The following is a 115,343-nucleotide window of genomic DNA, read 5'->3' as shown; positions in this document are numbered from 1 at the left end:
TTGCAAGCATTAGCAATATCTCTATCTGATTATCAGTTAAATTTATATTGCAGTTATTTAGTTATTGCTCTTTTATATTGGTTTTATATTCATCGGCAATTTTATCTGCAAGCAATTCTAAAACTATAGTCATTTCATCTGCCATGACATATTCTATCGTCGATACATCAAAATATCCTATTATCTTTTCATCTACAATGATAGGCGCTCAATACAATACCATTTTTTCAAAATGTCACAGAAATGATGCTGAGGTTCTAAATAAACTAATCTTCTTAATTGCATCGCCATTGAAATAGCATTTGTTCCTACGGCTTCTTCTTTAAAAGACATACCTATTCTAAAACCTGATTTATCTATGCAACTGTGTGTTTTCTTATTCATCTTATATTTAAAAGAAACCATTGTCATCAGTTAATAAAAATATGTATTCTCCTTTAGTCTGATTTAAAAAATTATCAACACAATTGTGAAATACATTAATAAGTCCTATGTTTTTATTTAATCTAATTTGTGTCTATGTTACACTAAAAGTACCCCAGTATTTCAGTTGAAAAATCCCCCACTTTAAGATAAAATTTCTCTCATGTAATAAAATACATGAGGGAGTGATGGAGTTGATTTCTTTGAAAGACAAACAGGAAATAATATTATCATATATAAGAGATGGTAAATCTCAAAGACAGATATCTAGAGAAACTGGTATTGATAGAAAAGTTATTAGAAAATATATTAAAAAATATGAAGAAAAGAGAAGGGACTTGATAAATGAATGGAAAATAGATGTAAATACAGATATTCAAGAGATTATTGATGATATAGTTGAAAAACCTAAGTACAACATTGAAAACAGGCATAAGATAAAGTTAACTGAGGAAGTGATAAATCGCATAAAATTTTATCTTAGAGAAAATGAGCAAAAAAGGTATTTAGGACAGTCCAAACAACAAAAAAAGAAAATTGATATATATAATGCCTTAAGAGAAGAAGGCTATGACATAGGTTATACATCCGTTTGCCAAGCAATAAATAAGATATTAAATGAGCAAAAAGAAGCATATATAAAGGCGGAATATCAACTTGGAGATGTGTGTGAATTCGACTGGGGTGAAGTCAAATTATTTATAAAAAGCGAGTTAAAAACATTTCAGATGGCGGTATTTACAAGTGCCAAAGGCAATTACAGATTTGCAAAACTTTTTCCAAAACAAGATACTTCATGCTTTCAAGAAGCACATGTATCATTCTTTGAAGATATAAAAGGCGTTTATCATACTGTAGTATATGACAATGCAAAAGTTATGGTTAAAAAATTTGTAGGAAGGAGTGAAAAAGAACCAACAAAAGGACTTTTAAAACTATCAATATATTACTGCTTTAAATTTAGATTTTGCAATACATATCGAGGCAATGAAAAAGGACACGTTGAAAGAAGCGTAGAATTTATAAGAAGAAAGGCATTTTCTAATAAAGACTACTTTGACTCATTGGAAGAAGCTAATAACTATCTTTATGAAGTATGTAAAAAGCTGAATAATACAAAAAATCATTTAAAAGACAATAAGTCACCTGCAGAGATACTTGAAGAAGAGAGACCGTATTTGCTGCCGCAATTACCACCATTTGATGCAGCAAGATGTGAAGACTTGCGGGCAGATAAATATTCAACAATAGTTATAGACTCATGTCATTATTCTGTACCGGATGCTTATGTCGGTAAAATCATATTTACAAAAATATATTCGCATAAAATACTTTGCTATTATGACAATGTAAAAATTGCCGAACATGAGCGAATATACGGATTTAACGAATGGTCAATAAAAATAGAGCACTACTTGAATACACTAAAGAAAAAACCTGGGGCCCTGCCTTCAAGCACAGCGCTTAAACAGGCAGACCCAAGGTTGCAAAATATCTACCATACCTATTATACCACCAGGGAGAAAGAATTCATAGATCTCTTGCAATATGTAGGTATAGTAGGTATGCAAAAAATACTTGATGCTATTGAGAAATTGAGAAAAATAGATCCAATTGATATTACAACAGATAAAATAAAAATAATATGCGAAAGAAAGGTTGATGAATATATAGAAAAGACAAAAACAAATAATGAAATAGAAGATAAATCAAAAGAAATGCTGAAAGAATTCGGCAATTTAATACCTAAAGAGGCCGAAAATTTCAAAGAGGAGGCCGTCATTTAAAATGAATAAAAAAGAAATATCAAAAGAAATAGAACAATTTGCAACAAGCTTAAAACTACCAGGGATAAAGAAATATTTTAGAGAAGATACAAAAGATGCTGCAGCAAGAGATATAAGCTATGAAGAATACTTATACGGATTGCTCCAGAAAGAATATGATCTAAGACAGGAACATGCGAAAGAAAATCGTATAAGACTAGCTAATTTTCCATACAAAAAATATCTAGAAGACCTAAAAGTAGAGTATCTACCAGATGATGCGAATAGAAAATTAAAGATATTAAGTTCACTTGAATTTATTAAGAATGGACAAAATGTAATACTTGCAGGAAATCCAGGTACAGGCAAAACACATATAGCAATAGGACTAGGCATAAAAGCTTGTTTGGCAGGATATAGAGTACTATTCACAACAATTCCAACTTTAATAAATCAATTAAAAGAAAGTAGATCAGAAAGAACATTACACACTTTTGAAAACAAATTTGCGAAATACGATCTAGTAATAGCAGACGAACTTGGCTATATCTCTTTTGACAAAGAGGGATCTGAGCTTTTATTTACAAACTTATCATTAAGAGCAGGAAGAAAATCAACGATAATAACAACAAACTTATCATTTGAAAGGTGGGCTGAAATATTTCAAGATCCAGTGATGACAGCAGCGATGGTAGATAGACTAACACATAAAGCCTATTTAGTAAATATGAATGGAAATTCATATAGACTTAAAGAAACGGAGGAATGGATAAAGAGTCAGAATATTGCTTAATTTTTTACACACTAAGTGGAGGAAAATTCGATTGAAATTTGGCGCATCTTTCACTTGACAAATGCATACAGGATTTTTGATTAATGTGAATTACTTTTTTATCATTACTTATGCTTTATTTGGCTCAATTTTATTTTAGTATTTTACAGCTTTTTGTTGACAAATCAAGTTATGCAATTGTTTCTTTATTGTGATAATTAAAGATAGGTGTTGCAACGCAATACCAATCTTAAATAATTCACAATGATGATCTTCTCCGTATATTTCAGATTGCTCTTTCTTTTTCATAACCATACATTTTGCATTTGTATCGCAATCTTCAATTTTTAAGCTGGTAACATCTGAAAAATTAATGTGTTAAAATAGTCTTTCAGTCGATCATCATATGATTCTACTGCAAAAAGTCGAAAAATATAGAATTTCAAAACATTAAGGGGTATAATTAGAATATAATACATTGCAGTAAGGGGTTAAAGATATGTTTAGAGAGAATAAAGATCATTTACAGCAAAAGATGTTTACCAGTTAATTTTGGATGGATGAACGTATACGGTAGAGATTTCGAACAGTTGGACACCACTGTATTTTAAACATGTATTTTGTAAAATTAGTGAGAAACTTTTTGCGACCTTTTATACACAAAACATAGGAACGCCCAATTTTCCAGCTAACATACTTTTGTCTTTGGAGTATATTAAGCATTTTTAACGACTATACTGATGAAAACCTCATTGACCAATTTTATTATAATGCTTAGATTGCTTGTGCACCTGGTATAAAAAATGTTGGTAAAATAAATCTTGGAGTAAGGACACTATACTACTTTAGAAGACATGGGAAAAAGAATCCAAAGAAATCAGGTGAATTTGCGATTGTTATAAATAAAACTTCTGAATACATTGGAAATATTGCTTGGAAAAATAGAAACTGCGAAATAGAAATAATGATAGATGAAGAAAAATATCGCAATAATGGATATGGCACAGAAGCTTTGCAATTATTAATTAATTTTATATTTAATGAATTAAACTTGCATAGAATAGAATTAAGAGATTATGATTTTAAAGAAAGAGTAATAAGGTGTTATAAAAAATGTGGATTTAAAAAGATGGATTATTGAGAGTAATTGTTTATTAACAAAGGAAATACACAAATGAGTATATAATGAGCATAATTGAAGATGATTATATTAAACATTAATTACCAGGGAAATAATAACATATAATAAAGGAGGATAATATGAGAGCATTTTTGGCAGTTAAATTAAGTGATATGGCCGTTAACGAAATTGCAAATTTACAGGAAGAACTTAAAAAATATACTTTAAAGGGAAGATGGACAAAAAAAGATAATTTACATATAACACTCAAATTTTTAGGCGAAATAAATACTGACGATGTAGACAAAATTAAAGATGCAACAGAGGATGTGGCGAAAAGTTTTTCTCCATTTAATATTAGAATAGATAAAATCGGCTGTTTTAAAGGTAAAGAAAGTTATAGAATTTTATGGGTTGGCATTGACAATGATAAAGAGCTGAAAATTCTTCATGATAAAATCGAAGACAATCTATTAAAAATAGGATTTAAAAAAGATGATAGAAATTTTAAGACACATATTACAATAGCGAGAGATATATCGTTAAATATTGATGTGAATAAAATAAATAAAATATTTCAATTGAAATCCGATAGTTTTATGGTATCTAATATTTATTTGATGGAAAGCAAATTAGAGAATAATAAAAGAATTTATACAAACATATTTGATGTCTTACTAAATAAAGTAAAATAATTAAATATATAAAAAGAGATAATTCAAAAAATTATCCCCAAAATTTATGGTGTAACATATAATGTTTTTTGATTTGTATAGATTACAAATCCTGGCTTTGCTCCAGATGGTTTTTTAACATATTTTTTAAACGTATAGTCGACAGGGACATTTGACGAATTCTTTGCCTTGCTGTGTGCGGCAGCCAGTTTTGCTGCCTCAAGTATAGTTGTATATGGTATATTACTATCTTTATTTTTAATTATTACATGTGATCCTGGAATATTTTTAGTGTGTAGCCATATATCATTTGCAGATGCAAATCTTAAAGTAAGATAATCATTTTGTACGTTATTTTTGCCGATGTAAATATCAAAATTATCAGACGATACAACATGGATTGGCTGTGAAACAACCTTTTTTTGCTTTTTATTTTTATCTTTTTTTCTGATATAACCCATATCAGATAGCTCTTCCCTTATTTCATCTATTTCGGTTGGCAATGTACATTGCTCTAAATTTATAAGCTGACCCTCCAAATATTCTATTTCTTCTTTAGTATCGTCGATTTGTTTAGTTAAAATTCTAACAGCATTTTTGGCTTTTGTATATTTTTTAAAATATCTTTGCGCGTTTTCTGCAGGTGTGTATTTAACATCAAGAGGTATTTGGATTTCCTCTCCTGTATAATAATTTATTGTTTTAAATTCATTAATTTTTTTATCTAGCTTATATAAATTAGCAGTTATAAGTTCTCCATATAATCTATAAATATCAGATTTTTCTGCATTATTTAGTTCATCCATTTGTTTATCAAGTTTAGTGTATAGTCTTTCAAGATGTACTTCGATCAATTTTTTTAAATCATGCGAACGGGTTTTTATGTTTTCAACATTTGCTTTTTCTTTATAAAATGTCAATGCAGCTTCATTAACATTTTTATGAAATTTTAAATTAATATACTGTTTAAGATCTATACAAGAAAACTCAATAGGATTATTATCGATGTAAGCGGTACAAGGCTTGAAATTATTGCTTGTTATTGTCAACTTAAACTCTGATAAATTAAAATATAAGTTTTCAATTTCATTATTTGTAAGTTCTTCTACATATTTGTCATTTACTTGACTTCTAAAAGTCATTTCCCTCGATAGAACGGGGCTAAATCCTTCAAATAAAGTCAAAATGGCTTTTTCGATTTTCTTACCCTTTAGTAATTTTAATGATTCAAAAAATACATCCTTAGAAATATTAGTTATATTTATTTTATTTTGTGATGGTGGTAAGTCATATTTTAAGCCTGGTAAAATTTCGCGTACTTTACTCATGTCATGGTATACACGCTTAATACTATCAACAATAACTCTACTGTTTTTATCAATCAATACAATATTGCTGTGTCTGCCCATAATTTCTATGACCAATGTTTTTATTACCATGTTCTCAAACTCATCACGACTTTCAATATCAATTAAAGCAATTCTATCAAATCGGATCTGATAAATATCTAATAATTTTCCACCTTGGAGATATTTGCGCAATAACATGCAAAACATAGGAGGCACAGTTGGGTTTTCTTTATTTTCATCTGTAAGATATATTCTCGGATAGTTTGCATTACTTGATAAAAGAAGTTTATAATTTTTACCTTTATTTCTTATTATTAACATTATTTCGTCTTTTTCAGGCTGATATATTTTATCTATTTTACCACCAATGATTTCTTCTTTTAATTCATTTATAACTGCATATAAAGTTATACCATCGAGTGCCATAGAGTATAACATTCCTTTCTATTTAGTCTCCTTTAATAGTATAGCACGAACATTTCAATTTACAAATTGACATATTATGTAACATACGTTACAATAAATACGATTAGTAAAATATGGGAGTTGATTTAATGAAGTGGATTTTATTGATTTATAAAGTTCCATCAAATTCTTCAACGGCAAGAGTCACTGTTTGGAGAAAGATAAAAAAAATAGGAGCTTTGTATTTACAACAATCTGTATGTATAACACCATATAATGAAGATTTTTTAAAAAAAGTAGAAATGTTGAAGGATGAAATATATTCTATGGGTGGTGACTTAAAATCATTTATTTCCGAAACAACTGATGATAAAATGGAAAAACAAATAATACAGGAATTTAATAAACAGCGAACAGAAGAATATATGGAAATTAAAGAACAGTGTGAAGCATATTTTGACGAAATAAAAATGGAAATAGGTAGAAATAATTTGACATATGCTGAGCTTGAAGAGAATGAAGATGAATTAAACAAGCTACATAAATGGTTTGATAATGTTTTAAAACGAGATATATTCGGTGCGGAAATAAAAAATGAAGTGCAATTATTATTAGAAAAAGCCGATGAAGAATTTGAGATGTTTGCTTCATTAGTTTATGACAATTATAAGAAGAATGAATAGGTGTTTATCTTTAAATATCTTCAAATTTCTAATCATTTTGTAGAATTTTATGTTATAATATATTTTACATGATATGAGTTTACGTGGGGTGAAAATTAATGAAATTTACTAAGATGAATGGTCTTGGCAATGATTTTATTGTATTAGAAAATTTAGATAATAAAGATATCGACTATGGAGTATTAGCTCGAAAACTATGCGATAGACATTTTGGAATTGGTGCCGATGGGCTTTTAATAGTAGAACCATCAGGTATGGCTGATATCAAAATGAGAATAATCAATTCAGATGGCAGCGAAGCGGAAATGTGTGGCAATGGTTCTCGCTGTTTTGCAAAATATGTTTATGAAAACAATATTGTTAAAAAGGAAAAGATGATGGTAGAAACATTGTCAGGGGTTATTATGCCCGAATTGATTTTTAGTAATGGAGTAGTCGAAAAAGTAAAGGTTCATATGGGAAATCCCATTTTCAAAACAGATATGATACCTGTTAAGGTAGATAAAAAGACTTTCGTTGAAGAACCAATTAAGATAAATGGACATTTATATATTGTCACATCAATACTTGTTGGTGTACCACATACAATTGTATTTGTAAATACCATAGATGAAAATATGGTATTAAGTTTAGGTCCGTTGATAGAAAAATTACAGATATTTCCACGCGGAACAAATGTTGATTTTGTCAAAGTAGAAGACAATGAAAATATTTCTGTAAGGACGTGGGAGAGAGGTGCGGGCTTGACACTTGCATGTGGTACTGGCGCTTGTGCATCTGCAGTAGCCTCGGCTGTTACAGAGAAAACTAAAAGGGATGTTTATGTCCATTTTAAAGGTGGAGATCTTTATATTGAATGGACAGATGATAATAATATATTTCTAACAGGAAAAGCTGAAAAAGTATTTACAGGTGAAATACATGGCGTTTAATTATAAATAAAGTTGATAATAATATGAAACAGGTGATAAAATGATAAAAAGCATGACTGGGTTTGGAAGAGGTGAAGTAAGAAAGGGTGGATTCTATATATGTATAGAAATCAAAACCCTAAATCATCGTTTTTTAGATATTGCCTTAAAACTTCCAAGACAGCTAAATGGATTAGAAGAAAGAATTAGGGCAACTATTGCAAAATATATTAAAAGAGGGAGAGTAGAAATAAATGTAGTATTTGAGCCATATGAAAAGGGTATAAATATTCTTGATTTAGATAATGATTTATTAGAACAGTATTTTAAAATATTAGAAAGTATAAAAGTGAATTATGCTTCCTCTGAAAGCATCAAAATAAGTGATTTATTGTCACTTCCTGATATAATAAAAGTAAAAAATACAGATCTTGATGTTGATGAAGTTTGGGTAACTTTTGAGAAAGCACTCTCTGAAGGAATTAAAAATTTAATTGACATGAGAGTAAAAGAAGGTATAAAATTAAAAAATGATATAATAAATAGATTAGATATACTTAATAATTTTATTGATAAGATAGAAGAGAGAAGCCCAATTGTTGTACAGGAATATAAAAGTAAATTGGAAACTCGCATAAAAGAATTAACAAATGGTAATATTGATCAAAGCAGATTTTTAACCGAAGTGGCAATAATGGCTGATAGAACAAGCATTACTGAAGAGATAACAAGATTAAGAAGCCATATTAATCAGTTTAAGAGTTCCTTAGATAGTGATATGCCTATTGGGAAAAAACTTGATTTCATAACACAGGAAATGAATCGAGAGGTTAATACAATAGGTTCTAAGTCAATGGATATTGAAATTACGAATGGTGTGATAGAATTAAAGGATCAAATAGAAAAGATAAGGGAGCAAGTTCAAAACATAGAGTAGGGAGGATAATTTATGGCGATTAAACTTATAAATATCGGTTTCGGTAATATTATATCCGCGAATAGATTAGTAGCAATTGTTAGTCCAGAGTCTGCTCCTATTAAAAGAATAATTCAGGAGGCAAGGGATAGAGGGATGCTAATCGATGCTACATATGGTAGAAGAACAAGAGCCGTTATAATTACGGATAGTGATCACATTATTTTATCTGCTGTCCAACCAGAAACAGTGGCAAATAGGCTTAATTCTAAGGACATTATAGATGAGGATATTGAAGAAGATGAAACTGAAGAATAAGGGGAATGGTATCATTGTTTAATAAAGGCTTATTAATTGTAATATCTGGACCATCTGGGGCTGGCAAGGGAACAGTATGCAAAGCACTTCTAAAAAAAGATAGCAATTTAAAATTAAGTGTATCATTAACGACGAGGAATCCACGAAATGGTGAAATCGATGGTGAAAATTATTTTTTTACAACAGTTGAGAACTTTAAAACATTGATCGAAAATAATCAGCTTCTTGAATGGGCTAAAGTTTATGATAATTATTATGGTACACCAAAAGAATTCGTACAAAATAACATTGATGAAGGACATGATGTAATTCTTGAAATAGATATACAAGGTGCATTGAAAGTAAAAGATAAATTCCCAGAAGGTGTATTTATATTTATTTTACCACCATCAATGGAAGAATTAAAAAACAGAATAAAGAAAAGAGGTACCGAAACCGAAGAAGAAATATTAAAAAGATTTAAATGTGCTTATGAAGAAATTAATTTCGTCTCAAGATATAATTATGTTGTAATAAATGATGACGTAGATTTAGCAGTTGATAAAATTCTTGCGATTATAAAAGCTGAAAAATGTCGCGTTGACCGTAATAAAGGATTATATCTTGAAATTAAGGAGGGATGTTAAATGATATTGTATCCATCGATAGTAGATTTGATGAACAAAATAGACAGTAAATATACACTATGTGCTTTAGTAGCAAAACGTGCAAGACAACTTATAGATGGACAAGAAAGTCTCATTCACACTGATTCCGGAAAACCCGTTACTATTGCTACTGAAGAAATCAACGAAGGTCTTATAACTTTCGAAAGACAGAAGTTCGGAATTAAGTAGAGGGTACTTATATGAGTGAAATGGATAATGTAGTATTAGGAATAACTGGTGGCATAGCGGCATATAAATCAGCAGATTTAGTATCAAGACTTGTTAAAAGAAACATAAATGTTGATGTAATAATGACCGAATCAGCAACAAAATTTATTTCTCCATTGACATTTGAATCATTGTCACATAATAAAGTAATTGTAGACATGTTTGAAAGTCCAAAATATTGGGAAATAGAGCATATAGCTTTAGCGGAAAAAGCTAAAGTGTTTGCGATAGTTCCAGCTACAGCAAATATAATTGGGAAAATAGCAAATGGTATAGCTGATGATATGCTTACAACGACCGTAATGGCTACAAATAGTAAGGTTATAATTGCACCTGCAATGAATACAAATATGTACAACAACAAAATTACACAGGAAAATATTAAAAAGCTTAAATCATATGGCTACATTTTTGTAGAACCTTGTGAGGGAAGATTAGCTTGTGGGACATACGGTAAGGGCAAATTAGCGGATATTGGAATTATAGAAAGTGAAATTTTAAAATATTTAAATATCTATAATAAAAATGATTATTATGGAAAGAAAGTATTAATAACAGCAGGACCAACAATAGAACCAATAGATCCAGTTAGATACATAACAAATCATTCATCTGGTAAGATGGGATTTGAAATTGCAAAAGCGGTAAAAGAGCGCGGTGGAGAAGCTCTTCTAATTTCTGGGCCAACAAATTTAGAAGATCCACCAGGTATTGAAACAGTACATGTAAATACCGCTTATGAAATGTATGAGAGCGTAATGAAGAGGATATCCAATGTTGATATAGTTATCGGTGCTGCGGCCGTTGCAGATTATCGCCCCGAAAAATTCGAAAAAAATAAAATCAAAAAAGGTGATGATGATTTAATTATAAAATTGACAAGAAATCCGGACATAATATATGAAATAGGGAAAAATAAAGGAAATAGGATTTTGGTCGGTTTTGCTGCAGAAACGGAGAATTTAGTAGAACATGCTAAGGAAAAGATAAAGAAAAAAAATTTAGACCTTATTGTAGCTAATGATGTTACAATAGAAGGTGCAGGGTTTTTGGGTGACACGAATATAATAAAGATTATTGATAAGAATTACAATATTAAAGAATACCCAATAATGAGTAAGGCAAAAGTTGCTCATTTGATACTTGATGAAATAATAAATTTATTATAATAAGGCCAATATGGCTTTTTTTTATGGGGGTATTTATGTTTGCACAAATAGTTTTAAATGAATTTTCTCGAAATACAGAAAAAGTTTTTACATACAAGATACCTGAAAATATGAAAAATTTAGAAATCGGCATGAGGGTCTCTGTACCAATTAACAAAAGTATTGTTGAAGGCTATATCATAAAAATTACTAATTATTCTGAAATACCTGATAATAAATTAAAATATATTATAAATGTATTGGACGATTATAGTATATTTGATGAGAAAATGTTAAAACTCGCTTTTTGGATGAAAGATTATTATAATTGTTTTCTATCTGAAAGCTTACAATGCATTATTCCAACTGGTATTAAAAAAGGTGAGAAAAAAGTAAAAAAAGTGAAACTTAAAAAGGAGTTCTTAAGTAAGATAAAAGAAGATTTTCCTTCAAGGCAATTAGAAATATTAAATTTTCTTAGCAATAAAGATTCTATCTATTTGTCAGATTTAATAAGAAATTTGAATGTGAGTTATTCATCTGTTTATTCATTGTACAAAAAAGGTTTTATTGATATATTCTATGAAGAAGTAGATAGGTTTAATGTTGGCGAATATGCAAGAACAAAAAAACTTGCTCCTACAAAAGAGCAAGAATATGTCATTAGTAAAGTTAAAGATTCCATTGAAAGAGGATTATTTGATAAATATCTTCTTTTTGGGGTCACTGGAAGCGGTAAAACAGAGGTTTATCTGCAGTTAATTGAAAAATGTATTGATATGGGTAAAGATGCTATTGTTTTAGTGCCAGAGATATCATTGACACCCCAGACTATAGAAAGATTTATCTCAAGGTTTGGAAATTTAGTAGCGGTTTTACATAGCGGTTTATCACGGGGTGAAAGATTCGACGAATGGAGAAGGATAAAAAAGGGAGAAGTTAAGGTGGCTGTCGGGGTTAGAAATGCGATTTTTGCACCATTTTCAAATATAGGCTTAATCATTATTGATGAAGAGCATGAAAATACATATAAACAGTCAGATTTTCGTCCAAAATATAATGTAAAAGAAGTAGCAGAGAAAAGATGTGAAATAGAAAAAGCTGTACTATTGTTGGGTTCTGCAACACCACAAATAGAATCATTTTACAGGGCTTTAAAAAATGAATATAAATTGCTAAGACTAAAAGATAGAATTGGGATTGAATTACCAAGAGTTGAAGTTGTTAATATGAGTAAAGAATTAGCTGAAGGAAATAATTCCATATTTAGCAGAAGATTATATAAAGAAATTAAGTTAAATTTAATAAAGGGTGAACAGACAATATTATTTTTAAATAGAAGAGGTTATTCATCTTTCGTTTCTTGCAGAGATTGCGGATATGTTCCTAAGTGCCCAAATTGCGATATATCACTTACATATCACGCTTTTGAAGGTAAACTGAAGTGCCATTATTGCGGTTACAATACTGATATGGTGTCAATATGTCCTAAATGTAAAAGTAAAAGAATAAGGTATTTAGGCATTGGGACAGAACGTATTGAAAAAGACATTAAAAAATTATTTCCTAAGAGCAAAGTTTTAAGAATGGATGTTGATACAACTAAAACAAAGGGGTCCCATGAAAAGATTTTTTATGAATTTAAAAAAGGAAATGCAGATATTTTAATCGGGACACAAATGATTTCAAAAGGATTTGATATACCAAATGTAACACTTGTTGGTGTAATTCTTGCTGATGTGACATTGAATATACCAGATTTTAGATCTGGTGAAAGGACATTTCAACTTTTGACACAAGTTGCCGGTAGAGCAGGCAGAGGTACCAAACCAGGGAGAGTAATAATTCAGACTTATGAAGATGATAATTATAGTATATTAGCAGCAAAAAATCAGGATTATGAAAAGTTTTATAAGGAAGAGATCCATTATAGAGAAATTTTTAAATATCCACCATTTACACATCTCATGAATATAGTAATATATGGAGATATAAAGAATGATGTCATAGATAATGCTGCACGGCTTTATAATATTATTTATAAGACTATTAACAAATCTAATAAAAAGGGTTATAATAAAATATTAGGTCCATCATCTGCACCTATTGAAAGAATAAAAAATAATTATAGATGGCAGATTATTGTAAAATCCAGTGATAGAGGTATTTTACTAGATGTTGCTAATGTTTTAAATACATTAAAAATACAAAAAAATATTAAGATATCTTTTGACCTGGATCCTATTAGTATAATTTAAGGAGGAGTATTAATGGCATTAAGGTATATAAGAAAGATAGGAGATCCAATATTATATAAAAAGGCAAAACCAGTCGATAAGATTGATAAGCATATATTGACAATTTTAAGTGACATGGCCGAAACTATGTACAATGCTGAAGGTGTAGGACTTGCAGCAAATCAAATTGGGATATTGAGAAGACTTGTTGTTATAGATGTCGGAGAAGGGCTGATTGAGCTAATAAATCCGGAAGTTATATATGAAGAAGGAGAACAAATAGGCCCGGAAGGCTGTTTAAGTGTACCAAATGTAACTGGTGAAGTAAAAAGGCCTAAAAAAGTTAAAGTAAAATATTTAGATAGAAATGGAAATCAGAAAGAGATAGATGGTGAAGATTTACTTGCGAGGGCATTAACACACGAAATAGATCATTTAAATGGAGAATTATTTGTTAATAAAGTAATTAGATTTTTAAATGATGAGGAAAAAACGGAGGCTGAATAATTTGAATATCGTATTTATGGGTACACCGGATTTTGCCGTTCCATCATTAAAAAAATTAATAGACGTAGGTTATAATGTATCTGCAGTTGTTACACAGCCAGATAAGCCAAAAGGTCGTGGGAAAAAGCTCTTGTTTCCGCCTGTAAAGGAATATGCTTTAGAAAATAATATAGAAGTTTTGCAACCGCAAAAAATAAAGAAAAATCAAGAAATTTTTGATAAAATAAAGACTTTAAACCCAGATTTTATAATAGTAGTAGCATATGGTAAAATATTGCCGGAAGAAATATTAAATATACCTAAACATGGCTGCATTAATGTACATGCATCGCTTCTACCGAAGTATAGAGGTGCCGCTCCAATAAACTGGGCAATTATAAACGGTGAAAAAGAAACTGGTATCACAACAATGTACATGGAAAAAGGATTAGATACAGGAGATATCCTTATGCAAAGGGCTATACCTATTTTATATGATGATAATGCCGAAACTGTCCATGATAAGCTTGCACAGCTTGGCGGAGAGGTTCTGATTGAAACATTAGAAAGATTAAAAAATGGAACATTAGAACCTACAAAACAAAATGATAATTATGCAACATATGCTCCGATACTTGAAAAATCAATGGGGCAAATTGATTGGAGCAAAAATGCGGATGATATTAGAAATTTGATAAGAGGTTTAAGACCTTGGCCTGGTACATACACTTATTACAATGGAAATATATTAAAAATTTGGAGTGCCGTAGTTGTTGGTGATCAAAGTGATGCAAAACCTGGTACAATATTAGAATCTGGTAAAAATTTAGTTGTAAAATGTGGCTTGAATGCGTTAAAAATTCTTGAAATACAGTCGGAAGGAACAAGGAAAATGAGTATTGGTGAATATTTAAGAGGACATAATATAAAAAAGGGAGAAATGTTAGAGGGGATATAATTTTGACGGGCAAAAAGCGGGTTTTTATAGGATTACTAAGTGTTTTAATTCTTTTATTAATGCTTACTATTGCACTTTTGACATATGTAATCAGAAGTGAAGATTTAATTTTGTTTAATTTATTTATAGGTGTTTTAATTGCACTATTTTCTGTAATTGTATTAATTCTGCTTTTTGGTATATTTGCTTTTGTTTATTCTGTTTACATGAAAAAAACTAATAAAATGCTTAATAATATTATATCTTCTTTAATTGATGGGGCTTATCCTATACTTATAGTTTTGGGAAAGATCTTGGGTTTTAAAAAAGATAAAATACAGCAGTCATTTACAGCTATTAATAATTTCTTAGTAAGTTCAAGAAATATTAAATATAAACAAGAAGATCTTTTGATTCTCGCACCACATTGTATTCAATTTAATGAATGCATATATAAGGTTACAAATGATATTGATAATTGTAGAAGATGTGGGAAATGTCAAGTTAATGATTTGATAAAATTGAAAGAAAAATATGGTGTAAAAGTAGCAATAGCGACAGGCGGAACCTTAGCGAGAAAAGTAGTTAAGGATTTAAAACCAAATGCTATTATTGCTATTGCATGCGAAAGAGATTTAACGAGCGGTATAATGGACGTGAAAAAAATACCCGTTTATGGTATAATAAATGTAAGGCCATATGGTCCATGCTTTAATACAAAAGTTGATATAGGCGAAGTTGAGAAAGCAATAATTAATTTTATGAATGGAGGGTAATTGTATGTTTTGGTTTTATGATCCAACGTATATATTGTTAATACCCGCTTTATTACTTGCAATGTATGCACAGTATAAAGTCCAAAGTACATTTAGCAGGTACACAAATGTGAGAAACAGGTATGGTTATAGAGCTTTCGAGGTTGCAAGAAGATTGCTAAATGAAGCAGGCCTCTATGACGTTAATATAGAGATGATACCAGGTAATCTTACTGATCATTATGATCCAAAGAGCAGGGTTTTAAGATTATCTGAATCTGTGTATGGTAGCGATTCAATGGCAGCAATAGGTGTAGCAGCACATGAAACGGGCCATGCGATACAGCATTCTACAGGATATATTCCACTAATGCTGAGAAATACTATAGTACCTATAGCTAATTTTGGCACGACAATTTCATGGCCACTCTTAATAATAGGTTTTATATTTGGATTTACACAGCTAATTGATATTGGTATTATATTATTCTCTGCGGTAGTTTTATTTCAGATAATAACATTGCCTGTTGAAATAAATGCGAGTAGGAGAGCATTAGCATTGCTAGAGTCAAATGGTCTTTTTATGAGAGATGAGATATATCCTGCTAAACAAGTATTAAAAGCAGCTGCACTGACTTACGTTGCTGCTGCATTTGTATCAATTATGCAGCTTATTAGATTATTCATATTAAGGGATAGGAGGGATTGATTTTTTCTATCCCTCATTTTTTGATTTACTATAAAAAAGCTTACTAGATGGATAAAAAGTAATTTGATAAAAACACTAATAATTGAAATAATTATATATGGAATTGTAGCTTTTGAGGTGTCTTATGAATTCACGTGATATTGCATTTAAAATATTATACGATATTATAGTCAACAAAGGATATTCAAACATAATATTAAATAAATACCTAAGTAATAGTGATATTACTGATGTTGACAAAAATTTTATAAAAGAAATCGTATTTGGTACAATTGAAAGAAAATATACTATAGATTATGTTATAAACATATTAGCAAAGAGTGGAATTGAAAATATTGACAGCAAAGTTTTGATAATTTTGGAAATGGGTTTATATCAAATAAAGTATATGGATAAAGTTCCGGATTATGCTGTTATCAATGAGTCTGTCAACCTTACAAAAAGATATGTTGGTAAATATGCATCTAAATTCGTTAATGCACTTCTAAGAAACTATTTAAGAAAATTGAATCTAATAGAGTTTCCAGATCAAAATAATGATATAATAAAATATCTTTGTGTAAATTTTTCATTTCCGGAATGGATTGTTGAAAGGTTATTAAATAATTATGATAAAAATTTTACAATAGAGATATTAAAATCATTAAATGAGAAGCCAAGGATTTCATATCGGCTTAATACATTAAAATTTAGCCCATTACAATTCGAAAATGAATTAAAATCAAAAGGACTACATTATTCGAAAGGGTTGTATTATGAAGAAGCATATTATATAGATATTAAAAATGTCGATAATAACGAATTATATAAAAATGGATTAATACAAGTTCAAGACGAAGGTTCTATGCTTATTTCAAAAATATTATCACCAAAGCATGGAGAGACAGTAATTGATGTATGTAGTGCACCTGGTGGGAAAACTACACATCTTTCACAATTGATGGAAAATAGTGGTAATATTATTGCTTTTGATAAACATCAACATAAGATTAATTTAATTAATAAAAATTGTAAAAGACTTGGGATTAATAATGTTATGACTATGGTGTTTGATTCAACAAAAGTAAATAGTGATTACATTGACAAAGCGGACAAAGTTCTTGTAGATGTTCCTTGTACTGGGATAGGTATTATAAGAAAAAAACCTGATATAAAATTAAAAAATTATACTAAAAATGACATTGACAAACTAAATAATTTACAATATTTGATACTCAACTCAAGTTCAAAATACGTAAAAAAAGGTGGATATCTTGTTTACAGTACATGTACAATTGGAAAAGAAGAAAATTTTGATATCGTTGATAGATTTTTAAATGAAAATAATAATTTTAGTATCGTTAATTTAACGCCTTTTTTACCAGATATTCTAAGACCTTACGTTAATGAAAAAGGTTATATACAGCTGTTGCCAAATATAAACCATATAGATGGATTTTTTGTATGCAAAATCCAAAGAAATGTGTAATAATTTATGATATAATATTTGTATGATAATTTTGGAGGGTTTTTTTAATTGATTGATTTAAAAAATATGACTTTGGATGAACTTGAAAAATTTTTTATTAATATAGGTGAATCGAAATATAGGGCAAAACAAGTATTTCGATGGATTTATAGAGGAGTTTATAATTTTAAGGACATGTCAGACCTAAAAAAGGAATTACGTTCAAAATTAAATGATATAGCATATATTTCTTCTTTAAAAGTAGTTAAAAAAATGGTATCTAATATTGATGAAACAACTAAATATCTTTTTTTACTAAATGACGACAATATAATTGAAGGTGTTGCTATGAAATATAATTTTGGCAATACTTCATGCATATCTACACAGGTCGGCTGCAATATGAAATGTTCTTTTTGTGCCTCAACTATTGAAGGAAAAGTCAGAAATCTAAAAGCATCTGAGATGATTAACGAAGTTTTGATAATGAATAACGAATATGGAAAAATATCCAATATTGTTCTTATGGGTAGTGGAGAGCCTTTTGATAACTATGAGGAGGTTATGAAATTTATAAAAATTGTCAATAATCCTTTTGGAATGGGAATTGGCATTAGACATATTACTATATCTACATGTGGCATTGTTCCTAAAATATATAATTTTGCTGACGAAAATTTAGGGGTAAATCTTTCTATATCGTTACATGCACCAACAAACGAATTAAGAAATAAATTAATGCCTATTAATAAAGTGTATCCTATTGAAGATCTCATGGATGCTTGTAAATATTATATAAATAAGACCCATAGAAGAGTAACATTTGAGTATTCACTTATTAAAGGTGTAAATGATAGCATAGAGATATGTAAAAAATTGACTGATCTATTAAAGGGGCTTTTATGTCATGTAAATTTAATACCTATTAATTATGTTGATGAAATAGGATTTAAAAAGACCGATAATAATACAATTATGATCTTTAAAAATATACTTGAAAGAGCTGGAATTACATGTACTGTGAGACGTGAACTTGGAAGTGATATTGAAGCAGCTTGTGGTCAGTTAAGAAGAAAATATATGGCTGGAAGGGTGAAGTGATATTATGTTAGTCTATGCTTTAACAGACACCGGCAATGTCAGAGAAAATAACGAGGACTCCTATTATATTTCTAATGATGATAGCCTAAAACTTTTTATCGTTGCCGATGGAATGGGTGGCTGTAATGGTGGCGAAGTTGCAAGCAAATATGCAATTGAATCGGTAGTTAATTATTTTTTGACGCATTACAAAAAATGCAACAAAGATAATGAATCAATTAAAAAATTTATTGTAGATTCTATCACATATGCAAATGAAATGGTCTTTGACAAATCATTTTCAAACTTTAATTTAACTGGCATGGGGACTACATTGACATTGCTCCTTATTGAAAATAGCAATTATTTTATTGGGCATATAGGTGACAGTAGAGCATATTTGATAAGAGAAAATAATCTTAAACAAATAACTGAGGACCATTCATATGTAGAAGAGCTTGTAAAAATGGGAAAAATAACTCAAGAGGAAGCTAGAATACATCCACAAAAAAACATCATAACAAGAGCACTTGGAATTGATGAGGAAATAAAGGTAGATATGTTTACTGGTGAGGTACATAAAAATGATATTTATTTTTTATGTACTGATGGCTTGACAAATATGCTTATGGACGAACAAATCCTAAAAGAATTTGCCGAATCCGAAAAAATAGATGAAGCATGTAATAATTTGATAAAATTAGCAAAGCTTAATGGCGGGTATGATAATATTACAATAGTGGCAGTAAAGGAGGTGTGACAATATGATAGGTAAAATACTTGGCAATAGATATGAGATCCTTGAAAAAATCGGAGAAGGTGGAATGGCAAAAGTATACAAAGCAAAATGCCATCTACTAAATAGGATTGTCGCAATAAAAATATTAAGACCGGAATTTGTAGCTGACGAAGAATTTGTTAAAAGGTTCAAAAGAGAGTCACAAGCTGCTGCAAGTCTTTCACATCCCAATATTGTAAGTATTTACGATGTTGGACAAGAGGGCGATATATATTATATAGTAATGGAGTATGTTAATGGAAAGACGTTAAAGCAGCTGATAAAAGACAATAATGGGCCATTATCTATACCAAAAGCACTTGACATAGCAAGGCAAGTTTGCAAGGCACTTGACCATGCACATAAAAATCATATTGTCCATAGAGATATAAAACCTCAGAATATACTTGTTACGGATGACAATATAGTGAAAGTGACAGATTTTGGTATTGCCAGAGCTGTGAATGGTTCAACTATAACATATAATGGGGATGTACTTGGAACGGCGTACTATTTTTCACCGGAACAGGCAAAAGGTGGTATGACAGATGAAAAGACAGATATTTATTCACTTGGTATAGTTATGTATGAGATGTTAACAGGTAAGGTTCCTTTTGAAGGTGAAAGTCCGATTTCAGTGGCACTTAAGCATATACAAGAAGATATTGTTCCACCTTCTAAGCTTAATCCTAAGATACCACCTAAGCTTGATCAAATTATATTAAAAGCAACTCAAAAGGATATAAATTATAGGTATAAGAGTGCATCAGATTTATTGGATGATATTGAAACGTATATAAGTGATCCTGATAAATTGGTTGTTACAAGTAACAATGACAACAATAGAACACGTGTTATGAAAGCAGACGAGGTACATGATAAACTTTTAGATGGAAATGTCGCAAAAAAGAATAGAAAGAGCAGGAAGGCGCTAAAAACCATAGGAATAGTATTGTTAGTTCTTATACTTATGGCATCATTATCATATGGTACAATGTACTTTTTAAATACTCTTACAAAAGTTAACGAAGTGGTTGTCCCTAATATTACCGGCGAAACTCTTGATAAAGCGACAAATATTTTAGAAAACAAAAATTTGAAATTAAGTATTACAGATAGCCAATATAGCGATAAACCGGAGAACACAATTTTATCCCAAAATCCTTCTGCTGGTAAAACAGTTAAAACCGGTAGCACAGTTAATGTTGTAATAAGCAAAGGAAAGCAGGTTACAATTGTACCAAATGTGATTGGCAGCGAGTATAGGGATGCCCAGATTAATATTGAAAAAAGCGGTCTTAAAGCAAATATTATTTGGAATTTTAATGATAAGTATCAAAAAGGTTATGTATATGATCAGAATCCAAGGCAAGGTGTACAAGTTGAAAATAATACTGTTGTAGATATATACGTCAGCAAGGGAATTGAGACTGTCCAGGTACCAAACCTTGTCAATATGACCCTTGACGATGCAACGAAAACACTGGAAGGTTTAGGTTTGAAAGTAGGTACAATAAGCAATCAACCTAAGGACAATCTGCCTGATAATACAGTAATAGACCAAAGTATACAACCTAATACGAGCATTCCTAAGGGTAAATCTATTGATTTAGTTGTAAGCAAGGCAACACAGCAACAGCCGACACAGCAACAGTCACCACAACAGACTTCTGATAACACCAAAACAAAAAATCTTCGTATAGATTTACCAAATAAACAAGGGCAAATGAAAGTTGATGTGTATGTAATTCAGGATGGAAATAAAAATTTGCAATATTCTAATACGCATACCTATCAAGATAGTCCTCTGTATGTTCCCGTAAGTGGAAAGGGAAATGTTATTATTGAAGTTGACATAGATGGCAAGGTATTTGAGACTATGGGGGCGAAATTTTAGTTGATACTAAGCGGCAGAATTGTTAAAGGTATTGGTGGATTTTATTATGTAAATACAGAGCACGGCATTATTGAATGCCGTGCTCGCGGTAAATTTAGGAAAGACAATATAAAACCACTTGTAGGTGATAATGTAGATGTTGATACAAAAAATTTAAAAGACGGATATATACTAAATATTCAAAAGAGAAAAAATGAATTGATAAGGCCACCTGTTTCTAATGTTGACCAGGCTGTAATTACTTTTTCCATTATAAACCCTGCTATAAACAGGAGGCAACTTGATAAAATGCTAATAATAGCAGAAATAAATAAAATATCGGCTTTAATATGTTTGAATAAGATTGATTTAGTAACGCCTGAAATCTATGATCCTATTTGTAAAGTTTATGAGAGTTTAGGATATATAGTTATTCCTATATCAAAGATTACTGGTGAAGGAATTGATAAATTAAAATCAAATTTATTAGGAAAGACATCATTTTTTACAGGGCCATCTGGTGTTGGAAAATCATCATTAATAAACTGTATTCAAAACATATATACGCAAGAAACTGGTGAATTGAGCCCAAAAATATCAAGGGGAAAGCATACTACTCGGAGTGTCGAACTAATGCCTATTGAAAATGGCTATATACTTGATACACCTGGCTTTGCATCATTAAATCTAAATATAGATGAATTAGAACTTAGACATTATTTTAGAGATTTTAAAGGTCATGAAAATAATTGTAGATTTACATCATGTATTCACGTAAATGAACCAGATTGTGGTGTTAAGAATGCAGTACTGAATGGCTTAATAGATAAAAATAGATATTCTAATTATTTGAACTTGTTGAATGAATTAAAATCAAATAAAAGGAGGAAGTAATAAATAATGGAAATATCTCCTTCGATACTATCAGCAGATTTTAGCAATTTATTAGCTGAAGTAAAAAAAGTTGAAAGAGCAGGAGTAGAATATTTGCACATCGATGTTATGGATGGACATTTTGTACCCAATATTACGATAGGACCTGTTGTTATAAAATGTTTGAAAGATAGAACAAATATCCCATTTGATGTGCATCTAATGATAGAAGATCCTGATAAGTATATTAAAGATTTTGTAGAATCTGGTGCTAAAAATATAACAGTACATCAAGAAGCATGTGTGCATCTTGATAGGACGATACAGTATATTAAGTCTATGGGAATTAAGGCTAGTGTTGCATTAAATCCTGCGACATCTTTAGGAACATTAAAATATATTTTACCATATGTAGATATAGTACTTATAATGACTGTAAATCCAGGATTTGGTGGACAGAAATTTATTGATGTTATGTATGAAAAAATAAAGGAACTTTCTACAATTAGAAAAAAGAGAGCCTTAAAATTTAAAATTGAAGTTGATGGTGGAATTAATATTAACAATATTAAAGATATAGTTTTAGCCGGTGCAGATATCATTGTTGCAGGATCTTCAATTTTCGGTTGTGGGGATCCAGAAGTAAATATTATTAATTTAAGAGAGGCAATTAAATAATGAAAACTTGTATTGTATCAAATGGAACAGTAAATGATTATAACTATATAAAAAAAATAATAGAAAGTTGTGATTTTGTAATTTGTGCAGATGGCGGTACTAACATTGTATTTAAAATGAATATTATCCCGAATATAATTGTTGGGGATTTAGATTCAGTTGATAAAAAAATACTTGATTATTATAAAGAAAAGGGTGTAAAAATAGAGAAACATCCTGTTATGAAAGATGAAACAGACACTCAAATTGCTACATTAAAGGCTATAGAAATTGGTTCAGATGAAATTGTATATGTAGCTACGATAGGAAGCAGATTTGATCATTCTATCGCAAATTTATCTTTGCTACTATATCTTCTTAAAAGACATATTAAAGGAACGATAATAAATGAGAAAAATGAAATTCATTTAATAGATAGCTCAATAGAATTACTAGGCAATAAAGGAGATATAGTTTCATTAATACCTTATTCCAGTAATGTAGAGGGGATATATACAAAGGGATTATATTATTCATTATCTGGCGAAAATATGTCATTGGAATTCCCATATGGAATAAGTAATGTTTTTGTTGAAAAAAAAATTAGCGTAAAAATTGATAATGGTTTACTATTGGTAATAAAATCTAATGATTAGTAACATAACCCCTCCATTTTGAATAAAATATTATTAGAAAAAAGGAGGGGTATGTAATGTGGAATAAGCTATATTATAAGTTAAAGAAACTTAATAAAGATTTGAATTATTCAATTGGTTATATAGTCATTTCATTAGGAATCATTATTCTTGTTATGTACATACCTGGGTGGCTGTGGATGGTATTATTAGGGCTCGTTGTTATCACGATTGGATATTACATTAATGCATATTTCAAGTGATAAAGCATAGTTTAATATAGAAATATTAAGGGGGTTGACTATGAAAAATAAAAAAGAACCGAAAGTCTTTTATTTTAAGTTACCTGCTTTTTTCAGAAAATTGTTAAGTGTATTTAACAAAAGTAGTAAATAAAAAAGCGTGCAATTATGCACGTCTTTCTTTTATATGGCTCTTTTAACTCTTCCTGACCTTAAGCATTTTGTACAAACATTTATTCTCATAGGTGTACCATTTACAATTGCTTTAATATGTTTTAAATTAGGCTGCCATTTTTTAATTGATTTTCTGTGGGAGTGACTATATTGATATCCTGCCATCGGTGTTTTACCACAAACATCACATTTTCTCATTGTGTGCACCTCCTTTTGCTGCTAGTATTATTTTAGCAAAAAAACAAATTTTCATCAAGTTTATCGTCAACACATTTACTTATCGCTTATGGCAACAAAGATATTTTATCATTATATTTGATACCTGTAAATACCTTTTTGTATTTTTTACTTCGGAAATCTATTTATTTTAACATATAAAAGTATAGAAATTCATTTAACCAAAAGTTAACAATATTATTTTTAAATTATTGATGATTTTTTATTGTTAAGGTAAAATATAATTATGATAGGAGGTTATAAATATGAGTGAATCAACAAATGGTCTAGGTAAAATAGATATTTCTAACGATGTTATATCATCTATCGCCAGTTATGCGGCGTCTGAATGCTATGGAATAGTCGGTCTTGGAAAACGAGGTCCTGATGGACTTATAGAACTTTTCAAGAATGAACAGTCAGGTAAGGGAATTAAAATAACATCTGAAGAAGATGGTATCATTGTAGATTTATATATTATCATAGAATATGGAGTTAACATAAAATCTGTTGCAACAAATATTATTGAAAAAGTAAAATACACGGTAGAAACTTTTACTGGACTAAAAGTAAAAAATGTTGTTGTAAACATACAAAGCATAAAAGTTGATAACTGAGGAGGAAGTTATATTGGATTATTTAGATGGAAGAACCTTGAAGCTTATTTTTAAAGGAGGTTCTCAATATTTATCGAATAGAAAAGATGAGGTAAATCGGTTAAATGTATTTCCAGTACCAGATGGTGATACTGGCTCAAATATGGCATATACTTTAGAGTATGCTGTTAAAGAAATGGAAAAGTCATCCGATAATATAAATGACATATTGAATAATTTGTCACGTGGTGCATTGCTTGGTGCAAAGGGAAATTCAGGCGTAATATTATCACAAATAATAAGAGGTTTTGCTAAAAGTCTTTTAAATCATAAAAAGATTACTACAAAGGATTTTGCTGACGCTTTAAATTCCGGTTCCAGCGTAGCTTACAAAGCAGTTATGAAACCTACTGAAGGAACGATACTTACTGTATTAAAGGATTGTGCAATTGAAGCTATTAGGCTTAGTAAAATTAAAGACTTTGAAGAATTCATGGAAGGTATTGTTAATGCAGCTTCTAAATCGGTAATGAGGACACCGAATCTTCTTCCTGTACTTAAACAAGCAGGCGTTGTTGACTCTGGTGGTAAAGGATTTTTATTTATATTAACTGGAATGTTAGAAGTAATAAAGGGTAAAGAAATAAGCAAACCAACTGTAAGTACAGAAGACTTTGCGAAGCCTTGTGATACATTCGATATTAAATATGGCTATTGTACAGAAATGTTAGTGAAGGCTAATTCGAACTTTTCTGAAGAACTTAAAAATGAAATCGAGAGATATGGAGATAGCTTAATTGCTTTTGGAGATGATGACTTAATAAAGGTTCATATTCACACAAATGATCCAGGATTAGTTCTTCAAAAGGGACTGAAATTTGGCGAATTAGTTAAGGTTAAAATTGATAATATGAAAATACAGCATGAAAATACTATTATAGAACCTCAAGTAAAAACGAATAAAAAATCTGATACACCAATAAAGAAATATGGAATTTTAGCCGTTTCACACGGTGAAGGCATTAAAAAAATATTTAATGATTTGGGTTGTGATGTTGTAATTGACGGTGGGCAGACAATGAATCCCAGTACCGAAGACATTTTAAATGGTATAGAAAAGATAAATGCCGAAAATATAATTGTTTTTCCGAATAACAAAAATATAATTATGACATGTGAACAAGCAATGAGTATGTCAAAGAAAAATATTTTTGTTATAGCGACAGAAAGTTTTAACCAAGCAATAAGTGCTATAATTAATATCAATATGGATGAAGATGTTGACGAAACAATAAGAAAGATAAATGAGACTATAGAAAATGTTAAGACGATTGAAATTACTTATTCAATAAGAGATTCTGTGATTGATGAAAGAAATATAAAAAAAGGTGATATTATAGGATTTATAGATGGAAAATTATCTGAAGTTGGAAATAATTATAATGAAGTTGCGAAGCAACTTATAATTAATAATATAACTGATGAAACTTCATTAATAACCATTTTTTATGGTAAAGATGTTGATGAGAATGATGCAAAAGAACTTCAAAATGCAATCGAGTTTGATGGAGATATTGCTATTCAATACGGTGGTCAACCATTATATTATTACATTATTTCCATCGAATAAGGTGATATTATGAACCTTGATAAGCCAATACAATATGTAAAAGGTGTTGGACCTAGAAGAGCCAATATTTTAAAAAAAATAGGAATTGAAACTGTCAATGATGCACTTGAATACTATCCAAAAGATTATGATAATCGCTCAAACATCATGAAAATAGATGAACTCAAAATAGATGAAAAACAAACATTTAAGGCATGTATAGCAGGAAATGCAAGAGAATATAAAGTGAGAAGATTAACTATTACAAAAATACCTGTAAAAGATGGCACCGGGGCAGTTGAATTAATTTGGTATAACCAACCGTATATAAAAAATAATTTTAAACTAGGTGAGGAATATATCATAAATGGAAAAGTATCATATAAATATGGTCAGATATGTATAGAAAATCCTATAATGGAAAAAAGTGAGTTGATAAATGTAAATACAGGAAGGATAGTCCCGATATATAAGCTGACAGATGGTTTAAGCCAAAAAGTTCTTAGGAATATAATTTTTAATGTTATAAATGAAAATATAGATAATATAGAGGAAATTTTTGATGAAACTTTCTTGAGAAAATATAATCTTATTAATATAAAAGATGCAATAAGAAATATTCATTTTCCTAAAACTGAAGATTTATTAAAAAAATCAAAATATAGACTTATATTTCAGGAATTTTTCCTTTTACAGCTTGGATTAAACTTAATCAAAAATAAATATAAATCTTTTAGAGATGGAATAAAATTCAATCCTATAGACCTGACCGAATTCCTAAGAAGTTTACATTTTAAGCTAACTAATGCACAGGAACGTGTATTAGATGAAATATTAAATGATATGTATTCTGGGAAAATTATGAATCGGCTTTTACAGGGTGATGTAGGATCAGGAAAAACTATTATAGCAGCGATTGCAATGTATGTTGCTGTTATGAATAAATATCAGGCGTCAATAATGGCACCAACGGAGATACTCGCAAAACAGCATTTTGCTACACTTTATGAATTATATAAAAAGTTTAACATTAAAATTGAATTGTTAACAGGGAGCATCAGTACAAAAAGAAGAAATGAAATACTTGAAAAAATTAAAAATGGGGATATTGATATTGTAGTTGGCACTCATTCAATAATTGAAGACAATGTAAAATTTAAAAATCTTGGCCTTTGCATTACCGATGAACAACATAGATTTGGAGTACATCAAAGAGCTATGTTCAAGGAAAAGGGGAAACAGACAGATGTACTTGTAATGACAGCAACGCCAATTCCAAGGACACTTGCTTTAATGTTATATGGAGACCTTGACATATCGATAATTGATGAATTGCCACCAGGCAGAAAAAAAATAGAAACATATGTTATTAGTTCATCCTTAAGGGAAAGAGCATATAAATTTGTTATTAATGAAATCAAAAAAGGAAGGCAGGCGTATATAGTTTGTCCACTAATAGAAGAGTCTGAGGTGATAAATGCAAAGTCAGCTGAAATCGTATATAATGAAATATATAAAGGCATTTTTAAAGACTACAAAGTAGGTCTAATACATGGTGGAATGACGCAAAATGATAAAAATCGAATAATGTATGATTTTGTTGATGGACAGATAGACATACTTGTCTCAACGACAGTTATTGAAGTCGGTGTAAATGTTCCGAATGCCACTGTAATGGTTATTGAAAATGCGGAAAGATTTGGATTAGCTCAATTACATCAATTAAGAGGACGTGTCGGTAGGTCTACATATCAATCATATTGTATACTTATTGCATATTCGTACTCTGATATAACAAAAAAGAGATTAAAGGTAATGACTGAAACAAATGATGGATTTAAAATTGCCGAAAAGGACCTTGAAATTAGAGGACCAGGTGAATTTTTTGGTGTAAAACAGCATGGTTTACCTGAATTAAAGATAGCGAACATTTTTGAAGACATTGATATATTGAAAAAGGCGCAAAAATCAGTTGAAGAAATTATTAATAATGATTTTACACTTAATGCACATTCTAGCATAAAAAATGAATTGTTAAAACAATTTAAAGATAAACTTGATGGAATTATTTTAAATTGATTTTTTAGAAGAAGGGAATGATAGTTACCATGAGTAAAATTGCAATTGTAACAGATAGCGTAACAGATATACCGGATGACCTAGTAAAAATATATAATATTTATGTTGTTCCATTAACAATAAATATTGATGATGTATCATACAAAGATGGAATTGATTTAAAAAAAGACGAATTTTATAACCTTATAAATTCAGGCAAGATTCCGTCAACATCACAAATTTCACCTATAGAATTTATGGATGTTTTTAATGATTTATTAAAGAGTTATGATAAGATTATTTGTCTTATATTATCTTCCAAATTAAGCGGTACATATCAATCTGCATTGATTGCAAAGTATAATTTGAATACTGATAAAATTACTGTAATAGATTCGAAAAATTTTTCTCTTGGTAATGGATTTATTGTGCTTGAGGCAGCAAAAATGGCAAAAGACGGAAAAGCATATGATGAAATTATAAAAAAGATAAATGATATGATTCCTAAGATGAGATATATCATGATTTTTGATTCTTTAGATTATCTATATAGAGGTGGACGTTTAAAAAAGTCACAAGCTTTACTGGGAAGTATACTAAGTATAAAGCCTATTATAGTAAATAATGATGGAGAATTAGCAATTAAGGACAAAGTCAGGGGGCGAAAGAATGCAATAAAATGGATAATAAATTACATGAAAGAGACTAAAATTAATTTTGAAAATAAAGAAATAGGATTATTGCATTCAGATAGAGAAGAGTTTATGAATGAAATAGAATATGCCTTAAGAAATGAATTTGGGGTAACAAAATTTATAAAAAATAGAGCAGGTTGTTCAGCTGGTGTACATGCTGGTCCATCTGCTGTCGGCGTTTTTTTTGCATTAGATTAAAATAAACCATTTATATCATCTTTATACATTTTTGCTAATAAAATTATAGTTTATTAAATTTGCTTTTGGTTAAATTAATAATACAAAAGCAAATGGAGGTGATAAAAATGGCAGTAGGTTCAGAAACTAAAAATCCTCTTGTAGTGAGAGAAGCCAAGCAAGCTATGAGCAAATGGAAATATGAAATAGCAAATGAGCTTGGAATAAATCCTCCAGCTGATGGTTATTGGGGAACACTTACATCTCGTGATTGCGGTGCTGTAGGTGGAAACATGGTAAAAAAGATGATCCAGATGGCAGAAAGCCAGATTGCTAATAAAGGTACAATAAAATAAATAAAAAGGATATCCTTCGGGATATCCTTTTTATTTATTTGTTAGTATATATGTAAATATTAACAGGTATATATACAGCGTATATGGTTAAATTAATAATGAAATCATTAAATGGAGGTGATAAAAATGGCAGTAGGTTCAGAAACCAAAAATCCTCTTGTAGTGAGAGAAGCGAAACAAGCTATGAGTAAATGGAAATATGAAATAGCAAATGAACTTGGAATAAATCCTCCAGCTGATGGTTATTGGGGAACACTTACATCTCGTGATTGCGGCGCTGTAGGTGGACACATGGTAAGAAAGATGATCCAGATGGCAGAAAGCCAGATTGCTAACAATGGAACAATAAAATAAATAAAAAGGGCAGCCTTCTTGGATGCCCTTTTATACATATAATAATCCAGGTAGTAAACTACCTGGATTGGGAGAGGAGAAATTGAAGGAAGAATTTTGGGGAAATTGTTTTCCCGATTATATTATTGTCCATATTTCAAATAATTTATACATTTTTTTGTATCTAATCGTAAAATATGCTAAAATATTTTATTATTGGAGCATTCCTGTAATAAAAAAATATAAGATTTGAAATAAAAAGTACCTCCTGATAAAATACAAGATGTCGATTGTTCATCGTAACACGACTCTCAAATAACAAGGAGGTACCTAATATGAAGTATAACCAAAATTTAAAGATATTGCAAATAACAGAAAAGACATTAATTGTAGGTGTAGACATTGCTAAAGAGACACACCACGCAAGAGCTTTTGATTTTAGAGGAATAGAATACGGTAAGCGTATTGAATTTAGCAATGACAGTGATGGAATGGAAAGATTCTTTAAATGGGCTGCAGAGATTATGAATAAAAGCAACAAAGAGCATCTGATGGTTGGTATGGAACCAACAGACCATTATTGGCTCTGCTTTGCACAGTTTCTTAGTGATAAGAGCCATAAGGTGGTACTGGTAAATCCATTTCACGTAAAGAGAAGTAAGGAATTTGATGATAACTCGCCAACTAAAAATGACAGGAAAGACCCTAAGACAATTGCAATGCTAGTTAAAGATGGAAGATATGTTGAACCTAATATACCTGAGGGTATATACAGCGAGCTTAGAATTGCAGTGGACATAAGGGAAAGGCTTACAAAAGACTTAAATAAGATAATGAACCGGGTTGCAAGATGGCTAGATATATATTTCCCTGAGTTTAATAAAGTTTTTGCGGATTGGGAAGGGAAAGCGGCACTGATAACATTAAAAGAATTTCCAACGCCTGCAAAGATATTAGGGATTGGAGCTGAGGAAATACTTGCAGCTTGGAAGAAGGAAGTTAATCGTGCGGTAGGTATAAAGAGGGCTTTAAAGCTTATAGAAGCTGCCAGTGAAAGTGTTGGTAAAAGAGATGGCATTGAGATGGCAGAGATAGAGATAAAAGTTATACTTGAACAGTACGAAATGCTTGTAAAGCAGTTTAAAAAAATAGAAAGCAAAATAGAAGAGTTTTTATGTAAATACCTGGTGCTAGTGAAATGCTAGGTATAAAAGGTGTAGGAGTAATAACAGCAGCAACATTTATTGCTGAAGTTGGCGATATAACAAGATATGAGCATCCAAAACAAATCCAGAAGCTTGCGGGTTACAATCTGGTTGAGAATAGTTCAGGGCAGCATAAAGGGCAAACCACCATAAGCAAAAGAGGACTAAGAAGTTTAAGAAGTGCCCTGTACAAAATGGTGATGCCCATACTTGCAAACAATAAAGAATTTCAGAAATTGCACAAATACTACACCACAAGAAAAGAAAACCCGCTAAAAAAGAAACAATCAATGATAGTATTATGCTGCAAGCTAATCAGAATATTTTTTGCCATACTGAAAAAAGGAGTAAAATACGACTTGATATACATGATGGCTTCTTTGAAGATCGTGAGAATCTGAGAATGAGTGAGATATTAAAAGAAAATCAAGGATTATAGAGGGAGGTGAAATTTTGAGGATCGTATCTGGAATTGCAAAGGGAAGAAAACTCAAATGTCCTTCAGGGAAAAAAATAAGACCAACATCTGACATGGTAAAGGAAGCACTTTTTAATATGATTGGTTCAGACATTATAGAATCAAGGTTTTTAGATTTATTTGCAGGAACAGGAAATATTGGAATTGAAGCATTAAGTAGGGGGGCAGCTATTTGCTACTTTGTAGAAAAAGTATATAATAATATTAAATATATAAAAGAAAATATAAAAGTACTTGAATCAACGGAAAACGCTAAAATATTGCATATGGATGCGAATTATGCACTAAATTATTTTAAAGAGATGGATATAAATTTCGATATTATATACATAGATCCTCCATATTATCAAAAATTATATGTAGAACCTTTAAATAAAATTAGTGACTATAAAATACTCAGTGATAATGGATATATAATTGTTGAGCATCATAAGAAGGATATTTTAGATGATACTTATGGTAATTTAAAAAAATTAAGAGAACAAAAATATGGTGAAACAAGACTTACATTTTATAAGGAGGTCACACATGAAGATTGCGGTATATCCGGGTAGTTTTGACCCGGTTACAAACGGACATCTTGACATTATAAAAAGAGCTTCAAAGGTATTTGATAAATTAATAGTCGCAGTTTTAGTTAATCCATCAAAAAATCCAATGTTTTCAGTTGAAGAACGGGTGGAGTTGTTAAAAGAGGTGACCAATGATATTGGCAATGTTGAAATAGATTGTTTTTCGGGGCTCCTCATTGATTATCTTGAAAAAGTTAATTCAAAGATTATAGTAAAAGGATTAAGAATGATTTCGGATTTTGAATATGAATTTCAAATGGCACTTATTAATAAGAAATTAAATCCAGAGATTGAAACAATTTTTTTTATGACAAGTAATAAATACGGCTACTTGAGCTCAAGTGTTGTAAAAGAAGTTGCTAGTTTTGGGGGGTGTTTATCTGATCTTGTTCCAGACACTGTAATTAGACATATTTTTAAAAAATTAAAAAAATAAGGGGGAAAACACATGGAAGAAACTGAAAATCTTGAAGTTTTAAGTTTGTTAGAAACACTGGAAGATTATATTGAAAAGAGTTCTACAATTCCATTATCGCAAAAAGCAATTGTAAATAAAGAAGAGTTGCTTGAACTTATAAAACAGATTAGAATAAAAATACCCGACGAATTGAAAAGAGCAGAATGGATAAAACAAGAAAAGCAAAAGATATTAATAGAAGCACAGCAAGATGCCGAGACAATTATAAAAGAAGCTGAACAAAGAATAAAACAAATGGTTAACGAAAGCGAAATTGTTAAAAATGCCGAGAAAAAAGCATCTGAAATAATATCTCAAGCACAATCAAATGCAAAAGAAATAAGATTAGGCAGCAAAGATTATGCAGATGAACTATTGGGTAATCTTGAAAAAAATATTACCGATCTACTTAATACTATTAAAAACAATAGAAATGAATTAAGGGGCATTAAATAATTATGTCCCTTTATGTATTAATGCAAACATATATGATATTAAGATAAATATTAAAATTGAAATAATGAGAATAAATGACGATAATTGAAAAACATTAAACATATAAGACAAATTATATTGATAAAATACTGGTGCTATGGAGGATTCGCCAATATCGATGAATTTAAGAATGAAATAAGAATATAATGCTGCTAAAATACTATGAATAATTTTTGCTAAAAAATATGGTGCATAACTTATTTTTGCTTTACTAATAACTCCAAGTACTTGCCCATGTGTTGAAAAACCTCCCCAAGCCAATATTGAGCTTATCAATATTACTTTTTGATATAAGGGTGCTGTTGATTGGCTTATAAGTTTAGAACCAATCGTTATTTCCATAAGACCACTTATATAACCGGATATTATATTTTTATCGAATCCCAATGATATAAAGATTGGAGAAACCAATTTCCCAAGTATACTTATAATTCCGTATACTCTTAAAAATTCAATCAAAACAGAAAAAATAATGATATATCCTCCTATTAGTAGCATTGTATTCATTGAGGATTTAACAGCATCACCAAGTATATTTCCAAAATTTTTAGCATTTTCTTGTTTATTTTTTTTATAAAAATTATTAACAGAATTTATATTTATTTTGCCTTGAACTTTTTGTTTGTAGTTTCTAAAAATAAGACCTGTTGTCATTGCACCCATATAATTTGATATCATTAATATGTAACCAACTTTAGGGCTATTAAACATTCCCATTGCTACTGCACCTAACATGAATAAGGGACCAGAATTGTTACAAAATGTCATCAATCTCTCTGCTTCAATAGTATTTATCATCTTTTCTTCCCACAGTCTTGCTATAATCTGAGCACCAATTGGATAACCGGAAGTATATCCTACTGCCATTGCAAATGAGCCACTTCCCGGAACCTTGAAAATAGGTCTCATTACTGGTTCTAACAATTTTCCAAAAGTAAAAACAAATCCCAATTGTAATAATAATTCTGAACCTATAAAGAAGGGCAATAATGCCGGAAACACGGTAAATAGCCATAAGTTAATTCCACTTTTTGCAGCTTTGAGGGAGTTACCTGGGAAGATTATAATTGACAGAACCGCGAATAAAATTAAAATAATCAACATCCCATGATTTAATTTTTTGATATTCAAGATTTATCCCCCTTTAATGATTCCATATTATATATTTATTTTATGGAGGATAATAAAATGATTATTTTAGCATAATTATTTCACGTGTAAAATCAAGACCAGCATTGGAGCTTTTTTTAAATGAAAGGGAATAGATATCTGTTGCAAATAGGTCTCTTTCAAACATTAAAGAATCATTTAATATTTTTTTATAATTTGAAACTTTTGTTATTAAAGGCAAAGTTGACTTAGCTTTTATCATTTTCATTAATTCTAATCCTTTTTTATTAAAACCTAAAACTCTTATATAATTAGGGCCATCATAAGAAGTATATAGTTTAGAATTTATACCAAGTAGAACATGTAATAATATTCTTCTTATCCTGCTTTCAGTGTATCTTTTTGATTTTATATTTTTGATTAGTTCTGAGATATTGCCACAATTACGTGAGGCCATATATATGCGATTTTGAAGGCCCTCCGTTATGTCAAAAACACTATTTAAATTATAATTGTTTCTTAATAAGTATATGATTATACTGCTAAAATTATCTAGTGTAACAGGCCCAAAACCATTACTAATACAATATTCTAAAATATCAGTAGAATATTTAGGCATAAAATTATTAAGTACTGAAAAACTTTTATTTATAATGTTTTTTCTCAAATAATTTGCACTTGCAAAAGAATTAACGGTTTCCGTAGAATTATAACCTGGCCCATATCTCTTTATAGTTATAGGTTTTATATTGCTCTTTAATCTTATGAGGCTTTTCAAATATTCAACCCCAAGTATATTATTTGGGTCTTTTATAATTTTACTAATTTTTGGTCCTAAAAACCTATTTAATGCTATTTCTCTGGCTTTAGCAAATGTAATTCCAAGTCTTAGCTGCTCTTTTAAAAATAATTTATATTGTTCCGGTTCTTCAACCAAAAATTTAGCTATATTATATAAATCTTCAATTGAACCATTTTCACTTCCAAATGAAACATAATCAACTATATTCAATGAATCAAGCAATTTAATTGCACCATATGCAAATTTTTCAGCAGTTGATACTGCATATATAACCGGTAATTCTATTACTAGGTCGATACCTGATAAAATCGCCATTTTTGTTCTTGACCATTTATCAATTATTGAGGGTATTCCCCTTTGCACAAAATTACCGCTCATTATGGCTATAACGTAATTAGCCTTAGTTACTTCTTTTGACTTTTTAATATGATATACATGGCCATTGTGAAGTGGATTATATTCAACAATTAAACTTAAAATATTCATTTTAAAAACCTTTCTAAAAAAATCTTTAATTTACTTATTATTTTAATAAAAATATGTTAAAATGTAAAATGTGTATACAAATAATTTTCTCCAATATAGTATTAAAATTTTATGGAGAAATTATTGATATAAATATTTTATGAAGGGGAGATATTTTATGAGCGTCGTACAAGATATTATTGAAAAAGCGAAAAAAAATAAGAAGAAAATTGCTTTACCTGAAGGAGCTGAGCCAAGAACATTAAAGGCTGCTGAAATTGTATTAAAAGAAGGTATTGCGGATTTAGTATTGCTAGGAAATGTTGACGAAATAAAAGAAGCAGCAAAAGGGTTAGACATTTCAAAAGCGGAAATTGTTGATCCTATTAAATCGGAAAAATTTGATACATATTCAAATGACTTTTATGAATTACGTAAAGATAAAGGCATGACACCTGAAAAAGCTAGAGAAACAATAAAAGATAGCATATATTTTGGTTGTATGATGGTAAAAGAAGGTTATGTAGATGGAATGGTTTCAGGCGCAATTCATCCCACAGCAGATTTATTAAGACCTGCATTTCAAATTGTTAAAACAGCACCAGGTGTGAAAGTTGTGTCGAGCTTTTTTATAATGGAAGTACCTAATTGTAATTACGGTGAAAATGGCATATTTATTTTTGCTGATTGTGCTGTTAATCCATCTCCAAATGCAGAAGAACTTGCATCTATTGCTGTTCAATCAGCTAATACGGCTAAAACATTGGTAGGAATAGAACCAAGAGTTGCAATGCTTTCATTTTCGACAAAAGGTAGCGCATCCCATGAATTAGTAGATAAAGTAAGAAATGCAACAGAAATCGCCAAAAAGATGGCTCCAGATGTTCTTATTGATGGAGAATTACAATTGGATGCTGCACTTGTCAAAGAAGTAGCAGAATTAAAAGCACCCGGCAGTCCTGTTGCTGGGAAAGCTAATGTACTTATATTCCCAGATCTTCAAGCAGGAAATATTGGCTACAAACTTGTTCAAAGGCTTGCAAGGGCAAATGCAATTGGCCCAATAACACAAGGTATGGGAGCACCTATAAATGATTTATCAAGAGGTTGTAGCTACGAAGATATAGTTGATGTTATTGCTACAACGGCTGTACAAGCCCAATAATATTATATTGGAGATGATAATATGAAAATACTTGTTATAAATTGTGGAAGCTCATCATTAAAATATCAATTAATTGAGACAAATGGTGGAAAGGTATTGGCAAAAGGACTTGCAGAAAGAATTGGTATCAATGATTCTTTATTAACACATAATGTAAATGACAATAAGATAAAAATTAAAAAGGATATGAAAGACCACAAAGATGCAATTAAAATGGTCTTAGATGCGTTAATAAATAGTGAATATGGTGTTATAAAAGATATGTCGGAAATTAATGCTGTTGGACATAGAGTTGTACACGGTGGTGAAGCTTTTACCGGCTCTGTATTGATAACTGATGATGTGCTAAAAGCAATAACTGATTGTATTGAATTAGCACCATTGCATAATCCAGCAAATATAGAAGGAATTAAAGCATGTCAGCACATCATGCCGAATGTTCCAATGGTTGCAGTATTTGATACGGCATTTCATCAAACAATGCCGGATTATGCATATTTGTACTCTATTCCATACGAATATTATGTTAAATACAGAATTAGACGATATGGGTTTCATGGAACATCACATAAGTATGTTTCAAGAAGAGCAGCTGAAATACTTAATAGACCAATAGAAGATCTAAAAATAATAACATGCCATCTTGGCAATGGTTCAAGTATAGCTGCAATTAAAGGTGGTAATTCTATTGATACAAGTATGGGATTCACACCACTCGAAGGATTAGCTATGGGTACACGTTCAGGAAACATTGACCCATCAATTATTTCATATCTTATGGAAAAAGAAAATGTAAGTGCTGAAGAGGTCATAAATATTTTAAATAAGAAATCGGGCGTGTATGGTATTTCGGGAATAAGCAGTGATTTTAGAGATATAGAGGAAGCAGCATTTAAAGATGGTAATAAGAGAGCACAGTTATCTCTTAATATCTTTTCATATAGGGTAAAAAAGACAATAGGTTCATATGCAGCTGCAATGGGCGGTATAGATGCGATTGTCTTTACAGCTGGTGTTGGTGAGAATAGCCCGGAAATAAGAGAATCTATTCTCGAAGGACTTGATTTCTTGGGTTTTAAACTTGATAAAGAAAAGAACAATGTAAGTGGTAAAGAAGCTATAATATCTACGAATGATTCTAAAGTAAAGATAATGGTAGTTCCTACAAATGAAGAATATATGATTGCGAAGGATACAGAAAAAATTGTAAACACTATCGCATAGCATCCTTGACAAATGATAACCCCATTAGTATAATTATTTTTGGCAATTATATTGGGGTGAGATAATGAAAATAGATTTATCGAAAATAAAGGGACATAGGGGCCGCATCATTGAAGTAAATTATTATGAAGATATCAGTTTTTTGGAAGCAAATAACAATAAATATGTAGTGAATAGTCCAGTAAATGTTTCAGGTACAATTGCAGGTGGTGATCAAGGTATACTACTTAAACTATTAGTAAGTAGTAGCATAATTGCAACTTGTGATAGATGTCTTGAAGAGTTTGTATATGATTTTAAGATTCCAATCGATGAAATCTTAAATAATATGGATGAGGATTATTCTCTTGAGGTTGAAGACGACAAATTAGATTTAACAAAAATTGTTATTGAAAATATTGTACTTTCATTGCCAATGAAGTTTATTTGCTCAATAAATTGTAAAGGCTTATGTCCTGTTTGTGGTAAAAATCTAAATCATGAAAAATGCAATTGCCAGAGAAAAGAAATTGATCCACGTCTTTCAGTATTAAATAAACTACTACAAAAAATGTAGGAGGTGTGACATATGCCAGTTCCAAAACGTAGGACATCAAAAGCAAGAAGAGATAAGAGAAGACATAGCTATAATTTATCAGCACCAGCTTATGTATTGTGCCCACAATGCCATGAACCTAAAATGCCTCACAGAGTTTGCATTAACTGTGGTTATTATGATGGAAAAGAAGTTATTAAGGTTGAAGAAAAGTAATGGAGTTTACTCTATTACTTTTCTTTTTTCTTGACTTTTATATTGCAGGTAATTTATAATTATGAGTAAGTCATAAAAACAACTTATATTTGGAGCTGATAAGGTGGCTACAAAGCTAAATAAGAAAGAAAGATTAAAACAGTTAAAGATAAAGATAAATGAAAATCCCTTTTCTACAGATGATGAACTTGCAGAATTATTTTCAGTTAGTGTTCAAACAATTAGACTTGATAGAATGGAACTCGGTATACCGGAATTACGTGAAAGAATAAAAAATGTAGCGGAAGAGAACTATCATAAAGTAAAAGCAATAGTTGGTAGTGAAATTGTTGGTGAGCTTATTGATTTAGAGCTTGGCAAAGGTGGAATTTCTGTTTTTGAACCAACATCTGATATGGCTTTTTTAAAGACAAAGATAATAAGGGGCCATTACATTTACTCACAAGCGGAATCCCTTGCAATTTCGGTAATTGATGCAGATGTTGCCCTGATAGGTGTTGCAAATATTAAGTATAAGTATCCTGTAAGAATAGGCGACAGGCTAGTTGCAAAGGCTGAAGTAATAAGAAAAAGAGGTAATAAATATTTTGTTTGGGTTAAGATAAAAGTGAAAAACAGAGAAGTATTTAGAGGGAAATTTATACTTGTATCGTTAAACGATGAGAATGTAGAAAAGGGGGTGCAATCAACTTGAAATTAGCTATTGATGCTATGGGGGGTGATTACGCACCACTCGAAATAGTTAAAGGTGTATATAAGGCTTTAGAAAGCTTTGATATAGATATTATTTTGCTTGGAAATAAAGAGCAATTGAGTAAATATTTAATTAATAAAAAAGGTTTAACATATATATATACAACAGAAGTAATAACTAATAATGAAGCACCTGTTGCGGCGATAAGAAAAAAGAAAGATTCTTCTATGGCTGTTGGTATTGAATTGTTAAAGGAAGGAAAAGTCGATGCATTTCTATCGGCGGGAAATACTGGTGCTTTAATGGCTGGCTCGCTTCTAAAGATTGGTAGAATAAAAGGAATAGATAGACCTGCACTTGCTCCAATATTGCCTACTATAAATGGTGCAACGATTTTACTCGATGCAGGTTCAAATACCGATTGCAAACCGATTAATTTGCTACAATTTGCAGCCATGGGATGTGTTTATGCGCAAAAAATGTTTAATATAGAAAAACCAAGAGTTGGTTTATTTAATATTGGTGCCGAGGAAGAAAAAGGCAATGAATTAACAAAACAGGCTTATGATTTAATAAAAAATTCTGATTTGAATTTTGTAGGAAATGTTGAGGGAAGAGATATAGCATATGGTGCTGCAGAAGTGGTAACATGTGATGGTTTCGTTGGTAATGCAATATTGAAATCAATGGAAGGAACTGCATCGGTAATATCACTTTTGTTAAAGCAAGAACTTAAAAGAAATCTCTTAACTAAATTTGGTACACTGTTTATAATGAGTGCTTTAAAAAATATCGTTAAAAAAATGGATTATACAGAATATGGTGGAGCTCCATTACTAGGTATTAGAAAACCTGTAATTAAAGCACATGGTAGTTCAAAATCAAAAGCAATATTTAATGCAATTAGACAGGCAAAGACATTTGTTGAAATGGATGTTTTGTCACATATAGAAAGAGAGATTGAATTGATTGGAGATGATATTAGTGCCTCAAAATAGTTTTAAAGCAGGAATTCTTGGCACGGGTAGCTTTCTTCCAGAGAATAGGCTTACAAATGCTGACCTTGAAAAAATGGTAGACACTTCTGATGAGTGGATAGTATCTCGTACAGGTATCAGAGAAAGGCGTATAGCTGATGCTTCAATGACAACATCTTATATGGCTACAGAAGCGGCAAAAAAGGCACTTATAGATGCAAATATTTCTGCGAAAGACATTGATTTAATAATAATCGCAACAGTTGTACCGGATATGAACTTCCCGTCGACAGCTTGTATAGTTCAAGCAAATATAGGCGCAGATAATGCAGCTGCATTTGATATAGAAGTTGGGTGTTCTGGATTTATTTATGGGCTTTCTATTGCAAAACAGTTCATCGAAAATGGTACATATAAAAATATACTTGTTGTTGCTGCTGATACTCTATCAAAGATAACAAACTGGGAAGACAGAAATACCTGCGTGTTATTTGGAGATGGAGCTGGTGCTGCCATTGTTGGTCCTGTTGAAAATGGCTATGGCATATTAGATACATATATAGGTGCTGATGGAAAAGGTGGCAAACATCTCTATATGCCTGCAGGCGGGTCGAGGATGCCAGCTAGTGAAGATTCTGTTAAAAATAAACTTCATACAATTCATATGGAAGGACAAGAAGTATTTAAATTTGCTGTAAAAGTGATGAATACGGCAACAATTGAAATTTTAGATAAATGTGGCTTAAAGCCAGATGATATAGATATTTTTATTCCGCACCAAGCAAATATAAGAATAATAGAAGCAGGAATGAAAAGATTAAAATTGACTAATGAAAAAGTTTTTATAAATCTTGATAAATATGGCAATATGTCTGCTGCATCTGTAGCAGTTGCACTTGATGAAGCATCAAAAGAAGGTATGGTTAAAAAAGACAATATAATTCTAATGGTTGCGTTTGGAGCCGGTTTAACATGGGGCTCTACTGTGATAAAATGGAATAAATAGGAGTGAGGTTATGTTTAAAACCAGATTAATGGATTTATTTGGCTTAAAATATCCTATATTTCAAGGTGGTATGGCATGGGTTGCAACAGCCGAATTAGCAGCTGCTGTATCTAATGCTGGAGGCCTTGGAATAATTGGTGCGGGAAATGCACCTGCGAGCTTTGTTAAAGAACAGATACATAAGGCAAGAAAATTAACCGATAAACCTTTTGGAGTTAATGTAATGTTAATGTCACCTTTTGTAGATGAAGTAATGGAAACTGTCCTAGAAGAGAAGGTAAGCTTAATAACTACCGGTGCGGGAAATCCAGGTAAATATATAAGTAGATTAAAGGAAAAAGATATAAAAGTTGTACCTGTGGTACCTTCTGTGGCGCTGGCGAAAAGAATGGAATCGATAGGCGTTGATGCAGTTATTGCTGAAGGAACAGAATCTGGAGGTCATATAGGAGAATTAACAACCATGGCACTTGTACCACAAGTTGTCGATGCCGTAAAAATACCAGTTATTGCAGCAGGTGGTATAGGTGATGGAAGAGGTGTTGCTGCTGCTTTTTGCCTTGGAGCATCTGGTGTACAATTAGGCACAAGATTTGTGTGTTCTACAGAATGTACAGCAAATGAAAAGTACAAAGAGTACATTGTAAATGCAAAAGACAGAGATGCAGTTGTAACGGGAAGGACAACTGGACATCCAGTCAGGTCTTTAAAGAACCACCTTACAAGGGAGTTTGAGAAAGCTGAGCAGAACGGAGCATCGAAAGAGGAACTGGAGAAATTAGGAGCAGGTAAATTAAGAGATGCTGTAGTATATGGCGATGTTTTAAATGGTTCTGTGATGGCTGGTCAAATATCAGGGCTTATTAATGACATAAAGCCTGTAAAAGAGATAATAGAAGAATTATTTGATGATGCTCAAAAAATTATTAAACAATTATATGGAGGCTTGGAATAATGAAAATTGCATTTATTTATCCAGGTCAAGGTGCACAATATACTGGAATGGGAAAAGAAATCTATGAGAATTTTAGCGAAGCAAGAGAAATTTTTGAAGAAGCTAATGATTCATTAGGATATGATATCGCAAGACTTTGCTTTGAAGGTCCAGATGAAGAACTTATGAAGACGGAAAATACTCAACCTGCTATTTTGACTGTAAGCGTTGCACTGACAAAAGTTTTATCAAATAAAGGTATAAAGGCAGATGTAACTGCCGGTTTGAGTTTAGGAGAATATAGTGCACTTGTATATTCAGGTGTACTGTCGTTTAAAGATGCAGTAAAACTTGTAAAAAAAAGAGGAGAGTATATGCAAAATGCTGTTCCCATCGGAATAGGAGGAATGGCAGCGATTATAGGTCTTGATAACGAAACTGTAGAAAAGATATGCTGTGATGTAAAGGACGTTGGAATTGTGGAGCCGGCGAATTATAATTGTCCAGGTCAGTTGTCAATAGCAGGTGAAATTAAAGCATTAGAAAAGGCTGTTGAACTGGCTAAGACTAAAGGTGCGAAAAAAGCTGTTATGCTTTCAGTAAGTGCTCCATTCCACTGCAGCATGCTTAAAGAAGCTGGTTTTAAGCTGGAAGGAGATTTGAAAGAGATTTATACATATGATATGTCTGTTCCTGTCATAACTAATGTTACTGCAGACTATGAAAGAATAGATGAAGTTAAAAAAATGTTGGTTAAACAGGTAAGCAGCCCTGTTTTATGGGAGCAATCTATAAGGAGAATGATTGGAGATAATGTGGATACGTTTATTGAAATAGGTCCAGGGAAAACTCTCACTGGATTTGTGAAGAGGATAGATAAGACCAAAAAAGCGGTTAATTTTGAAGATATGGGCACACTTGATAAACTTCTATCGAGTTTGGAGGTAAATTAATGGAAAGGGAAATAAAAACAGCATTAGTTACGGGTGGCGGAAGAGGTATCGGAAGAGCGATTGCTTTAAAATTAGCGGAAGATGGTTATAATGTTGTTATCAATTACTCAAAAAGTTCTAAAAGTGCAGATGAAACGGTATTAGAAGCCAAAAAATTTGGTGTTGATGCATATGCAATAAAATGCGATATTTCTGACTATAAGCAGGTTGAAGAAATGATAAATAATATTATAGAGAGATATGGCTTTATAGACGTTGTCGTTAATAATGCTGGTATTACAAAAGATAACCTTATTCTTAGAATGTCTGAAGATGATTGGGATAATGTCATAAATACTAATTTAAAGGGAACATTTAATGTAATAAAATTTATTTCAAAGTATATGATAAAAAGAAGAAAAGGTAAAATAATAAATATTTCTTCTATAGTAGGTATTATTGGAAACGCCGGTCAGGTTAACTATGCGGCGTCAAAGGCTGGTATAATTGGATTAACAAAGTCTGTAGCTAAAGAGCTTGCTTCAAGAGGAATTACTGTAAATGCAATTGCACCAGGTTATATAGAAACCGACATGACCGAAGTATTAAATGAAACTACAAAAGAAAGTATGATAAACTCAATTCCATTAAAAAGAGCAGGAAATCCTAGTGATATAGCAAATGTAGTATCTTTTTTGGCAAGTAATGCTTCAGATTACATTACAGGGCAGGTAATAAATGTTGACGGAGGAATGGTAATGTAATATTATTCTAATATAAATATTTTGAGAGGAGGTGAATTATATGGAATTTGAAAAAATCAGAGATATTATAGTTGAGCAGTTAGGTGTTGATCCTGAAGAAGTTACTATGGAATCATCATTTATAGATGACCTTGGAGCAGATTCCTTAGATATAGTTGAGCTTATTATGGCACTTGAGGAAGAGTTTGATGTTGAAATTCCCGATGAAGATGCAGAAAAAATCAAAACCGTTGGAGATGTAGTTGAGTATTTAAAAAATCTTGAAAAATAATATTAAGTCCCGCAAAAGCGGGACTTAATTCGATAATTTAAATAAGCAATGGAGGTTTAACTATGAATAGGGTTGTTATAACCGGGATAGGGGCAATAACCCCAATAGGAAAAGACATAAACGAATTTTGGGATTCGCTTATTAATGGTAAATCAGGGATAGATAGAATAACTAAATTCGATACATCTTCGTATCCTACAAAATTAGCGGCAGAAGTAAAAGATTTTGAGCCGACAAAATATATAGATAAAAAAGAAGCTAAAAGGATGGATAGATTTACTCAATTTGCGTTGGCATCAACTAGAATGGCATTAATTGATTCAAAACTTGACTTAGAAAAAGAAAATCTTGATAAAATTGGTGTAATATATGGATCAGGAATAGGTGGTATAGAAACATTAGAAAACCAGCATAATATACTGATGGAAAAAGGTCCCGGCAGAGTTAGTCCATTTTTTATACCTATGATGATAGCAGATATGGCTGCTGGACTCATATCAATTACTTTTGGTCTGAAAGGCCATAACGAGACGATAATTAATGCTTGTGCATCAAGTTCAAATGCAATTGGTGATGCCTTTAAAGTCATAGAAAGAGGTGATGCAGATGTTATGGTGACGGGTGGTAGTGAAGCTGCTATAACACCTTTATCTATTGCTGGCTTTTGCTCAATGAAAGCAATGTCTACAAATGAAGATCCAAAAACAGCTTGTAGACCTTTTGATGCAAATAGAAATGGATTTATTATGGGTGAAGGTTCTGGAACACTTATACTTGAATCCTTAGAACATGCTTTAAATAGAGGAGCAAATATTTATGCAGAAATAGTCGGTTATGGTGCAACCGCTGACGCATACCATATTACAGCACCAGCTCCTGAAGGTGCGGGTGCGGCTAGAGCAATGAAGCTTGCGTTAAAAGATGCTAATATAAATCCTGAAGATATAGATTATATAAATGCTCATGGAACTTCAACTGAATATAACGATAAATATGAAACAATGGCTATTAAAAATATATTTGGAAAGCATGCATACAAGCTTAAAGTAAGTTCAACAAAATCAATGACAGGTCATATGCTTGGCGCATCAGGTGCTGTCGAAGCTATTGCGACAATATTAGCTATAAAAAACGGTATAATCCCTCCAACAATAAACTATGAAACACCTGATCCAGAATGCGATTTGGATTATGTTCCTAATAAAGCAGTAAATATTGACATTCAATATGCTTTATCAAATTCCTTTGGGTTTGGAGGCCATAATGCAACACTTCTATTCAAAAAATATTGAAAGAGGCATAAATGTGGAAAATAGTAATAAATATGATGTGTTAGAAGAAAAAATTAAATATGTTTTTAAAAATAAGATTTTGCTTAAACAGGCATTGACACATAGTTCTTGGGCAAATGAAAGTAAGAATATCGGTATCAACAACGAAAGATTAGAGTTTCTTGGTGACTCTGTTTTAAGCATTGTTATAAGTGAATATCTGTATAAAAAAAGAAGAGACTTAGAAGAAGGTTATCTTTCAAAATACAGGTCAGAGATAGTATGTGAACCATCTCTTGCTAGGTGTGCTCGAGAAATAGGTCTTGGTAAATATCTGCTTATGGGGAAAGGCGAAGAAATGACCGGTGGTCGTGACAGAGAATCTATACTTGCTGATGCTATGGAAGCATTAATTGCTGCCATTTACTTAGATTCAGATCTTAATACTGTTAGTAAAATTGTATTAGATCTTTTTGATGAAATAATAAAAGAAGTTTTAAGTGGTCTTATATATCGTGATTATAAAACGAAGTTACAAGAAGTTTCACAAAAGATGGGTATTGGAAAGATTAATTATATGATTATAGATGAATATGGACCGGACCACAATAAGGTATTTGTGATAGAAGTATATGTAGGGAAAAATTTACTTGGCAAGGGATGCGGCAAAAGCAAAAAAGAAGCGGAACAATTTGCTGCAATGGAAGCGCTAAGCAAGATGGGAATAATAAAATGAAGAACATGTACATTATACCGATATTTATACCACATTTAGGATGCCCTCATAAATGTGTTTTTTGCAACCAAAACGAGATTACGGGTTCAAAATGTATCATTGATGAGGAATTCGTCAATAATACAATAATAAATTATTTAAAAACAATACCTACTGATTCAAGAATCGAGGTCTCATTTTACGGTGGGAGTTTTACAGGTATTCCAATAGATGATCAAAAAAGATATTTAAATATTGCCAAAAAATACCTTGATATGGGGGAGATAGATGCAATACGCCTTTCTACAAGGCCAGATTATATCAATGATACAATTTTGACTAATTTAAAATATTATGGTGTATCAATTATCGAATTGGGTGTTCAAAGTATGGACAAAGATGTGCTTATAAAAAGCCAAAGGGGACATACTGAAAAAGATGTTATAAATGCATCCTATTTGATTAAAAAAAACGGTTTTACCTTAGGACTTCAAATGATGATTGGATTGCCAGGAGATGACGAAAAAAAAGCGATAAAAACAGCAGAAAAAATAATATCATTAAAGCCAGATTTTGTTAGAATTTATCCAACCCTCGTTGTTAAAGGAACATATCTTGAAAAAATGTATAAAGATGGATTATATAAACCAATAAATCTAAATGATGCAGTAGAACTTTCCAAAGAATTATATATAAAATTTATAAGAAATAACATTGATGTTATTAGGATAGGACTCCAAACTACGAAAAATATAAATACGAATGGAGATATAATTGCAGGACCATTTCATCCTGCATTCGGTCAATTAGTAAAATCATCAATAGTAAAGGATATGGTGGATAATATTTTCTATAATAACAACATAAGGGATGGTTTAGTAACTATTTATACTAATCCTAAGTTTGTATCGATTGTTACTGGGCAAAAAAAGATAAATAAGAAATATTTGGAGGCAAAATATAATGTTTATATAACTATAGGACAAAAAGACGAAGTACCTTTAGACGATGTATGCATAAAATTTAATGATAATATATATAGCGATTCTCTAAAAAGTTTTATTGGCAAAACCACTACATAATCTCTAAAAAATTTTTTAAAAAAGAAGGATTTAACAAATATATATAGAATATATATTTGTATTCATTTTCAATATTTCTAAGGAGGTTATTATAGTGGAAGTTCTAAAAGTATCAGCTAAATCTCAACCTAAATCTGTAGCAGGGGCGTTAGCAGCTGTTTTAAGAGATAAATCTGTAGCAGAGATACAGGCAGTAGGTGCTGGCGCTGTAAATCAAGCTGTAAAAGCAATTGCAATTGCGAGAGGATTTGTAGCACCAAACGGAATTGACTTGATTACTATACCAGCTTTTTCAGAAATAGATATTAATGGAGAGGTGCGAACTGCAATAAAGTTCATAGTAGAACCAAGATAATTAAGACCTGCTAAAGCAGGTTTTAATTATTTTATGGTGAAAATTGAATAAAATTATGATAAAATTAATTGAGCAGGGGGGGTTTTATGTATCTAAAAAGATTAGAAATACTTGGATTTAAATCATTTGCAGATAAAGTAGTATTAAATTTTGAAAGAGGTATCACAGCAATCGTAGGACCTAATGGAAGTGGGAAAAGCAATATATCAGATGCTGTAAGGCTCGTCCTAGGTGAACAAAGTATAAAAAGTTTGCGCGGCAACAAACTCGAAGATGTAATATTTGTCGGCACAGAAAAGAGAAAACCCCTTGGGTTTGCTGAAGTAAATTTAACACTTGATAATAGTGATCATACTTTGCCACTCGATTTTACAGAAGTTGTTGTTACAAGAAAGATATACAGATCAGGCGAAAGTGAGTTCTACATAAATAAAACTCCGTGTAGGTTAAAAGATATATATGAACTTTTTATGGATACAGGAGTAGGGAAAGATGGATATTCGATTATAAGCCAAGGAAAAATTGATGAGATATTGGTGGCACGCCCAGAAGACAGAAGACAAATATTTGAAGAAGCTGCTGGAATTTCAAAATACAAGTACAAAAAGGAAGAGGCACTAAAAAAGCTTGCTGCTACAAATGACAACATTAATAGATTAAGTGATATTATAAATGAACTTGAAAATCAATTAAATCCTTTATATGAACAAAAAGTAGATGCAGAAAGGTATTTAGAGCTTATTGAAGAAAAGAAAAAAGTTGATGTAACTATTTATGCTAATAATATAGATGATTCATTAAAAAAGCTTAATAAATATGAAACAGATTATATGTTTGTAAAAAAAGAAATTAATAAAGTAAAGGTAGAGATTGAAAAACAAAAAAGAATAATTGAAGAAGAAGAATCAAACATAAATGAATTAAAAAATAGTATTGATGTAAATAAAGAAAATTATTTTAAATATATCAATGAAATAGAGACTATAAATGGGAAGATAGAAGTTTTAGATGAAAAAATTAGAAATAGTCAGGATAATATTGATAGGTTAAAAAAATCTATAAATGAAAGTAAGGTTAAGGTAAACTTAATAACAAAAGATATAGAAAATATTAAAAACAATTTAGAAAATTTGAAAGCCGAGAAAAAGGAATTAGAAAATAATTTAAAAAACGGGTCAGAAAAATATGAAATATTAAAAAAGGAAGAGGATTTAAAAATAATTAAAATTGAAAATGCAAAAGAAGATATAGTAGATATTTTAAATGATATCGCTGAAAACAAAAGTAAACTATCTACAAGTTTATCTATGAAAAATAATATGACAGAAAAATTGCTGAATATAAATAAGGCACAAGAAAGCTTAAAAAAAGAGGTTGCCGAAAAAGATGAAGAAAGAATAAAAATAGACAATGAAATAAATTTATTAAATGAAGACATAACACGATTATATAATGATAAAAAATTATCAGAAAGGGAATTAAATATCTTAGATGATAAAATAGAAGAGCAAGTGAGAGAACATACAAAAACATTAAATGATTTTAACAATACAATATCAAGGTTAAATATATTAAAAGATATGGAAAAGGCTTACGAAGGATATAGTTTTAGCATAAAAAATTTAATGAAATATATTGAAAATAATAATAACCTTAAAATTAATGTCATTGGTGTTGTTGGTGAATTAATTAAGGTAGATAGTGTATATTCGTTGGCTATTGAAATAGCCCTTGGTTCGGCTATTCAGGATATAATAACTAAATCTACAGATATAGCTAAGGAATTGATATCAATTTTAAAGAAATATAATTTTGGAAGGGCTACATTCTTACCTCTAGATAATATTAATTATAAGCCTTTAAATTTATCAATAGATAAACTTGACGGTGTTGTAGGTATTGCGTCTGACATAATTGAGTATGATAAATCAATTGAAAAAGCAATAAAGTTTATATTAGGGAAAGTCGTAATTGTAAAAGACATTGATACTGCAATAATGCTAACAAAAAAGCTCAAAAATCAGTTTAAAATTGTTACACTAAATGGTGATGTTATAAACCCAGGTGGTTCTATTACAGGGGGAAGCATAAGCCGTAAATCTCAAAATATTTTAAAACGTAAAGATGATATTAAAAATCTAAATGACAGATGTTTAAATCTAAAAAAAATATTAAAAGATATAGATGAGTGTAAATTAGATTTAAATAGAAAAAGAGAAGTGATTGATAGAAAAATTGAGGATATTTTCTCCAATATTAAAAAAGAAGAATCTCAGATAGAAGAATATAAAAAGCGGAAATCTATCATAGAATTTGAAATAAAAAAATTATCAACAATAATTAATGATAATGAGGCTGAAAAAAAACAAGTTGAAGAGTCTATAAAAAATTATATTGATGATATTAAAAATTATGAGAATAAAATTTCGGACCTTAAAGCAAAAAAGACGTCAATTGATGATTTAATTAAAAATTATAAGGAAAATCAAGACAACAATAGTGAAAAATTAATAGAATTGGAAAAAATGTTAACAGACTATAAAGTGGAATTAGCAAAATATGAACAAAATATACAAAACGAAATTCGTATATTAAATGAAAAGCAGGATGAATATGAAAATTTAATAAAAAATATAGATGATATGGAAAATAGCCTTCAATTATATTTAAATTCTAAGGTTATGTATGAAGATGATAAGAAAAAATATATAAATGATAATGAAGTATTAAATAATAAACTTAATGAAACTAAAAAATTAATACAAGAATATGATGATTTATTAAAACAAAAATTAATTATATTTAAAGATAAAAAACAGGATTTGGCAATAATCGAAGAAAATCATTCTAAACAATTAGAAAAAGAGCACAAATTAGATATAAACATTCAAAAAATACAGATGGATATTGAAAATATGAAGAATCGTTTATGGGAAGAATATGAAATAACCTTGAGCACTGCTAAAGCTTACATAATAAATGAAAATATAGCAATACTAAGGCAACGTTCTTTAAGACTTACAAAAGAGATTAGAGACCTTGGTGCAGTAAATATAAATTCAATAGAAGAATATAAAAATATTAAAGAAAGGTACGATTTTTTGAAAAAGCAATATGACGATTTAATTAATGCGAGGGCCTCATTAAATTTAATGATAGATGAAACTAATAAAATTATAAAAACGAAATTCAAAGATAATTTTAAATTGATAGAGATACAATTTAAAGAAACATTTAAAAAGCTATTTGGTGGTGGTCATGCAGAATTGATTTTAACTGATCCAGATGATTTATTAAACACAGGTGTTGAAATAAATGTACAGCCACCAGGTAAAAAACTGCAAAATATAACTTTGCTATCAGGTGGTGAAAAAGCCCTTGTTGCAATATCTTTATTATTTGCAATGATATTAATACGGCCTACGCCCTTTTGCATTCTTGATGAGATTGATGCAGCACTTGACGATGCAAATGTTGACAGGTTTGCATCTTACTTGAAGGAACTATCTAAAGATTCACAGTTTATTGTTGTCACACATAGAAAAGGTACGATGTCTGTAGCTGATATTATGTATGGTGTTACAATGCAAGAAAAGGGTATTTCAAAATTGTTATCGTTGAAGTTAGAAAGTGCATAGAAAGGAATGAAAAGCATGTTTAATTTTTTCAAGAAAAACAAAAAAGAAGATGCTAATTTAGAAAAGGATAAAAAGGGGCTATATCAAAAATTAAAAGATGGTTTAACTAGGACAAGAAATAATTTTACGGCAAAAATTGATAGCATTTTATCTTTAGGAAGAAAAATAGATGACGAATTATTTGAAGAATTAGAAGAAATTTTGATTTTAGCCGATGTTGGTGTAGTGACTACTGAAAAAATTATAGAAAATATGAAAATTAAGGCAAAAGAGCAAAAGATAAAAGAAGCCGATAAGATAAAAGATTTACTTGCAGAAGAAATATACAATATCATGGAAGCTAATGAAATACCATTTAATATAACATCTCCAACTCTGATCTTAATTGTCGGCGTAAATGGTGTTGGCAAAACAACTACAATAGGTAAACTTGCCAAAAAATATAAAAATGAAGGTAAAAAGGTCTTGCTTGTAGCTGCAGATACATTTAGAGCCGCGGCAATAGATCAATTAGAAGTTTGGGCTGGCAGAAATAATTGTGAAATTATAAAACATGAAGAAGGTTCTGATCCAGCATCAGTAGTATTTGATGGTATAAAAGCGGCAAAGGCAAGAGGTGCTGACATAATTTTGTGCGATACAGCAGGAAGGCTCCACAACAAAAAAAATCTCATGGAGGAACTAAAAAAAATATATAGAGTAGCTCAAAGGGAATTTGATAATTCAAATATTGAAACTTTATTAGTTTTAGATGCTACAACGGGTCAAAATGCGGTACAGCAAGCAAAAATCTTTAAAGAAGCAGTAAATGTAACTGGAATTATTTTGACGAAGCTTGATGGCACAGCGAAAGGCGGCATTGTAGTATCGATAAAATCCGAACTCGATATACCAGTAAGGTTTATTGGCGTAGGAGAGGGAATTGACGACCTTCAAGAATTTGATTCAGAAAAATTTGTTAGAGCATTGTTTGAATGATCTTATCAAATGAAAGATTATAAGCCGGGTGAAAACCTGGCTTAGTTAATATTGTTAGAGCGTTTATTTAATATATAAAACAAAATATTTTGTTTAAAGGTGGAGATAATGTATGGAATTTCTAACACAAGGTGAAAGGGTTAGGAAAATTAGAAAGATGCTAAAGTGGATGACGCAATCAATTAATAAAATTCTCGACAGTATCTCTTTTTTTAAGTTGACATTTTGTATTACATAAATATTTATGTGAGACCTTTTTATAATTTTTACGTCTTTTATTATAGATGCAGTTTATGTGGGAGGTTAAAATGGATTATCCAGATCTTGAATATTTATGCGATAGAACATGGCCGTTATTATTTAAATACGTCTATTATAGAGTGAATGATGTGGATGATACAAATGATATTGTTCAAGAAACATATTTGAGGGCAATTAAAAATTTTGGAAACGTGCGGGATAAAAAATTTTTTTTGCCTTATTTAAAAAGCATTGCTAGGAATATTATGATAGATAAATACAGAGAAAAGAAAATAAGTGATATACATTTTAATGAAATGAATGTGGAGATGTTTTCTGATAACGTAATGTTAGAAGAATATGTTGTAAATCTTGAAGAGAAAGATCGCCTTTATTCTTGCCTATTGTCTTTACCTGAAAAATACAGAACAGTTATAGAACTTCGCATTATAGAAGGTCTCAGCCTAAAAGATTGCGCAAAGATATTGGGCAAGAGTACATCAAGCATAAAAAATATTCAGTATAGAGCAATAATTAAATTGCGTGAATTGATGAAAAAGGAGGCATTGCGAAATGAATAGTGATGACCTTAATTAAGCTTATTGATGAATTAAATATTAACAGTAAATCGACTTTTGATGATGAAGAAACGATATCACTGCTAAAAAATTTAAAAGATTTGAAAGACGTGTATTATAAAGACAAAGATGTGATTAAAAGCATCAAAGCTAAAAAAAAGAGGAAGTCATCGCTTATTGCTGCCACCTTGATATTCTTCACATCAATACAATTATTTAATTTACCTTTTATAGGTACAAAAATCGGGGATGGTACCTTAACACCATCTTATAACATCGTTTATGCAATGCAGAAAACTTATGATAGTGTGAAAACCATAGTACTTGATACAAGCATTGTAGAGACAAATATAAAAAATAATAAAGTGATAAAAAAGGAGTCCTGGAAAGAAATATATGCAGGGCCATTAAGCTATCGAATGGAGGGGTGTGATCAAATATTGATTGCTGATGGCACTAAGACACTGAACTATGATAAAAAATCGAAAAAAGGTGTTTTGAAATGGACTAATCCATTGGCATCACCTGTGTTGGAACTAAAATCGCAAGTGGATGATATATATAAATATGGTAATTATAAACTGGTTGGAAGTGAAAATTTAGACGGTATCGACACTAATGTAATTAAAGTTGAGACAGAAATAAAAAAAAGTAAAGTAAAAGTTAGAATAAAAACAGACACATACTGGATTGACAAAAAGACAAATTTTATAGTTAAACATGAAGAACTAAACGGAGATGTCAAAAGAATAGTAACATATAATATAGATTTCAATACATTAGTAAATAAGGATGATTTAAAGCCAAATTTGCCAGAAGATGTATATGTATATAATACTTTTGACAACATGTATATATTTAACTCAATAGAAGATGCTAAAAAAGCATCAGATTTTGATTTAATTATACCTGATAAACTTCCCACAGGCTTAAAATTCTTCAATGCATGGAAATACAAAAAAGATCCTAATCCATCTAATCCTTATAATCACTCTATTCAATTGTGCTATTACAATGAAGATTACACTAAAGTAGTTTATATAGAAGAGTTTAATAAAGGCGATAAAATACTTATAAAAATTTCTACAAATTTCGTACATGGTGAACTAAAACCTACAATAGATGACTTAAAATCAAAGTACAGAAATATTGATATTACTCTGTCAGAGTCAAGTGTTTATTGATTAATATTGAAAGGATTCTTTATAAAAATTTGTGCAATTCTATATTTTGCAGCACGTGATTTTGTGGCGAATCAATATGGCATGTATGTGAGTCATTCTTATGACTTAAACGTCTCTATATATAGTATGTTATGCAGGAACTATATAAAAACAAGGGTTGATAGAAATGAAGGTATATATACATTTAGCATTAGCATATCTGAAAAAACAAAGAGGAAGGACGATTGCTTTAGTATTAGGTGTCGCTTTGGCAGTAATGCTTGTATTTGGTACAAACGTCATATCTGAAAGCCAGAGCAGAAATCAGCTTGCTAATATTTACAAAATGTATGGAACATATCAGGGCATATTTACTAATCTAAATAAAGACATGGTAAACAAAATAAAAAATGATAAAGACGCAAGTAAATCTGCAGTAGCTGCTAATTTAGGAAATCTCATTACTGACAATGGTATTTCAATGATATTAAATTCAACAGACAAAGACTACATGGAAATGAATGGATACACTCTTATAAAAGGACATCTACCAGATTCTCCAGGTGAAATAGTGGTAGAGTCTCAAACACTGAAGAAGATGGGACTTAAAGAAAAGCTGGGTGAGACAATAAATTTTAAAGTCAAGAAAGAATATAAAGATGAAAACGGCATGAACCAAATATACATGGAAAACAAATCGTTCAAATTGGTGGGGATATTAGATAAGCCCAAACAATATTATGATGGATACTATTCACTGAGAGGGTTCACATACTTTAAAGAAGGCGAAAAAAATGTATTGCCTGATAATCTGACAACATATGAAGAAATCGTCAAGCTAAAATCAAATGCAAACCTGTCGGGAAAATTAAATCAGATAAGAGAAAGGTACAATATAGGGAGACAGGACTATGAAGTAAATAGCCAGCTAATAGCAGCCCTTAATGATTTTAGTGCTCAAAACACAAATGCTTTTACATATCAGTTTAATATATTGATAGTAATTACAGCGATTCTTCTTATATATAACATGTTTAACATATCTTTAATAGACATGATAAAACAAATAGGTATGATGAGGGCTATAGGGTCGTCAAAGAAACAAGTGAGACTGATAATAGGATTTCAAAGCTTATTTATTCTCATCATTGGATTAGTTCTTGGCCTTTTGATGGGAATTGCATTTTCCTACTTTGGAATTAAACTGTATAGCTTTGTATCTACCAATATAGATGTATCAGAATCATCAGTATACATAAGCATGAAAAACGTATGGAATGCTGTAAAAGTTGGAGCCTTAACTGTCATAGTTTCAAGCATAATACCGATATGGATATCAGGCATGATATCACCAATAGAAGCTATGAGAAAGAGCGATAGATCAGGTGGAAAGCAAAGAAATAGAGGATACCATAAGTTTATAAAAAAGATATCTGGGATAACAGGTGAGATGGCATATAAAAATGTGTGGAGAAATAAGTGGAGGACTATAATAATAGTTGTATCAGTAGCAATGGCAGGATATTTATTTATAAATGATATCGCAGTTGTTAATAAGGAAAGTTTAATTAGTGCAATGTCTATTACAATTACCAACATGCAGGATAATGATTTTAAACTATCATTTGGTACAAATACAGACCCTTATTTTACAGGTTATACAAATGATGATGTAAAAACCATATCTCAGATAGAAGGAGTGAAAAAAGTAGGTACAAAGGTATCTATGGAAGGTTTTTTGGAATCTGATGTAAATGATTTAGAAAATGACTTTAAAAAGTACAATGGAATTTCAAATACAAATAAAAATGTGGAAACAACGATAGAAGTAAAAGGCTATGATGATGATCAGTTGCAGGGATTTAAGAAGTATATAGATAAAGGGTACATGTCATCACTGAATAATTCATCAGATAAATATCCAAATGCAGTTGTGTATAATTATTATTATGATATTTTAAATAATCATAAGCTCGAAGGAATTAGAAAAGATTTAAATGTAGGTGATATCATAACCATAAGGATTCCTGTTGCCAAAGGTGATAAGATAACATATGAAGAGCAAAATGTCAGAGTAGGTGCACTACTAAAACAGGAATGGATATTTAGAGGGGATAGTACGCGAGGAAGGTATATGGAGGTAATACTTCCTCAGAAATACTTAATGACCATTTCAGGGAAAAGTACATATAACCAGATCAGTGTGCAGTCTAAACCAGGAAGGGATACTTATGTGTATAATAGAATAAACAAGATTTTAGAGAATAAGCCATTTGCAGAAATGGAAAGTAAGCTAAGCTATATTGAGACATATAAAAACTTTGGTACTCGAAAATTAAAATCCGATTTTTTGATTGTATCACTAATACTGCTAATAGCAGGCATGAATGTATATAATACGCTAAAAACCAACTTATTGATACGTACAAATGAGTTTGCCACACTTAGAGCAATAGGCATGACAGCCAAGCAGCTTAAAAGCATGATAATAAAAGAATCGATTATTTATGGCCTTTTAAGCAGCATAATAGCGGCTTTAATAGGTGGATATAGAGTTTATAGATTTTATAAAATGCTAAATGTAGACTATAGCCATGGATTTGGTGCTACTCATTTGCCTCAATTTAAATTTCCAGTTATACCAATACTATTGTACAGTGCTATAGTTATAGTTATATGCATATTGTCATCTTATGTATCTGCAAAGAAAGTAGAAAAGCTTAATATAGTAGAAGGGCTTAATGTAATTGAATAAAAAAGATATGCGATTCAAAGAGTTAATCTCTTATACCGTTATGAACGTTTATCCCTATATAATAAGAAATTAATAAAATAAGGGAGGCAAAAATGAATAAATATCTTTTTAAAGTAATTTCAGCATATATAAAAAAGTATAGATCAAGATCATTAGCTATTTGTCTTGGCATTATCTTATGTACAGCATTAATAGTAGGAGTTGGAACTCTAGCTGATAGTGCCAAGCATGCTAATGTAACTAAAACAAAATATGAAAGCGGAATCTACCATGTTAGGTATAATATCGATATAGATGAATCAAAACTCAAAATGATAAAAAATGAACCGAATGTTGAAAAAATTGGCATCTCTTCATACTACGATTCTACTGTACCTGATGGGCGAATAATTCTAAATATAATAAAGGCAAATAAAGATTATGTACAGTTAACTAATTCTAAGGTAATTAAGGGAAGGTTTCCGGTAAAAGATGATGAAATAGCTATAGAAGAATGGGTTTTAAAAAACATGGGGGTAAATCCGGAGCCAGGTACTAAGATTAATTTCAATTTATATGGGAAAAAGACTAACGAAACATACATTTTAACCGGGATTTTACAAGATAGGCCACGGTTAAAATCATCAGGGCAGATGGAAGCCATCCTTAATCTAAATGAAAATGATTCTTATAAAGATGCACAAGTTTATGTAGAGTTTGATGAAAATACTGACATAAATAAAGATATACAAAACATAGCCGAGGACTTGAAAATAGATAATAAATATGTTAGAAAAAATAATATGCTTCTGGAATCATTAGGAAGCAGCAAAAAAATAGATCCTACTTTTTTATTGATATCACTTATTGCAGGGGTAGTATCATTAATAGTAATTTTAGGCATTTTCAATATATCCATATTACAAAGGCTATCTGAATATGGAATAATGAGGGCAGTTGGAGCAGGTTCCTTACAGATTTTGATGCTGCTTTTTTATGAATTATTAACTTTACTACTTATTAGCACACCAATCGGAATTGTGGGTGGTCTTGCGGGAGCGAAATTTTTAAGCTCAATAGCAGGGAATCTATTCACAGAAGGCAAAGTCGACATAAAAAATATAGTTCTATCTCCGAGAGTTTTCTTGATGTCCATAATAATTAACCTTATTTCTATAATTATAGTTACGTTGGTTACATATAGAAGCATAAAAAGGCTAACGCTTATTGACTCAATAAGAAAAAATTTAAACACGGATATAAAATACAAAAAAGTATTAATTAAGACAGATTTCTTATATAGAATTCTACCATTTTCAAAATACATTTCATTTAGAAACATCTTTAGAAATAAAAAAAGTTTCTATATGATAATTCTATCTATGTGCTTGGGGAGCACTATATTCATAATATCAAATTTTTACGCAGAGCTTACAGCAGCTCAAATAAATAAAGAGGCCGAAACATCAAAGATAAATACCGATTATAAAATAGAAATAATACCCGGTACAAATTTATCAGTGGGTATTCCTTTTGAAGACATTCAAGAAATAAAAAACTTAGAAGGTATAGAAGAAGTTAAAACAATACAGCCGATATACGGGAGAATGAAACTGAAAAAAGAAAATATAGCTGAGCCTTTATATTTTGAACAGATAAATGACTCTCCTTATTTTAAAGAAGTACTTAATGGCCTGCTTGTTAAAGAACCAAATAGTGACGAGTACATATTGAAAAATGATATTTATGGATATGATGATAAGCTTCTTAAAGAGATGAAAAAATATGTAAAAAAAGGACAGATAGACATAGAAAAAATGAAAAAGGAAAAAATTGCTATTATTGCCATACCACATCCAATGAACACTAAACATTTAAGTCCTGATGTGGTGAATTTAAAAGTTGGAGACAAGATAACGGAAAGTTTTAGAAAAGATGGGGATACAGGAGAAGAATTTTTTAGAATGGAAGATGCAAATGCACAATTTAAAGAGGAAGAATTTACTGTGGGAGCAATAGTAGAAAAATTAATAGATTCTTCCGATTATTATGCAGGCAATAATAGTGTTCAAGTTGTCATATCTAACGATATTTTACAGAAAATAAGCGGATTTAAAAATTACAGACTCATTGATATAAATGTAAAACCAGGTTATAACAGTGAAAAATTGTACAATCAGATTTTGAAAATTGCTAAAAGAACACAAGGAGCAACAGTTTTAAATCTAAGCAATGAAAAGCAGAAAATAAAGGCATTTGCGACAAATCAGCTTATATTTATAAATACCATTGTAATAGTACTATTTGCCATAAGCTTCTTAAATATAATCAATAATGTAAGTTACAGTTTAATATCGAGAGTAAATGAGTTTGGCATGATAAGAGCCGTTGGCATTACAAACAAAGAATTCAGAAAGATGATAACTTTTGAAGGTATGACATATGGAATATTTTCAAGCACTTTGTCTGTGATATTTGGACTGACTGGACAGGTGATATTATTTAAATACTTAGGTCCAATTTTAATCACTCCAAAATTTACAATTGATTGGAAAATATATCTTTTCATAGTAATAATAAATATCCTTTTAGGATTTTCAGCTACATTTATTGTATCAAAAAGGGTAAAGCGTATGAGTATAGTAGAATCTATCAGCACAATAAATTAGGAGAGGAGCATTTATATATGGTTATATTAAAAACGATAAATTTAAACAAAGTTTACGGAAAGGGTGAAAATAAAGTACACGCACTAAAGGATATAAACATAAAGTATTTAGCAGATGAACCCACCGGTAATTTAAACACAAAAACGACAGGTGAAGTAATGAACCTAATAAAAAGTTCTATTAAAAAATATAATCAGACACTTGTATTGATAACACATAATGAAAATATAGCACAAAGTGCAGACAGAATATTATCTATCGTTGACGGAGAAATACGATAGAGATAATGATGGCGAGAATGGACATGGAACTTCTTGCGTATCAACTATAAAGAGAAAATTAATGATGTTGAAATATTTGTGGTAAAAGTATTGGGCAAAGATGGAAGAGCAAATAGGCAAATATTTGAGGATGCATTTAGTTAGGAGGCATATAATAGATGTTTAAATTATCATTACAATATATCAAATATTACAAAAAAAGGACTTTTTCTGTGTTGGTGGCTATAATCCTAAGTGTTGCTGTTATTGCAAGTATAATAATATTGGGCCAAAGTGCCAACCAGGCAAATATTGATAGCATAAAATATGACGAAGGAAGTTACCATGTGGTTTTTACAAAATTAGACAATGATCAGATAGAGAAAATAAAAAAGGATAAATCAATAAAAGACAGAGGATTTGCAGAGTATTATGATTCGGTTGCCTTAACTGATGATTTTTATTTGAATATTCTAAGGGCAGATAAAGAATACATAAAATTAGGAAGCTCTTTCAGTGGTAATTCATTTATCAAAGAAGGAAGGTATCCAGAGAAAGATAATGAAATTGCTGTTGAAGAGTGGGTCTTAAATGTTCTTGGGAAAGAACCTAAAGTTGGCAGTGACCTGCAACTTAAACTGGAAGACAGAAGGGAAACAAAAACGTATAAATTGGTGGGAATATTGAAAGACAGACCAGAATTTAAAAGAAGTATGACCTTACAGGCATTTTTGCCTATTAGTGACGATTTTAAAGGAAACAGAAATATTTCTATGGTGACATTTAAAGATGAAAACAATATAAATAAATTGACATCTTTACTGGCAAAGAAATTGAATGTGAAGAGCGATGACATAGTTAAAAACACGACGCTAATAGAGGCATATGGGAAATTAAATAATATATATAAAAACAATATTTTTTCATTACTTGTAATATTGGTAGCTTCTTTTATAGTTATATATGGAATATACAGCATATCAATTCTTCAAAGAATATCAGAATACGGAATTTTATTAGCTATAGGTAGCAGTAGAAAGCAATTGATTGAAATAACATTATATGAATTGCTTATATTGAGCACAATGGGTGTCCCTATAGGTATTATATTAGGCCTGATCGGTTCAAAGCTATTAAGCGGTTTAGTTGGAAATGTATTTACTGAAGGAGCTGTCAACATAAGCCGGCTTGTTATAACTAAGGAAGCCTTTATTATACCTGTAATTGTTACAGCAGCCGTCATACTTTTGATTGTTATTGCAGTCTATATAACCATATCAAAGATATCACCTATAGAAGCTATAAGAAAAAATTTAGGACTAAGAGAAAAATGCAATAAAAAAATATATAAAAAAGTAGCCTCAGGGAAAAACCTGTCCATATATTCAATTGTAACTAAAAGGAATATTCTTTCTAACAGCAGAAGCTTTATAATGATTATACTATCAATAAGTATTGCAGGCATACTTTTTATAAATGCAAGCTACTTAAGTTTTTTAGAAGAAAGGCAAGTAGACAATATAGCAGATAGCATAGGGTATAATTCCGACTATAAAATAAATCTTGTACCCGGTGCGAAAAAAACCGACGGGTTAAGTAGCAAAGAACTAGAGAGAATAAGGTCATTAAACGGAGTAAGGGATTTATCAGCTATACAGGTAATATATTCAAGACTTATGTTAAGCGGTGAACATATATCCGAACCTATGTACTTTGAAAATTTAAACAGCACTCCATATATAAAAGATTTGATGAACGGGATGTTAGTTAAAAATTTAAAGGCGGCTGATAAATCGGAAGAATATATTTTAAAAGATAATATGTACGGTTATGATGATAAATCTCTTGCCAAGTTAAGAAAATATTTGGTAAAAGGCAAAATTGATATTGACAGGATGAAAAAAGAAAATCTTGCCATTGTGAGGATACCCAATCCCATAAATACAGAAAATAAAAGGCCTTACGTTGCAAATTTCAAAGTGGGAGATAAAATAAGAGTTGCTTTTTCAAACAAGGGAACAAATTCTGAGGAAAGCTGGAAAATTAATTATAATGACGATAGCTATGAATATAAAGAATATACTGTGGCGGCAATAGTAAACAATCTGTTGGATTACGATAATTATTATACTGTAAATAACAGCGTTGATGTTGTCCTATCCTCGGATATATTTAAAAAGGATACGGGGATAACTCAGTATAAGATTATAAGCATCAACAAAGAAAGAGGAGTAAATCATAATGTCTTATATAAAAAGATTAAATCAATAATTGATAAGAGACCTGGAGTAATTTTAAGAGATTTAGATAAAGAAATAGAAAATTTTAATATACTGAATGAAAATAAGCACAGATTTATAAATGCAATTGTAATGATACTGTTCATTATGGGAGTATTTAATATAGCAAACAATATTAAATATAATATTGCATCGCGAATGAGAGAGTTTGGCATGTTAAGAGCTGTCGGCACTACAAACAAAAGCCTGAAAGAGATGTTTTTAGCTGAAGGGTTCTTATATGGAGCTATATCAAGTGTAGTAGTAATTATCTTTGGAGTGTTGGTTCAATATATTTTATATAATAAATATTTAGCTATATATATAAATCCCATCTTTAAGATACAATACAGAGAATATTTGATTGTTATCATTATAAATTTTATAGTAACAATTGCAACAACATACCTATCATCTATGAATATAAGAAAAACAGCAGTAGTTGATATGATCAAAAATGATCAATGACTCCAAGTTAAGCGTATGAGTATAGTAGAATCTATCAGCATAATAAATTAGGAGAGGAGCACTTTATATATGGTTATATTAAAAACGATAAATTTAAACAAAGTTTACGGAAAGGGTGAAAATAAAGTACACGCACTAAAGGATATAAACATAAATGTAGAAAAAGGTGAATTTTTGGCAATCGTAGGACCAAGCGGAAGTGGAAAATCAACATTGCTCCACTTATTAGGAGGACTTGATAAACCAACAGAAGGAACAGTTGAGATAGATGGTGTGGATATATATAAGCTATCTGAGGACAAATTAGCTATATACAGGAGGAGAAATATAGGATTCGTATTTCAGCAGTACAATTTGATACCAGTATTAAATGTAAGAGAAAATATAGAAATGCCAGTAAGACTAGATAAAAAAATACCAGATAAAGAATATATAGATGATTTGATAGAATTTTTAGGGTTAACAGAAAGACAAAGACATTTACCAAATCAGCTTTCAGGAGGGCAGCAGCAGAGAGTGGCAATAGGCAGAGCATTGGCAGCAAAGCCCAGTATAATATTAGCAGATGAACCCACGGGGAATTTAGACACAAAAACGACAGGTGAAGTAATGAACCTGATAAAAAATTCTATTAAAAAATATAATCAGACACTTGTATTGATAACACATAATGAAAATATAGCACAAAGTGCAGACAGAATATTATCTATCGTTGATGGAGAAATACGATAGAGATAAAATTATTCAAATTATCAATGGAGGATAGAAATGAATGTATATATACATTTAGCATTAGCATATCTGAAAAAACAAAGAGGAAGGACGATTGCTTTAGTATTAGGTGTCGCCTTGGCAGTAATGCTTGTATTTGGTACTAACGTTATATTTGAAAGCCAGAGCAGAAACCAGCTTGCTAATATTTACAAAATGTATGGAACATATCAGGGTATATTTACTAATCTAAATAAAGACTTGACTGAGAAAATAAAAAATGATAAAGACGTAAGTAAATCTGCAGAAGCAGCTAATCTAGGAAATCTCGTTACTGATAATGGTATTTCAATGATATTAAATTCAACAGACAAAGACTACATAGAAATGAATGGATACACTCTTATAAAAGGTCATTTACCAAATAAGCAAGGAGAAATAGTATTAGAATCACAGGCTTTAAAAAAGATGGGACTTAAAGAAAAGCTGGGTGAGACAATAAATTTTAAAATCAAAAAGGAATATAAAGATGAAAACGGCATGAATCAAATATACATGGAAAACAAGTCCTTCAAATTAGTAGGGATATTAGATAAGCCCAAACAATATTATGAGGGGTACTATTCACTGAGAGGGTTCACATACTTTAAAGAAGGTGAAAAAAATGTACTGCCTGACAATCTTATAACATATGAAGAAATCGTCAAATTGAAATCAAAGGCTAATCTATCGGGTCAGTTGAATCAGATAAGAGAGAGATATAATATAGGAAGATGGGATTATGATCTAAATATACAACTGGTAACAGCACTTGATGATTACAGTTCTCAAAATACGAATGATTCTGTACGTCATTTTAATATTTTGATAGTAATTACAGCGATTCTTCTTATATATAACATGTTTAACATATCTTTAATAGACATGATAAAACAAATAGGCATGATGAGAGCTATAGGGTCATCAAAGAAACAAGTGAGACTGATAATAGGATTTCAAAGCTTATTTATTCTCATCATTGGATTATCTCTTGGTCTATTGATGGGTATTGCATTTTCATATATTGGGATGAAGTTGTTTAACTTTGCATTTTTAGATGTATCACAATCAACAGTGTACATAAGTGGGAAAAACATATGGAATGCAGTAATAGTCGGTACAGCAACAGTCATATTATCAAGTATAATACCCATATGGATGTCAGGCAGGATATCACCGATAGAAGCTATGAGAAAGAGTGATAAATCAGGAAAAAGGCAGAAAAATAGAGGATACCATAAGTTTATAAAAAAGATATCTGGCATAACAGGTGAGATGGCATATAAAAATGTGTGGAGAAATAAGTGGAGGACTATAATAATAGTTGTATCTGTAGCAATGGCAGGATATTTATTTATAGATGATATTGCATTTCTTAACAACCGAGATGCGGTGTATAATACAACACCGTATGTTTTAAACATGCAGGACTATGATTTTAAATTGTTGTTTGGTCCAAATATAGATCTATATTTTACAGGTTATACAAATGATGATGTAAAAGCCATATCTCAGATAGAAGGAGTGAAAAAAGTAGGTACAAAAGTATCTATGGAAGGTTTTTTGGAATCTGATGTAAATGGTTTAGAAAATGACTTTAAAAAGTACAATGGAATTTCAGATACAAATAGAAATGTGGAAACAATGATAGAAGTAAAAGGCTATGATGATGATCAGTTGCAGGGATTTAAGAAGTATATAGATAAAGGGGACATGTCATCGCTGAATGATTCATCAGATAAATATCCAAATGCAATAGTATTTAATTACTATTATGATATTTTTAAACATAAGCTCGAGGGAATTAGAAAAGATTTAAAAGTTGGTGATACCATGACAATAAGGATTCCTGTTATCAGAAATGGCAAAATAGCATATGAAGAGGGAAATATCAGAGTAGGTGCACTATTAAAGCAGGAATGGACAGCTAAAGGTGACAGTACACGGGGAGCCAGGATGGAGATAATCCTTCCTCAAAAGTACTTAATGACCATTTCAGGGAAAAGTACATATGACCAGATCAGTGTGCAGTCTGAGGCGGGAAAGGACACTTATGTGTATGATAGTATAAACAAGATTCTAAAGGACAAGCCTTTTGCAGGTGTGGAAAGCAAGCTAAGTTATATAGAAAAGAGCCAAAAAGGATTTACGGGAGTATTGAAATCAGACATGGTGATCGTAGCATTGATATTACTAATAGCAGGCATGAATGTATATAATACGCTAAAAACCAACTTATTGATACGTACAAATGAGTTTTCCACACTTAGAGCAATAGGCATGACAGTCAAGCAGCTTAAAAGCATGATAATAAAAGAATCGATTATTTATGGCCTTTTAAGCAGCATAATAGCGGCTTTAATAGGCAGTTATAACGTTTATTCATTTTACAGTTTGGTAAACAGGCAGTACAAGGCTGGATTTAACATAAGCGAAAGGCTGCAATTTAAATTTCCAGTTATACCAATACTATTGTACAGTGCTATAGTTATTGTTATATGCATATTGTCATCTTATGTATCTGCAAAGAAAGTAGAAAAGCTTAATATAGTAGAAGGCCTAAACATAATCGAATAAAAGATGAGGTGGAGATTATGAGCATATTAGAGACAGTAAAATTGACTAAGATATACGGTAAAGGTGACAATAAAGTAGAGGCTTTAAAGGAAGTATCAGTTTCTATAGAAAATGGAAAATTCACTACTATAATAGGCCCCAGCGGTTCAGGTAAGAGTACGCTGCTTCACTGCATGGCAGGACTAGATGTGCCTACATCAGGTGAAGTATTATTAAATGGTGAGAATATATTTAATCTATCAGAAGAAAAACTTTCGATACTGAGAAGGCGAAACTTCGGATTTGTATTTCAAAGCTTTAACCTTATACCAGTTATAGACGTGTATGAAAATATAACATTGCCAGTATCATTAGATAATAAAAAAATAGATAAGGACTACATATCGGAAATAATAGAAATTTTAGGACTAGAGAGCAAGATAAAAAGCTTTCCAAATGAACTCTCAGGAGGACAGCAGCAAAGAGTAGCAATAGCAAGGGCACTATCAAACAAACCAGATATAATATTTGCAGATGAACCAACAGGTAATTTAGACAGTAAAACAGCGGATGAAGTGATGAAATTCTTTAAACTCTGTGTAGAAAAATTTGGACAGACTTTGATTATGGTAACTCATAATAAAGATATAGCAGCATCAGCAGATGTATGCATAACAATACAAGATGGCAAGATTCTAAGCTACTTGAACAATTAGGAGGGTATTTTTACAGCTTGATTGCAATGAAAGCAAAGGTTTGTTTATAAGTCTTAATTCTTCAAGAGAACTTTTAGGCATGGCTTTAATTAAGTCTCTGCATACTTTTTTGCTGGGGACTTTATGTCATTTAATTTTTGTGTACGCATTATCATATCTCAATTGGTCCATGTGAAGAAAGCGAGTATTTCCTTGAATTACAGAATCAGTCATAAAGTCAATAACTTCGGCTGGCTGAAAGACAGCATTTGGCGCTTTTTTAAAGGATAATATACTTGAAAGAATTTTATCAAAGCCGATTTTTTCTTTGAATGCTTGTATATATGTGAAGGTTACATTATTTGATACTGTAAAATTGTCAAAAATTGTTGGTAAAATATATTTTAAAAACCCCTTTTCTCTTGTAAGATTAAGTGTTAAACCCATATTATGGAGATTCTCCTTTCTGTTAATTTTTTTGTTTGACACTTAAATTTTATCAGAAAAAGGAGAATTTCCATATATTTTTATATTTTTTGTAAAAAATTTTTTCACATTTTTTAGTCTTTAAATAGCTCTATTTGGACATTTTGTAAATTCATCTGCTGAATCCAAGTTTAATAAAAGTAAGAATAAATATGTTGAAATCAAAGGCTTTAAAGATTTTTAATTAAATATTGAAGTGTGTTTTATGTTCCCGCAGACTTATTGTTTGGGGAATTTTCTGTTTGAGGAGGTAAAGAATTTTCACAGTATTAGATATTTGCGAAAAGGTGTGGGAATTTGTGTACTTGTTCACAAAGATACAATTGATTGTTAATTATGAAAAAAATATAAAAATTTTTTTATAAAAAACTGTAACAAATCTTTTAAAAATTTGTCTTATATTGTGAGAGAGTAAATTTGAAAGTTTTACGGGAGATTTATATGGGAAATATGCAAATATATGATGAAATACTTCATTCATACAAAAGATGCGTAGAAGCAGGGCTTACAAGTTCGATTGCACATCCTGCAATAATTTCAAGAGGAAATGATTTGCAAATCAGATTAAAGAAAAATATGACATTAATTGAGACATTTAAAAATGTTGTTGGCAATATTTTAAGGAGCTTAAAGGATAAATACATATTTTTATTAACTGACGATGAAGGATATCTTTTGGATACGATGTGTCATGAGAAAATCCTATGTCACATCAATTTTGACTGTTCAATTGGCATATCTTTTAAAGAAGAAGCCATAGGTACAAATGCCATATCAATGGCGATGAAACTAAAAAGATTAGTATATTTGGAACCCCAGTATCATTATTGTGACATTCTAAAAAAATGGCATTGCATTGCTGCTCCAATAATTGTAGATGAAAAAATAATAGGATATTTAGATGTTTCAACGATAGAAAAAGATATGACAGAAGAAATGAATGTGGTTGTCGAATTGCTTTCAGATAAAATTGCCAATGAATATAAAAACTGTTTAAAGAATTCTGAACTAGTAAACAAAAATATAGATTTTACAGACAAACAAATAAAAATATTGATAATGCTTGCAAAAGGCTATAAAGAATTGACAATATCAAGAGAACTTGGGATTAAACCAGTTACTGTAAAATATCATAAGAAGAAAATAATTGAGAAACTATGTGTAAAAAGCATTCAAGAAGCAATAGTAGAGGCAACAAAGTTAAATTTAATAGATATTGAATAAACTAGACTATATCTTTGTATAGTTTTTTGGTTTTTATGTAAAAACTATACAAAGATATAGTAGACATTGGAAATTTATCATTGTAAAATGAAAATAGAGAAATCAATTCGTTAAAGAATTGATTAAATATTTAATATCAAAGGGAGCATAGCTGACATCTACTTCATGTAAGGCAGAACGAAGGAATTAAGGACAAAGATCCTGTGAGACATGGGAGGGTATGACACATGAGCTTAAGTGGAATCCATAAGCCAAAATATGGAAAAAACAATAGAAGCTTATTTAGGTTACTTATCACATGTAAAATTCATAAATAAATAGCATTAATATAAATGAGGGCTTCTTTGAAGATCGTGAGAATCTGAGAATGAGTGAGATATTAAAAGAAAATTAAAAATTATAAATGGAGGGCGGTGTACATGTGAACCCTTCAAAAATTGTTTTTAGTAATTATACGCATACCATTGAATATGATAACAACGTTGTAATATATAATAGAAAAAGTGGACAATGGATTAGAATATCAAAAGGAAGTATATGATATATTTAAATATGTTGTAAATAATAGATTAGATATTGAGGAATTAAATAACTGCATAATAGATAATGAAGATAAAAAATTTATAACAGAAGTTTATAATAGACTTCTTAATAAAAAGCTTATTAATAATACTTTTGAATCTAATAATATCAAGTCAATTGGTTTTGAACTAACTAATAGATGTAATTTAAAATGTATTCATTGTTGTATAGATGCAGACATTACTCATAGATATGAACTTTCAACACGCTTCGCTCATATACAAAAATTTACTTCGTGAGTTTTCAGACTGTACTTTTATTGACAACTCCAGATGGTTAATTGGGACTTCCTCAAAAAACTAAAGAAAAGCGAAAGGAGGTACACATCATGTTAAATATAAGGTCACCGGATATATTATCAGGCAACAAAAAAGGCTCCAATTTATCCACCTAATTCTGACCACTTAAAGTCTTTGATTAAGAGGATATTAGAGAGCCTTGCACTACAAAGATACACCCAAAGGGGTGTAAAGTCAATCATAAAAAAACAAGGAGGAATATTGCAATGAAACGTACAGTTACATTTTTGATAGTAGTATGTATGCTCGTATTAAGTCTCTCATCCGCATTTGCAGTAAGTGTAAATGATAAAGTTGATAACTCTCAGACAGTTGTCAATTTGCTTGTCGATTCAATCAACAAAGGCGATTGGAAAACTTATGTTGATCTACAGGCAAATATAAATCGAGAAGGTATTCAAGGGTTTATCAATGACGCTGATAATGCAAAGAATGGGTTGGGTATATTTAATGTAAAATCAGCAAAAATTAAGGAAATGAAAGCCCTTTCAGATGATGTGGTTGCCCAATTAACTAATCTATCCCAGTATAAACAGCAGTATAATGAAGTTCAGGCATATTTGGTTGGGATAGATTACAGAGTAAAAAAAGAGAACAAATATTTCTTCAATGGAGTAAATTATAACTTAGTAGTGTTGGGCAAGGAAGCCGACAATTGGAAAGTAATTGAAATGTCAGATGCTCCATTGGAAATACTTATACCCGCTGGTTATGGATTTGGCAGCGAAGATGAGAAGGAAGCACTGAAAATAATTAAAGCTCGAATCAATGGTGATATTGTTAATAAAGAAGGAAAGCTTATTGAAAGTAATAAAGCCAGTTACCGCGGCATTCAAATTGAAAAAGGAATAAACTCTGCAGATATACAAGAAGCTCCAATGGGAGTGTTATCAACAGGCGATCACGTACGTCCTGATTACATAAGGGTTTATCATGATCGTTCTTCATCGGATCCCAATTACCACAAAACAATAAGTACAGATTTCTACTATTATGTAAAAAACGTACTTCCCAATGAATGGTATTCAACTTGGCCTTCGGAATCGTTAAAAGCAGGTGCAATGGCTGTTAAAATGTACGGCTGGTATCATGTTTACCATCCAAAGTGGCCTTCGCTTAATGCTGACGTAAAAGATACAACAGCAGACCAAGTGTTTATTGATAATACAGAGGTAAGTTCCACTACAACTGCAATAAATAATGTTGGAGGCGTAGGGTTAGAAAATTCAAGTGGAGCTGTTTTTGAAACACAATACTTGGCAGGTACACAAGGACAGCCTGGAACACAAAGCTCAGGTAAAATGTCTCAATGGGGGACAAAATATTGGGCTGACCAGGGAACAAAAACTTATATTCAAATGTGCCACTATTACTACGATAACTCTGATAAGTCATCGGGTGCAATAGCGACATTCTCGTATTAAAAGTAAGCTGATATGCGTTGAAAGATTCCCTTTTAAGTGGTTCTTTCAACGCGTATAATATTAATTAAGTAAAATTATTACAAAACGGAGGCATATAAATGAATCGATTCTTTATTTTGCTATTTTCAGTCATATTCTTGTTGAGTTTTACATCTTGTTCAAATGAAACCAAAAAACTTAACACTAATCCTGAACAGCAATTGAATCAATCCCAAAATACACAATTGAAACAAAACATTCAAACCGATCTTTATCAAATCTCAATTCCAAAAGAATGGACAGCAGAGAAATTAGATGGGAATATACTTGCATTTAAGAAAGAAAACAAAAAGATAGGTGGACTGGATATTATAGGATATTATCCAGAACAACCAATTTCACAGCTTGAGCCAAACCATTCAGAAGTTATCGAATCAAAAACACTTGAAGGATTTTTTACGGAAGTAGTGAAGGAAAAACTTAAAATTACACCCCCGGCTGCATCTGGTGAAACAACTGTAACCGAGCAGGTACACCTGTTTTTTATTATCAAGGAAAAAAAGATTGCTTATGACCTATATTTTAATACTGCTGATGTTGATGAACAAACCGCTTTGAACATTGCAAAAAGTTTAAAATTAAAATAATATATAATAGCTTTATACCGGGATTTGGTATGGCGGAGAAAGTTACTTGTTGATAATTTGGCACTTCAACGTTTTGCGCTTGGCTATTAATATAACCAATTATGCTATGGATATTCAATAAGTATTTCCCGTTTGATGGTCAAAACACTAAATTTTAAGCCAATCCAGATAATTTGCAATATATGAATCCCGCTGTCTTTGACGAAAAAAGCAAGGGTATCCTTTAATATCTCATTTGCACGGCGTAGCTCTGCATTCTCTTTTTCAAGCTCATTTTCCCGGCTGCTTTGACTTTGTGTACGTTTATTTTCGTTTCCAACATGTGCTTTCTCATTGTACTTCTTACGTTTCTGTCTCCATCCTGAAAGGGTATCATATGGGATACCCAGCTGTTCTGATGCTTTGGCAAGCCCAATTTCGTCTGATAATTTAACAGCTTCTTCCTTAAATGTTTTTCATAGGCAGTCATTGTACATTCCTCACTTTCATACATTAATAATTTTATCGTATTTCGTGAGTTTTGTGACTGCATTTTTATTATAGTACTCCAAATAATATACTCCAATTTTGAGTATATTATTTTTTGTATCAGGTTAACCACAATATAGAATAAAAAACTTGACAAAATAATTTTTCTCATATAAAATTTATCTGTAAAGCTCAGTACCTTAACAGGTGGTATTTATGAATACAGATTTTGTGGAAATGAATGTTTTATTTGATTTTTACGGCTCGCTACTTACAGGTAAACAGATGGATATATTTAAAATGTATTATATGGATGACTATTCATTAGGCGAGATATCGCAGGAACTTAATATTTCAAGACAGGGTGTTTACGATTCGCTTAAAAGGGCTGAAAGTGTATTAAAATACTACGAAGAAAAGCTGGGTCTTGTCAAGAAATATAATTCTAGTATTGCGAAAATTAATAACATAAAACGCATTATAGATGATGCAAAAATAAATATTTCTGATAAGAGTGCTTTAAGGGTACTGGATGAGATACAAAAAGAACTTGATGAGATTGAATTATAAATATAAGATATTTTAGGAGGTTTTTTAATGGCTTTTGAGAGTCTTACTGGAAAGCTTCAGGATATATTTAAAAAGCTTAGAGGTAAGGGGAAGTTAAGTGAAAAAGATGTAAAAGAAGCGATGAAAGAAGTCAAAATAGCACTTCTGGAAGCTGATGTCAATTTTAAAGTTGTTAAAGAATTTATAAATACTGTTACTGAAAAGTCTTTAGGACAAGAGGTAATGGAAAGCCTTACACCTGCGCAGCATGTCATAAAGATTGTCAATGATGAATTGACAGCTTTGATGGGTTCTAAAGAAAGCAAGATTAATTTCAGCGATAAGCCTCCGACAATTATTATGATGGTTGGATTGCAAGGTTCCGGTAAGACGACGACAAGTGGCAAACTTGCTAATTATTTAAAATCGAAAGGTAAAAATCCCATTCTTGTTGCATGTGATATATATAGACCGGCAGCCATTAAACAGCTTCAAGTTGTCGGATCATCTATCAATGTACCGGTGTTTTCTATGGGTGACAAAACGACACCTGTTGATATTGCAAAAGGTGCTGTTGATTTTGCCAAAAACAACAATTATAATGTTGTAATAATTGATACGGCTGGAAGGCTTCATATCGATGAAGAGCTTATGGATGAGCTTAAAAATATAAAAGATGCTGTAAATCCAAATGAGATACTTTTGGTTGTGGATGCAATGACTGGTCAAGATGTCGTCAATGTGGCAGAGTCATTTAATGATAAGCTCGATATAGATGGTGTTATATTGACAAAGCTGGATGGCGATACGAGAGGTGGTGCAGCATTATCAGTAAAAGCTGTTACACATAAGCCTATTAAATTTATAGCATCGGGAGAGAAGTTGACTGACATAGAAGTATTTCATCCCGACAGAATGGCATCAAGGATTTTGGGCATGGGCGATGTCTTGAGTTTAATTGAAAAAGCTCAGTCCCAGATTGATGAAAAAAAGGCATTAGAGCTTCAAAAAAAGATTTTAGAGCAGCAGTTTTCTTTCGATGATTTCCTTGAACAGTTGCAAGGGTTAAAAAATATGGGACCGATAGACCAGCTATTTTCTATGATACCTGGAGTAAATATGTCAAAATTTAAAGGTGTAAATGTAAGTGATAAGGATATAAGAAGAATTGAAGCAATAATACAATCAATGACCAAAGAAGAAAGACAAAATCCCTCTATCATTAATGGCAGTAGAAAAAAAAGAATAGCTGCTGGAAGCGGTACTACCATTCAACAAGTAAATAGTTTATTAAAGCAATTTGAACAAACGAAGAAAATGATGAAGAAATTTGCTGATGTAGGCAATAATATAAAAATGGCCAAACGAAAAATGCCATTTTTTAGATAATTGTTATATTCATTTGAAGGAGGTGATAAAGTGGCAGTTAAGATTAGGTTAAAAAGAATGGGGGCTAAAAAATCTCCATTTTATAGATTTGTTGTGGCTGATTCAAGGTCTCCACGTGATGGTAGATTTATAGACGAAATTGGTTATTATAACCCTGTTTCAAATCCAAAAGAAATAAAAATTGATTCAGAAAAAGCTATAAAATGGTTAAAAGTTGGAGCACAGCCATCTGATACAGTCAGAGCATTATTTAAAAAGGAAGGTATATTTGATAGAATTAATGGTTAAAATTCTCTTTTGTAGGAAGGGATAGTTATGGGTGAGTTAGTAAAATTTATAGCCAAATCTCTAGTAGATAATCCTGATGCTGTACAAATAAATGAAATTGAAGGTGAACAATCAATAATCATAGAATTAAAGGTTGCACCAGAGGACATGGGAAAGGTAATAGGAAAGCAAGGTAGAATTGCAAAAGCAATAAGAACACTTGTTAAAGCGGCCGCAACAAAGGAAAAGAAGCGCGTTGTTGTAGAAATAATTTAGGTGATTTTCATGGATGATTATTTATCCGTAGGTAAGATAACATCTGCATACGGTGTAAATGGAGAAGTAAAAGTTTTTCCTCTTACAGATCATTTAGATAGATTTTATGATTTAGACTATGTGTATATATTTGATAAAACAGGTAAAACTTCTTTAAATATTGAAACAGTCAGGTTTATAAAAAATCTTGTGATTGTAAAATTTAAAGAAATAAATGATAGAAATGAAGCAGAAAGATTAAAAGGCAAGTTGATAAAGATAACAAGAGATAATGCTGTAAAGCTGGATGATGATGAATATTTTATTAAGGACTTGCTAAACATGAGAGTATATACAGATGATCAAAAAGAGCTAGGCATATTAAAGGATGTTTTAAAAACCGGTGCAAATGATGTCTATGTTGTAAAAACTGATGATAGAGATATTTTGATACCTGCCATAAAAGATGTAATAAAAAAGGTTGATATTAAAGAGCGTAAAATGACAGTCCACCTTTTGGAGGGGCTATAATGATATTCAATGTTTTGACGATTTTTCCTGATATGTTTGAAGGAATACTTAGGAATAGCATTTTAAAAAGGGCTATTGAAAGAGATTTGATTAAAGTAAATTTGGTTAATATCAGGGACTATTCAAAGGATAGACATAAAAAAACGGATGATTACCCATATGGTGGCGGGTATGGCATGGTTATGATGGTTCAACCAATATACGACGCAATAAATGCTGTCAAATCATCTAAAGATATACCGGTTTTTTATATGGGCCCTAAGGGGAAAAAGTTTGATCAAAAAAAAGCTGTAGAAATTTCAAGATATGATGAAATAATACTATTGTGTGGACATTATGAAGGAATTGACGAGAGGGCGTACTCAGTGATAGATGAAGAGATATCAATGGGAGATTTCATCATGACTGGTGGCGAAATAGCTGCAATGGCAGTTATTGATTCTGTATCAAGGTTGATACACGGTGTTTTGCCACAAGATGAAAGCTTTATGGATGAGTCTTTCTATAACGGTTTACTAGAATATCCTCAATATACGCGACCAGAAAATTTTAACGGTATGGAAGTACCTAAAGTGTTACTGTCTGGTAATCATGCGGAGATAGCTAAATGGAGAAGACAGAAGTCTTTAGAACTTACATTAAATTTACGCCCTGATCTCTTGGACAAGAAATATTTAACCAAACAAGATATAGATTATCTTATGCAAATAGGGTATTCAGATATTTGAAAGGAGGGGAAAAAATGAATTTAATTGATATTGTTGAAAAAGAACAATTGAGAGAAGTACCTCAGTTTAATGTAGGAGATACTGTAAGAGTACATTATAAAGTTATTGAAGGTGACAAGGAAAGAATACAGGTCTTTGAAGGTATTGTGCTTAAAAGAACTGGTGGTTCTCTTAGAGAAAATTTCACTGTAAGACGTATTTCTTACGGTGTTGGTGTTGAAAGAACTTTCCCACTTCATTCACCGAGAATTGATAAAATAGAAGTTGTTAGAAGTGGTAAAGTAAGAAGAGCAAAGCTTTATTATGTGAGAGAAAGAATAGGTAAAGCTGCTAAAATTAAAGAAAAAATGTAAAAGGGGACTTAACAGTCCCTTTTTCGACATCTGGAGGAAATTATGTATCAATGGTATCCAGGCCATATGGCAAAAACGAAGCGTTTAATTGAAGAAAATTTAAAAATAGTCGATATTGTGTATGAATTAATTGATGCAAGAATTCCTAAAAGTAGCAGAAACCCGCTTATAGATGAATTGGTTAAAAATAAAAAACGAATTATTCTGCTTAATAAAGCTGACTTATCTGATTCTGCTGTTAATAAAATGTGGAATGAATATTTTAAAAAGCTAGGCATTGCAAGCCTTAATATAAATTCATTGAATAGCAGCAGTATTAAAGAAATATATGAATTGACTTTAAAAGAATGTAGCAATATAATAGATAGAAAAAGACAAAAGGGAATAAAAGCCAAATTAAGGGCAATGATAGTGGGTATACCTAATGTGGGCAAATCAACACTTATAAATTCGCTATCAAAAACAAAAAGTGCAAAGACAGGGAATAAACCAGGGGTAACAAAAGCAAAACAGTGGATACGGACTCCTTATTTTGATTTGTTGGACACGCCTGGAATACTGTGGCCCAAATTTGAAGATGAGCGTATTGGAATCATGCTGGCATTGACAGCTGCAATTAAAGATGAACTGTTGAACCATGAAGAATTGGCATTTAGTTTACTAAAAATTTTAAAACAAGAGTATCCAGAGCTTTTGATGCAAAGATATAAGATTCAAAATGTTGGAATTGATTTGTATGACTTATTAAGAGAAATAGGCAGAATGAGAGGTTGTTTGTCGTCTGGTGGGTATATTGATACGGAGCGTACATCAAAAATTATTATAGAAGATTTTCGAACAGGCAAACTTGGGAAGATATCTCTTGAGAGGCCTGATTAGGGGGATTTTAATGCTATCTATAACTAAAAGTATGGCGATAATGGGCATCGATGGTTATGTAGTAGACGTAGAGATAGATATATCAAATGGACTTCCGTCATTTGATATTGTGGGTCTTGGTGATACAGAAATTAAAGAATCAAGAGATAGGGTAAGAGCTGCTATAAAAAATAGTGGATATAAATTTCCTGTAGAAAAGATTACAGTAAATTTAGCGCCTGCAAACACAAAAAAAGAAGGTACATCATTCGATTTGCCCATTGCTATAGGTATACTTATCTGTACAGGTCAGGTAAAGCCAATTAAGGATAATACAGTTTTACTTGGTGAATTATCACTTGATGGATCACTAAGATCTATAAGAGGTGCTTTACCTATGGCTATAAGCGCAAGAGAGAATGGAATAAAAAGTATGATTTTGCCTTATGGAAATGCTAAGGAAGCTGCAGTTACTAAGGATATTTCAATATTTCCGGCCAAATCTTTAAATGAGGTAGTAGATTTCATTAATGGCAGTATCATGATTGAGCCTATTAAGATAAACATAGAAGAATATTTTAAAAAGGATGATTATGATGTAGATTTTTCAGATGTAAAAGGACAAGAAAATGTTAAAAGAGCATTTGAAATTGCTGCAGCAGGTGGACATAACATAATGTTAGTTGGTCCACCAGGGGCAGGGAAAACAATGCTTGCCAGGAGGTTCCCCACAATTCTTCCAGAAATGACCTTAGAGGAAGCTTTAGAAGTTACTAAAATACACAGCATAGCAGGGACTTTACCTGAAAATACATCGCTAATAACAAATAGGGTTTTTCGCGCTCCTCACCATACAATTTCGACAGTTTCGCTAATTGGTGGTGGTAGGATTCCAAAACCTGGTGAAGTTTCATTGGCACATTATGGTGTTTTATTTCTAGATGAATTTCCTGAGTTTAGAAGGGATGCTATAGAAGCACTTAGACAGCCGTTAGAAGATGAGTTTGTAACGATATCCAGAGTAAATGCAACTTTTACATACCCTGCTAAGATAATTCTAATTATTGCTTTAAATCCATGTCCGTGTGGATTTCTGGGTGACGAGGCCCACGAGTGTCGATGTACACCAAATGAAATAAGGCGCTATCAAAATAAGATTTCAGGTCCATTGCTTGATAGGATTGATTTGCATGTGGAAGTGAACCGTGTTGACAAGCAGAAGTATTTTGAAGACGATAAAAACATTGAGACTTCAGAAATAATAAGGAATAGAGTTAAAAAAGCGCGGGAAAAACAATTAAAAAGGTATCACGGCAGTAATATATTTTTTAATTCTCAGCTAAAAAATAATATGATAAAGAAATTTATTAAACTTGATAATAAGACAACAGAAATGATTAAAGACTTTTTCGACAGGCTCGGTTTAAGCGCCAGGGCATATAATAAAATAATAAAAGTATCAAGAACCATTGCAGACCTTGATGGTAGCGAACAGATAAAATATGAACATGTCGCAGAAGCATTACAATATAGAAATCTAAATAATAAGTATTTTAATAGTTAATTTCAAAAAGAGGTGTAATTATGCAAAGAGTTTTTTCCGGTGTACAACCGACTGGTGATATTCATATAGGAAACTATCTTGGCGCAATGAGGCAATTCGTAAAACTTCAAGATGATTATGAATGCCTTTTTTGCATAGTTGATTTACATGCGTTGACAATACCACAGGATCCAGAAACATTAAGGAAAAAGTCCATAGAACTAGCAGGGCTATATCTTGCCATTGGCCTTGACCCAAAAAAAGTTATAATTTTTGTGCAGTCACATGTGTCCGAACATCCTGAGCTTGGATGGCTATTACAGTGTATGACATATTTTGGCGAGTTGGGAAGAATGACACAATTTAAAGACAAAAGCAAAGGCAAAGAATCTGTATCTGTGGGTCTTTTCACATATCCTGATTTAATGGCCGCTGATATTTTACTTTACGATACGAATTATGTACCTGTAGGGAATGACCAAAAACAACATTTAGAATTAACGAGAGACATAGCTGAAAGGTTTAATAATCGTTTTGGTAATACATTTGTAGTACCGGAGCCTATGATTTTAAAAACAGGTTCAAGAATAATGAGTCTGACAGAGCCAGATAAAAAAATGAGTAAGAGTGATGAAAATCAGTTTAGTAAGATTAATTTATTAGATGATCCATCACAAATTAAGAAGAAAATAATGAGGGCTGTTACAGATTCAGAAAATGTAATAAGATATGATCCTGAAAATAAACCTGGAGTAAGTAATTTATTGACGCTATACAGTGCATTTACCGATATAAACATAGAAGACGCCGAAAAGAGGTTTAGTGGTCAAGGGTATGGTACGCTAAAAAAAGAGCTTGTTGATGTAATAGTTGAGAGGCTTACGGAAATACAAAGAAATTACAAAAATCTTGATTTAAATTTTATAAATAGTGTATTACGAGATGGTGCTGAAAAGGCGAGCAAGATAGCAAAATTGACAATAGAAAGAGTAAAAAATAAAATGGGATTATTGATCATAAAGTAAAAGCATTTTTTATGTGATTTAATTTATTCAGTTTAAAAGAATTCGGATCAATCAAAACTTCAATAACGTCAAACCTAAACATATAATTTATGTAGTTTTTGTGATAGGTTATAAAAGTTTCTGCTACTTTTATAATTTTGTTTTTCTTATAATAGTTTACTGCTTCTTTTGGGTAGCCAAATTTTGTAGAGGTGCGTGTTTTAACCTCTACAAAAACCAGGCTATTTTTATTTATTGCAATTATATCAATTTCACCAATTGCGCATCTAAAATTTTTTTCTATAATAGAATAACCGTATTTTTTTAAATATTTTTCGGCTATATTTTCACCTAAATTTCCTAATACTTTGTTATTCATATAATATCCTTTCCTATTATATTCCTTAAAAAAGATTTTCTATGTATGGGACATGGTCCATATTTTTTTATTGCTTCTATATGTTCTTTTGTACCATATCCCTTGTTTTGGCAAAAACCGTACTCTGGGTAAATTTTATCATATGATTTCATAATATTATCTCTTTCAACTTTTGCAATAATAGAAGCGGCAGCTATGGATACACTTTTCATATCGCCCTTTATTATTGGTTTTTGTTTTATATTAACATTTGGTATTTTAACTGCATCGACAAGCAAAAAGTCGATTTTAACGTTTATTTTCGATATAGCAATCTCCATTGCCTTATATGTAGCATTTAAAATATTCATTTTATCTATATAACTATTATCTACAATCCCAATTCCATATGCTATAGCATTTTTCTTAATGATAGCAGATAAGTACTCTCTTTTATTTTCGGTTAATTTTTTTGAGTCATTTATATCCGGTATAAAACAATTCCTTGGCAGTATAACACATCCTGCGACGACAGGTCCTCCCAAAGGTCCTCTTCCGACTTCATCAATGCCTCCAATTATTTCGCAATTTAGATCATAAAGTTCTTTTTCGTATTTACTTAGAAATTCGAGTCTCACTTTTTCTTTATTAAGCCAATTTATTGCATTATCGCTAATGTTTAATCCATTAATATTTAAACCATTTTTATATATGTATTCTTTTAAATTCTTTATATTTAATGACCTTGATGCCATATTTTTATCACCCAACTTTCTATTATTCGACATATATACTTAAAATCCCTTCTTTTAATTTTTATATTTTATTATTATAATGATAATGTTTATATTATTGGATAGAAGGTGTAATGATGGATAATAATAAAATTTACTCTATCTGGTTAGGATCTATTAACAATGTTGGTGCAAAAACCTATAAAAAATTAATAGATTACTTTGAAAACGCAGAAAATGTATATAGATCAAATAATGATGATTTAAAGAGCATTGTTAATAATAGTAGAATATATAAAAATATATTAGAAGCAAAAAAGATTGACCCCTACAGATATGTAAATAGATTGATTAAAGAAAAAATAGATGTACTATTATATAATGATGATGGATATCCCAAGTTATTAAAAGATATATATGATGCGCCACCAATACTTTATGTTAAAGGAACTATTAAAAAAATTGATGATTTATCACTAGCAATTGTGGGTTCAAGAAATGCAACGGCATATGGACTAAGTGTATCTGAAAAGATCTCATATAAAATTTCAAAACATGGCTTTACTGTAATAAGTGGGATGGCAAGAGGAATAGACAGTTTTGCACATAAAGGTGCACTTAAAGCTGGTGGTAGAACCATTGCAGTTTTAGGGTGTGGAGTTAATATTGCGTATCCTGAAGAGAATAAAAAATTAATGAATGAAATAATCGAAAATGGTGCAGTTATTTCAGAATATCCACTTGATTACTTACCATTGTCTGGCAATTTTCCGGCTAGAAATAGAATAATAAGTGGATTATCTTTAGGCGTTATTGTTGTTGAGGCAGGTATAAAAAGTGGTTCTTTAATTACAGCTAAATTCGCCCTTGAACAAGGAAGAGATGTTTTTGCAGTACCCGGAAATATAACGAGTGCATACAGCAAAGGAACAAACGAACTAATAAAACAAGGTGCAAAATTAGTAGCAGATATCAATGATATACTTGAAGAATATAATTTTAGAGAAGATATAAAAGTTAGAATAAATGAGCAGTTGATTAATACACTAAACAATGATGAGAGAAAATTATATGAGATGATAAAAGATAGCCCTAGGGATATAGAAGAAATAATTGATTATATAAAATATCCTGTTGCAAAAATTAATTATTTGTTGTCATCTCTATTGCTTAAAGGACTTATAATAAGATTACCTGGCAATAAATATGAAAAAAGTTTTGATTAATTTTAAAAGTTTGATATAATTAATAAATGTTTTGGAGGTGTTAAAATGGCAAAATCATTAGTGATAGTTGAATCACCCTCAAAGGCAAAAACTATACTTAAGTTTTTGGGTAAAAACTATAAGGTTGAAGCCTCCATGGGGCATGTAAGAGATCTGCCTAAGAGCCAACTTGGTATAGATATCGAAAAAAATTTTGAGCCTAAATACATAACTATCCGCGGAAAAGGCCCAATTATAGAAAAATTGAAAAAAGAGGCAAAGTCTGCTGCAAGAGTTTTTTTAGCAACAGACCCTGATAGAGAGGGTGAAGCAATATCATGGCATCTTGCAAATTTACTTAATATAAATGTTGATGATACTTGCAGAATTGAATTTCATGAGATAACGAAAAATGCAATACAAAATGCCATTAAAAATCCTCGTAAAATAGATATGAACCTTGTAGATGCACAACAGGCTAGAAGAATATTAGATAGATTAGTAGGATATAATATAAGCCCTTTGCTCTGGAGAAAGATTAAAAGGGGTTTAAGTGCTGGAAGAGTACAGTCTGTTGCAACGAGGCTTATATGCGATAGAGAAAAAGAAATTGAAAATTTTAAACCGGAAGAATATTGGACGATTTCTGCATTTTTGTATGAAAAAAATAAGGCACAGTTTTTTGAGGCAAAATTTTATGGAACAAAGAATAATAAAATAGAGCTAAAAAATGAAAATGAAGTAAATAACATTATAGATAATTTGGACGAAAATTATATAGTTGACAGCGTTAAAACAGGTGTAAAAAAAAGAAATCCTGCTCCACCTTTTATAACAAGCACAATGCAGCAGGAAGCATCGAGAAAGCTCGGTTTTACTGCTAAAAAAACAATGATGATAGCGCAACAATTATACGAAGGTGTTGATATAAAAGGAGAAGGTAGCCTCGGATTAATTACTTATATTAGAACGGACTCTACAAGGGTATCTGATGAAGCAAAAAAAGCAGCTTATGAATATATATTAGAAAAGTATGGAAAAGAATATGCAAATCCTGATGCAGTATATACAAAGAAGAAGGGAAATGTTCAGGATGCTCACGAAGCCATCAGGCCCACATACATTAATATTGAACCGGAAAAAATAAAAGATTCATTGAAAACAGATCAGTATAAACTTTACAAGCTTATATGGAGCAGGTTTATTTCAAGTCAGATGTCACAGGCTATTTATGATACAATTAACATGGATATACTAAATAGTAATTATATATTTAAGGCATCAGGATCAAAATTGAAGTTTTCTGGATTTATGAGTGTATATACAGAAGGAACAGACAATGAAAATTTGGAAGAAAAAACGCTTCCCTTATTAAAAGAAGGGGAACATTTAAAGCTAAAGGAATTAAAACCTGAACAACATTTTACACAACCGCCTTCAAGGTATACGGAGGCAACTTTGATAAAAGAACTCGAAGAAAAAGGTATTGGCAGGCCAAGTACTTATGCACCTATAATATCAACATTACTTGATAGAGGATACGTCATTAAGGAGAAGAAAAACTTAAAACCTACAGAGCTTGGATTTATTGTTACAGATGTAATGAAAGAGTTTTTCTCAAAAATTGTCGATGTTAAGTTTACTGCTGAAATGGAAGAACAGCTTGATGAAGTTGAAGAAGGAATAAAAAAGTGGTGTGATGTTATTGATGGATTTTATAACGAATTTTATGGGTCATTAAAAATCGCTGAAGAACAAATGAAAGATATTGAAATAAAGGATGAAGAAACAGATATAAAATGTGAATATTGTGGCAGGAATATGGTTATAAAATATGGTAGATATGGCAAATTTTTAGCATGTCCAGGTTTTCCTGAATGTAAAAATACTAAGCCATTGTATGAAGAAACAGGTGTATTATGTCCTAAATGCGGTGGGAAAATATTAGCAAGGAAGAGTAAGAAAGGAAAAAACTATTTTGTTTGCGAGAATTCACCTAAGTGTGATACTATATTATGGGATAAACCTGTTAATGAAAAGTGTCCCAAATGTGGCAGTCTCCTTGTAGAGAAATATAGCAAGAAAGGTAAAATTATAAAATGCAGTAGTTGCGATTTTGTAAAGTAATTTAAATTTAATAAAAATTTCGAATACATTGTTGATATATTATTAATTTTATGATAAGATTATATTGTTTCTGGGGGGTGAAAAATTGTTTAAAGGTACAACTATAGTAGCCGTACGAAAGGATAACAAGGTTTCTATTGCAGGTGATGGACAGGTAACATTCGGTGAAAATACAATATTAAAACACGGCGCTAAAAAAATAAGAAGATTATACAATAACGAGGTGCTTATAGGATTTGCTGGTTCCGTTGCTGATGCTCTTACATTATCAGAGATGTTTGAAGAAAAATTAGAACAATATGGTGGAAATTTAAAGAGAGCGGCTGTAGAGCTTGCACAAGAATGGAGAAAAGACAAGGTTCTAAAAAAGCTTGAAGCTTTATTAATCGCAGCAGACAAAGAAGTAACATTGGTTATATCAGGAAATGGTGAAGTGATTGAACCTGATAACGATGTAATTGCAATTGGTTCTGGCGGAAACTATGCTATGTCAGCAGCACTTGCTCTTAGATATAATACAGATCTTCCTGTTGAGGATATCGCTAAAAAGTCCCTGGAGATTGCGTCGCAAATATGTGTTTACACAAATGACCATATTACAGTAGAGAGTTTATAAGGAGGGGACTTGTATGAAAAATTATACACCAAAAGAGATTGTAAATGAACTTAATAAATACATAGTCGGACAAGATTTAGCAAAACGTTCTGTAGCTGTTGCACTAAGAAATAGGTATCGAAGAAATCTTTTGCCAGATGAAATCAAAGATGAAGTTACACCTAAGAATATATTGATGATTGGTCCTACAGGAGTAGGTAAGACTGAAATAGCCAGGAGGATAGCGCGGCTTGTAGAAGCACCATTTGTAAAAGTTGAAGCAACAAAATTTACAGAGGTAGGTTATGTTGGCCGTGATGTAGAGTCTATGGTAAGAGATTTGCTTGAATCATCAATTAGAATGGTAAAACAAGAAAAAATGCAGAAAGTTATGTTACGTGCAAAAGAATTAGCAGAAGATAGAATAATCGATTATATAGTAAATGGTAGAAAGAATAAACGTACTAAAAACCCATTTGAATTTATCTTTAATAACAGGAATGACGAAGAAGAAATTCATGAAGATGAACAAAATGAAATAATACTTAAAAAAGAACAAATTAGGGAAAAAATAAGAAGCGGAGAATTAAATGACAAAATAATTGAGATAGAATTAACAGATTCATCTTCACCTGTTCTTGAAATGTACTCGAATTTGGGTTCTGAAGAGATGAACATAAACCTACAGGATATGTTTTCTGATATATTACCTAAGAAAAAGAAATATAAAAAAGTTCCTTTAGCTGAAGCTAAAAAAATATTGGAGTCTGAAGAAGCACAGAATTTGATTGACATGGATGAAGTAATCGATGAAGCGATAAAAAGAACAGAACAAGATGGGATAATTTTTATCGATGAAATAGATAAAATTGCCGGTAGCGGATACTCCAATGGGCCCGATGTATCAAGGGAAGGAGTACAAAGGGATATACTTCCAATTGTTGAAGGTAGTACTGTAATGACAAAATATGGCCCTGTTAAAACAGATTACATTCTTTTTATAGCGGCTGGTGCTTTTAATGTATCAAAAGTAAGTGATTTAATACCAGAATTGCAAGGAAGATTTCCGGTAAGAGTTGAATTAAAACCCTTGACAAAAGAAGATTTTATAAGAATTTTGAAGGAACCTAAAAATGCATTGACTAAACAATATATGGCACTTTTAAAAACCGAAGGTGTTGATATAGAATATTCTGATGATGCAATTGATAGGATAGCGGAAATTGCTTATCTAATTAATCAACAAACGGAAGATATAGGTGCTAGGAGATTACATACAGTGATGGAAAAGCTGTTTGAAAAATTATCATTTGAAGCCCCAGAATTTAGCGGGAAAAATATAATTATTGATAAAAATTATATTGATGAACAATTAAAAGATAGTTTAAGTAAATTTGATGTTAATAAGTATATACTATAGATGAGGAGGATAAATATAAATATGGAGACACTTCTCGAAAAAACGAGGAAAGTAAATAAGATACTACAGAAGACAGGTATTCAACCAGTTAATTTTAATGAATTATCTCAAATATTAAAAGACGTTGTAAATTGTAATGTCTATATAATAAGCAGAAGAGGCAAATTGTTAGGTTACAATCTTATAGATGATTACAGTAATAAGATTGCAGGTGATGATGTAATTAAAAATAAGCAATTTCCAGAGGAATATAACGAAGAATTGTTAAAAATATCGGAAACATATATCAATGCTACAAAAGAAGATAAGGTATTGCTCATTAAAGAGGAGCAAAAATATGCAACAATCGTTCCTGTTTATGGTGGTGGGAATAGACTTGGTACATTATTGTTAACAAGATTTAACGATAAATTTACCGACGATGATATTATACTTGCCGAATATGGTGCAACTGTGATTGGACTTGAAATATTAAGGTCTAAAAATGATGAGCTCGAGGAAGATGAAAGAAAACGGGCAGTTGTACAGATGGCACTTGCAACACTTTCATATTCTGAACTTGAAGCTGTCATACATATATTTGATGAATTAGAAGGAAATGAAGGATTACTTGTAGCAAGTAAAATAGCAGATAAGGTTGGAATAACAAGGTCGGTTATAGTAAATGCCTTAAGGAAATTTGAAAGCGCCGGTGTTATAGAATCAAGATCCCTTGGCATGAAGGGGACACACATTAAGATATTAAATGATAAGCTAATAGATGAGCTAAAAAAATTAAAGAGATAAGTATAACGGAAAGTCCTAATGAAAATTAGGACTTTTTTCTTATGGTTTTAAAATAAGCAGCGTGATATAATATATTTTGACAAAAATTGATAATACTTGACATTAATTTCTTTATTTAATGATAATTCATTGATAAAAAATATAAAATAAATGTTTTTTTGCTTCTATTTGTAAGAACTATGAAGGATATTTAAAATTTTTGTCGAATATTAGTATTAATGACTGGAGGGGAAAATATGATAGAATTGAACTTCGGGCAAGTAGATCTTTTGGGAAAAGCATTAGATGCTTCAGCGTTGAGAAATGAAATAATATCTAATAACATTGCAAATGTTGATACAGTAGGTTTTAAAAGATCAGATGTAAAATTCGAAGATTTTTTAAAAGACGCGTTAAGTTCAAATAAACTTGAGGGATATGTCACAGATAAAAATCATATACCAATAAACCCTTCAACTATCGATAATATAAAGCCACAAATAGTTCAAGATAACAGTACTTCGTCGAGACTTGATGGAAATAATGTTGATATTGATGTCGAAATGTCAAATTTGGCCAAAAATCAGCTCTATTATGAAGCAATAGCACAAAGGATAAACGGTGAACTAAACTCAATTATAACAGCAGTAAAAGATGGGAGGTAAAAAAATTGGGATTTTTAAATTCTATTGATATAAGTGCTTCTGGCTTGACCGCAGAAAGATTAAGAATGGATGTTATATCTCAAAACATTGCAAATGTTAATACAACGAGGACATCTAGCGGTGGACCATACAGAAGAAAACTTGTCGTCTTTAAAGAAATTGATGATCAAAATAATTTCGGTAATATGCTTGATATAGCAAAAGGTGCTTATATAGGAAGAGGTGTTGAAGTTACAGCTATAATCGATGATAATAAAACACCATTAAATAGAATATATGACCCTGGTAATCCGGATGCAGATAACATGGGATATGTAAGCTTACCTAATGTAAATGTAGTTTCTGAAATGGTGGATATGATTTCTGCAACGAGGGCATATGAAGCGAACGTCACAGCAGTTAATTCTTCCAAATCCATGATACAAAAAGCATTAGAAATCGGAAAGGCATAGGTGATAAATTATGATAAATCCAATTCCTTATATAACGAATATAGGAAGCAACCCTGTTTCTGGTATAAATAATAGCACAAATTCATTTGGAGATATTTTAAAAGCTGCTCTTAATGATGTAAATAATTTACAGCTTAAATCACAACAAGATGATCAAATGTTGATAACTGGTGATATCAATAATATACATAATGTAATGATAGATGCTACAAAAGCCGATATTGCATTACAACTTACTATTCAGATAAAAAATAAGATACTAGACGCATATCAAGAGATAATGAGGATGCCTGTTTAATCCTTATTTGAAATGAGGTGAATTGATGCCTGCTTTTATCAATAACATAAGAAAGCAAATCAATGATTATTGGAATAATCTCGAGCGAAAGCAAAAGATACAAATTGGAATAATAGCATTATTATTAATTGGGAGTATATCACTTTTAGTTTACATAATAAATAGACCTAATTATGAAGTTTTATATACAGATTTAAGCGTAAAAGATGCTGGTGCCGTTGTAGATAAATTGAAAAATGAATTAAAGATACCATATAAAATAACGGGAAATGGAAATACAATTATGGTACCAGCCCAATATAAAAACGAAGCCAGAATGAAACTTGCGACAGAAGGAATTCCTCAAGAGGGGTTTAGCTTCAATGATGCTATGAATAATTCTCTTGCTACAACAGACCAGGAGAGAAAGCAGAAATACATATACTTTGTTCAGAATGAAATACAAAATACACTAAAAGCTATTGATGGTGTTCAGGATGCTAAAGTCAACATAGTTGTTCCAGATCAAAATAATTTTGTACTGTCTAACAATGAAACATCGTCATCTGCCGCTGTTATGTTACAATTAAAACCTGGTGCAGCATTAACACAGCAGCAAATAAACGGAATTATAAATTTTGTTTCTAAAAGTGTAGAAGGATTAAAACCAGACAATATTACTTTGATAGATGGCAATGGAAAGATATTAGTTGCTCAAAATGAAAATAGTGCAGAAAATGCTAATTCACAATATTCACTACAAACAAAAGTGCAAAATGATCTACAGAACAATATTCAAACACTACTTGAGCAAGTATTTGGACCTGGAAATGTAATTGTCAGGGCAAATGTGAATTTGAACTTTGATAAACAAGTGCAGGACAGAGTTGAATGGCAACCCGTAATAGATAATAAAGGTATAGTAAGAAGTACACAAGAGCTAAAAGAGATTGCAAATGGATCAAATAACGGGGCAGTAACCGGTCAAACAAACAATAATCCACCCCAATATCAAACTGCTAATAATGGCAACTCCAATTATAATAAAACAGATACAACTATAAACTATGAAATTAATCAAATAAAAACAACACTTACATCAGCACAGGGGAAAATACAAAATATCTCATTAGGTGTTGTTGTAAATAGCAATAATTTAAGTTCTACGATGAAACAGCAAATAACTGATCTTGTATCAAATGCTGCCGGGGGTAAAAATGTAACTGTTTCTGTGCAAGGTATAAAATTTAATACAGACCTATTAAATCAAATGAAAAGTGAAAAGAAACCATCTTTTCCTTATTTATGGTTATTGCTTGTTGCAGGTTTACTTATAGTTGGAGGTTTTTCATATATTATGGCTAAGAAGAAAAAGAAAGAAACTTTACCAGTTAATAATTTAGAAGAAGCTGTTTCAATAGCAGAGCCTATAGAAAATATAGAGATACCAACTGATGAAAAAGATGAAAAAAGAAAGCAAATTGAAAAATTAATAAAACAAAAGCCAGATATTGTTGCACAATTGATAAGAACTTGGCTGAACGAAGAATAGGATGGTGTCTACATTGGTAAAAAGTTCAGTTTCAGGAAAACAAAAATGTGCGATGCTTCTTATAGCATTAGGACCTGCCAATTCGGCACAGATATACAAACATCTCAGGGAAGATGAGATAGAACAATTGACACTTGAAATTGCTAATATAAAAAATATTTCACCAGAAGAAAAAGAAAAAATACTAGACGACTTTTATAATATGTGTATGGCACAGGAATACATAATTGAAGGTGGTATTGATTACGCGAAAGAGATACTCGAAAAAGCATTAGGCACTCAGCAAGCCATTGAAATCATAAATAGGCTTACATCTACGCTAAAAGTAAGGCCATTTGATTTTGTGAGGCGTGCAGATCCATCACAGGTATTAAGTTTTATTCAAAATGAACATCCGCAAACAATAGCTATGATATTATCATACTTAAAACCACAACAAGCAGGTGCGATACTATCATCATTGCCAGAAAATATACAATCTGATGTAGCTATGAGAATTGCAAAGATGGAAGCGACATCACCAGAAATAGTCAAAGAAGTAGAGCGAATCCTAGAAAAAAAGCTTTCATCCCTTGTTACACAAGATTATACAACAACTGGAGGACTTCAAACTATTGTGGATATTTTGAATTCTGTAGATAGAGCGACAGAGAAGAATATAATTGATACACTTGAAACAAAGGATATTGAATTAGTCGAAGAAATTAAAAAGCGAATGTTTGTTTTTGAAGATATAATAACATTGGATAATCGTTCAATACAAAGGGTATTGAGGGAAGTAGAAAATCATGACATTGCATTAGCACTAAAAGGTTCTAATGAAGAAGTACAAAGAGTCATTTACAATAATATGTCGAAACGTCTTGCTGATATGATAAGAGAGGATATTGAATATATGGGACCTGTCAGATTAAAAGATGTTGAAGAAGCCCAACAGAAGATTGTTAATATAATAAGAAGATTAGAAGATGCTGGTGAAATTGTCATATCTCGCGGCGGAGGAGATGAAATAATTGTATAAGATATTGAAAGTCGAAGATTGTACCAATTCGTCACCAGTTGTTATAGAAAAACCACAAATAAAAAGGACTATTGAAAAAAAAGATATTGATACAAATGATAATTCTATACCTGTCTCCATTATTAAAAATCATCTTAAGAATATTCAAACTATTCAAGATAGGATAATTAAAAATGCGAAAAATGAAGCAGACAAATTGCTAAAAGAAACAAAAAAATTAATAAATGAGTTAAAAGAAAATGCTAAAAAGACGGGTTACAATGAAGGCTACAGTAATGGATATGAAGAAGGGCTTAAAAAGGGTATTGCGGAAGGAAAAGAAAAAACTTCATCACTAATAGCGGAAGCAAGGGAAATAAAAAATGAGATATTAAATGAAAGAAAAAACCTACAAAAAGAATTTGAGTGCGATATGATATCAACAATTATAGAATGCGTAAAAAAAATTATTGATATAAATATTGAAGAAAACAGTGATATTATTATAAACTTGATAAAAAAGGGTTTAGAAAATTATGAAGCATCTGACATTGTAACGGTAAAAGTAAGTGAATCAGATTATGAATATTTAGTAAAAAACAAAGATAAGGTACTGAGAAGCTTAAGATTTATTGATGACATAAATATTGCAAAAGATATTTCTTTAAATAAAGGTGATTGTATAATACACACTCCTTCTGGAATGATTGATTCAGGATTAAAAACACAATTAGAAAATTTAGAAAAAGCATTGAAAGGTGTCTTAAATGAGCAATGACATATTTGAGAAGTATAAGAATGTTATTCATGAGAAGAACTTTATTAAATATACAGGAAAGATATCACAGGTTGTAGGTTTAACTATCGAAAGTGTTGGGCCTATATCAAATATAGGTGATGTATGTGAAATAAAATCAATAAACGGTAATTCAATTTTTGCAGAAGTAATGGGATTTAAAGATGATAAAGTTTATCTTATGCCATTAGGTAATATGGAAGGTATTGGACCTGGTAATAGTGTTATTGCAACAGGTCAAAAACTGAAAGTAGGTGTAGGCGATGAATTACTTGGAAGAGTATTGGATGCGATAGGAAATCCAATAGATGGAAAAGGGCCTCTAAAATTTAGGAAACTGATAAATACAAATAATGTTCCACCTAATCCTTTAGAGAGAAAAAGGATTAAAGAAATTATGCCACTTGGTATAAAAGCTATAGATGGTTTGTTAACATGTGGCAAAGGGCAGAGAATAGGTATATTTGCTGGCAGTGGAGTTGGGAAAAGTACATTGCTTGGTATGATGGCAAGGAATGCAAGATCAGATCTAAATGTAATTGCTCTTATTGGCGAAAGAGGAAGAGAAGTTAACGAATTTATAGAAAAAGATTTAGGCGAAGATGGCCTAAAAAGGTCCATAATAGTTGTATCAACTTCAGATACGCCAGCATTGATGAGGGTAAAGGGTGCCATGACAGCAACATCAATTGCAGAGTATTTCAGAGATCAAGGTCATGATGTGCTTTTCATGATGGATTCTGTAACAAGATTTGCAATGGCACAAAGGGAAATAGGACTGTCTATAGGTGAGGCACCAGTTTCAAGAGGTTATACACCGTCAGTTTTTTCTGTACTACCTAAACTTTTAGAAAGGGCCGGATCATCTAAAAATGGTTCTATAACCGCTTTATATACTGTTTTAGTTGATGGGGATGATTTAAATGAGCCTATAACAGACGCTGTAAGAGGTATACTAGACGGCCACATAGTACTATCAAGAAAACTTGCAAATAAAAGTCATTACCCAGCAATTGATATCTTATCAAGTATAAGTAGAGTAATGAATGATATCATTTCGGATGGGCATAAAAACTTAGCTGCTAAGTTTAAAAACATCTTATCGATTTATGCAGAATCTGAAGATCTTATAAATATTGGAGCCTACACACATGGGAGCAATCCCAAAATTGATGAAGCGATTTCTTTACATACTGATATGGAAAATTTTTTAAGGCAAAAAACCGACGAAAACTATAGTTTCGAAGACACGATAGACATGCTCAAAAATATTTTAAATAGGTGATTAAATGAAAAAATTTGATTATTCATTGCAACCAATATTAAATATAAAAGAACAAAAGCAGAAAGTTGAAAAAGAGAAATTAGCTATGATTATCTCAAAATATGAGATACAGAAAAAAAAGCTTAATCAAATCATGCAGGAGATAAATAATACATTATTAGAAAATGAGAACAAAACGAAAATTGGAACAACAGCATTAGATATAAAACAGTATAGTATATACCTTGATTCATTATACAATAAAATAAATGAGCAAAAAATGATAATTTCAATGATTGAAAAGGAAATAAATGAAACAAAAAAAAGACTTAAAGATATCAGTAAAGAGAAAGAAGCGCTAGAAAATTTAAAAGAAAAGAAATACGATGAATACAAGTACTTAACCATGTTAGAGCAAAATTTAATTATAGATGAACAGGTATCTTTTAAAGTAGCTAAATCCACAATAGGAGGTTAACCAATGCAAAGCCAGCCTGTGGTTAATAAAAAGAGTCCAATTAAAATAATTTTAATAATTGCAGCAATAATAATAATTCTTGGCTCAGGTGCTTTATTTTATTTCAATGTTGGCGGCATTAGTGATTATACTTTAATGAACCTTAGTAAAATACCTCTCTTAAAGGGTTTGATTCAAGTCAAGCAACCTACAAATAGCGAAGATAAATTAAAAAAACTTGCAGATGAGCTTGCAGTTAAGGAAAAGCAACTTCAGGATAAAGAGACGAGCCTTAACGATAGGCAAAAACAACTTGAGATGCTACAAGCACAACTTGATAAACAACAAAGTGACTTAAATAATTTAAAACTCCAGCTGGATTCAAAAAAGACTGATTTAAAGACACTCGCAACATACTATGAAAATATGGATCCACAAAATGCGGCAAATATATTAAATCAAATAAAAGACGATAATGTTTTGGTAAGTATTTTGAGCAATATGAATAAAGATAGTGCATCAAAAATTTTAGAACAACTTAATCCACAAAGGGCTGCATCTATTACAAAAATACTTTTTACAAATGCATCCACTATACCATAGAGAGGAGGTGAAAAAATGATACAGCCGATGGAAAACAATGTTATTATCAAAATGCCTGATAAAAAAAACATAAAAGTAGATGATAATAAACACGTTGATTTTAAAAAAATAATAAAAAGTACGCAAAATGGAAATGTCAAAGGTAACGATGTTTCTTCAACAAAGATTAATAATAACCAGTTACCAATTGATAAAAAAAAGTTAATAACTGATTTTATCAATTTAATAGTGAATTTGCTGCCTGATAGTTTAAAAAATGAAATAAATGTAAATAAAATAGATACATCATTGCTTATAGATGAAAACATAGTAAAACAGATAAATAATTGTTTAAACAATATTCAGTATACAAGACAAGTTGATATAGGCGAAATATCCAAAATTATATCACAACTACTTAAAGAAAAATTTGGATTAAACATTGATACTAAAACAATATTTAACATGATTAAAGATAAGGACTTTAAAGATTTTATAAAATTGCCGAGTATAGATATGATAGACAATAAAATAAAAGAATATCAGGATAATAGGAATAAGGAATTGGATTTAAATGTTGTCCATGAATATAACAATAATAAGTCTAAAATTAATGAAGTTCAAGACAGCAATCAAATGGACAATTTGAAAATTGCTAAAGATGTTATAAAGAATGTTAATCAAAATAATAACAATTCCAATCAAGAAATGAACAAAAAAGATGATGAAAAGAAATTATTTTATGATATCAAGGTAGACAAAAAAAATAGTGAAATTAAAAACCTTAATGAAAATAAAGGTACACAAGAGAATAACAAGACATTAGATTTAAAAACAGATAATGTTATTATTTTTCAAGGCAATCAAGAAAACGTAGAATTTGATACATCACCGAATGTTTTTGATGTCAAAAAGCCTTTGCGAGAAAATGACATTATAAATCAGATAGTAAAAAATATTAATTTAACTAAAAATGATACAACGTCAACAATAAAAATACAGCTTAAACCTGATTTCTTAGGAAGAATTGAAATAAACATAAAGTCAACTGATGGAAATTTGACAGCTAATATATTAACTGATAATGAAAAAGTAAAGCATCAAATAGAGGCAAATTTAAGTTTATTAAGCAATCAATTAGAATCAAAGGGTATAAAAATAGAAAGTTTTAATGTATCGGTCGACAAAAATATGCAATTTACTTCACAATATAATGAGCAAGGAAGTCATGGCGAAAGATATCAAGAGCAGAATAACAATAAATTTAGATTTAATTATGATGATGATTATGAATCAACGGAATTTGGTACAAAAACATATGCACTAATGAATAATTTAACAGATGATCATGTAGATGTAATAATATAAGGAGGTGAATGATATGTCCATAAATACAAATTACAATAATTACATAAATACATATAATGATGGAACAAAGGTTAGCAACAACCCTAATTCCGAATTGGGAAAAGATGCATTTTTGCAACTTCTCGTTACACAACTTAGAAATCAAGATCCATTAAATCCTATGGATGATAAAGAGTTTATTGCACAAATGGCACAATTTTCTACATTAGAACAAATGCAAAATTTGAATTCTAGCTTTAGTGCTGTCAAGGCATATAGCCTCATTGGCAAAAATGTTTCAGCGACTACTGATGTAAATGGCAATAGCAAAAATATTACCGGAAAAGTTGATGGCGTTTATGTTGATGGAGGCAAATATTACTTAAAGGTTCAAGGCTCAGATGTGCCAATAGATTCTGTATCTGTTGTGACAGACTGAGGTGATACAGTGAACAAAGTTAATTTAAATAGCTATATCAGCATAAACAATGTATCAAACAGTAAATCAACTCCTCGGGATAATAATAGTTTTAAAAGCATAATTGACAAGAAAACAAGTGAAATAAAGTTTTCTAAACATGCATTAGAAAGGATTAAATTAAGAGATTTATCGATTTCTGAATCTGAGTACAATATGCTAATCAATGCTATAAATAAAGCAGATTCTAAAGGCATAAAAGATACACTTATTTTGCTTGGAAATAAAGTATTTGTGGTTAATTTAAAAAATAGAGTAGTTATAACTGCAATGGATGGAAGGGCATTGAAAGATAATGTAATAACAAATATTGATGGCGCTGTTATAGTATAAGCCGGACCTAAAAGGAGGCTTACCGCTTTTGAATGACAGACGAAGCGGGCAGCGTAAAGGAGGATAAATATGTTAAGATCTATGTATTCTGCAGTCTCTGGTCTAAAAGCACATCAAGCTAAAATGGACGTAATAGGAAATAATATCGCAAATGTTAATACAGTTGGATTTAAAGCCAGCAGAATGACTTTTAAGGAGATTTTTAACCAGACAATAAAAGGCGCGTCTGCGCCACAGGGAAATGGTGGCGGAACAAATCCACAGCAAATCGGACTTGGGGTTGCAATAGCTTCTATAGATACATTATTTACAAATGGTGGGTCACAAAGAACAGATAATCCAACAGATTTATCTATAGATGGAAATGGTTTCTTTGTTGTTAATAATGGTGGTGCTAATCTATATACAAGAGCAGGGAATTTCACTTTTGATTCTAATGGGGACCTTGTAACACCAGATGGATATAAAGTAATGGGATGGATATCGGCGGATGGTAAAACTGTGAATACCGATACCGGTAATCTTTCTCCTATAAACATAAAAAACTGGTCTAGCAATACGCCGGCTACAACTACGCAGATACAGTTAGGAGGCAATCTTGATGCCGGTACTGCAGTCAATGGTATTGTTAGTTATAATGTTACTATATATGATTCACAAGGTGGAAGCCATATTGCAACAATACAATTTCAAAAAACAGATAATAATGGCAATTGGAATGCATCAATAATAAAATTTGATAATAATGATTTAACAACAAGTCCTATTACTTTAGGGACTATAACATTTGATGCAAATGGCAAAATACCTCAACCAACACCACCGGCTACACCGGCAGGTATTTTCACTGTATCATTATCTGGAATGGGAATAGGAACAAATGCAACCATAGGAAATAATGGCAATATTACTGTAGATCTCTCTAAGCTTACGATGTATGCGAATCCAACAGATTTACGTGAATTAAGCAAAGACGGAAATGCAGCGGGTTCTATAGAAAATATAAACATTGATAAATATGGTATTGTTTCAGGTATTTATTCTAACGGTAGAATGCAGGTTATAGGCCAAATTGCAATAGCAGACTTTCAAAACTCGCAAGGTCTTGAAAAAGCAGGAAATACAATGTTTATAAATACTGTAAATTCTGGTGATCCAATGATTGGTGCGGCAAATACAGGAACTAGAGGTACCATAAACCCTGGAACACTTGAAATGTCAAATGTTGATCTTGCTAATGAGTTTTCGGATATGATTACAACAGAAAGAGGATTTCAAGCAAATTCAAAAGTTATAACTACATCAGATGAAATACTTCAGGACCTTGTCAATCTAAAGAGATAAAATACCGGGCCTTTGGCCCGGTAACTAAATAAGGAGGCGCAATTGTGATTAGTGTTACAAGGTTAAATGGTGATGAATTTATTGTAAATGCTGATATGATTGAATTTGTAGAGGAAACGCCTGATACTGTTATTAGCTTAACAACGGGGAAAAAGATAGTTGTTAAAGAAAAAAAAGAAGAAATAATAGAAAAGGTTATAGTATACAAAAGAAAAATATTTAATGGATTTGAATATCCTTCAATGTGAGGTGTTCGTAAATGGATTTGGCAACTGTTGCTGGCGTAATTGCTGGTGTGTCATTAATTGTATGGGCTATTTTCATGAATGGTAATATAATGACTTTTGTGGATTTACCATCAGCCTTGATAACAATAGGAGGGACTTTCGCCAGTACATTAATATCATATCCTATGTATAAGATAATTGATTCATTTAAGGCATTTGGGAAAGTATTTTTTGAAAGAAAATATGATCCAAATACTGAAATTAAAAAAATTATAGATCTTGCAAATATTGCAAGAAGAGAGGGCTTGCTATCACTAGAGGATGCTGTAAGAAATGTTGATGATGAATTTTTAAAAAAAGGGATTTTACTTGTAGTCGATGGAACAGATCCAGAACTTGTAAGAGATATTTTGGAGACAGAAATATCATTTTTAGAAGACAGGCATAAACAAGGTCAAGGAGTTTTTCAAGCTATGGGTGCATATGCACCGGCATTTGGTATGATAGGAACATTAATCGGTCTTATAAATATGCTTAAAAATCTTGATGACCCTAAAAAAGTTGGCCCTGGCATGGCTGTGGCACTTATTACAACATTTTATGGCTCAATACTTGCCTATTTAGTATTTTTACCAATGGCAAGAAAACTTAATGCAAGAAGCCAACAAGAAGTGTTATTGAAAGAAGTAATGATTGAGGGAATTTTATCAATACAAGCTGGTGAGAATCCCAGAATTATAGAGGAAAAGCTAAAGGCATTTCTAGCGCCTAAACATAGAAAGCCTATACAGCATAGGACAGGTGATATTAATGCATAGAAGAAAGAAGTTTAATGAATCATCAGAACAAGGAGACGAAAAAGAATGGATGAATACATATGCTGATATGATGTCATTGTTACTAACATTTTTTGTATTAATGTTTTCTATGGCAACATTAGATACTAACAAATTCGAGTCTATAATTTCATCCTTTCAAGGATATATAGGTATTCTCGATAGTGGAAAAACAACAAATACAGAATTATCACAATTAGTTAGCCAAGGAAGTCTTAACAAGAACATTTCCAATAAAAAGGAAGATGTGGAACTTTTAAAATTATATACAGAGATAAAAGACTATTTAAAAAAAAATAATATGGAAAATAATGTTAATGTTGAATTAAATGAAAGAGGACTTCTTATTAGATTTAAAGATACAGTTCTTTTTGACACAGGAAGTGCTGACATAAAACCTGAATCGTTAAATACCCTTACAAAATTTGCACAAATATTAAAAGATGCAAAAAGACCTATAATAGTTGAAGGGCATACAGATAATGTACCTATTAGTAATAGCACATATAAAAGTAACTGGGAATTGTCAACAACAAGAGCCGTTAATGTAGTTAAGTATTTTATTGATATACAAAAGATGAATCCTGAATTATTATCTGCTGCCGGATACGGTGAATATCATCCGGTTGCTCCAAACGATAGCGATGCAAATCGTTCTAAAAATAGAAGGGTTGATATTGTTATTTTGAAAAATACAAATGATAATTCTTAACCCAATAAGAGGTGATATCATGAAAAATAATTACATAATAATCATTTTATTGGTAATAATTATTGCTTTTGGTGGAGCGTATTTCTATTTTAATAATACAGCAAAACCAACTACAATTACATATTATAATTATTCACCTGGTAAAGAATTTGTAACAAATCTAAAGGGTGATAATAAATTTGTTAGAGCAGTAATTGAATTACAGGTATCTGATAAAAATGTTTTAAATGAACTGCAAAAACAAAATCCTCAAATTAGAAATATTATTTTACAAATATTGAGAAATAAGACGCCTCAAGATTTAGATGGGTCGTCAGGTCAACTTAAGCTTCAAAATGAAATAAAAAATGAGATAAATAAAATTTTAGGTGCTGATAAGGTAAATAATGTATATTTTGACGATTTTATTGTTCAATAGAAAGGAGGGTTCTCATGTCTGAAATATTATCTCAGAACGAGATTGATGCACTTTTAAAAGCCATGAATTCTGGCGAGCTTGATGTTAAAGATATAAAAGACAGTAAAAAAGAGATAAAAATAAGGCCTTATGATTTTAGAAGACCAAATAAATTTTCAAAGAATCAATTGAGAACGCTCCAGATGATATTTGAAAATATGTCAAGGACATTTACTACATTTTTATCTGGTTATTTAAGAACATTAGTACAAGTTTCTGTTGTATCTGTGGAACAAGTAACTTATTATGAATTTAGCAATTCATTAACAAATCCAGTTTTTATTGCTGTTATTGAAGCTAATCCATTAGATGGGCCTGTTATTCTTGAGCTTAATAATAATACAACGTTTGCTATTATAGATAAGATATTGGGTGGCATAGGAAATGCTGATATGATACAAAGGGATTATACGGAGATTGAGATGGGCCTATTAAGTAGAATAGCAAAACAGCTTTTACCTTTGATAAAAGATGCATGGAATAACGTTATAGAGTTCACACCCAGTATAACAAGGATTGAAACAAACCCACAATTTACCCAGATAATATCTCCTAATGAGACAATTGCTTTATGTACGTTATCAATAAAGATTAATGAGAGTGAGGGACTGATTAATTTTTGTATTCCACATATGACAATAGTACCAATTTTGCCAAAATTGACAACAAAAACTTGGTATTCTAATACTGAAAAACAAACTTGTGATATCGGATTTATAAAAAATAAAATAAGTAACACATATATTCCGGTAAAAGCCATAATTGGAACATCAATAATAACAGTAAAGGATTTATTAAATTTTGATAAAGGTGATATTATAGTGATTAATAAAAATTATAAAGATCCAATAGAAATAAAAATTGATGAAGAAACAAAATTTTTTGGAACACCAGGTGTAAAAAATAAAAAATACTGCGTTCAGATAACTGGTATATGCAGTGAAGGAGATGATTTTGATGAGTGATTTTCTTTCACAAGAGGAAATTAATGCATTGCTAAGTGGTATAAATGACAATGACACAAATCTTACTGAAGAAGAACAAGATGTCCTTGGCGAAATAGGTAATATTAGTTTTGGTACATCTGCGACGACATTGTTTACTCTACTAAGAAATAAAGTAACTATAACAACGCCAAAAGTAAGCATTATTAACTGGACAGATTTGAAAAATGAATTTAAGATTCCATATGTTGGTGTTGAGGTGGAATATACCGAGGGGCTAAAAGGACATAATTTATTGATTTTAAAGGAACAGGATGTATTGCGCATTACAGATTTAATGATGGGAGGGAATGGTGATGTTAGTGAAGGAGAAATAAATGACCTACATTTAAGTGCTATTGGTGAAGCTATGAATCAGATGATAGGTTCTTCTTCGACATCTTTATCAACATTGCTTGGTAAAAATATAAATATATCTCCACCAAAGGCATTTATTGTAGATTTCAATAAATGTTTACCGGAGGATATATCCTTTCCTAATGGTGAAGTTGTTAAAATAGCTTTCAAAATGGTTATAGGAAATATTATAGATAGTGAGATAATGCAATTATTACCTATTACATTTGCAAAACAACTTGTAAAACAAGTTATGTCAAAAAATGTTGAAAAAGATAAAAATAAATCTTTTCAGGAGGCAAATGTTGATGATATAATTAAAGAGAATAGTAATATTGACGGTACAATGGATGACCATAAAAGTATTGATAGTAGTAAAAAAGCAGGAAAAGTATCTGTAAAACCTGTTATATTTAAGGATTTTGATGAGAGTGATGTACTAGAATCAAACGGGAAAGAAAATATTAATTTAATTATGGATATTCCGCTAAGTGTGACTGTCGAATTAGGACGAACAAAAAAATTAATAAAAGATATACTTGAATTAAATGAGGGGTCTATAATTGAGCTCGATAAATTAGCCGGTGAGCCTGTAGACATATTAGTAAATGGGAAATTTATAGCAAAAGGCGAAGTGGTTGTTATCGATGAAAATTTTGGGGTAAGGATTATAGACATAGTTAAACAGAGCAAAAGAGTAAATTCAATATAATATGAGGAGGAATTATTCGTGAGTAAAATTATGATAGTTGATGATGCAGCATTTATGAGAATGATGATAAAAGATATAATAACAAAAAATAATCTTGGAAGTGTAGTGGAAGCAGAAGATGGTTCTGTTGCTGTTGAAAAATACCAACAAGAAAAACCAGACCTTGTAATGATGGATATTACGATGCCGGAAATGGACGGCATACAAGCTGTTAAACATATAAAAGAAATGGATCCAGATGCTAAAATAATCATGTGTTCTGCAATGGGTCAGCAGGCTATGGTAATTGAAGCAATTCAAGCTGGCGCTAAAGATTTTATTGTAAAGCCATTTCAGCCGGATAGAGTGATCGAAGCTATTAAAAAAATGTTAAAGTGAGGAACACGCTGTGTCAAGTACATATACAATTTTTCAAGTTATTTCATCTATATTGATATTTATATTTGTTGTATTTTTAGCTTATTACATTACGATATTTCTTAATAAAAAGACAATAAATATAACAAAAAGTAACAATTTTGATGTTATAGATCATTTATATTTAGGTCGGGATAAAAATTTATATATTGTTAGAGTATGCAAGGAATTCATACTTTTGAGTGTTACAAATAATTCAATAAATTATATAAAAACTCTTGATAGTGATGACATTGTAATGAACAATAAAAAAATCGATTATAAGCTAAATTTTAATATATCACTGGATAATATTAAGAATTTATCAAAAATGTTTTTGGGTGGTAATAAACGTGATCAAGATAATGAAAATTAGCTCAATTGTATCAGTTATATTGATTTTAATGACAAAAGCTGTTTATGCGGCACCAAATCCTGTTACACCGTGGATATCTATAGGTACATCATCCAATCCGAAAGATGTTGCTACAAGCATACAGATAGTATTATTATTAAGTATTTTGACACTATTACCATCGATACTTATAATGATGACATCTTTTACGAGAATCATTATTGTTTTATCATTTTTGAGAAATGCTATGGGTTTGCAACAAATGCCACCAAATCAAGTCCTTATCGGGCTTGCGCTGTTTTTGACATTTTTTATTATGGCACCTGTAGGAACACAAATTAATAATAATTCAATACAGCCATACATTGAGGGTAAGATAACTCCACAAGTAGCATACGTTAAAGCTAGAGATCCATTAAAAAACTTTATGTTAAAACAGACAAGAAAGAATGACCTTAACTTATTTGTTAATCTTTCAAAGATAAGGGTAAAGAATGTAGATGAAATACCAATGAGGGTTGTTATACCTTCTTTTATAATAAGTGAATTAAAAACAGCATTTGAAATTGGCTTCATTATATACATACCATTTTTGATAATCGATATGGTTGTTGCTAGTGTTTTAATGTCCATGGGCATGTTTATGCTGCCGCCAGTACTTATTTCATTGCCATTTAAATTGCTACTTTTTATTCTTGTAGACGGTTGGAACATACTTGTGAAATCTTTAATAATTGGATTTAGATAGGAGGATATATATGAATCCAGGAGTAGTTCTTGATATTGGAAGAGAAGCTTTGATGATAACCATGATTATCTCTGCACCTTTACTTATTATATCGCTATTAATAGGACTTATAATTAGCATTTTTCAAGCGACAACTCAGATACAAGAGCAAACCTTGACATTTGTACCCAAAATTTTAGCTATATTTGCTTCAATAATATTATTTGGACCGTGGATGCTTACAACAATGATAAATTATACGCAGCACTTAATCTTAAATATAAATAATTTTATAAAGTAGGGCTAAAATGGAACTGAGCTTTTATATTTTAAATAATATTCAATATTTTTTAGTTGTTTTTGTACGTATGCTGGGAATTTTTATACTTACTCCATTATTTGGTACCAAAACATTACCGGCGATGTTTAAAATTGGATTAGCATTTTTTACATCTATTATTTTGTTTGACTTAGTTAAAATTAATATAGATGTAAATAATTTGTATCAATATTTTATTCTTGTATTCAATGAGTTTTTGATTGGGCTTTTAATAGGACTTGCTTCAATGATATCTTTTAGTGCTATATATCTTGCAGGTCAGCTTATTGATTATCAATTAGGATTCGGAATTGTAAATATACTAGATGTAGAAAAAGAAACACAGGTACCACTGATGGGCAATTTTATCTATATACTTACTTTATTATTATTTTTGTTAATCGATGGTCATCATAAAATTTTTATAATGTTAGCTCAAAGTTATAATATGATACCCGCAGGAAGTGCAGTTTTACAGTTTGATAACATAAATGCTGTAATAACTAAAATAGTTACAGATATGTTTGCTCTAGGGTTTAGGATCAGCGCACCTATCGTTCTATCAACATTGTTATCTGACCTAACATTAAGTATAATATCAAGGACTATACCTCAACTTAATGTTTTTATGGTTGGCATGCCACTTAAAATTTTTGTCGGTATATTTACAATGTTTATTATGTTACCAATGTACTTGGCAATTATTGATGTATTATTTAATGGAATGTATTCCGACATATTTTTACTTTTAAAATCCATGTTAAAAGGATGAAGGTAGAATATGAATTTACAGATGTTTGCGGGAGAAAGAACGGAACCGGCAACCCCTAAAAAAAGACAAGATGTAAGAAAGAAAGGCCAAGTTTTTCAAAGTAGAGAGATTACATCTGCAATGATTATAGTAATTGGCTTTTTAATGATATATTTTACAACGTCAAATATCATGGGCGAATTTATTAATTTATTCAAGTATCTGTTTTATAACTACGGAGGTGCTAGTGATGATGTATTCACAGTAAATGGGATATCCAAACTTTTTATGATTATATTCCCTATATTTTTAAGGTTAATACTTCCAATAATATTAGTAGTATTTTTAATATCACTAATATCAACATATGCACAAGTTGGATTTTTATTTACTTTAGAGCCTTTAAATTTGAAATTAGAAAGATTAAATCCTATAGAAGGATTTAAGAGGATGTTTTCAAGACGAGGTATAGTAGAACTGACAAAAGCTATTTTAAAAATCGGTGTTTTGGGTTATGTCATGTATTCTTTTTTAATATGGCAGTACAAGGGAATACCTCAGCTATTAGATATGTCAGTACAAGACTTGATTAAATACGGCTTAAATATATTTAGCGGTATACTTTTGCGAATTTCGATTGTTTTAATTGCACTTGGTATTATTGACTACGTTTTTCAATGGAAAGATTACGAATCAAATATTAAGATGAGCAAGGATGATATAAAAGAAGAATTTAAAGAAACAGAAGGAAATCCACAAATAAAATCAGAAATTAAGAAAAAGCAAAGACAAATTTCAATGAGAAGGATGATGCAAGATGTAAAAAAAGCCGACGTTGTTATTACAAATCCGACACATATTGCAATAGCTCTTATGTATGATAATGAAATAAATGACGCACCAATTGTTGTAGCTAAAGGACTAGATTATATTGCTGAGAAGATTAAAGAAGAAGCAAAAAAATATTCAATTGCTATTGTTGAAAATAGACCACTGGCACATTCGTTATATAAGACAACTGAGGTAGGCGATAGTATACCACCTGATTTGTACAAGGCGGTTGCTGAGGTTTTAGCTTACGTTTATAGTCTGAAAGAAGAATAGGAGGGATATTTTGAAATTTTCAGATTTAATAGCGGCAATATTTGTAGTTGGAATTATACTTATTATAATTATACCAGTACCATCGATTTTTTTAGATTTTTTATTGATACTTAATATTTCTATATCTATAATTATTTTGTTAACTACAATGTATGTTAAGGATTCGATGGAATTTTCAATATTTCCGTCTATACTTCTTATTACGACTCTGATGAGATTATCCCTTAATATTTCTTCATCAAGACTTATTTTAACTAATGGCTTTGCTGGAAATGTTATACATGCATTTGGTAGCTTTGTTATAGGCAATAATCCTATAGTAGGTTTTTTGATTTTTATAATTATTGCTATTGTTCAGTTTATAGTAATTACAAAGGGTGCAGAAAGAGTTTCAGAAGTATCGGCAAGATTTACTCTTGATGCAATGCCCGGTAAGCAAATGTCTATTGATGCCGATTTAAATGCAGGAATAATAAATGATAGAGAGGCTAAGGAAAGAAGAAATAAGATACAAGAAGAAGCTAAGTTTTTTGGCTCCATGGATGGTGCAAGCAAATTTGTAAAGGGCGACGCTATTGTTGGAATTATCATTACGGTCATAAATATAATCGCAGGGTTAATAATTGGCATGACAATGAAAGGTATGGATATAAATCAGGCAGTAAATACGTATACTATCTTAACTGTAGGTGATGGATTAGTAAGTCAATTACCAGCACTTTTAATTTCAACAGCTACTGGTATTATTGTCACAAGATCTGCTTCTGATACAAATATGGGAAACGAAGTAATGAAGCAACTTTCGAGAGAACCAAGAGTATTGCAAATAACTGGAGTATTACTTATTTTAATGGCTTTTGTACCTATGCTTCCAGCTATTCCACTTTTAATTATGGGATCACTATTTGGATATCTTGGATTTTCAAATAGAAGAAAAAATAATGTAGATGAACAAGAAAAGAATGAGGATGTAAAAGAACTGGAAGATATAAGAGATCCAAAACATGCTTACGATCTTTTACAGGTAGATCCTATAGAACTAGAATTTGGTTACGAACTAATACCGATTGCAAGCAATGAGTTACTTGATAGAATTGTTATGATAAGAAGACAAATTGCCCTAGATCTTGGTATAGTTGTACCGATGGTAAGATTAAGAGATAATATTCAACTTAAGCCTAATGAATATATTATTAAAATTCGAGGTACAGAGGTAGGAAGAGGGAAAGTATACGTAAATAGATATTTATGTATGCATGCTGGAGATTTAAGCAGCGATCTAAAAGGCATTAGCGAGAAAGAACCAGCATTTGGGTTACCCGCCCTATGGATTGATGACAGTGAAAAATCAAAAGCTGAGTCACTAGGATATACAGTTGTAGATGTTCCATCTGTATTAGCTACACATTTAACTAGTGTAATTAAAAAGCATTCAGATGAACTTTTAGGAAGGCAAGAAGTTAAAGAATTGCTTGACAATATAAAGTTAACAAATCCGGCACTTATAGAAGAGATTGTTCCCAAACTACTTAATCTTGGTGATATAGAAAAAGTATTGCGTAATTTGCTAAGGGAAGAAATCTCAATAAGGGATATGGTCACAATACTTGAGACATTAGAAGATTACGCTCCGAATACTAAAGATACAGATGTATTAACAGAGTATGTTAGACAATCCTTAAAAAGAGCTATTTCAAATAAATACGTAAAAAATGGTAAATTACAAGTTATAACATTAGATCCTAATATTGAACAATCTATTCAAAACGCCATCAATCAAACGGATCATGGTACATATTTAGCCTTGCAACCAGATATGATGCAGAAAATTGTAAAGGCAATTCATAGTATAATTAATAAAATAACAATTAAAGGTGAACAACCAATTATTTTAACAGCACCAATCATAAGATTTTATTTAAGAAAATTGGTTGAACAGATATCAAAGGATATAGTAGTTTTATCATACAATGAACTGTTACCAGATGTTGAAGTATTTTCTTTAGGGACGGTGAAGTTAAATGAAGGTTAAACGCTACATAGCTGATAATTATCAAGAGGCAATGAGAATGATAAAGACTGAAATGGGTAGCAATGCTGTTATATTACAGCAAAATAGTTATAAAGATAAGGGAATTAGAGGGTTATTTCAAAAAAAGAAGGTAGAAGTTTTAGCAGCTGTTGAAGAAAATAAAATAAATAAAGATGACCTTTTTTACAAAGATATATATGAAATAAAATCACTTTTAATGACATTAAAAAAAGATGTAAAACAAGAAGAAAAAAATATTAGTACTACTGATTTTCTTGTAGGTAAGGGAGTCAATGAAAATTTAGCTAATATTTTAACAGAAGGAATTGAAAATATTTCGGATAATAATATGGAATTGTTGCAAAAAAGAATTATAAATTTTATAGGTACGCCGAGAAAGATAAATTTTTCTAATGATAAAAAAAGGATTATTTTTATTGGACCTACTGGTGTAGGGAAAACAACAACAATTGCCAAAATTGCATCTAATTTAATTTTAAAGGAAAATAAAAAAGTGCTATTGATAACAGCCGATATATTTAGAATCGCTGGAGCTGAGCAGTTAAAAATTTATGGAGATATTCTTGGAGTACCTGTAAAGGTAGTGAATAATATATTTGATTTACATAAGTTAAATAATGAACTTGATATGTATGACATAGTATTAGTTGATACAGCGGGAAGAAGCCATAATGATGAAAGAAAAATGCATGAATTGAAGACATTTTTGCAATACAGTTCATGTGATGAAATTTATTTATGCTTAAGTGCAGCTACAAAGGATTCTGATATTAAAAATATAGTTAAGTCTTATGATTTTATTAATGATTATAATCTGATTTTTACAAAATTAGATGAAACAGATAATTATAGTGTAATCTTGAATTCAATATTTTATTCAAAAAAACCTTTATCATATATAACAAATGGACAAATCGTCCCAGATGATATTAGTATAGCTGATAGGAGACTTATTGCTCAAAATATACTAAAGGGGAATTAATATGGATCAGGCAGAGAAGTTAAGATATTTATTTAGAAATAATGGAGTAAAAAGATGCCGAGTAATCACTGTTACAGGTGGTAAAGGTGGTACTGGCAAGACATGTATTGCCGTTAATATATCTCTAGCACTTAGAAAAATGGGTTACAACGTTTTAATTATGGACGCTGATATAGGTTTTTCAAATGTAGAAATTGAATTAGGTGTTGTATCAAAAAATACTTTGTATGATGTACTATATGGAAATAAAAAAATATCCGATATAATAAATGAAGGACCAATAGGTATCAAATATATATCAACAGGTGGTGATTTTGATCTTACACTTGGTGATATAGATTTGAATATATTTTTTAATAGTTTAAGTATTCTTGACAATTACTTTGATTTCATTATAGTTGATACTGGTGCTGGAATTAACAAAACAATTAAAAATTTTATTGATTTATCGGATGACGTAGTTATAGTTACGACTCCCGAGCCAACATCAATAATGGATGCTTATATATTAATAAAATCAATTAATAAATTATGTGAAAAAGAATTATACCTTATTGTAAATAAAACAAAAAATAACTACGAATATAGCAAAGTTTATGAGAAGATAAATAACGCATTATATAATTTTTTAGGCATCACGATAAATAATTTAGGATGCATACACGATGACCCAAAAATTAGTGAATGCATAAAGTTACAGAATCCAATTATTTTAAAGTATCAGTTTAGCAAAACGGCAAGAGATATTACAGATATTGCCAAAAAACTTTCAAATAATGTAAGCAATCGTTCAAAAGAAGGCTTATTTGGAATATTTAAAAAGATGCTTTTAGGATAAAGGGGAGAATATGATGCTAAATTTAAAGCCGGGGCAAAAGATTGAAATAAAAATTGGGAAAAGTAAAAATACATATGTATCTAAGGTTGAAGATATGTCAAAAGATGGAACATTATTAATAGAAGCTCCAATACATAATGGTCACCTTGTTCCAGTTAGAATAGGTGCTAAGCTTAATATAAGCTATTTTAATAAAAAAGGATTGTTTACATTTGATAGTATTGTTATAAACAGATTCTCTGGGAATCTATCATTATTACAATTAAAGAAAATAACAGATATTACCAGATTACAGAGAAGACAGTATTATAGACTAGAAAAAGTTTTAGAATTTAATTATAAATTATCTGAAGATGAAGAAGGTGTAGAAAATGGTATTATTAAAGATATTAGTGGAGGCGGTTTTAAGGCAAAAGTAAAGAAAAAATTGCCTGAAGAATCAACAATACTATGTTATATAAAATTAAATGAGCTTTTTAAAGAAATAATGCTAAAATGTAAGATTATAAGGTGTAATTTTGTTGATGATGGATATGAAATTGCAGTGCAATATATTGACTTAGAAGACAAAATACGAGAAAGAATTATATCATTTATATTTGAAGAACAAAGAAAATTAAAAAAGCGCGAAACTGAATATTAAGAAATAAAGGAGGAAGAAAAGTGGATAACAATCAGTATTTAGAGATATTTTTAGAAGAATCTGAAGAGCATATAGAAAGTTTAAATAAAAATTTGCTTAATCTTGAAAAAAATTCTAATGATTCACATCTTGTCGATGAAATTTTTAGATCTGCCCATACACTTAAGGGAATGGCTGCAACTATGGGGTTTGAAAATATGACTAAATTAACCCATAAAATGGAAGATATTTTGCAAGAAATAAGGAGTAACTCAATAGAAGTAAACAGCAATATAATGGATATACTTTTTAAATGCGTTGATGCATTAAGTTCTATACTTGGAATTATTTCAGAGAATGGTAATGACTCCTATAATATTGAAAATCTAATTAGTATGTTAGAATCTATTAATTCAACAGTCGAAGAGGTAGCATCAACAAAAGTAGAGACAGCAAAATCTAACAATAAAAAAGATGTGAATTTGTATGAAGAAGATATCATTGAAAAAGCGGTGTCACAAGGTTACAAAACATTTAGTATTGAGGTAGTTATTGATAAGAATTGTGTAATGAAATCGGCGCGGGCTTTTATCGTTTTTAATACTCTTGATAATCTTGGTGATATTATTGATTCGACGCCTACTGTTGAAGACATTGAAGATGAAAAATTTGATAATCGATTTACAGTGCATTTAATAAGTAAGTTTGACAAAGAAGTAATTAAGGAAAAATTGCTTTCTATATCAGAAATAAATAATATAAATATAGAAGAAATATTGTTTTCTAGAGAAATTAAAGAGACTAAAAAAGAAGAAAATAATAATCAAAATGTAAATATGGAAATTAAGCATAATAAGACTAATAAAAGTGTAAGAGTTGACATTGGAAGATTAGATAATCTAATGAATTTAGTAAGTGAACTTATTATTATTAAAACCCGATTGGAAGGAATAGAATCTAATGAAAAAAACCCTGATACTATTTCGACAATTGAATATTTAGAAAGAATAACTACAAATTTACATGATGCTGTTACGAAAGTGAGGATGGTACCTGTTGAAAGGGTATTTAACCGCTTTCCAAGAATGGTTCGGGATCTGTCAAGAGAATTAAATAAAAAAATAATATTGAATATGTTTGGACAGGAGACAGAGGTTGATCGTACTGTCATAGATGAGATTGGGGATCCACTTGTACATATTATTAGAAATTCTATAGATCACGGTATAGAAACACCTGATATTAGAATAAATAAAAGAAAACCTGAAAATGGAACTATTAATCTTAAGGCATACCATGAAGGAAATAACGTAATTATTGAAGTTACTGACGATGGTGCTGGAATAAATTTTGAAAAAGTTAAAAATAAGGCTCTAGAAAGGGGCTTGCTGTCAAATGATGAATTGGCTCAAATATCAAAAGATCGCCTTATCAAGTTGCTGTTTGAACCGGGTTTTAGCACATCTGATACAGTATCTGATATATCTGGTAGAGGTGTAGGACTCGATGTTGTTAAAAATAAAATAGAATCATTAAACGGAACTATTGAAGTTGAAACAGAAGTTGATAAAGGTACGAAATTTATTATTAAATTGCCATTGACATTGGCAATTATCCAAGCATTATTGGTAAAAATCGGAAGTGAGAAATATGCTTTTCCATTAAATTCCATATCGGAAATAGTAAATAAAAATAACAATGAAATACATTTGGTACAAGGTAAAGAAGTTGTTATATATAGGGGAAGGGTAATACCACTAATAAGGCTTAATAATGTTCTTGATATTGAATCTAAAAACGATCACGAAAACTTTGTATGTGTAATAATCAAAAAGGGCGAAAATTTGGCGGCTTGTAATGTAGATGAACTTATTGGACAGCAAGAAATTGTTATAAAACCTCTTGGGAAATATTTGAATAATGTAAAAATAATTGCTGGTGCGACAATACTCGGAGATGGGCAAGTTGCATTGATAATAGACTCTAATAACTTATTTTAAGGAGGTGTAGTAGATGAGTTTATTTGTAATAACAAAATTAGAAAGTGAAGAATATGGAATAGATATTGATAGGGTGCAATCAATAGAAAAGATGATGAAAATAACAAGAGTTCCGAAAGCTCCATTATTTGTTAAGGGTGTTGTCAATTTAAGAGGCGAAATAATACCTGTTATTTCTTTGAGAATGAGATTAGGATTAAAGGAAAGCAATTGGAATGAGAATACAAGGATTGTTATAATAAGAAATAATGATGTTATACTAGGAATTATTGTTGATAGCGCAAATGAAGTTATAGAGATACCAGAAGAAAACATTGATACGATAGATGTAAATAGTAATTTATATAAAAGGGATAGTTTTATTAGCAGGATAGGAAAAGTTGATAAAAGAATATTACTTATATTTGATACTGATAAATTAACAACACAACAGGAAGTGAAAAAATGAACATTGATAAATTAAATGAAAAATATCTTGACATACTAAAAGAACTTGGAAATATAGGTTCTGGAAATGCGATTACTGCTTTAGCATCGATTATTGGCAAAAGAATTGATATGAAAATTCCCTCTGTTAAAATAATGGATTTTAGTGAAATAGAAGATATTTTTGGTTCTCCAGATGCTATTATTATTGGTGTATACTTTGACCTTGAAGGTAGTGTAAAAGGCAATATTTTATTTTCCCTTGATGTTGATAGCGCTTCATATTTAGTAGAATACCTTATAGGTGTAAATGTAAAAGGGGAATTTAATGATATAGAAAAATCAGCACTTCAAGAGATTGGAAATATAATGGCAGGCAGTTATATATCTTCCTTATCTACTTTAACGTCTCTTGAAATGAAGATATCACCTCCAGCAATAAGTATAGATATGGCCGGCGCTATATTAAGTGTACCTGCAATCAAATTTGGTGAACTATCAGATAAAATTTTGTTTATAGAGACTGAATTTTTTGAAGATAATAGATTAATTAAGGGCGATTTCTTTTTGATACCGGATATAGAATCTTTTGATAAAATACTTAACGCACTTGGAGTTGAATTAGATGGATAATTTTATTTTGAGGGTTGGAATGGCAGATGCTAAAATAACAAAATATCCGGGCAAATTAATAACTGTAGGTCTTGGTTCATGTGTTGGCATTGTTTTATTTGATACATTAACTAAAATATCGGGTCTTGTACATATAATGCTACCATATAGTACGAAAAGCAATAACAATACAAATAAATTAAAATTTGCAGATACAGGTATATATACATTAATTGATATGATGATTGAAATTGGCGCAAATAGAAGAAAAATAATCAGCAAAATAGCTGGTGGCGCACAGATGTTCGCAACTAAGGCAAATTTAGATATTATGAACATTGGGACACGAAATGTAATTGCAACAAGAGAAGTTTTGAACTCTTTAAAGATTCCGATAATATCCGAGGATACAGGCGGAAACTATGGCAGAACTATAGAATTTAATTCTGAAAATGGTAAGTTATTAGTAAAAACTATAGGGCATGGAATAAAATTCATTTAAGGCATGAAAGGAATGTATTAAAATGTCAATTCTCGAACAAGATTTATGGGTTAAATATACAAAATTTAGAGATGATAGTGTTAAAAACGATATAATAGTAAAATATATGCCTCTTGTTAAACATATAGTTAAAAGAATATGTATTTCAGATGTAAGTAAGGAAGATATTGATGACCTAGTGAGCCAAGGAATGATAGGACTTATTGATGCCGTTAATAGATATGACATAACGAAGGGTGTAAAATTTGAAACATATGCATCAATTAGAATAAAAGGAGAAATAATCGATTATCTAAGAAAAAAGGATTGGATTCCGAGAAGCTTAAAGAAAAGATATAAGAATATTGAAAAGACTATTGAAACATTGGAACAAGAATTTAAGAGAGAACCATCTATCGATGAAATAATGGCTGCTACCGGTATATCAAAGAACGATGTATTAAAAACTCTTAGTTATATGAATGCTGGGTATATAAGTTCTCTTGACGAAGTTATCGAGAATAATTTAAAGATTTCATCTGTATCTGATGTTGAGATAATAAATCCAGAAGATGAGGTTTTGTCATCTGACTTAAAGAATAATATTGCCAAAGCTATAGACATGTTGCAAGAAAAAGAAAGACTTATTGTCACACTTTATTATTTTGAAGATTTGAATTATAAGGAGATAAGCAAAATTCTTGGATTAACAGAATCACGAATATCACAAATACATTCCAAGGCAATAAAAAAATTAAGAGAAAGGTTAACAGATTTTGTTTAAGTGAACTGGAGGCCATTAAAGTGCATAATACTAAATATTCTTATAAGATAGATATAACAAAAGATAGAATGGAAGCATATATCACAATAAAAGAGGATTTGAACGGAGAAATGTTAAATCAGGAGAAGGTTTTGAACATAATAAAAGGATATAATATAAATTATGGCATAAACTATGATAATATCATGAATTTATGTAATGAACATATTGTAGGAAAAAGATATTTAGTTGCACAAGGGATTAAACCAGTTAACGGGAAAGATGGGAAGATAGATTTTTTTGTAGACCTCGATAAAAATTTTGAACCTAAAGTACTTGATGATGGAAGAGTCGACTATAAAGATTTACAAATATTTAAAAACGTTAAAAAGGATCAAATTCTCGCTAAAAAGACAAAACCAGAGATGGGAAAAGATGGTAAAAATATATTTGGTGAAGTCATAAAAGCAAAAGACGGTAGAGATGTAAAACTCCCAATAGGGAAAAATACTTATATAAAAGATGATAGTTTGTATTCTTCTATTGATGGTCATATTACTAAAAAAAATGTTGGAATAGATGTAACCCCACTTATAGAAGTTAAGGATGTTGATACTTCAACAGGAAATATAAAAACGTTTGCAAGCCTTAAAATATATAAAAATATAAGTTCTGGGTTTACAATCGAAAGCGAAGGAGACATTGAAATATATGGTGTTGTAGAGGGTTCAACAATAGTAGCTAAGGGGAACATTATTATACATAGAGGAATACAGGGTAATGGCAAAGCAAAAATAACTTCTGGCGGCAATATTATATCAAAATATATACAAAATTGTGATATTGTTGCTGAAGGTGATATAACCTGTGAAGCAATTATATACAGCAATGTTAAAAGTAATCGATCAGTGAAGTTAATAGGAAATAAGGGATTAATAGTTGGAAGTGTAGTTATTGCAACAAAAGAAATACATGCAATCAATGTTGGTTCTAAAATGTATGCACAAACAGAATTAAAAGTAGGTATATCACCGGAAAAAAGAAAAAGAAAAGAAGAAATTATAAAAAAAATTAAAGAAAATAAAAAGTCAATAGATGATTTAAATAAAATAATTTTGTACCTTGAGAAAAATGGAATACCTGAAGATAAAAAAAATATATATGAAAAATCATTATTATCCTTATCTAAATTGAATTTTGATAATAAACAACTTTATGAGGAATATGAGGAACTAAATTTAATTACAAAAGATGAAACATATGGTATAATAAAA

Annotated in this window: 122 protein-coding genes and 2 pseudogenes (2 of these 124 running past the window's edge); 114 read left to right on the top strand and 10 right to left on the bottom strand. The window is 30.7% G+C overall.

The annotated features are described in order from the left end of the window. A protein-coding gene (locus tag CPG45_RS17790; protein WP_231968886.1) for a LuxR C-terminal-related transcriptional regulator crosses the window boundary here: on the bottom strand, window positions 1–10 show its 5' portion. The gene continues 134 nt to the left of window position 1, outside the view; the window shows 10 of its 144 coding nt (coding positions 1–10); it begins with the start codon at window positions 8–10; its stop codon lies beyond the left edge, outside the window. A gap of 182 nt (window positions 11–192) precedes the next feature. Beyond that, window positions 193–384, bottom strand: a complete 192-nt coding sequence (locus CPG45_RS17785; RefSeq protein ID WP_231968884.1) for a hypothetical protein — start codon at window positions 382–384, stop codon at window positions 193–195. Between the two features lie 227 nt (window positions 385–611). Between CPG45_RS17785 and istA the strand changes: the two genes are divergently transcribed. From istA to thpR, 4 genes are all read left to right on the top strand, one after another. After that, window positions 612–2,210: an IS21 family transposase gene (istA, locus tag CPG45_RS16640; RefSeq protein ID WP_096230064.1), complete on the top strand. Its 1,599-nt coding sequence runs from the start codon at window positions 612–614 to the stop codon at window positions 2,208–2,210. 1 nt (window position 2,211) lies between these two features. Then, complete coding sequence (gene istB, locus CPG45_RS16635; protein WP_096230063.1) at window positions 2,212–2,982, top strand: IS21-like element helper ATPase IstB; 771 nt, start codon at window positions 2,212–2,214, stop codon at window positions 2,980–2,982. Window positions 2,983–3,739: 757 nt separating this feature from the next. Beyond that, entirely contained in the window at window positions 3,740–4,102 is a 363-nt protein-coding gene (locus CPG45_RS18365; RefSeq protein ID WP_350354090.1) for a GNAT family N-acetyltransferase, read from the top strand. A gap of 119 nt (window positions 4,103–4,221) precedes the next feature. Beyond that, window positions 4,222–4,776 (top strand): RNA 2',3'-cyclic phosphodiesterase, encoded by a 555-nt coding sequence (gene thpR, locus CPG45_RS16625; protein WP_096230062.1) that lies wholly within the window; start codon window positions 4,222–4,224, stop codon window positions 4,774–4,776. Window positions 4,777–4,820: 44 nt separating this feature from the next. On the opposite strand, the gene CPG45_RS16620 is transcribed toward thpR, so the two are convergent. Continuing rightward, a complete protein-coding gene (locus CPG45_RS16620) occupies window positions 4,821–6,530 on the bottom strand; it encodes an Rqc2 family fibronectin-binding protein (RefSeq protein ID WP_096233391.1) in 1,710 nt (569 codons plus the stop codon). 128 nt (window positions 6,531–6,658) lie between these two features. Here CPG45_RS16620 and CPG45_RS16615 point away from each other — a divergent pair, with 128 nt between their 5' ends. The 20 genes from CPG45_RS16615 (at window position 6,659) to CPG45_RS16520 (ending at window position 24,093) form a co-directional block, all read left to right on the top strand. Continuing rightward, window positions 6,659–7,192, top strand: a complete 534-nt coding sequence (locus CPG45_RS16615) for a Chromate resistance protein ChrB (RefSeq protein ID WP_096233389.1) — start codon at window positions 6,659–6,661, stop codon at window positions 7,190–7,192. Window positions 7,193–7,290: 98 nt separating this feature from the next. Then, the gene (dapF, locus tag CPG45_RS16610) at window positions 7,291–8,124 is read left to right on the top strand and encodes a diaminopimelate epimerase (RefSeq protein ID WP_096233387.1); all 834 of its coding nucleotides are present in this window, start codon (window positions 7,291–7,293) and stop codon (window positions 8,122–8,124) included. 40 nt (window positions 8,125–8,164) lie between these two features. After that, a complete protein-coding gene (locus CPG45_RS16605) occupies window positions 8,165–9,040 on the top strand; it encodes a YicC/YloC family endoribonuclease (RefSeq protein WP_096233385.1) in 876 nt (291 codons plus the stop codon). A 12-nt stretch (window positions 9,041–9,052) separates the two neighbouring features. Further along, window positions 9,053–9,337 carry an extracellular matrix/biofilm regulator RemA gene (gene remA, locus CPG45_RS16600; RefSeq protein ID WP_096233384.1) on the top strand — a complete coding sequence of 95 codons (285 nt, stop codon included), beginning with the start codon at window positions 9,053–9,055 and terminating at the stop codon, window positions 9,335–9,337. A gap of 5 nt (window positions 9,338–9,342) precedes the next feature. Beyond that, window positions 9,343–9,963 carry a guanylate kinase gene (gene gmk, locus CPG45_RS16595; RefSeq protein WP_096233382.1) on the top strand — a complete coding sequence of 207 codons (621 nt, stop codon included), beginning with the start codon at window positions 9,343–9,345 and terminating at the stop codon, window positions 9,961–9,963. After that, window positions 9,964–10,173 carry a DNA-directed RNA polymerase subunit omega gene (gene rpoZ / locus CPG45_RS16590; protein WP_096233380.1) on the top strand — a complete coding sequence of 70 codons (210 nt, stop codon included), beginning with the start codon at window positions 9,964–9,966 and terminating at the stop codon, window positions 10,171–10,173. 11 nt (window positions 10,174–10,184) lie between these two features. After that, window positions 10,185–11,381: a bifunctional phosphopantothenoylcysteine decarboxylase/phosphopantothenate--cysteine ligase CoaBC gene (gene coaBC / locus CPG45_RS16585; RefSeq protein ID WP_096233378.1), complete on the top strand. Its 1,197-nt coding sequence runs from the start codon at window positions 10,185–10,187 to the stop codon at window positions 11,379–11,381. Window positions 11,382–11,416: 35 nt separating this feature from the next. Continuing rightward, window positions 11,417–13,618: a primosomal protein N' gene (priA, locus tag CPG45_RS16580; RefSeq protein WP_096233376.1), complete on the top strand. Its 2,202-nt coding sequence runs from the start codon at window positions 11,417–11,419 to the stop codon at window positions 13,616–13,618. Between the two features lie 12 nt (window positions 13,619–13,630). Further along, on the top strand, window positions 13,631–14,104 hold the full coding sequence (def, locus tag CPG45_RS16575; RefSeq protein WP_096233375.1) for a peptide deformylase: 474 nt from the start codon (window positions 13,631–13,633) through the stop codon (window positions 14,102–14,104). Between the two features lies 1 nt (window position 14,105). Further along, window positions 14,106–15,041, top strand: coding sequence for a methionyl-tRNA formyltransferase (gene fmt, locus CPG45_RS16570; protein ID WP_096233373.1), 936 nt, complete (start codon window positions 14,106–14,108; stop codon window positions 15,039–15,041). A gap of 2 nt (window positions 15,042–15,043) precedes the next feature. Beyond that, window positions 15,044–15,796 (top strand): DUF116 domain-containing protein, encoded by a 753-nt coding sequence (locus CPG45_RS16565; protein ID WP_096233371.1) that lies wholly within the window; start codon window positions 15,044–15,046, stop codon window positions 15,794–15,796. A gap of 4 nt (window positions 15,797–15,800) precedes the next feature. Further along, window positions 15,801–16,484, top strand: coding sequence for a zinc metallopeptidase (locus CPG45_RS16560; protein ID WP_096233369.1), 684 nt, complete (start codon window positions 15,801–15,803; stop codon window positions 16,482–16,484). Between the two features lie 124 nt (window positions 16,485–16,608). Then, window positions 16,609–17,952, top strand: coding sequence for a 16S rRNA (cytosine(967)-C(5))-methyltransferase RsmB (rsmB, locus tag CPG45_RS16555; protein WP_096233367.1), 1,344 nt, complete (start codon window positions 16,609–16,611; stop codon window positions 17,950–17,952). Between the two features lie 48 nt (window positions 17,953–18,000). Beyond that, entirely contained in the window at window positions 18,001–19,032 is a 1,032-nt protein-coding gene (rlmN, locus tag CPG45_RS16550) for a dual-specificity RNA methyltransferase RlmN (RefSeq protein WP_096233365.1), read from the top strand. 4 nt (window positions 19,033–19,036) lie between these two features. Then, window positions 19,037–19,771, top strand: a complete 735-nt coding sequence (locus CPG45_RS16545; protein WP_096233363.1) for a Stp1/IreP family PP2C-type Ser/Thr phosphatase — start codon at window positions 19,037–19,039, stop codon at window positions 19,769–19,771. A gap of 4 nt (window positions 19,772–19,775) precedes the next feature. After that, window positions 19,776–21,686, top strand: coding sequence for a Stk1 family PASTA domain-containing Ser/Thr kinase (pknB, locus tag CPG45_RS16540; protein WP_096233361.1), 1,911 nt, complete (start codon window positions 19,776–19,778; stop codon window positions 21,684–21,686). Beyond that, a complete protein-coding gene (gene rsgA / locus CPG45_RS16535; RefSeq protein WP_096233359.1) occupies window positions 21,687–22,559 on the top strand; it encodes a ribosome small subunit-dependent GTPase A in 873 nt (290 codons plus the stop codon). It begins immediately after the preceding gene. A gap of 6 nt (window positions 22,560–22,565) precedes the next feature. Further along, window positions 22,566–23,216: a ribulose-phosphate 3-epimerase gene (rpe, locus tag CPG45_RS16530; protein WP_096233357.1), complete on the top strand. Its 651-nt coding sequence runs from the start codon at window positions 22,566–22,568 to the stop codon at window positions 23,214–23,216. Then, window positions 23,216–23,851, top strand: a complete 636-nt coding sequence (locus tag CPG45_RS16525; RefSeq protein WP_096233356.1) for a thiamine diphosphokinase — start codon at window positions 23,216–23,218, stop codon at window positions 23,849–23,851. The genes rpe and CPG45_RS16525 overlap by 1 nt, the downstream gene beginning before the upstream one ends. Window positions 23,852–23,907: 56 nt before the next feature. Next, on the top strand, window positions 23,908–24,093 hold the full coding sequence (locus CPG45_RS16520) for a hypothetical protein (protein WP_096233354.1): 186 nt from the start codon (window positions 23,908–23,910) through the stop codon (window positions 24,091–24,093). Between the two features lie 162 nt (window positions 24,094–24,255). On the opposite strand, the gene rpmB is transcribed toward CPG45_RS16520, so the two are convergent. Beyond that, window positions 24,256–24,444, bottom strand: coding sequence for a 50S ribosomal protein L28 (gene rpmB / locus CPG45_RS16515; protein WP_096233352.1), 189 nt, complete (start codon window positions 24,442–24,444; stop codon window positions 24,256–24,258). 284 nt (window positions 24,445–24,728) lie between these two features. On the opposite strand from rpmB, the gene CPG45_RS16510 reads away from it, so the two are divergent. The 10 genes and pseudogenes from CPG45_RS16510 (at window position 24,729) to CPG45_RS16460 (ending at window position 33,454) form a co-directional block, all read left to right on the top strand. Further along, on the top strand, window positions 24,729–25,079 hold the full coding sequence (locus CPG45_RS16510; RefSeq protein WP_096233350.1) for an Asp23/Gls24 family envelope stress response protein: 351 nt from the start codon (window positions 24,729–24,731) through the stop codon (window positions 25,077–25,079). A gap of 10 nt (window positions 25,080–25,089) precedes the next feature. Continuing rightward, entirely contained in the window at window positions 25,090–26,688 is a 1,599-nt protein-coding gene (locus CPG45_RS16505) for a DAK2 domain-containing protein (protein ID WP_096233689.1), read from the top strand. Window positions 26,689–26,697: 9 nt separating this feature from the next. Continuing rightward, a complete protein-coding gene (recG, locus tag CPG45_RS16500; RefSeq protein WP_096233348.1) occupies window positions 26,698–28,746 on the top strand; it encodes an ATP-dependent DNA helicase RecG in 2,049 nt (682 codons plus the stop codon). Between the two features lie 29 nt (window positions 28,747–28,775). Next, a complete protein-coding gene (locus CPG45_RS16495) occupies window positions 28,776–29,618 on the top strand; it encodes a DegV family protein (RefSeq protein WP_096233346.1) in 843 nt (280 codons plus the stop codon). Window positions 29,619–29,725: 107 nt separating this feature from the next. Continuing rightward, a complete protein-coding gene (locus CPG45_RS16490) occupies window positions 29,726–29,953 on the top strand; it encodes an alpha/beta-type small acid-soluble spore protein (RefSeq protein WP_096233344.1) in 228 nt (75 codons plus the stop codon). Between the two features lie 126 nt (window positions 29,954–30,079). Then, window positions 30,080–30,307, top strand: coding sequence for an alpha/beta-type small acid-soluble spore protein (locus tag CPG45_RS16485; protein WP_096233342.1), 228 nt, complete (start codon window positions 30,080–30,082; stop codon window positions 30,305–30,307). 314 nt (window positions 30,308–30,621) lie between these two features. Next, window positions 30,622–31,892 (top strand): annotated as a pseudogene (locus CPG45_RS16475) (IS110 family RNA-guided transposase). Between the two features lie 52 nt (window positions 31,893–31,944). Beyond that, on the top strand, window positions 31,945–32,523 hold the full coding sequence (gene rsmD, locus CPG45_RS16470) for a 16S rRNA (guanine(966)-N(2))-methyltransferase RsmD (protein ID WP_096233338.1): 579 nt from the start codon (window positions 31,945–31,947) through the stop codon (window positions 32,521–32,523). After that, a complete protein-coding gene (coaD, locus tag CPG45_RS16465; RefSeq protein ID WP_096233336.1) occupies window positions 32,498–32,977 on the top strand; it encodes a pantetheine-phosphate adenylyltransferase in 480 nt (159 codons plus the stop codon). The genes rsmD and coaD overlap by 26 nt, the downstream gene beginning before the upstream one ends. A 12-nt stretch (window positions 32,978–32,989) precedes the next feature. Continuing rightward, window positions 32,990–33,454, top strand: coding sequence for an ATPase (locus CPG45_RS16460; protein ID WP_096233334.1), 465 nt, complete (start codon window positions 32,990–32,992; stop codon window positions 33,452–33,454). Here the strand turns inward: CPG45_RS16460 and spoVV are convergent, their stop codons facing one another. After that, the gene (gene spoVV, locus CPG45_RS16455; RefSeq protein WP_502695829.1) at window positions 33,455–34,618 is read right to left on the bottom strand and encodes a dipicolinic acid transporter SpoVV; all 1,164 of its coding nucleotides are present in this window, start codon (window positions 34,616–34,618) and stop codon (window positions 33,455–33,457) included. A gap of 67 nt (window positions 34,619–34,685) precedes the next feature. Further along, window positions 34,686–35,891: a nucleotidyltransferase gene (locus CPG45_RS16450; RefSeq protein WP_096233332.1), complete on the bottom strand. Its 1,206-nt coding sequence runs from the start codon at window positions 35,889–35,891 to the stop codon at window positions 34,686–34,688. Window positions 35,892–36,048: 157 nt separating this feature from the next. Between CPG45_RS16450 and pta the strand changes: the two genes are divergently transcribed. The 26 genes from pta to CPG45_RS16320 all read left to right on the top strand — a co-directional run bounded on the left by pta (window position 36,049) and on the right by CPG45_RS16320 (window position 67,040). Then, on the top strand, window positions 36,049–37,035 hold the full coding sequence (gene pta, locus CPG45_RS16445) for a phosphate acetyltransferase (RefSeq protein WP_096233331.1): 987 nt from the start codon (window positions 36,049–36,051) through the stop codon (window positions 37,033–37,035). A gap of 21 nt (window positions 37,036–37,056) precedes the next feature. Then, on the top strand, window positions 37,057–38,259 hold the full coding sequence (locus tag CPG45_RS16440) for an acetate kinase (protein WP_096233329.1): 1,203 nt from the start codon (window positions 37,057–37,059) through the stop codon (window positions 38,257–38,259). Between the two features lie 64 nt (window positions 38,260–38,323). After that, the gene (locus tag CPG45_RS16435; protein WP_096233327.1) at window positions 38,324–38,815 is read left to right on the top strand and encodes a YceD family protein; all 492 of its coding nucleotides are present in this window, start codon (window positions 38,324–38,326) and stop codon (window positions 38,813–38,815) included. Between the two features lie 12 nt (window positions 38,816–38,827). After that, window positions 38,828–39,010, top strand: a complete 183-nt coding sequence (rpmF, locus tag CPG45_RS16430; protein WP_096233325.1) for a 50S ribosomal protein L32 — start codon at window positions 38,828–38,830, stop codon at window positions 39,008–39,010. Between the two features lie 103 nt (window positions 39,011–39,113). Beyond that, window positions 39,114–39,704 carry a transcription factor FapR gene (gene fapR, locus CPG45_RS16425; RefSeq protein WP_096233323.1) on the top strand — a complete coding sequence of 197 codons (591 nt, stop codon included), beginning with the start codon at window positions 39,114–39,116 and terminating at the stop codon, window positions 39,702–39,704. Further along, window positions 39,701–40,702 (top strand): phosphate acyltransferase PlsX, encoded by a 1,002-nt coding sequence (gene plsX, locus CPG45_RS16420; RefSeq protein ID WP_096233321.1) that lies wholly within the window; start codon window positions 39,701–39,703, stop codon window positions 40,700–40,702. The genes fapR and plsX overlap by 4 nt, the downstream gene beginning before the upstream one ends. After that, entirely contained in the window at window positions 40,689–41,687 is a 999-nt protein-coding gene (locus tag CPG45_RS16415) for a beta-ketoacyl-ACP synthase III (protein WP_096233319.1), read from the top strand. The genes plsX and CPG45_RS16415 overlap by 14 nt, the downstream gene beginning before the upstream one ends. 10 nt (window positions 41,688–41,697) lie before the next feature. After that, complete coding sequence (fabK, locus tag CPG45_RS16410; protein ID WP_096233317.1) at window positions 41,698–42,642, top strand: enoyl-[acyl-carrier-protein] reductase FabK; 945 nt, start codon at window positions 41,698–41,700, stop codon at window positions 42,640–42,642. Continuing rightward, entirely contained in the window at window positions 42,642–43,574 is a 933-nt protein-coding gene (gene fabD / locus CPG45_RS16405; RefSeq protein WP_096233315.1) for an ACP S-malonyltransferase, read from the top strand. The genes fabK and fabD overlap by 1 nt, the downstream gene beginning before the upstream one ends. Beyond that, window positions 43,574–44,317 (top strand): 3-oxoacyl-[acyl-carrier-protein] reductase, encoded by a 744-nt coding sequence (gene fabG, locus CPG45_RS16400; protein ID WP_096233313.1) that lies wholly within the window; start codon window positions 43,574–43,576, stop codon window positions 44,315–44,317. The genes fabD and fabG overlap by 1 nt, the downstream gene beginning before the upstream one ends. A gap of 40 nt (window positions 44,318–44,357) precedes the next feature. Further along, entirely contained in the window at window positions 44,358–44,588 is a 231-nt protein-coding gene (acpP, locus tag CPG45_RS16395; RefSeq protein ID WP_013297969.1) for an acyl carrier protein, read from the top strand. A 62-nt stretch (window positions 44,589–44,650) separates the two neighbouring features. Next, window positions 44,651–45,880, top strand: coding sequence for a beta-ketoacyl-ACP synthase II (fabF, locus tag CPG45_RS16390; protein ID WP_096233311.1), 1,230 nt, complete (start codon window positions 44,651–44,653; stop codon window positions 45,878–45,880). Beyond that, window positions 45,852–46,595: a ribonuclease III gene (gene rnc / locus CPG45_RS16385; RefSeq protein WP_172856605.1), complete on the top strand. Its 744-nt coding sequence runs from the start codon at window positions 45,852–45,854 to the stop codon at window positions 46,593–46,595. The genes fabF and rnc overlap by 29 nt, the downstream gene beginning before the upstream one ends. After that, window positions 46,592–47,656: an elongator complex protein 3 gene (locus tag CPG45_RS16380; protein WP_096233309.1), complete on the top strand. Its 1,065-nt coding sequence runs from the start codon at window positions 46,592–46,594 to the stop codon at window positions 47,654–47,656. The genes rnc and CPG45_RS16380 overlap by 4 nt, the downstream gene beginning before the upstream one ends. A 94-nt stretch (window positions 47,657–47,750) precedes the next feature. Then, window positions 47,751–48,011, top strand: a complete 261-nt coding sequence (locus tag CPG45_RS16375) for a stage V sporulation protein S (protein ID WP_096233307.1) — start codon at window positions 47,751–47,753, stop codon at window positions 48,009–48,011. Window positions 48,012–48,097: 86 nt separating this feature from the next. Continuing rightward, a complete protein-coding gene (smc, locus tag CPG45_RS16370; protein WP_096233305.1) occupies window positions 48,098–51,649 on the top strand; it encodes a chromosome segregation protein SMC in 3,552 nt (1,183 codons plus the stop codon). Window positions 51,650–51,664: 15 nt separating this feature from the next. Continuing rightward, the gene (gene ftsY, locus CPG45_RS16365) at window positions 51,665–52,627 is read left to right on the top strand and encodes a signal recognition particle-docking protein FtsY (RefSeq protein ID WP_096233304.1); all 963 of its coding nucleotides are present in this window, start codon (window positions 51,665–51,667) and stop codon (window positions 52,625–52,627) included. A gap of 308 nt (window positions 52,628–52,935) precedes the next feature. Then, window positions 52,936–53,448 (top strand): RNA polymerase sigma factor, encoded by a 513-nt coding sequence (locus tag CPG45_RS16360; RefSeq protein ID WP_096233302.1) that lies wholly within the window; start codon window positions 52,936–52,938, stop codon window positions 53,446–53,448. A gap of 2 nt (window positions 53,449–53,450) precedes the next feature. Beyond that, window positions 53,451–54,629, top strand: coding sequence for a LolA family protein (locus tag CPG45_RS16355; protein WP_231968878.1), 1,179 nt, complete (start codon window positions 53,451–53,453; stop codon window positions 54,627–54,629). 166 nt (window positions 54,630–54,795) lie between these two features. Beyond that, window positions 54,796–57,363, top strand: coding sequence for an ABC transporter permease (locus CPG45_RS16350; RefSeq protein ID WP_096233300.1), 2,568 nt, complete (start codon window positions 54,796–54,798; stop codon window positions 57,361–57,363). A gap of 92 nt (window positions 57,364–57,455) precedes the next feature. Then, window positions 57,456–60,011: an ABC transporter permease gene (locus CPG45_RS16345; RefSeq protein ID WP_096233298.1), complete on the top strand. Its 2,556-nt coding sequence runs from the start codon at window positions 57,456–57,458 to the stop codon at window positions 60,009–60,011. A 17-nt stretch (window positions 60,012–60,028) separates the two neighbouring features. Then, entirely contained in the window at window positions 60,029–60,292 is a 264-nt protein-coding gene (locus tag CPG45_RS16340) for a P-loop NTPase family protein (RefSeq protein ID WP_096233296.1), read from the top strand. A 158-nt stretch (window positions 60,293–60,450) separates the two neighbouring features. Next, window positions 60,451–63,018, top strand: coding sequence for an ABC transporter permease (locus CPG45_RS16335; RefSeq protein ID WP_096233294.1), 2,568 nt, complete (start codon window positions 60,451–60,453; stop codon window positions 63,016–63,018). A 69-nt stretch (window positions 63,019–63,087) separates the two neighbouring features. Continuing rightward, window positions 63,088–63,750 carry an ABC transporter ATP-binding protein gene (locus CPG45_RS16330; protein WP_096233292.1) on the top strand — a complete coding sequence of 221 codons (663 nt, stop codon included), beginning with the start codon at window positions 63,088–63,090 and terminating at the stop codon, window positions 63,748–63,750. Window positions 63,751–63,786: 36 nt separating this feature from the next. After that, on the top strand, window positions 63,787–66,345 hold the full coding sequence (locus CPG45_RS16325) for an ABC transporter permease (RefSeq protein ID WP_096233290.1): 2,559 nt from the start codon (window positions 63,787–63,789) through the stop codon (window positions 66,343–66,345). Window positions 66,346–66,362: 17 nt separating this feature from the next. Then, window positions 66,363–67,040 carry an ABC transporter ATP-binding protein gene (locus CPG45_RS16320; RefSeq protein ID WP_096233289.1) on the top strand — a complete coding sequence of 226 codons (678 nt, stop codon included), beginning with the start codon at window positions 66,363–66,365 and terminating at the stop codon, window positions 67,038–67,040. Window positions 67,041–67,058: 18 nt separating this feature from the next. On the opposite strand, the pseudogene CPG45_RS16315 reads toward CPG45_RS16320, so the two are convergent. Beyond that, a pseudogene (locus CPG45_RS16315) lies at window positions 67,059–67,466 on the bottom strand (IS1380-like element ISTps2 family transposase); the annotation flags it as partial. Window positions 67,467–67,946: 480 nt separating this feature from the next. On the opposite strand from CPG45_RS16315, the gene CPG45_RS16310 reads away from it, so the two are divergent. The 4 genes from CPG45_RS16310 (at window position 67,947) to CPG45_RS16295 (ending at window position 71,660) form a co-directional block, all read left to right on the top strand. Next, window positions 67,947–68,729, top strand: a complete 783-nt coding sequence (locus CPG45_RS16310) for a LuxR C-terminal-related transcriptional regulator (protein ID WP_013297959.1) — start codon at window positions 67,947–67,949, stop codon at window positions 68,727–68,729. A gap of 503 nt (window positions 68,730–69,232) precedes the next feature. Further along, complete coding sequence (locus CPG45_RS16305; protein WP_096233287.1) at window positions 69,233–69,550, top strand: hypothetical protein; 318 nt, start codon at window positions 69,233–69,235, stop codon at window positions 69,548–69,550. A 266-nt stretch (window positions 69,551–69,816) separates the two neighbouring features. Beyond that, a complete protein-coding gene (locus CPG45_RS16300) occupies window positions 69,817–71,034 on the top strand; it encodes a SpoIID/LytB domain-containing protein (RefSeq protein WP_013297957.1) in 1,218 nt (405 codons plus the stop codon). 98 nt (window positions 71,035–71,132) lie between these two features. Continuing rightward, window positions 71,133–71,660, top strand: coding sequence for a hypothetical protein (locus CPG45_RS16295; RefSeq protein ID WP_013297956.1), 528 nt, complete (start codon window positions 71,133–71,135; stop codon window positions 71,658–71,660). A 223-nt stretch (window positions 71,661–71,883) separates the two neighbouring features. Here CPG45_RS16295 and CPG45_RS16290 read toward each other — a convergent pair whose 3' ends face one another. After that, window positions 71,884–72,129 (bottom strand): hypothetical protein, encoded by a 246-nt coding sequence (locus CPG45_RS16290; RefSeq protein ID WP_155812171.1) that lies wholly within the window; start codon window positions 72,127–72,129, stop codon window positions 71,884–71,886. A gap of 215 nt (window positions 72,130–72,344) precedes the next feature. Between CPG45_RS16290 and ylxM the strand changes: the two genes are divergently transcribed. Genes ylxM through trpS form a run of 10 tightly spaced genes read left to right on the top strand, consistent with a single transcriptional unit; the run spans window position 72,345 to window position 79,626 of the window. Beyond that, window positions 72,345–72,698: a YlxM family DNA-binding protein gene (gene ylxM / locus CPG45_RS16285; RefSeq protein ID WP_096233285.1), complete on the top strand. Its 354-nt coding sequence runs from the start codon at window positions 72,345–72,347 to the stop codon at window positions 72,696–72,698. A gap of 27 nt (window positions 72,699–72,725) precedes the next feature. Further along, window positions 72,726–74,066, top strand: coding sequence for a signal recognition particle protein (gene ffh, locus CPG45_RS16280; protein ID WP_096233283.1), 1,341 nt, complete (start codon window positions 72,726–72,728; stop codon window positions 74,064–74,066). Between the two features lie 30 nt (window positions 74,067–74,096). Then, the gene (gene rpsP, locus CPG45_RS16275; RefSeq protein ID WP_096233281.1) at window positions 74,097–74,354 is read left to right on the top strand and encodes a 30S ribosomal protein S16; all 258 of its coding nucleotides are present in this window, start codon (window positions 74,097–74,099) and stop codon (window positions 74,352–74,354) included. Between the two features lie 27 nt (window positions 74,355–74,381). Beyond that, the gene (locus CPG45_RS16270) at window positions 74,382–74,609 is read left to right on the top strand and encodes a KH domain-containing protein (RefSeq protein WP_096233279.1); all 228 of its coding nucleotides are present in this window, start codon (window positions 74,382–74,384) and stop codon (window positions 74,607–74,609) included. Window positions 74,610–74,618: 9 nt separating this feature from the next. After that, window positions 74,619–75,119 carry a ribosome maturation factor RimM gene (gene rimM, locus CPG45_RS16265; protein WP_096233277.1) on the top strand — a complete coding sequence of 167 codons (501 nt, stop codon included), beginning with the start codon at window positions 74,619–74,621 and terminating at the stop codon, window positions 75,117–75,119. Then, the gene (gene trmD, locus CPG45_RS16260; protein WP_096233275.1) at window positions 75,119–75,847 is read left to right on the top strand and encodes a tRNA (guanosine(37)-N1)-methyltransferase TrmD; all 729 of its coding nucleotides are present in this window, start codon (window positions 75,119–75,121) and stop codon (window positions 75,845–75,847) included. The genes rimM and trmD overlap by 1 nt, the downstream gene beginning before the upstream one ends. Window positions 75,848–75,861: 14 nt before the next feature. Next, window positions 75,862–76,200 (top strand): 50S ribosomal protein L19, encoded by a 339-nt coding sequence (gene rplS, locus CPG45_RS16255; RefSeq protein WP_096233274.1) that lies wholly within the window; start codon window positions 75,862–75,864, stop codon window positions 76,198–76,200. A gap of 42 nt (window positions 76,201–76,242) precedes the next feature. Continuing rightward, window positions 76,243–77,079 carry a ribosome biogenesis GTPase YlqF gene (ylqF, locus tag CPG45_RS16250; RefSeq protein WP_096233272.1) on the top strand — a complete coding sequence of 279 codons (837 nt, stop codon included), beginning with the start codon at window positions 76,243–76,245 and terminating at the stop codon, window positions 77,077–77,079. 10 nt (window positions 77,080–77,089) lie between these two features. After that, entirely contained in the window at window positions 77,090–78,622 is a 1,533-nt protein-coding gene (locus CPG45_RS16245) for a YifB family Mg chelatase-like AAA ATPase (protein WP_096233270.1), read from the top strand. A gap of 20 nt (window positions 78,623–78,642) precedes the next feature. Beyond that, the gene (gene trpS, locus CPG45_RS16240) at window positions 78,643–79,626 is read left to right on the top strand and encodes a tryptophan--tRNA ligase (protein WP_096233268.1); all 984 of its coding nucleotides are present in this window, start codon (window positions 78,643–78,645) and stop codon (window positions 79,624–79,626) included. Here trpS and CPG45_RS16235 read toward each other — a convergent pair. Further along, entirely contained in the window at window positions 79,616–79,984 is a 369-nt protein-coding gene (locus CPG45_RS16235; protein WP_096233267.1) for a YraN family protein, read from the bottom strand. The two genes, trpS and CPG45_RS16235, sit on opposite strands and share 11 nt — an antisense overlap. Beyond that, window positions 79,981–80,751 (bottom strand): ribonuclease HII, encoded by a 771-nt coding sequence (rnhB, locus tag CPG45_RS16230; RefSeq protein ID WP_231968875.1) that lies wholly within the window; start codon window positions 80,749–80,751, stop codon window positions 79,981–79,983. Before rnhB ends, CPG45_RS16235 begins: the two co-directional genes overlap by 4 nt. Before the next feature lie 83 nt (window positions 80,752–80,834). Here rnhB and dprA point away from each other — a divergent pair, with 83 nt between their 5' ends. From dprA to CPG45_RS16030, 40 genes are all read left to right on the top strand, one after another. Further along, window positions 80,835–81,923 carry a DNA-processing protein DprA gene (gene dprA, locus CPG45_RS16225; protein WP_096233265.1) on the top strand — a complete coding sequence of 363 codons (1,089 nt, stop codon included), beginning with the start codon at window positions 80,835–80,837 and terminating at the stop codon, window positions 81,921–81,923. A 45-nt stretch (window positions 81,924–81,968) separates the two neighbouring features. Next, window positions 81,969–84,029 carry a type I DNA topoisomerase gene (topA, locus tag CPG45_RS16220; RefSeq protein WP_096233263.1) on the top strand — a complete coding sequence of 687 codons (2,061 nt, stop codon included), beginning with the start codon at window positions 81,969–81,971 and terminating at the stop codon, window positions 84,027–84,029. Between the two features lie 85 nt (window positions 84,030–84,114). Continuing rightward, entirely contained in the window at window positions 84,115–84,645 is a 531-nt protein-coding gene (hslV, locus tag CPG45_RS16215) for an ATP-dependent protease subunit HslV (RefSeq protein WP_096233261.1), read from the top strand. Between the two features lie 13 nt (window positions 84,646–84,658). After that, window positions 84,659–86,044, top strand: a complete 1,386-nt coding sequence (gene hslU, locus CPG45_RS16210) for an ATP-dependent protease ATPase subunit HslU (protein WP_096233259.1) — start codon at window positions 84,659–84,661, stop codon at window positions 86,042–86,044. 21 nt (window positions 86,045–86,065) lie between these two features. Further along, a complete protein-coding gene (gene codY / locus CPG45_RS16205; protein ID WP_096233257.1) occupies window positions 86,066–86,830 on the top strand; it encodes a GTP-sensing pleiotropic transcriptional regulator CodY in 765 nt (254 codons plus the stop codon). 236 nt (window positions 86,831–87,066) lie between these two features. After that, a complete protein-coding gene (gene flgB, locus CPG45_RS16200; protein ID WP_096233255.1) occupies window positions 87,067–87,474 on the top strand; it encodes a flagellar basal body rod protein FlgB in 408 nt (135 codons plus the stop codon). A gap of 5 nt (window positions 87,475–87,479) precedes the next feature. Then, on the top strand, window positions 87,480–87,926 hold the full coding sequence (gene flgC, locus CPG45_RS16195) for a flagellar basal body rod protein FlgC (RefSeq protein ID WP_096233253.1): 447 nt from the start codon (window positions 87,480–87,482) through the stop codon (window positions 87,924–87,926). A 10-nt stretch (window positions 87,927–87,936) separates the two neighbouring features. Further along, window positions 87,937–88,224, top strand: a complete 288-nt coding sequence (fliE, locus tag CPG45_RS16190) for a flagellar hook-basal body complex protein FliE (protein ID WP_096233251.1) — start codon at window positions 87,937–87,939, stop codon at window positions 88,222–88,224. A gap of 25 nt (window positions 88,225–88,249) precedes the next feature. Continuing rightward, window positions 88,250–89,755, top strand: a complete 1,506-nt coding sequence (gene fliF / locus CPG45_RS16185) for a flagellar basal-body MS-ring/collar protein FliF (protein ID WP_096233248.1) — start codon at window positions 88,250–88,252, stop codon at window positions 89,753–89,755. Between the two features lies 1 nt (window position 89,756). Then, complete coding sequence (gene fliG, locus CPG45_RS16180; protein ID WP_502695793.1) at window positions 89,757–90,776, top strand: flagellar motor switch protein FliG; 1,020 nt, start codon at window positions 89,757–89,759, stop codon at window positions 90,774–90,776. Further along, on the top strand, window positions 90,769–91,533 hold the full coding sequence (locus tag CPG45_RS16175) for a FliH/SctL family protein (RefSeq protein WP_096233244.1): 765 nt from the start codon (window positions 90,769–90,771) through the stop codon (window positions 91,531–91,533). The genes fliG and CPG45_RS16175 overlap by 8 nt, the downstream gene beginning before the upstream one ends. After that, window positions 91,523–92,836, top strand: coding sequence for a flagellar protein export ATPase FliI (gene fliI / locus CPG45_RS16170; RefSeq protein WP_096233242.1), 1,314 nt, complete (start codon window positions 91,523–91,525; stop codon window positions 92,834–92,836). Before CPG45_RS16175 ends, fliI begins: the two co-directional genes overlap by 11 nt. A 4-nt stretch (window positions 92,837–92,840) precedes the next feature. Continuing rightward, window positions 92,841–93,293, top strand: a complete 453-nt coding sequence (gene fliJ, locus CPG45_RS16165) for a flagellar export protein FliJ (protein ID WP_096233240.1) — start codon at window positions 92,841–92,843, stop codon at window positions 93,291–93,293. Between the two features lie 3 nt (window positions 93,294–93,296). Next, on the top strand, window positions 93,297–93,875 hold the full coding sequence (locus tag CPG45_RS16160) for a MotE family protein (RefSeq protein WP_096233238.1): 579 nt from the start codon (window positions 93,297–93,299) through the stop codon (window positions 93,873–93,875). A gap of 15 nt (window positions 93,876–93,890) precedes the next feature. After that, a complete protein-coding gene (locus CPG45_RS16155) occupies window positions 93,891–95,222 on the top strand; it encodes a flagellar hook-length control protein FliK (RefSeq protein ID WP_096233236.1) in 1,332 nt (443 codons plus the stop codon). A gap of 13 nt (window positions 95,223–95,235) precedes the next feature. Continuing rightward, the gene (locus CPG45_RS16150; protein ID WP_096233235.1) at window positions 95,236–95,640 is read left to right on the top strand and encodes a flagellar hook capping FlgD N-terminal domain-containing protein; all 405 of its coding nucleotides are present in this window, start codon (window positions 95,236–95,238) and stop codon (window positions 95,638–95,640) included. 9 nt (window positions 95,641–95,649) lie between these two features. Next, window positions 95,650–96,012: a TIGR02530 family flagellar biosynthesis protein gene (locus tag CPG45_RS16145; RefSeq protein WP_096233233.1), complete on the top strand. Its 363-nt coding sequence runs from the start codon at window positions 95,650–95,652 to the stop codon at window positions 96,010–96,012. A gap of 69 nt (window positions 96,013–96,081) precedes the next feature. Continuing rightward, window positions 96,082–97,356, top strand: coding sequence for a flagellar hook protein FlgE (locus CPG45_RS16140; protein WP_096233231.1), 1,275 nt, complete (start codon window positions 96,082–96,084; stop codon window positions 97,354–97,356). 44 nt (window positions 97,357–97,400) lie between these two features. Further along, window positions 97,401–97,604: a flagellar FlbD family protein gene (locus CPG45_RS16135; RefSeq protein ID WP_096233229.1), complete on the top strand. Its 204-nt coding sequence runs from the start codon at window positions 97,401–97,403 to the stop codon at window positions 97,602–97,604. An 11-nt stretch (window positions 97,605–97,615) separates the two neighbouring features. Beyond that, window positions 97,616–98,401 (top strand): flagellar motor protein, encoded by a 786-nt coding sequence (locus CPG45_RS16130; protein ID WP_096233227.1) that lies wholly within the window; start codon window positions 97,616–97,618, stop codon window positions 98,399–98,401. After that, a complete protein-coding gene (locus tag CPG45_RS16125; RefSeq protein WP_096233225.1) occupies window positions 98,394–99,131 on the top strand; it encodes an OmpA/MotB family protein in 738 nt (245 codons plus the stop codon). The genes CPG45_RS16130 and CPG45_RS16125 overlap by 8 nt, the downstream gene beginning before the upstream one ends. A gap of 19 nt (window positions 99,132–99,150) precedes the next feature. Next, window positions 99,151–99,549, top strand: coding sequence for a flagellar basal body-associated FliL family protein (locus CPG45_RS16120; protein WP_096233679.1), 399 nt, complete (start codon window positions 99,151–99,153; stop codon window positions 99,547–99,549). Window positions 99,550–99,563: 14 nt separating this feature from the next. Then, window positions 99,564–100,553: a flagellar motor switch protein FliM gene (gene fliM / locus CPG45_RS16115; RefSeq protein WP_096233223.1), complete on the top strand. Its 990-nt coding sequence runs from the start codon at window positions 99,564–99,566 to the stop codon at window positions 100,551–100,553. Then, window positions 100,546–101,640 carry a flagellar motor switch phosphatase FliY gene (fliY, locus tag CPG45_RS16110; RefSeq protein ID WP_096233221.1) on the top strand — a complete coding sequence of 365 codons (1,095 nt, stop codon included), beginning with the start codon at window positions 100,546–100,548 and terminating at the stop codon, window positions 101,638–101,640. Before fliM ends, fliY begins: the two co-directional genes overlap by 8 nt. Window positions 101,641–101,658: 18 nt before the next feature. Next, entirely contained in the window at window positions 101,659–102,018 is a 360-nt protein-coding gene (locus CPG45_RS16105) for a response regulator (RefSeq protein WP_096233219.1), read from the top strand. A gap of 10 nt (window positions 102,019–102,028) precedes the next feature. After that, window positions 102,029–102,412, top strand: a complete 384-nt coding sequence (locus CPG45_RS16100; RefSeq protein ID WP_096233217.1) for a flagellar biosynthetic protein FliO — start codon at window positions 102,029–102,031, stop codon at window positions 102,410–102,412. Next, window positions 102,390–103,139, top strand: a complete 750-nt coding sequence (fliP, locus tag CPG45_RS16095) for a flagellar type III secretion system pore protein FliP (RefSeq protein ID WP_502695792.1) — start codon at window positions 102,390–102,392, stop codon at window positions 103,137–103,139. The genes CPG45_RS16100 and fliP overlap by 23 nt, the downstream gene beginning before the upstream one ends. A 10-nt stretch (window positions 103,140–103,149) precedes the next feature. After that, the gene (gene fliQ, locus CPG45_RS16090; RefSeq protein ID WP_096233215.1) at window positions 103,150–103,419 is read left to right on the top strand and encodes a flagellar biosynthesis protein FliQ; all 270 of its coding nucleotides are present in this window, start codon (window positions 103,150–103,152) and stop codon (window positions 103,417–103,419) included. Between the two features lie 7 nt (window positions 103,420–103,426). Next, complete coding sequence (gene fliR, locus CPG45_RS16085; RefSeq protein ID WP_096233213.1) at window positions 103,427–104,209, top strand: flagellar biosynthetic protein FliR; 783 nt, start codon at window positions 103,427–103,429, stop codon at window positions 104,207–104,209. 9 nt (window positions 104,210–104,218) lie between these two features. Beyond that, entirely contained in the window at window positions 104,219–105,292 is a 1,074-nt protein-coding gene (flhB, locus tag CPG45_RS16080) for a flagellar biosynthesis protein FlhB (protein WP_096233211.1), read from the top strand. 10 nt (window positions 105,293–105,302) lie between these two features. Then, window positions 105,303–107,324 carry a flagellar biosynthesis protein FlhA gene (gene flhA, locus CPG45_RS16075; RefSeq protein WP_096233209.1) on the top strand — a complete coding sequence of 674 codons (2,022 nt, stop codon included), beginning with the start codon at window positions 105,303–105,305 and terminating at the stop codon, window positions 107,322–107,324. Continuing rightward, a complete protein-coding gene (locus CPG45_RS16070; protein WP_096233207.1) occupies window positions 107,314–108,327 on the top strand; it encodes a flagellar biosynthesis protein FlhF in 1,014 nt (337 codons plus the stop codon). The genes flhA and CPG45_RS16070 overlap by 11 nt, the downstream gene beginning before the upstream one ends. A gap of 1 nt (window position 108,328) precedes the next feature. Next, window positions 108,329–109,165, top strand: a complete 837-nt coding sequence (locus CPG45_RS16065; protein ID WP_096233205.1) for a MinD/ParA family ATP-binding protein — start codon at window positions 108,329–108,331, stop codon at window positions 109,163–109,165. A 13-nt stretch (window positions 109,166–109,178) separates the two neighbouring features. Beyond that, window positions 109,179–109,808, top strand: a complete 630-nt coding sequence (locus CPG45_RS16060) for a flagellar brake protein (RefSeq protein ID WP_096233203.1) — start codon at window positions 109,179–109,181, stop codon at window positions 109,806–109,808. A 20-nt stretch (window positions 109,809–109,828) separates the two neighbouring features. After that, entirely contained in the window at window positions 109,829–111,787 is a 1,959-nt protein-coding gene (locus CPG45_RS16055; protein ID WP_096233201.1) for a chemotaxis protein CheA, read from the top strand. A gap of 13 nt (window positions 111,788–111,800) precedes the next feature. Further along, a complete protein-coding gene (locus CPG45_RS16050) occupies window positions 111,801–112,235 on the top strand; it encodes a chemotaxis protein CheW (RefSeq protein ID WP_096233199.1) in 435 nt (144 codons plus the stop codon). Next, on the top strand, window positions 112,232–112,846 hold the full coding sequence (locus CPG45_RS16045; protein WP_096233197.1) for a chemotaxis protein CheC: 615 nt from the start codon (window positions 112,232–112,234) through the stop codon (window positions 112,844–112,846). The genes CPG45_RS16050 and CPG45_RS16045 overlap by 4 nt, the downstream gene beginning before the upstream one ends. Further along, window positions 112,839–113,327: a chemotaxis protein CheD gene (locus CPG45_RS16040; protein WP_096233195.1), complete on the top strand. Its 489-nt coding sequence runs from the start codon at window positions 112,839–112,841 to the stop codon at window positions 113,325–113,327. The genes CPG45_RS16045 and CPG45_RS16040 overlap by 8 nt, the downstream gene beginning before the upstream one ends. A gap of 22 nt (window positions 113,328–113,349) precedes the next feature. Beyond that, window positions 113,350–114,090: a sigma-70 family RNA polymerase sigma factor gene (locus CPG45_RS16035; RefSeq protein ID WP_096233193.1), complete on the top strand. Its 741-nt coding sequence runs from the start codon at window positions 113,350–113,352 to the stop codon at window positions 114,088–114,090. Window positions 114,091–114,110: 20 nt separating this feature from the next. After that, window positions 114,111–115,343, top strand: the 5' portion of a protein-coding gene (locus CPG45_RS16030) for a flagellar assembly protein A (protein WP_096233191.1). Its footprint extends 129 nt past the window's final position; the window shows 1,233 of its 1,362 coding nt (coding positions 1–1,233); its start codon is at window positions 114,111–114,113; the stop codon falls past the right edge of the window.

The sequence above is a fragment of the Thermoanaerobacterium sp. RBIITD genome (assembly GCF_900205865.1).
Classification (GTDB): domain Bacteria; phylum Bacillota; class Thermoanaerobacteria; order Thermoanaerobacterales; family Thermoanaerobacteraceae; genus Thermoanaerobacterium.
The sequence above is the reverse complement of the archived record's forward strand: the minus strand, read 5'-3'. Positions and strand labels throughout refer to the sequence as shown.

Coding starts and splice junctions, on each gene's coding strand:
- CPG45_RS16120 (WP_096233679.1), top strand. CDS start 99,151: ATGAAAAATAATTACATAATAATCATTTTATTGGTAATAATTATTGCT.
- def (WP_096233375.1), top strand. CDS start 13,631: ATGGCATTAAGGTATATAAGAAAGATAGGAGATCCAATATTATATAAA.
- CPG45_RS16355 (WP_231968878.1), top strand. CDS start 53,451: ATGACCTTAATTAAGCTTATTGATGAATTAAATATTAACAGTAAATCG.
- CPG45_RS16045 (WP_096233197.1), top strand. CDS start 112,232: ATGAACATTGATAAATTAAATGAAAAATATCTTGACATACTAAAAGAA.
- CPG45_RS16035 (WP_096233193.1), top strand. CDS start 113,350: ATGTCAATTCTCGAACAAGATTTATGGGTTAAATATACAAAATTTAGA.
- topA (WP_096233263.1), top strand. CDS start 81,969: ATGGCAAAATCATTAGTGATAGTTGAATCACCCTCAAAGGCAAAAACT.
- rplS (WP_096233274.1), top strand. CDS start 75,862: ATGAATTTAATTGATATTGTTGAAAAAGAACAATTGAGAGAAGTACCT.
- CPG45_RS16140 (WP_096233231.1), top strand. CDS start 96,082: ATGTTAAGATCTATGTATTCTGCAGTCTCTGGTCTAAAAGCACATCAA.
- CPG45_RS16485 (WP_096233342.1), top strand. CDS start 30,080: ATGGCAGTAGGTTCAGAAACCAAAAATCCTCTTGTAGTGAGAGAAGCG.
- CPG45_RS16490 (WP_096233344.1), top strand. CDS start 29,726: ATGGCAGTAGGTTCAGAAACTAAAAATCCTCTTGTAGTGAGAGAAGCC.
- CPG45_RS16520 (WP_096233354.1), top strand. CDS start 23,908: ATGTGGAATAAGCTATATTATAAGTTAAAGAAACTTAATAAAGATTTG.
- CPG45_RS16290 (WP_155812171.1), bottom strand. CDS start 72,129: ATGACTGCCTATGAAAAACATTTAAGGAAGAAGCTGTTAAATTATCAG.
- CPG45_RS16605 (WP_096233385.1), top strand. CDS start 8,165: ATGATAAAAAGCATGACTGGGTTTGGAAGAGGTGAAGTAAGAAAGGGT.
- coaD (WP_096233336.1), top strand. CDS start 32,498: ATGAAGATTGCGGTATATCCGGGTAGTTTTGACCCGGTTACAAACGGA.
- CPG45_RS16360 (WP_096233302.1), top strand. CDS start 52,936: ATGGATTATCCAGATCTTGAATATTTATGCGATAGAACATGGCCGTTA.
- CPG45_RS16040 (WP_096233195.1), top strand. CDS start 112,839: ATGGATAATTTTATTTTGAGGGTTGGAATGGCAGATGCTAAAATAACA.
- codY (WP_096233257.1), top strand. CDS start 86,066: ATGGAGACACTTCTCGAAAAAACGAGGAAAGTAAATAAGATACTACAG.
- CPG45_RS16130 (WP_096233227.1), top strand. CDS start 97,616: ATGGATTTGGCAACTGTTGCTGGCGTAATTGCTGGTGTGTCATTAATT.
- CPG45_RS16310 (WP_013297959.1), top strand. CDS start 67,947: ATGGGAAATATGCAAATATATGATGAAATACTTCATTCATACAAAAGA.
- CPG45_RS16270 (WP_096233279.1), top strand. CDS start 74,382: ATGGGTGAGTTAGTAAAATTTATAGCCAAATCTCTAGTAGATAATCCT.
- trmD (WP_096233275.1), top strand. CDS start 75,119: ATGATATTCAATGTTTTGACGATTTTTCCTGATATGTTTGAAGGAATA.
- flhB (WP_096233211.1), top strand. CDS start 104,219: ATGAATTTACAGATGTTTGCGGGAGAAAGAACGGAACCGGCAACCCCT.
- CPG45_RS16070 (WP_096233207.1), top strand. CDS start 107,314: ATGAAGGTTAAACGCTACATAGCTGATAATTATCAAGAGGCAATGAGA.
- CPG45_RS16450 (WP_096233332.1), bottom strand. CDS start 35,891: ATGAATATTTTAAGTTTAATTGTTGAATATAATCCACTTCACAATGGC.
- fliF (WP_096233248.1), top strand. CDS start 88,250: ATGCCTGCTTTTATCAATAACATAAGAAAGCAAATCAATGATTATTGG.
- CPG45_RS16335 (WP_096233294.1), top strand. CDS start 60,451: ATGTTTAAATTATCATTACAATATATCAAATATTACAAAAAAAGGACT.
- CPG45_RS17785 (WP_231968884.1), bottom strand. CDS start 384: ATGAATAAGAAAACACACAGTTGCATAGATAAATCAGGTTTTAGAATA.
- CPG45_RS16525 (WP_096233356.1), top strand. CDS start 23,216: ATGAAAACTTGTATTGTATCAAATGGAACAGTAAATGATTATAACTAT.
- fliI (WP_096233242.1), top strand. CDS start 91,523: ATGAGCAATGACATATTTGAGAAGTATAAGAATGTTATTCATGAGAAG.
- ylxM (WP_096233285.1), top strand. CDS start 72,345: ATGAATACAGATTTTGTGGAAATGAATGTTTTATTTGATTTTTACGGC.
- thpR (WP_096230062.1), top strand. CDS start 4,222: ATGAGAGCATTTTTGGCAGTTAAATTAAGTGATATGGCCGTTAACGAA.
- istA (WP_096230064.1), top strand. CDS start 612: ATGGAGTTGATTTCTTTGAAAGACAAACAGGAAATAATATTATCATAT.
- CPG45_RS16155 (WP_096233236.1), top strand. CDS start 93,891: ATGATACAGCCGATGGAAAACAATGTTATTATCAAAATGCCTGATAAA.
- pknB (WP_096233361.1), top strand. CDS start 19,776: ATGATAGGTAAAATACTTGGCAATAGATATGAGATCCTTGAAAAAATC.
- rsmB (WP_096233367.1), top strand. CDS start 16,609: ATGAATTCACGTGATATTGCATTTAAAATATTATACGATATTATAGTC.
- fliM (WP_096233223.1), top strand. CDS start 99,564: ATGTCTGAAATATTATCTCAGAACGAGATTGATGCACTTTTAAAAGCC.
- CPG45_RS16235 (WP_096233267.1), bottom strand. CDS start 79,984: ATGAATAACAAAGTATTAGGAAATTTAGGTGAAAATATAGCCGAAAAA.
- hslU (WP_096233259.1), top strand. CDS start 84,659: ATGAAAAATTATACACCAAAAGAGATTGTAAATGAACTTAATAAATAC.
- istB (WP_096230063.1), top strand. CDS start 2,212: ATGAATAAAAAAGAAATATCAAAAGAAATAGAACAATTTGCAACAAGC.
- CPG45_RS16300 (WP_013297957.1), top strand. CDS start 69,817: ATGAAACGTACAGTTACATTTTTGATAGTAGTATGTATGCTCGTATTA.
- fliE (WP_096233251.1), top strand. CDS start 87,937: ATGATAAATCCAATTCCTTATATAACGAATATAGGAAGCAACCCTGTT.
- ftsY (WP_096233304.1), top strand. CDS start 51,665: ATGTTTAATTTTTTCAAGAAAAACAAAAAAGAAGATGCTAATTTAGAA.
- CPG45_RS16460 (WP_096233334.1), top strand. CDS start 32,990: ATGGAAGAAACTGAAAATCTTGAAGTTTTAAGTTTGTTAGAAACACTG.
- fliJ (WP_096233240.1), top strand. CDS start 92,841: ATGAAAAAATTTGATTATTCATTGCAACCAATATTAAATATAAAAGAA.
- fabF (WP_096233311.1), top strand. CDS start 44,651: ATGAATAGGGTTGTTATAACCGGGATAGGGGCAATAACCCCAATAGGA.
- CPG45_RS16150 (WP_096233235.1), top strand. CDS start 95,236: ATGTCCATAAATACAAATTACAATAATTACATAAATACATATAATGAT.
- CPG45_RS16320 (WP_096233289.1), top strand. CDS start 66,363: ATGAGCATATTAGAGACAGTAAAATTGACTAAGATATACGGTAAAGGT.
- dprA (WP_096233265.1), top strand. CDS start 80,835: ATGGATAATAATAAAATTTACTCTATCTGGTTAGGATCTATTAACAAT.
- CPG45_RS16560 (WP_096233369.1), top strand. CDS start 15,801: ATGTTTTGGTTTTATGATCCAACGTATATATTGTTAATACCCGCTTTA.
- smc (WP_096233305.1), top strand. CDS start 48,098: ATGTATCTAAAAAGATTAGAAATACTTGGATTTAAATCATTTGCAGAT.
- CPG45_RS16620 (WP_096233391.1), bottom strand. CDS start 6,530: ATGGCACTCGATGGTATAACTTTATATGCAGTTATAAATGAATTAAAA.
- gmk (WP_096233382.1), top strand. CDS start 9,343: ATGGTATCATTGTTTAATAAAGGCTTATTAATTGTAATATCTGGACCA.
- remA (WP_096233384.1), top strand. CDS start 9,053: ATGGCGATTAAACTTATAAATATCGGTTTCGGTAATATTATATCCGCG.
- CPG45_RS16340 (WP_096233296.1), top strand. CDS start 60,029: ATGGTTATATTAAAAACGATAAATTTAAACAAAGTTTACGGAAAGGGT.
- CPG45_RS16060 (WP_096233203.1), top strand. CDS start 109,179: ATGCTAAATTTAAAGCCGGGGCAAAAGATTGAAATAAAAATTGGGAAA.
- recG (WP_096233348.1), top strand. CDS start 26,698: ATGAACCTTGATAAGCCAATACAATATGTAAAAGGTGTTGGACCTAGA.
- ffh (WP_096233283.1), top strand. CDS start 72,726: ATGGCTTTTGAGAGTCTTACTGGAAAGCTTCAGGATATATTTAAAAAG.
- flgB (WP_096233255.1), top strand. CDS start 87,067: ATGATAGAATTGAACTTCGGGCAAGTAGATCTTTTGGGAAAAGCATTA.
- fabG (WP_096233313.1), top strand. CDS start 43,574: ATGGAAAGGGAAATAAAAACAGCATTAGTTACGGGTGGCGGAAGAGGT.
- CPG45_RS16440 (WP_096233329.1), top strand. CDS start 37,057: ATGAAAATACTTGTTATAAATTGTGGAAGCTCATCATTAAAATATCAA.
- dapF (WP_096233387.1), top strand. CDS start 7,291: ATGAAATTTACTAAGATGAATGGTCTTGGCAATGATTTTATTGTATTA.
- trpS (WP_096233268.1), top strand. CDS start 78,643: ATGCAAAGAGTTTTTTCCGGTGTACAACCGACTGGTGATATTCATATA.
- fliQ (WP_096233215.1), top strand. CDS start 103,150: ATGAATCCAGGAGTAGTTCTTGATATTGGAAGAGAAGCTTTGATGATA.
- CPG45_RS16160 (WP_096233238.1), top strand. CDS start 93,297: ATGCAAAGCCAGCCTGTGGTTAATAAAAAGAGTCCAATTAAAATAATT.
- rnc (WP_172856605.1), top strand. CDS start 45,852: ATGCAACACTTCTATTCAAAAAATATTGAAAGAGGCATAAATGTGGAA.
- CPG45_RS16495 (WP_096233346.1), top strand. CDS start 28,776: ATGAGTAAAATTGCAATTGTAACAGATAGCGTAACAGATATACCGGAT.
- CPG45_RS16615 (WP_096233389.1), top strand. CDS start 6,659: ATGAAGTGGATTTTATTGATTTATAAAGTTCCATCAAATTCTTCAACG.
- CPG45_RS16295 (WP_013297956.1), top strand. CDS start 71,133: ATGAATCGATTCTTTATTTTGCTATTTTCAGTCATATTCTTGTTGAGT.
- rimM (WP_096233277.1), top strand. CDS start 74,619: ATGGATGATTATTTATCCGTAGGTAAGATAACATCTGCATACGGTGTA.
- coaBC (WP_096233378.1), top strand. CDS start 10,185: ATGAGTGAAATGGATAATGTAGTATTAGGAATAACTGGTGGCATAGCG.
- CPG45_RS16325 (WP_096233290.1), top strand. CDS start 63,787: ATGAATGTATATATACATTTAGCATTAGCATATCTGAAAAAACAAAGA.
- ylqF (WP_096233272.1), top strand. CDS start 76,243: ATGTATCAATGGTATCCAGGCCATATGGCAAAAACGAAGCGTTTAATT.
- CPG45_RS16345 (WP_096233298.1), top strand. CDS start 57,456: ATGAATAAATATCTTTTTAAAGTAATTTCAGCATATATAAAAAAGTAT.
- fliR (WP_096233213.1), top strand. CDS start 103,427: ATGGAACTGAGCTTTTATATTTTAAATAATATTCAATATTTTTTAGTT.
- acpP (WP_013297969.1), top strand. CDS start 44,358: ATGGAATTTGAAAAAATCAGAGATATTATAGTTGAGCAGTTAGGTGTT.
- rpoZ (WP_096233380.1), top strand. CDS start 9,964: ATGATATTGTATCCATCGATAGTAGATTTGATGAACAAAATAGACAGT.
- CPG45_RS16350 (WP_096233300.1), top strand. CDS start 54,796: ATGAAGGTATATATACATTTAGCATTAGCATATCTGAAAAAACAAAGA.
- CPG45_RS16125 (WP_096233225.1), top strand. CDS start 98,394: ATGCATAGAAGAAAGAAGTTTAATGAATCATCAGAACAAGGAGACGAA.
- priA (WP_096233376.1), top strand. CDS start 11,417: ATGTTTGCACAAATAGTTTTAAATGAATTTTCTCGAAATACAGAAAAA.
- CPG45_RS16065 (WP_096233205.1), top strand. CDS start 108,329: ATGGATCAGGCAGAGAAGTTAAGATATTTATTTAGAAATAATGGAGTA.
- pta (WP_096233331.1), top strand. CDS start 36,049: ATGAGCGTCGTACAAGATATTATTGAAAAAGCGAAAAAAAATAAGAAG.
- rnhB (WP_231968875.1), bottom strand. CDS start 80,751: ATGTCGAATAATAGAAAGTTGGGTGATAAAAATATGGCATCAAGGTCA.
- CPG45_RS16435 (WP_096233327.1), top strand. CDS start 38,324: ATGAAAATAGATTTATCGAAAATAAAGGGACATAGGGGCCGCATCATT.
- fliG (WP_502695793.1), top strand. CDS start 89,757: ATGGTGTCTACATTGGTAAAAAGTTCAGTTTCAGGAAAACAAAAATGT.
- rpmB (WP_096233352.1), bottom strand. CDS start 24,444: ATGAGAAAATGTGATGTTTGTGGTAAAACACCGATGGCAGGATATCAA.
- CPG45_RS16510 (WP_096233350.1), top strand. CDS start 24,729: ATGAGTGAATCAACAAATGGTCTAGGTAAAATAGATATTTCTAACGAT.
- rpe (WP_096233357.1), top strand. CDS start 22,566: ATGGAAATATCTCCTTCGATACTATCAGCAGATTTTAGCAATTTATTA.
- CPG45_RS16380 (WP_096233309.1), top strand. CDS start 46,592: ATGAAGAACATGTACATTATACCGATATTTATACCACATTTAGGATGC.
- CPG45_RS16545 (WP_096233363.1), top strand. CDS start 19,037: ATGTTAGTCTATGCTTTAACAGACACCGGCAATGTCAGAGAAAATAAC.
- fabK (WP_096233317.1), top strand. CDS start 41,698: ATGTTTAAAACCAGATTAATGGATTTATTTGGCTTAAAATATCCTATA.
- fliY (WP_096233221.1), top strand. CDS start 100,546: ATGAGTGATTTTCTTTCACAAGAGGAAATTAATGCATTGCTAAGTGGT.
- fabD (WP_096233315.1), top strand. CDS start 42,642: ATGAAAATTGCATTTATTTATCCAGGTCAAGGTGCACAATATACTGGA.
- CPG45_RS16245 (WP_096233270.1), top strand. CDS start 77,090: ATGCTATCTATAACTAAAAGTATGGCGATAATGGGCATCGATGGTTAT.
- CPG45_RS16330 (WP_096233292.1), top strand. CDS start 63,088: ATGGTTATATTAAAAACGATAAATTTAAACAAAGTTTACGGAAAGGGT.
- CPG45_RS16050 (WP_096233199.1), top strand. CDS start 111,801: ATGAGTTTATTTGTAATAACAAAATTAGAAAGTGAAGAATATGGAATA.
- rpmF (WP_096233325.1), top strand. CDS start 38,828: ATGCCAGTTCCAAAACGTAGGACATCAAAAGCAAGAAGAGATAAGAGA.